Here is a 113,620-nt window from a genome sequence, read left to right as displayed (position 1 = left end):
AACCGCCGGGAAACCCCGGCGGCAGGGGTCCAGCCCGGCATATTACTTGTTACTGCCATGGCTGTTTTTACCCCCTTTTTTGCCAGCCTCTGATGCGCGCTGAGGGTCATTTTTGAAGTTACCCCCGCTGGACTGGCCACCTTTACGACCTGCTTCTGATGCTCTTTCACGGTCTTCAGCGAAATTACCTGAACCACCACGATGGTTTGCCATCTCTAACCTCCAGGATGTGAAACATTAGACATCATATTGCATTCAGTAAAAGAGGATTCTTTCACCTCGCGACACCAGGTGAGTACCTTTATCTGTGTCACGTGAGACTAAGCTTAGTGGAGTGAGGCGATCAGGCAAGTCACAGGTAATATCCTGCAACATGATCTCAGCCTTTCGTATGAGATTGCGTAACGGCCATTAATAAGCCTTTCTTATCGTTTCAAAAATCGACCGCCAAAAAGTTGTTTCATTTTGCTACAAAGCGTTTTCTCATCCATTTTGTTATAAATCAAAGAAATGCCGTTCATTTTTGCAGTATGGCTGTGATGGCATATCTTTAAATGAACGCAGCGATCCGCTGCCAGAAAAAACAAACGAGGAGTGATGCAAAATGGCAAAAGTTCTGGTGCTCTATTATTCCATGTATGGACACATCGAAACCATGGCTCACGCGGTAGCAGAAGGTGCAAACAGGGTGGATGGCGTTGAGGTTGTGGTGAAGCGCGTACCGGAAACCATGCAGGCAGAAGCCTTCGCGAAGGCCGGGGGGAAAACACAAAATGCCCCGGTCGCCACGCCTCAGGAGCTGGCAGATTACGATGCCATTATCTTCGGGACACCTACCCGCTTTGGCAATATGTCCGGCCAGATGCGCACCTTCCTCGATCAAACCGGCGGGTTATGGGCCTCAGGCGCATTGTACGGCAAGCTTGCCAGCGTCTTCAGCTCCACCGGAACCGGTGGCGGCCAGGAACAAACCATCACCTCAACCTGGACGACCCTTGCTCATCACGGAATGGTCATTGTGCCAATTGGCTACGGCGCACAGGAGTTATTTGATGTTTCTCAGGTACGTGGCGGAACACCTTACGGTGCAACCACCATTGCCGGTGGCGATGGCTCCCGACAGCCGAGCAATGAAGAGCTCACTATCGCCCGCTATCAGGGTGAATATGTCGCAGGTCTCGCCAAAAAACTGAACGGCTAACCCAACAGGAGGACAAGTATGCCTACTCAAGAATCAAAAGCCCACCGCGTGGGTGAATGGGCAAGTTTACGCAATACCTCTCCGGAGATTGCCGAAGCCATTTTTGAAGTCGCAAAATATGACGAGAAGCTGGCAGAGCAGATTTGGGAAGAAGGCAGCGATGAAGTGCTAATGCGCGCCTTCGAAAAGACGGACAAAGACGCGCTCTTCTGGGGTGAGCAAACCATCGAACGTAAAAACGTCTGAAACAATCCCCCCGCCAGGGCGGGGGGTATCTTCTATTTCGCCGCGTTGTTGATTACCGCATTGAATTTATCGACCGGACAGAAACCGTTGGCATCAACCGGACATCCCTTCAGTTCCAGCGTCACGCGCTGCGCCGGAGACTGCAGCGACAGCACGCTGGCGTTTCGCAGCTGCTCCGAACTCTGATAGACATACTCAATTTTCATCAGCTCCTGATTGGCATTTTTGTCATGCCAGCGCTGGAAGACAATCTTGCCGCCAATCGGGGTACGTTCGTGCTGGTCGTGCAGTTGATACGGTTTGAAATCCAGCGCGGTGAGCAGCGAAGCAATGTTCGAATCATGCCCCACCAGCACGGTGATTTTTGGCGCTTTGGCCTGATCGGTCACCAGGGCTTTGTCGATATATTTCACCAGCGGTTTCGCCACGTTTTGCGCCACTTCGGTGGAGGTAAACAGCGAATCCTGATAGCCGTTCTTCAGCTTCGACAACACGCGCCACTGCTGGTCGGTTTTGATTTCTCCCCAGGCCACCTTATCGGCCGGGAAACCTTCGTAATACTGCAGCGTAAACGCATCGACCAGCGAGTTACCCACTTTCAACGGTCCGGATACGCCGGGCTCTTTTTCATAGTCTGCGCTGAAGGTATCTTTCGCGTCCGCCAGAGAGCATATTTTCTTCTCTTTGCAGGACGGCGAATCAGCATAATTGGTCATCTGCTCCAGCAGCTTATAGCTTTCTCCGAGCTGCATTTTCTGCCGTTCCGCTTCCATCGCCTTCAGCGCTTTTTCTCGGAACTCAGGCGAGTTATCGGTAATCACCGGATTAAAGGTCGGATCCATGGTGCCCATTTTTTCCTGGTGATGCACAGGGATATCGCATCCAGGGAAGGCCCCCGTGATGAAGAACTGCGCGGTGGCAACGGTACGTTGCAGGCTGTTGGCATAGGCGTAGACGCTATCCGCTGGCGGACATTCTCCCGTCTTCACCATCCCCTGCTCAGCCAGCCATTCCCGCATGTAATGGCCCATGTAGACTTCAAGCACGCCACCTTTGGTGGTGAGCTGACCGCCTGGTACCTCCCATTCCGGCCACTGCTTCGGCGTCGATTGTTCCAGTACGCTGCCGTTATTGGCGAGCGGCGCGCGTAGGTTATGACGACTCATAATTAAAACTTGCTCCAGCTGATACCCTTCCGGCGTCTCTTGCGCCTGCACGCCAAATGTCGCTGAAATGGAACCGGCGATTGCCAGCGCGAGTAGTGCTTTTCTCATCCCTAATTCCTCACTCGTTTTAAATGTCGCGTTTAGTGTGACAGATTCGTGACACTTTTCCGGGAAGCATTTCTCAAACTGATGAATAACAGACTTACCCGGTAGACAGATTAGTTTTATAATAAAACCATACCCCACCGGAGAATTGACTGTGAAACGTACCCGTCTTGAAGAGAGCACCTGCCCTGTAGCCCGTTCGCTGGATATCATCGGCGACTGGTGGTCATTGCTGATTGTTCGCGACGCGTTGCGGGGGATTACGCGCTTCGGTGAGTTCCAGAAAAGCCTCGGTATCGCGAAAAACATGCTGACCACGCGTCTGAAACTGCTGGTCGACGAAGGTATCCTCACGCTCCAGCCGGCATCCGACGGCAGCGCCTGGCAGGAGTATGTCCTGACCGATAAAGGGCGCGCCCTGCAGACGGTACTGGTTGCTCTGTCGCAGTGGGGCAATGAATTTTTGTTTGCTGAAGACGAATTCGGCACCGTGCTGGTCGATACCGAACAGCGTAAACCTCTGCGTAAACTGGCACTTATCGCCGACGATGGCCGCGAATTGACACCTGAAGAGATCGTGCCAAAACTTCCTTCCTGACCCGCTTCGCCAGGCAAAAACAAAAAATCGCCAGCAAAATGGTTGCATTATAAAACCAAATGACAGAGAGTAAATTAAGTTTCATATTGAAACCAAATAACCCACTTTGCTCAGAGGTAACACACGATGACTACGCAACTCACTACCGCCCTGATTACGGGCGCCTCTTCCGGAATTGGCGCTGTTTATGCCGATCGTCTTGCTGCACGTGGTACCAACCTGGTGCTGGTCGCCCGACGTGAAGCACGTCTGCAAACGCTGGCCGCGGATCTTCGTAAGCGCTATGGCGTATCAGTTGATATTCTGGTCGCCGATCTGACCGAGGAAACCGGGATCCGCGCCGTGGAAGAGGAATTGCGCAGCAATACCGCTATCGACACGCTGATTAACAACGCAGGCACGGCGCAGATGGCGCCCTTCCTCTCGGGCGATGTGGCGCAGCATCAGGCGATTAATACCCTTAACACCACGGCATTGATGCGTTTGACGTATGCGATCCTGCCGCGTCTGGCGCAAAACAATCGCGGTACGCTGATCAATATCGCCTCGGTATTGTCCCTGCATGTGCGGGCGGGTAGCGCGCTGTACAGTGCCACCAAGGCGTGGGTGCTTAGCTTTACCCGCGGGCTACAGGAAGAGTTTGCCGACAGCAATGTGCGTATTCAGGCTGTTTTACCTGCCGCCACGGCTACAGAGATCTGGAGTCATTCTGGCGTGACGGTTAACGATCTGCCGGAAGGCTCGGTGATGACGACCGACGATATGGTCGACGCATCGCTGGCGGGTCTGGATCAGGGCGAACTGATCACCATTCCACCGATGCATGACGTCAGCCTGTGGGAACGCTACGAAGTCGCACGTCTTGAGCTGTTTAACAGCGCGCGCACCGGTATTCCTGCACCGCGCTATGTCAAACAGTAGTCTATCGTTTGAGCTGGTCGCCGTATTCACGCATCCAGGCGGCCAGCGGCGAGAGCGCGCCCTGTAGGGTTAACCCCAGTTCAGTTATCTGATACTCCACACGCGGCGGGATCTCCGGGTAAATCGTGCGCGACACCAGCCCGCGCTGCTCGAACAAACGCAATTGTTTCGTTAGCTCTTTTTGCGTAATGGGAGCGGCGGCGCGCAGCAGATCGCCAAAGCGAACCGGTGTATTCAACACAATCAGGCGATAGAGGATCGGGATCGCCCATTTACCCGAAATCAGGTTCACAAACTGGGTCATCGGACACAGATAAACGTCAGATTTTTTTTCGCCGGGAACATCGAGTAATTCCGCCATCGCACACCTCTTGCCTCATTAGTATCCAAACGGTACCTGGTTTCCTTTCGATACTAACGTTTCTATAGTGCTTTCTCCAGAGTCATTTCAGGAGAAGAACATGGGTCGTTTAGCAGGTAAATATACGCTGATTACCGGCGGGACCAGCGGCATAGGCCTTGCCACCGCGCAGGAGTTTATCGCCGAAGGGGCGCACGTGGCCGTCACCGGACGTCATCCGGAAACCCTTGCGGAAGCGCAACGCATTCTGGGCGACAAAGCCTGGGTGATCCCCTCTGATGCGGGAGATATCGCCGCACAAAAAGCGCTAACGGAGACGCTCGCCTCGCGTTGGCCGCGGCTGGATGCCGTCTTTATCAACGCCGGAGACGTGACGCACGGTCTGCTGGAAGAGTGGCAGGAAGATGCCTGGGATCGTCTGATGCGCATCAACCTGAAAGGGCCGTTTTTTTTGATTCAGGCCCTGCTACCGCTGCTCAATAATCCTTCCTCGGTGATCCTTTGTGGGTCCGTGAGCGCGCGTATCGGTCTGCCTACCAGCAGCGTTTATGCGGCAAGCAAGGCGGGCTTACTGTCGCTGGCCCGAACGCTATCAGCAGAGCTGCTGTCGCGCGGCATTCGCGTCAACGGTTTAAGCCCGGGTCCGGTAGAAACCCCGGCGCTCAACAAGCTGGGGTTAAGCGCCGAAGCGCAGAAAGCCTTACAGGGGGATATTGCAAACCTGGTCCCGCTGGGAAGAATGGGGACGCCGAAAGAGCTGGCGAAAGCCGCACTCTATCTGGCCTCCGACGAATCGAGCTACACGCTAGGTACGGAACTGCTGGTCGACGGCGGAACAGGAAACCTGTAGTTCAAAAGGCGCTGATGCCGGTAACAATGCCGACGTACAGCGCCGCCCATACGGCCGCAGAGAACAGACTGACGACGTATACCTTCGCCACGTTAAGCCTGAGCATACCCGCTGCCAGCGGCACGATATAGCGCAGCACCGCCAGAAAACGCGCAGTGAACAGCACCAGCACGCCGTTTTTCTGTAGCTGATGTTGCACCCGTAAAAATTTGCCGGCATGTTTTGCGGTGAAGCGTGCCACCCACCGCGTGTTCCCCATCAACTGACCGATATGGTAATTCAGCACCGAACCCACCGTTGCGCCCATCACCACGGCCAGCCATGCCAGCGCAGGATGCATGCTAGCCTGGCTGACGGTAATGCCCGCCAATAGCATCACCGAGGCAGGCGGCAGCACGGAAGAGATCAGCACCGTCGATTTACTCAGTGCCATGATAAACAACACCGCAAAAAGGTGTGCCGGATAAAGCGCAAAATGATTCAGCAGATTGTCGAGCCATGTCATTTTCCCCTCCTCCATTTTTCTTTTCACTCTCCATTTAAAATGAACAACCTTAAATAAACCTTCAACATTCCATTAATAAGATTCTCCTAAACCATTCTTAAACATTATTTAAAATCCTGAGCGGTAAAATAAAATAAGCGTATTATTTCTTTCGTTTTACAACGATCTCGTTATGGCGAGGCTCCTGTACAAATACACGTTATCGCTCTGGTGGGTTCGAGAGAACCGGCACAGGGTAAAACAGGCACTGTCGAATCAAGGCTTTGTCAGTATAACTTCCCTCGCGGGATACGGTGTACAGTGCTGAAACCAGGACGTGGGGATCTCCTCTTCGACATGCCCTGTCTTGCTCGCCCCTGAGAGATTTTATTATTCAAAGGGAATTCACTATGTCTTACGCTATTCACAACCAAAACCTGGCATTCAATGACAGCGCCATCGCGCAATATATGAATACCGATTTTATTGTCCTCGATATTTCATTATGCGTGGCGCTGGCACGCGAGCAATTCTTTGAGAAATTAAAAGATGATGATATTCCGTCGCATATTTTTATCGAAGATAATGGTCGCCTGGCGGGCATGATTGCGGTGCGCAAATTACTGCAGACCACCGATACGGTACAACCGGTGAGAGCGCTGATGATCTCGCAGTTTCTGCAGGTCAAACCGGAGGATGAACGCGCCGATGTCGCAGGCCTGCTGGCACACGGTGGTGCGGATGTCGTGCCCGTGGTCACCCATGGAAAGCTGGTTGGCTGCCTCACCGAACGCGAAATTGCGCATCTGCTGGAAGATGACGTCACCGAAGATGCTCAGCTTCAGGGGGCGACGCTGCCGCTGGAGAAACCCTATCTGGAAACCAGCGCCTTCAGTCTGTGGAAGAAACGCTCCGTCTGGCTGCTGCTGTTGTTTGTCGCAGAAGCTTATACCAGCTCGGTGATCCAGCATTTTGAAGAGGCGCTGGAATCCGCCATCGCACTGGCGTTCTTTATCCCGCTGCTGATTGGTACCGGTGGTAACAGCGGAACGCAGATCACCTCCACGCTGGTGCGCGCCATGGCGCTGGGGGAAGTGCATCTGCGTGATGTTGGCCGCGTGCTGCGTAAAGAGATGAGCACCTCGCTGATGATAGCCGCCACGCTCGGCCTGGCCGGGTGTATTCGTGCCTGGATGATGGGCATTGGGATGGAAATCACGCTCATCGTCAGTCTGACCCTGGTCTGCATTACGCTGTGGAGTGCGATTGTCTCGTCCGTCATTCCGATGGTGCTTAAGCGCTGTGGCATTGATCCGGCCGTCGTCTCCGCGCCGTTTATCGCCACGCTGATCGACGGTACCGGGCTGATTATCTACTTCAAGATCGCGCAATATACGCTGGGGCTGGAGTAATTTAACGCGCCTTGTCGTCCAGGCTAAGACCGTTAATGTCTGCTTAAGTTATTTCTTCTATAACTCACCTTATAACCCTGTAAGGTGAGTTAAAAATGAAAAACAGCTACGCACGAAGCCAGATAATCATTCACTGGCTGGTCCTACTGGTGATTATCGTCGCCTATGCCACCATGAACCTGAAAGGGTTCGCACCGAAGGGAACACCCGCGCGAACCACTATGGGGCTGATCCACTACACGGCAGGGCTAAGCGTTCTGCTGCTGATGATCCTCAGAGTGGTGCTGAAGCTGCGAAACAGCGATCCGGATATTGTTCCTGCCCCGCCACGCTGGCAGGAGATTGCCTCAAAATCCCTTCACGGATTGATCTACCTGATGTTCATTTCACTTCCTCTGCTGGGCATGGCCTCTCTTTACTTCGGTCAGATTGAGTGGTCGTTTTTCGGGATCGCACTGCCCGTCGCGGCCACACCAGACGTGAACCTGCAACACGGGCTGAAAGAGGTCCATGAGATCGTCGCCAATGCCGGTTATTACCTGATTGGTCTGCACGCTGCCGCTGCGCTGTTTCACCATTACGTCATGCATGACAACACCCTGGAAAGGATGCTGCCCGCATTACGAACCCGGAAAAACACTAAATAGACGCCAGCGATGTGACCGCGAGCCCAAACGCCTCAATCGCCAGCGCGACATCTTCAGCCATCACCGACTCCGCCGGATGGTGGCTGATCCCCCCCTTGCAACGCACGAACAGCATCCCGACCGGCCAGCGCTCCGCCAGGGCGATGGTGTCATGCCCGGCACCGCTGGGCAGGGATAACGAGCGCCCTTGTACCGACTCAACGGCCTCCCCCAGCAGACGCTGCAAACGCGTATCGCACGGCGTGGCGGCGATGCGGTAAAACTCTTCGGCAGCAAAATGCATCCCGCGTCGGGCCGCTATCGACTGCGCCTGCAACAGCAGTTCACCGAGCAGCGCATCAAGCGGCGCATCCTGCGGGCCACGAATATCCAGCGAAAGCGCAACCTCGCCGGGGATCACGTTCACCGCACCGGGAAAACAGCGCAGCTCACCGACCGTCGCGACCAGATTACCGCCGTGTTGCAGAGTGGCGTTTTCAACCTGCATCATCCATTCAGCGGCCGCCGCCAGTGCGTCTTTGCGATGATTCATGGGTACGGTCCCGGCATGGCCGGCTTCACCGATGAAGCGACAATTGAGGCGGCGTGCGCCGTTAATGGCTTCCACCACCCCCAGCGCCAGACCTTCCTGCTCCAGACACGGCCCCTGTTCGATATGCAACTCGAGACATGCGCTGAAATCGTCCTGATGTCGCGCCGCCATTGCCACGCGTGAAGGATCGAGTCCTGCCTGCACCATCGCCTGCGCCACGCTGATGCCACCGGCATCGCACGTCTCCAGCCAGCCCTGCGGCCAGGTTCCCGTCAGACCACGGCTACCTAATAGCGTGATGCCAAAGCGGGTGCCTTCTTCGTCGCCAAAGCCAACAATCTCGATAGCCTGCGCCAGGCGAATCCCCTGCTGATGCAGACTGTCCACCACTTCGATGGCGGTGAGCACCCCAAGCATGCCGTCGTAGCGCCCGGCATTGCGCACGGTGTCCAGGTGCGAACCCAGCAACACCGCCCGGGCGCCCTCTCGCTCGCCTTCGTAACGTCCGCAAATATTACCCACGCTGTCCTGCCAGACGGTCATCCCCGCCTGGCTCATCCACAGCCCAACCAGCTGGTTGGCCTGTAAATGCTGCGCGGAGAGATACACCCGTGTCAGCGCATCCGGGCTTTCGCTGATGGCGGCCAGCGCGTCGGCGCGCGCCATCACCCGTTCTGCCGCCGGGCTCATTCTGGGGTCTCACTGCGATAGTGGTCCCACGCGGCCTGCATCGCCGCGCCCTGCGTAGTGGTAAATTTCAGGTAATTGAGTACCGACTCCAGCGCACTCAGGGTGGTCATCACGCAGTCTTTACGCGCGTTGTAGCCCATAGTGCCAATGCGCCACACTTTGCCGTGCAGCGGGCCAAACGACGTGCCGATTTCAATCCCGAAATCCTCCAGCATCAGCTTGCGCACCCGATCGCCATTCACGCCCTGAGGGATCACCACCCCCAGCACGTTGTTCATCTTGTGCTGCAGGTCGCCGAAGGTTTCCAGCCCCATCGCCTGAATGCCTTTCAGCAGCGCATCGCCGTGCAGCTTGTGGCGAGCGATGCCGTTATCCAGCCCTTCCTGCAGGATCAGACGCGCACATTCGCGGGCGCCAAACAGCGCGGTGGTCGCTTCGGTGTGGTGGTTGAGACGCTCTGGCCCCCAGTAGTCCATCACCATACCGAGATCGAAGTAGTTGGAGTAGATCATCTCCTCGTCGCCGTCGCGGTGGGCGTCGGTACGAATGCCCTCCTCAACGCACTTGCGGCGGCGGATCGCCTCCTCCATTCGCGCGCTAAGGGTGATCGGCGATGTGCCCGACGGACCGCCGAGGCACTTCTGCATCCCTGCCGAGACCGCGTCCAGCCCCCAGGCGTCAGTCTCCAGCGCGTTACCGCCGAGCGATGCGGTGGCATCGGTATAAAACAGCACGTCGTAACGGCGGCAGATGGCACCCAGCTCCGCGAGCGGCTGCAGCATGGTGGTGGATGTATCGCCCTGCACGGTCAGCAGCAGGCGCGGGCGAATGCGTTTGATGGCATCTTCAACCTGGTCTGGGGTGAACACCTCGCCCCAGGGGACTTCGATGGTGTGCACCTCCGCGCGGCAGCGGCGGGCAATTTCGCACAGCAGATGACCGAAGCGGCCAAAGACCGGTACCAGCACTTTGTCCCCTGGACGAATGGCTGACACCAGAATCGCTTCTATCCCCGCGCGGGATGTGCCGTCCACCAGCATCGTCCAGCGGTTTTCGGTGCGGAATACACCGCGATAGAGCGCCATCACCTCGTTCATGTAGTGGGTCATGGCCGGATCGTACTGGCCGATCAGCTGGCTCGACATGGCGCGCAGCACGCGCGGGTCGGCGTTGATCGGGCCTGGACCCATCAGCAGGCGCTGCGGCGGGTTGATTTGCGGAAAGTGTGCGATGTCCATTTTGATGTCCTTCATTAGTTGAGACCGCGTACGGAGGAGATAAATTGCTTCAGTTCTGTGGTCTGCGGGTTGGCGAACAGCGTTTTGCTGTCGCCCTGCTCCCAGACTTTCCCCTGGTGCATAAACACCACGCGGTCGCCCACTTCGCGGGCAAAATTCATTTCATGGGTAACAAGTATCAGCGTCATCCCCTCGGCCGCCAGCTGCTCCAGCACCTTGAGCACTTCGCCCACCAGCTCCGGGTCAAGCGCGGAGGTGATCTCGTCACAGAGTAAAACTTTAGGCGACATCGCCAGGGCGCGGGCAATCGCCACGCGCTGCTGCTGGCCCCCGGAGAGGCTCGACGGGTAGTAATCCAGACGGTCACCCAACCCGACTTTCTCCAGCATGCGCTGCGCCAGCTCCCGACATTCGGCGGCGCTTTTCTTCAGCACCCGACGCGGAGCGAGCATCACGTTTTCCAGCGCCGTCATGTGCGGGAACAGGTTGAAGCTCTGGAACACCATACCGACCGAGCGGCTGATTTCACGCGCCTGGGAATCCCGGTCGGTAATGGTCATGCCGCCGAGTTTAATGCTGCCGTCCTGATACCCTTCCAGACCGTTGATGCAGCGCAGCAACGTGCTTTTCCCCGACCCGCTGCGTCCGATAATCGAAATGACCTGGCCCATGTCGATATCCAGATCGACCCCCTTGAGCACGTGGTTTTCGCCGTAGTACTTCTGCACCTGATTAATGGTGATGAGAGGCATTGAATTTCGTCTCCAGATAGCGGCTGTAGCGGGACAGCGGATAACACAGAATAAAGTAGCCCAGCGCCACCAGCGCAAAGACCTTAAACGGCTGGTACGTGACGTTAGTCAGCATCGTCCCGGCCTTGGTCAGCTCGATAAAGCCGATAATCGACGCCAGCGCAGTACCTTTGATCACCTGCACGGCAAAACCGACCGTTGGGGCGATGCCGATACGTAGCGCCTGCGGGGCGACCACGCGAAACAACGTCTGGCCAAACGTCAGCCCGAGACAGCGCGACGCTTCCCACTGTCCTTTTGGCAGGGCACGAATACTGCCAAACCAGATATCGAGCAAAAACGCGCTGGTGTAAAACGTCAGCGCCAGCGAGGCGGCGGTCCACGGCGAAACGTCGATGCCGAACAGCGCCACGCCAAAGAAGGCCAGGAATAGCTGCATTAGCAGCGGCGTGCCCTGAAACAGCTCGATATAGCCGCGGATGATGCGCCTGACCGTGCGTCCACCCGTGAGGCGCAGCAGCAGGAGCGGCAGCGTCACCACCGCCCCGCCGACAAACGCCACCAGCGACAGCAGCACCGTCCAGCGCCCGGCCAGCAGCAGGTTGCGAATAATGTCCCAGTCGGTAAAGGTGGTCATCATGCCTGCACCCCCAGCCATTTCCGTCCTGCCGCCATCATCAGCTGGCGCAGGGTAATCGACAGCGCTAAGTAAATGCCGGTTGTCACCAGGTAAACCTCAAAGCTCAAAAACGTTCGGGACTGGATGAGGTTGGCGGCGAAGGTCAGCTCTTCATACGAGACCTGCGACACCACCGACGAGCCGAGCATTACGATAATGCACTGGCTCACCAGCGCCGGGTAAATGCGCTGCAGCGAAGGCGGCAACACCACGCGAATAAAGGTCTGCAGGCGGGTGAGCCCCAGCACGCGTCCGGCCTCCCACTGCCCTTTCGGCGTGACCTGAATGCCTGCCCGGATAATCTCGGTGCTGTACGCCCCCAGATTCACCACCATCGCCAGCAGTGCCGCTTCCCCGGCGGTCATTTTCAGCCCCAGATTAGGCAGGCCGAAAACGATAAAAAACAGCTGTACCACAAACGGCGTGTTACGAATAATCTCCACGTAACCGCCCCAGATCCGGCTGAACCACGTCGCCCGCCCGCTGCGAATGGCCGCCCCAAAAATACCGATTGCCAGGCCGCCGAAAGTTGCCATAACGGTCAGTTGAATGGTGACCCACAACCCCGCCAGCAACTCCGGCCAGTGTGGCCAGAGTTCGGAGAAATGAAGTTGCTCTGTCATCGGCCTAGACGCCAAGGTTTGCCGGCAGCGGAGCTTTCAGCCATTGCTCAGACAGGCCGTTCAGCGTGCCGTCTTTGATGCCTTGCTCAATCAACGCATCCACTTTTGCTTTCAGCGCCGGTTCATTCTTTTTCAGCCCAATAAAGCACGGTGAGTCCTTCAGCATAAAGCTCGGTACCGGGGCTTTAGCCGCGTTCTGGCGGGAAATGGCCGCCACCACCAGGTTGCCGGTGGCCACATACTGCACCTGCCCGGAAAGGTAGGCAGACAGCGTGGTGTTGTTGTCTTCATAGCGTTTCACGTCAGCGTCTTTCGGTGCCAGGCTGGTCAGCACCATGTCCTCCACCGCCCCGCGCGTCACGCCGATGGTTTTTCCGCTCAGCGCGGCGGCATCTTTCAGCTCTGCCCCTTTCGGGCCAAACACGCCGAGGAAGAACGGTGCGTAGGCGCGGCTAAAATCGATCACCTTCTCGCGCTCCGGGTTTTTACCGAGGCTTGAAATGACCAGATCCACCTTATCGGTTTGCAGGTACGGCACGCGGTTGGCGCTGGTCACGGGCACCAGCTGTAGCTTGAGCTTCATCTGTTTAGCCAGATAACGCGCCATGTCGATGTCATACCCCTGCGGCTGCAGATCGGTCCCCACCGAGCCAAACGGTGGGAAATCCTGCGGAACGGCGATGCGGATGGTGCCGCGTTTCTCAATATCCTGAAGCTGGTCCGCCTTTGCGGGCAGTTGTGTGAAGAGACATACGGCCCCGGTCAGTGCAATCAACAGTTTTTTCATGGTGCTTCCCCGTAACGTTAGCATGAAACAAAAGATTCTTTGAATGTGATTTTGCAACTAATGTGCCAGATAAAGCGAAGCGGGAAATATTCTTGTAAAGCCTGATAAAACGCAGGCGGGTCGAAAAAACGCGTGTTTTCCCGACCCGCCAGATGCACCATTTAGATGCAAAGCACCAGCCTGATGCCCCATTATCGTTGTTCGAGTTCGTCCAGTTGCTGGTAGAGGGAGGCAATCTCGTGAATGCGCGGACGGCCTTTATCGAGAATCTCATGCAGGAAGGCATTCGCCAGCAGGTTGATCAGGCTGTTGACCGAGGAATAGCTGTCATAGGCCGAAACGCTGTCCAGCGGGGCGCAAAGCTGCCAGCTTGCCAGCGGAAACAGGCTGTGCGCCTGCGGCTCGCACATCAGCAGCACCGGAATTCCGCTTTGCTGAAGCTGCTGCATCAGCGGGCGGACAATACGCGGGCGACGGCGAAAAGCCATCATGATAACCAGGTCGTCAGCGGTTAAATCTACCAGCTCCTCGCTCAGGCTCTGCCCGGGCTGCGGCAGCACCAGCACCTGTCCGCGCGCCTGCAGCAGCTGCTGGCGGAGATGCAAGGCTGCCGGATAGGCGTTACGCATACCAATAATGATAATGCGCCGCGCTTTCACCATGCAGGCCATCGCCTCGGCAAACTGCTGCGCGTCGAGGGCATTGACCCACTGGGTCAGGTTCGCCATCTCCTGTTTATAGTGACGTGCCAGCAGCGTATTACCCTGCACCGCGTCACGGTTATCGGTAAGCGGCATCCCGCTCTGGCGCAGCGTGCGCAGTTCGTCGCGCATGTCCTTATATTTCTCATAGCCCAGACGCTTAAACAGGCGGCTCACGGTGGCTTTCGACACCCCGCTGAGCTGCGCCAGCTCAGCGCTGTTGTAGCTAATCAGGTCGTCAAAGTGATCGAAAATAAAATCCGCCACCCGCTGCTCCTGCGGCGACAGTGACGGGTATTGTGCTTTCAGACGTTCATCCAGTTGTTCCATAGCGCCTCTGTAACTTTTGTTTCATCACTTTTTACCTTTGATTCTACCTTTCATTATACGTGCCAGTTTACTGAAACTTTTCTTTCATAACTGGAACAGCTTTTGCAGCACCTTGTGACTTTCAGAGTTACGAGGACGCTTCATGCAAAGTAATGTCTCCACGCACGGCATGGCCGTTGCGCCCCACCATCTTGCCAGCCAGAGCGCGCTGGCTGTACTGCGCGAAGGCGGCAGCGCGATAGAAGCGATGGTCGCAGCGGCAGCCACCGTTGCCGTGGTTTACCCGCACATGAACGGGCTGGGTGGCGATGGCTTCTGGCTTATCGTGCCGCCGGAAGGCGATCCGATCGCCATTGACGCCAGCGGTGCGGCGGGTTCGCTGGCAACGCTCGCCGCCTACGACGGGCTGGCGCATATTCCCCATCGCGGACCTCAGGCGGCGCTGACCGTCGCCGGAACGGTCAGCGGCTGGGACGAGGCGCTTAAGGTCTCGCGCGAGATGACCGGCAAGGCGCTGCCGCTGGCTCGCCTGCTGGCCGACGCCATTGATTACGCGCAGAATGGCACGCCGGTCACTGCCTCTCAGGCCAGCGCCACGGCCAGTAAATACGAGGAACTGAAAGAGATCCCAGGATTCGCGGAAACCTGGCTGGTGGACGGCAAACCGCCGCAGGTCGGGAGCCGTTTTTACCAGCCCGCCATGGCCTCAACGCTCAAACGCCTGGTAGAGGACGGTCTGGACAGCTTTTACCGCGGCCCGCTGGCAGAGTGCCTGGCGCGGGGAATGGCGAAACTGGGTCTGCCCGTTACGCTGGCCGATTTACACGCGCATGCCGCCCGGCGCACCACGCCGCTGCGCTTGCAGCATCATCAGGGGGAGATCTTTAACCACGCCCCGCCGACGCAGGGGCTGGTCTCGCTGGCGATACTCGGCATCACCGATCGCCTGAATATGGCGAAGGCCGACGACGCCGAAACCATTCACCGCATCGTTGAAGCCACCAAGCTGGCCTTTGGCCTGCGCGATGCCCACATCACCGACCCGCGCGAGCTGAAAACCGATATCCAGAGCCTGCTGGAACCCGCTGCCCTTCAGACGCTTGCCGGACAAATTGACGACAGCCGCGCCGCACCGTGGGGCACCGGAAAAGGCCCCGGCGATACGGTGTGGATGGGCGTGATGGATAACAGCGGGCTTGCCGTGTCGTTTATCCAGAGTATTTATCACGAGTTTGGCAGCGGCGTGGTGCTACCCGATACCGGCATCGTCTGGCAGAACCGGGGCGCCTCTTTCAGCCTCGACCCCGATCATCTTCTGTCGCTTTCCCCTGGCAAACAGCCCTTCCATACCCTCAACCCGGCGGCGGCACGGCTGAACGACGGGCGCGTGATGGTCTACGGTTCGATGGGCGGAGACGGGCAACCACAAACCCAGGCCACGCTCTTTACCCGCTACGTCGTTCAGGGCGTTCCGCTGCAGGAGAGCATCTCCCGCCCGCGCTGGCTGTTGGGACGCACCTGGGGACAAACCTCGGACACGTTAAAACTGGAAGGTCGCTTTACCGCTGAGACGGTTTCTCAGCTCCGGACGCTGGGTCATGAGGTGGAAATATTCCCTGACTTCAGTGAAGCCATGGGCCACGCGGGCGCGATTGTCCGCCACCCGAACGGCCTGTTCGAAGGGGCATTTGACCCGCGCAGCAACGGCGCGGCTGCCGGATTCTGAGGAGAAAACAATGACAACACAACAACCCGACTGGCACGCGTATCTGGCGCAAATGGAAACCGTGCTCGGCGTGACGCTGGACGCCCCCCGTCGCGCCGAGCTGCAATTACAGTTCAGCCGCATTGCCGCCATGGCCGCCCCGCTTATGGCGCTGCCGCTCGACGACCGTCTGGAGATTGCAGGAGTGTATAAAGCATGACGCTACACGAAATGAGTATCAGCGCGATCCAGCAGGCCCTGAGCGCGGGCGAGCTGAGCGCGAGCGAGATTGCCCGCCAGACGCTGGAGGCGATTGCCCGCGTTAACCCGCAGATCAACGCCTGGACCGCCGTAACGGAAGAACGCATGCTGGCCGAGGCCGAAAATATCGACACCCTGCGCCGGGAAAAACGCCCGCTACCGCCGCTGGCAGGCGTGCCCTACGCGGTGAAAAACCTGTTTGACGTTGCCGGACACACCACGCTTGCAGGGGCGGAACTGTTCAGCCAGCGCCCTGCCGCTGCCGCAGACAGCTTTGCGGTGCGTCAGTTGCGCAGTGCCGGCGGGTTGCTGACCGGGATGGTTAATATGGATGCCTACGCCTACGGCTTTACCACTGAAAATAGCCACTACGGCGCGACGCATAACCCGCACGATCTGGCGCGCATTGCGGGGGGATCGTCCGGCGGATCTGCCGCCGCCGTTGCCGCCGGGCTGGTGCACTTTTCGCTCGGAACCGACACCAACGGCTCCATTCGCGTTCCGGCTTCCCTGTGCGGGATATATGGCCTGAAGCCCACTTTTGGCCGCTTATCGCGCTCCGGTAGCCATCCTTTTGTGGCAAGTCTGGACCATATCGGCCCGTTTGCCCGCCGCGTGAGCGATCTGGCGTCGGTATACGACGCGCTGCAAGGGCGGGATACCAGCGACGGTTTTCAGGCAGAAAGCTCGCGCGAACAGACGCGTCCCTTGCTCGATCGCGGGCTTGATGGTCTGCGCTGCGCCGTGCTTGGCGGCTATTTCACCACCTGGTGCGACGCGGACGCCCGCGACGCCGTAGCGCGGGTGGCAAAAGCGCTCGACGTGCAGGATGAACTGCATTTCCCGGATGCCGAACTGGCACGTTCCGCAGCGTTTATCATCAGCGCCTCCGAAGGAGGAAATCAGTACCTGCCCGCGCTTCGCGGCGAGCCTGAACGATTCGAACCACACTCTCGTGAGCGGCTGCTGGCCGGGGCGATGATCCCCTCCGCCTGGTACATCCAGGCCCAGCGTTTTCGCGCGCACGCCCGGCAGGCGTTCAAAACCCTATTCGCCCAGGCTGATATCCTTATCGCCCCGGCAACGCCACGCAGCGCCACGCTGATTGGCGAGCAATTCATGGAAATCAACGGTCAGCAGCTACCCGTTCGCGCCAGCATGGGGATGCTGACGCAGCCGATTTCGTTTCTGGGTTTGCCCGTCACCACCGTTCCGCTACGCACCGCCGTAGGTGCGCCGATTGGCCTGCAGCTGATCGCCGCACCGTTTAACGAGCAGGCCTGCCTGCGCGTGGCGCGGGTTCTGGAAGAGAGAGGAATAACCGATGCCCGTCCGGCGGAGAGTGCAGCATGATGAATCACGATGACATTAACCTCCCGTGGGTGGTTACAGAGGTGACAGCCGCGTTTTACCGCTATGAAGACGCGCTGGTGAGCAACAACATTGCGGTGCTGGATGAGCTGTTCTGGCACGATAAAAACACCGTGCGGCTGGGCGCCGGAGAAAACCTGTACGGCATTGAGGAAATCCGCGCCTTTCGTGCGGCACGTCCGTCCGCCGGGTTGCAGCGGACGTTGCGTCACACGGTGATCACCACCTTTGGTGAGGATTACGCCGTGTGCAGCACCGAGTTTACCCGCGAGGGCACAGAACGCACTGGACGCCAGCAGCAGACGTGGGTGCGGTTTGCCTGTGGGTGGCGGATCGTGGCGGCACAGGTGAGTGTGATGGCGTAAAATAGCTGGCCGGGTAAGGCGTAACCGCCACCCGGCTAAACACGACACATTACTTCTGAAACGGATGCACTTCCCGCCAGTGGTCGGCAATCTGCTGACGGGTACAGACCCACACCCGCTCATGCTGCTGCACATAATCAAGAAAGCGCTGCAACGCGCGAAAACGCCCCGGACGCCCAAGCAGGCGGCAGTGCATTCCGATGGACATCATCTTCGGCGCGCTTTCCCCCTCTTCATACAGCACATCAAAGCTGTCCTTCAGATACGTATAAAACTGCTCGGCGGTGTTAAACCCCTGCGCGGTCGCAAAGCGCATGTCGTTCGCATCCAGCGTGTATGGCACAATCAGGTGTGGTTTACGGGTACCGTCGCCGCACGCCACTTCCGTCCAGAAGGGTAAATCATCGCCATAGTAGTCGCTGTCGTAGTCAAAACCACCGTGCTCCACCACCAGCTGACGCGTGTTAGGGCTGTCGCGTCCGGTGTACCAGCCGGTCGGTGGCTTGCCAAACAGATCGGTCAGCACATGCACCGCTTTCTGCAGATGTTCGCGCTCCTGGCTGATGTCCATATTCTGATAATGGATCCAGCGCCAGCCGTGACTGACCACGTCGTAATCCGCCGCTTTGATCGCCTCAACGATCTCCGGGTGACGCGCCAGCGCCATCGCCACGCCAAAGACCGTCAGCGGCAGAGCGCGCTTTTGAAATTCATTGTGGATCCGCCAGAACCCGGCGCGGCTGCCGTATTCGTAGAGGGAGTCCATGGACATATGTTTATCGGGGTAGCTGGCTGCACCGATGATATCCGACAGGAATTGCTCTGAACCGGCATCCCCGTGCAGAACGTGGTTTTCCGCCCCTTCTTCATAATTGAGCACAAACTGCACGGCGATGCGCGCCTGATTCGGCCACTGCGCGTGCGGCGGAGTACCTGCGTAGCCACGCAGATCCCGCGGGTAATCTTGTTCAAAAAGCGCCATTACGTCTCCCCTCATCTTCAAAATGGATTCAGTGCCTGAAACTGTCCGCTTAACGCTTTTTTCTCCGGGAACGCCAGGTCCCCATGCTTGCTGGTCGATAACCCCAGCGCCACCAGCGACTCCACCATTTTCACCGCCGCGCTGACGCCGTCGATGACCGGCACACGCAGCTCGCGCGTCAGCTCCTGCGCCAGCGTCGCCATACCTCCGCAGCCCAGCACAATGGCCCCGCAGCCATCTTCTTTCAGTGCCTGTATACAACGCGCGCGCACTTTTTCCTGCGCCAGACCGCTGCCGTCTTCCAGCGCCAGCACCGGGAGCTCGATGGCGTGCAGCGCCGCGCAGTGATCCTGAAAGCCATACTGATGCAGCAGGTGACGGGCGATGATCAGCGTGCGCGGCAGCGTGGTGACCACCGAAAAGCGTGTCGCCACCAGCGTGGCCATATGCATGGCGGCTTCAGCAATGCCAACAACTGGCCCCTGCGCCAGCTCGCGCGCCGCCAGCAGGCCCGGATCGCCAAAGCAGGCAATCACGTGACCCGATACGCCCTGCTCTCTGCCTTTTTTGATCTGCTCAAGGACACCAACGGCGGCAATGGCCTCATCAAAATGGCCTTCTATCGACGGCACGCCTGCAGTCGGACAGACCGCGAGGATCTCCGTACCCGGCGAAGCCACCGCCCGGGCCGCCGCGCCGATGGTTTCCGTCATCGCGAGGCTGGTGTTGGGGTTGATCACTTGTATACAGACAGACATTACGACTCCTTGTGACCGGCAAACAGCCGGGCAAAATCAGGCAGGCACTCGCCCGCCCGCTCGAAGCAGAGGCTGGCGACGATATGTTCAAAATGGTGCATCAGGGCATCGCTTAGCGGCTGGAGCGCTTTCTGGCGCAGCAGCTCCACAAGCTGTTCGTGATCGTTACAGCGGCAACCCTGACGCCACGGCGCGCCCCAGGTGGCAATCACCAGCGACGAGCGCTGGCTCAGGCTGGTCACCATCTCCGTCAGCACCTGGTTGCCGGAGATGGCCTGCAGCTGAATGTGAAAATTGGCGGAATGGCGGATTGCCGCCGGGCCGTCGTACGCCTCGTGCGCCTGCTGCTCCTGACGAATAATGGCTTCCAGTGCCGCCAGATGTGGCGGCTGGCAGTGGGCCAGCACGTCCGGCAGGTTGGCGACCTCCAGCAGAGCACGTGTGCGAAAGATATGTTGCGCCTCTTCTACTGTCGGGCTGGAGACATGTGCACCACGTTTGGGCGTTAACGTGACCATTTGCACAGCCGCGAGTCGTTGCAGCACCTTGCGGATGCCCGTGCGGCTCACGCCGAAGACCTCGGCCAGCGCTTCTTCCGGCAACTTACTCCCCGGCAGCAGCTGATGTTCGACAATCGCAGTCATCAACGCCTGAAAGATGGATTCGTCTTTGTCTTGCAGGTCTGGCGCGGCGTGCAGACTGTTTACGTTGTTCATTACCCACTCCACTTTTTACTTTCCGATATCGAATCGTATACATAAAAATAAAATATTGCATACAAGATTTATTATTTTGGCCTGGATCCTGCAACACCCGTTGCACTCCCACTTAACGGGTTTTCATTCACAGGAGCAGGTTTCATGCCAAACAGACAAAATACGCAGCAAGGTACGGCCGCTGATTCCGGTGCGGTTTACAGCCCACGGCTTTGCAATGAGGATCTGGCACCGACGCGTGACCAGAACTGGAGCTGGTACAACATCTTTTCTTTCTGGATGTCGGACGTTCACAGCATGGGGGGCTATGTAGTCGCCGCGAGCTTCTTTACGCTCGGGCTGGCAAGCTGGCAGGTGTTGCTCTGCCTGCTGGTGGGGATTTGCATTGTGCAGCTGTGCGCCAACCTGGTGGCCAAACCGAGCCAGATGGCGGGTGTGCCCTATGCGGTGATCAGCCGTCAGGCATTTGGCGTCTTCGGGGCGAACATTCCGGCGGTGATCCGCGGGCTTATCGCCTTCGCGTGGTACGGCATTCAAACCTATCTGGCCGCCAACGCCCTGATGCTGGTGGCGCTGAAGTTCTGGCCATCGCTCTCTTCGCTCACCGCCGACGCGTTCCTGGGGTTGTCGCACCTGGGCTGGATCTGCTTTGCCATCATGTGGGTATTGCAGGCGATGGTCTTCTGGCACGGCATGAGCGCCATCAAGCGCTTTATTGATATCGCCGGTCCGGCGGTGTACGTGGTGATGCTGGCGCTGGCAGGCTGGATTGTATACAAGACCGGATTGGACGGGATCTCCTTTACCCTTGCCAGCAAATCCCTGAGCGCGGGTGAGCAGACCTGGCAGATGATCACGGCGACCGCGCTGGTGGTCTCTTACTTCTCCGGCCCGCTGCTCAACTTTGGTGATTTCTCGCGTTACGGCAAAAGCATGGGTGAAATTCGCCGTGGAAACCGCTGGGGACTGCCGTTTAACTTCCTGCTGTTCTCCATCGTTACCGTGGTGATTGTCTCCGGCACCCAGTCGCTGTTTGGCCGCATGATCACCGACCCAATTGAAACCGTCAGCCGCGTGGGCAACGATCTGGCCGTGGCAATTGGTCTGCTGACGATGATCACCGCCACCATCGGGATCAACATCGTGGCGAACTTTGTCTCCCCGGCGTTTGATTTCTCTAACTGTTCGCCGCAGAAAATCAGCTTCCGCACCGGAGGGATGATCGCCGCCGTTGGTTCGATCCTGCTCACCCCGTGGAACCTGTTCAACTCTCCGGAGCTTATCCACTACACCCTGGACGTGCTCGGGGCATTTATCGGCCCGCTGTTCGGTATTCTGATTGCGGATTTCTACCTGATTAAGCGCGGGAAAGTCTCTGTGGACGATCTGTTCGACGACACGCCAAAAGGCAAATACTGGTATCGCAACGGCTTTAACCCGAAAGCCATCGCTGCGCTGCTTCCGTCCGTTGGCATAGGGCTGGTGATAAGCTTCATCCCGGCCCTGCACGAAGTGGCGAACTTTAGCTGGTTCATCGGCGTCTTCCTCGGCGGCGTGACCTACCGCTGGCTGGCGCGGGAAGAGCGCGAAGTGGCTGCTGCCCCGCAATTTAACTCCCGCGTGGCGACGCAAAAAGAGTAACCCTTCCTTCTGGCCGCAGGTTTCCTGCGGCCTTCCTCAAGCTGGCACCCTTTTTGCTCATTCTCATGACTCCGCTACGCAAACATAAAGGCAGGAACCATGATGGAATACCAGACAGCGATCCGCGGTGCATTTTTTGATATTGCCCAGGTCTGCGACAGTGCAGACGCTATCGCCCAACACGCACGCTATCTTGAGGACGGACTGCTGTTCATACAGAACGGTAAAATTCTGGCGCAGATGGCGTGGCAGGATGGCGAGCAGTATCTTGATCCTCACAAAGGCTACACCGACCTGCGCGGCAAACTGCTGATGCCCGGTTTTGTCGATACCCACGTCCATTATCCGCAAACGGAGATGATCGGTGCGTTTGGCGAGCAGCTACTGGAGTGGCTGACCACCTATACGTTCCCGGTGGAGAGCCAGTTTTCCGATGAGGTGTATGCGAAAGAGATTGCCGAATTTTTCATTAACCAGCTGGTGAGCCATGGCACCACTACCGCACTGGTGTTTTGTACGCTGCATCCCGAATCGGTCGAGGCGCTGTTTACCGAAGCCCTGCGCCTCAACATGCGCCTTATCGCCGGCAAGGTGATGATGGACAGGAACACCCCGGACTATCTCAGCGAAGACGCGAAACAGAGCTACCGGCAGACGCGTGAGCTGATCCAGCGCTGGCACCACCGGGGACGGTTGGGGTATGCCATTACCCCGCGTTTTGCACCGACGTCTTCACCCGAGCTGCTCGCGGCGGTGAGTTTACTCAGAGAAGAGTTTCCGGATACGTGGATGCAGACCCATCTGAGCGAAAACCCGAATGAAGTAGCCTGGGTGAGCGATCTCTGGCCAGAGCACGAACGTTATCTGGACGTGTATCACCACTACGGCCTGACCGGCGAGCGCAGCGTGTTTGCCCACGGGATCCATCTGCATGAGAGCGAATGGCGCTGCCTGCATGATACCGGCTCCGCTGTCGCATTTTGCCCCACCTCCAATCTGTTTCTCGGTAGCGGGCTGTTTCGCCTGCCCGCCTGCTGGCAGCACAAGGTGCGGATGGGCATCGGCACTGACGTCGGCGCAGGCACCACCTTCAGCATGCTGCGCACCCTGGGGGAAGCCTACAAAGTCGGTCAATTGCAGAGCTACCGACTGCGCGCCAGCGAAGCGTTTTATCACGCCACGCTGGGTGGCGCGCACGCGCTCAGGCTGGACGACAAAATTGGCAACTTCACACCGGGTAAAGAAGCCGATTTCATCGTGATCGACCCTGACGTGACGCCGTTACAACGCCTGCGCAATCGTCGCTGCAAAGATATCTACGAGCAGCTTTTCGTGCTGATGACTCTGGGCGACGAGCGCAATATCAGCGAGACCTGGGTCAACGGCGAGCGGGTCTGGTCAACTGCCCCGGTAGGTTGACCACCCACCAGGCGCAATCACAAACGGCAGATGGAAGTGCTCCTCTGCCGTTCCTCCCGTCACAAAATCAATTTGCGCGCAGGGATAGAGGGTGTCGCGGCCAGTTTCGCGAAACCATTCACCGATCTCCGCCACCAGCCGATAACGGCCTGCGGGCAGAAAGGGAACGAACGTGGTAATGCGCCCCTGCGCGTTGGTCACGTCCGTAGCCAGCGTTTTTCCTTCCTGTTGCAGATAAACCGTCACCCCCTGGGCCGGTTTTCCCGTCGAAATATCCAGAATATGCGTACTTAAGGTGCTCATTCGTTTATGACTCCTTCCAGCCGTAGTAGCGTGATTTCCCGCAGTTGTTCCAGCGCGACACGGACTTCCTGCGCATCGCTGTTCTCCAACCGCGCGTGCAGCGCCTGTAAAATGTCCTCTCCGCTGCGGCCTTTGGCGCGGATCAGAAATACGCGTCCGAAACGGGCTTCATAACGGGCATTACCTTCGCGCAATGCCTGCGCAAGGGCTGCGTCGCGGTCATTCACCGCCCCTTGCTCCTGACGGGACAGCGCTGCCTCGGCCTGCGAACCGGTTAGTTTTTCCCCGATGCGCGGATGCGCGCTCAGGGCTTGCGCTAACGCCGCATCATCCCAGGTTTGCGCCTGTGCCGTGGCCGCGTTGAACAATGCCTCCCGGCTCGGGTAAGGCCGACCGCGAACCAGCGCCTCGGCCCAGGCAGGAATGGCTACGCAGGGGCGTAGCAGCGCAAGTGCATCTTTGTCAGGAAGATGATTGAAGTCGTGCAGTGCGATCATAGTGGCTCCTTTATCACAATCCTTCTGGCTGTTGCACAAATCGCGCCACTTTTACCGCGCCAGCGCACCTTAGCAGTGCAACGTCACCTCTCACAATGCCCTTTTCGCCGCTCTGCAGCCTGGTACGCAAATTGCTCACTCTCATTACACCCTGCAAAAGGAGAGAAGCATGAGAGCAATCGTCATTGGCGCGGGTATTGGCGGCCTGAGCGCCGCCGTCGCGCTGAAGAAAGCGGGCATCGACTGTACCGTGTTTGAAGCCGTAAAAGAGATCAGGCCCGTCGGGGCGGCCATCTCCATCTGGCCTAATGGGGTGAAATGTATGCAGCACCTCGGCATGGGCGACATCATCGAGACCTACGGCGGTCCGATGCGTTTTATGGCCTACAAGGATTACCGACGCGGCGAGACCCTGACCCGCTTTAGCCTTGCCCCGCTGGTTGAGCGTACCGGAGGGCGTCCCTGCCCCGTCTCGCGTACGGAACTTCAACGCGAAATGCTGGACTTCTGGGGGCGCGACAAGGTTCAGTTTGGCAAGCGCGTCGAACATGTCAGTGAAGATGACGCTGGCGTCACGGTGACCTTCACCGATGGCACTACCGCAACCGGGGATTTCCTGATTGCCGCCGACGGCAGCCACTCGGCGGTTCGTCCGTACGTGCTGGGATATACGCCCGAGCGCCGCTATGCGGGCTACGTTAACTGGAACGGGCTGGTGAAGATTGATGAAGAGATAGCTCCCGCTCACCAGTGGACAACCTTCGTGGGCGAAGGCAAACGCGTGTCGCTGATGCCCGTCTCCGGCGGTCGTTTCTACTTCTTTTTTGATGTTCCGCTTCCCCTCGGGCTGGCAGAAGATCGCACGACGGTGCGGGCCGATCTCACCGGTTACTTCCGCGGCTGGGCGCCGCCGGTGCAGAAGCTCATCGCGGCGCTGGATCCTGAAACGACCAACCGCATCGAAATTCACGATATCGAACCGTTCGACAGCCTGGTACGCGGCAAGGTGGCGCTGCTCGGCGATGCCGGGCACAGCACCACGCCGGATATCGGCCAGGGCGGTTGCGCCGCCATGGAGGATGCGGTGGTGCTCGGGGACTGTCTGCGTGAAAACCATAACATCATGCTGGCACTGCGACAGTACGAAGCGCTGCGCTGCGACCGGGTTCGCGACCTGGTGCTAAAAGCCCGCAAACGCTGCGACGTCACCCACGGGAAAGATATGGCGCTGACGCAGGCCTGGTATCAGGAGCTCAAAGAGGAGACCGGAGAGCGCATCATCAAGGGTCTGTGCGACACCATTCAGGGCGGACCATTAGGCTGAACACAAGAGGGATAACGATGAAAAGAGAACCGACTCCACCCGCCCATTGTACCTTTGAGCCAGAGGACTGGCTGCGCCTGGCGAAATGCTGGCATCCGGTCGCCCGAGCCTACGACGTCGGCCCGGCACCGGTCAAAGCGACCCTGCTCGATGAACAGCTGGTGATTTACAGGATTAACGATCGGGTCGTGGTCGCCCGTGACGTTTGTCCTCACCGTGGCGTACCGCTGACGCTCGGCTTTCACGACGAGCACGGGATCATCTGCCCTTACCACGGTTTACGCTTTGGGGAAGACGGGCGCTGTAACCGCATTCCGTCAAGCCCGGACCAACCCGTTCCGGCGAAGCTGAACCTGATTAACTACGCCGTGGAGGAGCGCTTTGGGTTGATCTGGACCTGCCTGGCGTTTGACCCGGACAATCCTGCGCCGCTGCCCACCATGCCGCACTGGGATGACGACGGATTTCAGCAGATCAACTGCCCGGCATTTGAGGTGAACGGTTTCGCCGGTCGCCAGGTGGAGGGCTTTCTGGACGTGGCGCACTTTGCGTGGATCCACACCGATACCTTTGCCGATCCCAATAATCAGCTTGTACCCACCTATCAGCCGCAGGAGACGCCGTTCGGCTTCGTGGCGGATTACTGGAGTTCTGTGAGTAACTATCCCGCCAGCTCGGACGTGCAGGCGCCGGAAGGGTTTCAGTGGCTACGCCATTTTGAAATGCATCTGCCGTTTACCGCCACCCTGACGATTCATTTTCCGGGAGAATCGAGGCTGGTGATCATGAATGCCGCGTCGCCCGTGTCATCACGCGTCACCCGCATGTTCGCCCCTATCGCGCGTAATTTTGACCTGCATATTCCGGTGGAAGATGTGCATGCCTTCAATCTGCGCATTTTTGAAGAGGATCGTTTGATGGTCGAAACCCAGCGCCCGGAAAGCCTGCCGCTGGACCTGACCCTTGAAGCCCATATTCCGGCGGATAAAAGCTCGATTGCCTACCGCCGGGGACTGAAAAAAATGGGTTTTGGCGAGTTTTTCCTGGTCTGATGGAGGCCGATATGTTGAGCGTGATTGTTGACGGGATATGGCGTGAAGGGGATAAAAGTCTCGCCGTCCGGCTGATCGCTGAAAACGGTGAAGCGCTGCCGGAATGGCAGCCGGGGGCGCACATAGACGTGCACCTGTCCTGCGGGGTGGTGCGCCAGTATTCCCTGACCGGGTCATGTCAGGACGAGAGCTATCTTATCTGCGTGGGCCGGGAAACCGCCTCGCGCGGCGGGTCGCGCTATGTGCACGATACGCTGCGTCCCGGACAGAAATTATTGATCTCTGCCCCACGCAACCTGTTTCCGCTTCTTCCGGCAGAACGGGTTTTGCTGCTGGCGGCGGGCATTGGCATTACGCCGCTGTATGCGATGGCCCTGCAGCTGAAGGCGGCCGGAACACCGTTTACGCTGCACTATTACGTCAGAAACCGCGAAAGCGCGGCGTTTGCGCGCGAACTCTCGCCGTTTGCTGAGTGCATCATTCATACCGCCAGCCCGCGCACAGCGCTGGCAGAGCATCTCCCGGCGGCTGAGGAGGGACTTCACGCCTGGATCTGCGGTCCGGCAGGATTCATGGAAAAAGTGCGGGAGGTCGCGACGGCGAAGGGTTGGGAGGACGCCCAACTTCACAGCGAGGCGTTCCAGCCTGTTGCCCCTCTCTCCTGCGGTGAAACGGGTGAGATTTTTACGGTCAAACTGGCCTCCACCGGCGAGCGCTGGCCGGTGCCAGCGGATAAAACTATCGCCCAGGTGTTACAGGCAAACGGCGTGGACGTGCCGCTGTCCTGCGAAATGGGGATCTGCGGCGCCTGCCTGACGCCGGTGATTGACGGCGTGGTGGATCACCGGGATAGCGTGCAGTCGGAAGCGGAAAAAAGCGCGGTAAATCAGCATGTGGCGCTATGCTGTTCGCGGAGTCATTCCGGGGAGCTGGTGATCGGGCTGTAAAACGAAATAAATAGCCTCCGGCATAGCCGGAGGGTTTTCAAACAAGTCGTCCGGATAAGGGGTAATTAATATGACTGGCCTGCTCGCGCGCCAATGTCTCATCGCCCTGTAATCGCGCCGCCAGGGTAAAGGCGAAATCAAATACGTTACCCAGCCCACGGCCACTCAGCAGATTGCCGTCTTCCACCACGTCGGCATCGACGTAAATGCCATCGCTGACGGTTTTCCATAAATCGCCGGAACAGACATAGCGACGCCCCTTGAGCAGTCCGTTGCCGCTCAGCACGCGGGCGGCGGCGGAGCAAATCGGGCAGATATATTTGCCCGCTTCATCATGCCGCCGAATGAAGGCGATCGCCTCCGCACTTTTCCTCATGTTAACGCCGCCTTCCGGGCCGCCCGGTAACACCACGGCGTCAAAGGTCTGATCAACGCTGGCCTTCAGGGTGCTATCCGCCACCATCGAGATGGCGTGATAACTCACCACTTCGCAACTCTCGCCGCAGGCAATCGTCTGAACCGTAATATTCAGGCGGCGCAGGATATCGATAGTGACAATCGCTTCCCCCTCTTCAAAACCGGGGGCTAATAGCACGGCTACGCTTTTCATCTTGCTCTCCATGGCTTAAGGGTTACCAGTACGGATGCCAAATCTGTCGCAGCCGCGCCAGCAGCTCAAGATAGAAATAGTCCCCCCAGCTACAGCACTGATCGACGCCCTTACCGCTGCCCATATGATAAACCGAGTGCTGCAGCAGCCCTTCGGTCGGATCGTCGTCACGAGCAAGGTAGTTATCGGTCAGCGACTGCGCAATGCGCAGCGCCATCTCTTCATAATACGCACGGTTTGCGTCGAGCGTCGGCAGCGCCTTGACCAGCTCCAGCAGGCCGCAGGCGGCAATCGCCGCCGCTGAACTGTCGCGCACGGCGTCGGTACCGAGCAGGGCCAGATCCCAGTGGCAAACATCATCTTCCGGCAGACGGTTGAGGAAGTAATGCGCCAGGCTGCGTGACAGCTCAACCATCTGCTTATCGCCAGTATGCTGATAGCTGAGCAGGAAGCCGTAAATGCCCCACGCCTGGCCGCGCGACCAGCACGAGGTATCGCTGTAGCCCTGATGGGTATTACCAAAGCGCGGCGCACCCGTCTGCACATCCATATACCAGGTGTGATACGTCGAGGCATCTTCACGCACGATATAGTTCGCGGCCTGTCCGGCGTGAGCCGTCGCCGCTTGCGCGTAACGTGGGTCGCCGGTCTGTTCGCTGGCCCAGTACAGCAGCGGCAGGTTCATATTACAGTCGATGATCATTCGCCCCTGCTGCTCCGGATCGTTTAAATCGCCCCATGCCTGAATAATGTTGGCCGTCGGGTTAAAACGCTCCATCAGACGCTCGGCAGCCAGCAGCGCCGACTGGCGAGCGGCTTCGTTGCCGGTGAGCCGCCAGGCGCTGATGCAGGAGAGCGAATAGAGGAACCCGAGATCGTGCGTTGCGGTGTCGATACGCTGCTCAATGCGCCTGGCGAACGACGGTAAATAGCGCTCGGCAGCTTCGCGATAATGCGCTTTGCCGGTCATCTCCCAGGCCAGCCACAGCTGGCCAGACCAAAAGCTGGTGGTCCACTCCACGTTATCGGTACGCGGCCAGACCCCATTCTCACAGGCTTCGCCGGGGAACTTATCGCCGAAGGCGACAATATTGTTGTCGATCTTGCGCGTTACGCGGGTTAAGGCCGCTTCCAGCTTCTGGCTCAGCGCCAGGCGATCGACCTGATGCAGTTCGATTGGCCGCAGCGCTTCGGTGATAACAGATTTGGTCATAACAACTCCTGAATTAATGTTTGGCCGGTTCAACCGGGGCGGTCTCTAAAGCCGGAGCAAAGGGGCGTGAGGAATCGCGCGTCGACTGGCAGCGCGACAGCGTAAAGGCGGAAATCAGCGTAAATATCAGGGCGCAGCAGCCCATCAGCAGATAGGTATGCTCAAAGCCTATCCTGTCGTACAGGTAGCCGGCAGGCGGAGCGACCACAATCGAGCCAACGTAAATCATCGCCTGGTAGCCCAGCAGGTACATCGTGGCGTTAACCCGACGATGGAAATGTTCGGCAATGTATTTGAAGACCGATATCAGCAGCAGCGCGATCTCGACGCCATAAAACGGTTTGATGATGGAGATAACAATCGGGTCGCTGGTCAGTCCGGAGGCGATCAGCCGTGCTCCTACCACGCAGCCGCAGAACAGCAGGCCGCGCTTAGCGCCGTAGTGGTTCACCAGCCACGGGATAAACATCATCATCACGAACTCCATCCCCGACTGGACGGTGCTCAGGTAGCCGTACCAGGCATTTCCCTGCTCTTTGGTAGCGAAGAATGATACGAAGTAGCGCGGGAACTGCTGTTCGGCGATAAACATCATCCACGCCACCCCGGCGACGTAGAGGCTGAACATCCAGAATTTGCGGTTTTTCAGCAGCATCAACACATCGGCAAAAACGATCTTATTGGCGGAGATGACGCTGTTATTGCGCAGTTGCTCATCGCCGATTTTGAGGCTAATCAGCACCAGCAGCATCAGTACCGAGGTACCGCTGCTGAGCAGAAAGTTGGCCAGCGGCGTGAAGTTAAACAACAGCCCGGAGACCGAAGCCGCCATCGCCCAGCCCAGCGAACCCCACATTCTGATGCGGCCAAACTCCAGCCCGTACAGGCGGCTAAAGCGGTCGGCGTAAGATTCAGACGCCGCCACGCCGGCGTACCAGCCCAGGCTCAGATACAGCGCGCCGATGATAATCCCCGCCATCGCATGGCTTTGCAGCAGCGGCTGATACACCAGCGCAAAGAACGGCGCCATCAGCGCAGAAATGGTGCAGACAAAATAGAGCAGCCACTTGCTCATGCCGATTTTGTCCATGATGTAGCCGTACACCGGCTTCAGGACCACCGCGAAGACGCCATTGATGGCGAACACGCTGCCGATGGTGATGCTATCTAGGCCCACTTTCTGGCTCAGCCATAAGGCGTACAGGCCAAAGCTGGATGACCACGTGAAGAAGTAAAGGAAAACAAAGGTACTCATTTTGTACTGTGCGGCGCGTACGGACGATGATGTGCTCATAGCGATGCCTCCTGGGCCAGAACGAGCGTCATTTCTTGTCGTGCCGTCACGAAGCGTACCGCATCATCGCTAATGATGGCCTGTGGACAGCGTTGCGGATCGAAGTCGGCGGCATTTCCCGCCCACACCGCGCTTATCAACACATGCTTACCGGGGTCGAGTTCGCCGCGCAGCAGCGGCACCGCCGCGCGCTCGGCGAACAATAGATTACTGTTTGGCGGCGTCAACACCGTCTCGCCGCGGCGGGCGTGCGGATGCAGACAGAAAATGGCTGATACATCCTGGGGATTGCGTAACCAGCAGGCGCTGTCGCTCTCATGTACCTGCGGCTGCGGGCGGTTCGCCAGGCTAAAGCCACCCTCCGCGCAATCCAGCGCGCGCCGGGTATTGATACGATGGACGCGCAGTTGCCAGTCGCCCAGCGCCAGCAGCCAGCTCTCAATCACCACATCGCGCCACGGCAGCCAGATGCTGTAAATGGTGCCGTCTGCGGTGACCACGTGCTGGCATTCGCGGCGGCCACGCCAGTAGTTATCCTTTTCGGCCAGCAGCAGCATCGAATCGGGCGCGGCGTGGTTCAGGCCGTAGCGCCCGCGTTCGATGGTGAAGCCAAAGCGGGTGGAATAGGCAAATTTGCAGTATTTCGCTTCGGTATTGACGAAGTTGTTTAGCTCCAGCTGGCCGGAAGTCAGCATCCACAAGTGATCGGCCTGACGCACCACCACCTGATCCGCGTGGGCTATCGTGTGCTGTACGGGCAGCGACGGCAGCGGCAGCTCTGCCGCCTGCCAGAAGGCATCGCCCTCATCTAATGCCAGCACCAGCAGGGTCTTCAGGCCCCAGTACGGCGAACCCGGTGCGTTGTAGTCTTCCGCCATCGCCAGGTTCGGGTAGCTGTAACCGACACTCAGTACGCCGTCGCGGTCGAACATCGGCTGCTTCAGCCACCAGCGCAGATGACGCAGAACGATGCCCTTTATGACCCCAGGCGAAAAGACCTCCAGCCCGGCGAAGGCCGCCGCACTCCAGAACGCCGCCTCGGCAAAGCGGTAGGTCAGGCTCCGGCCAAACGGGATCGCCGCGCCGTCTTCGGCGAAGAAATGGATGAAGTCAGAGGAGAAACGCGCGGCCCGGTGACGCAGCGTTGCACAACGCTTTGGATCGACATCGACCATGAGCTTCGCGTAAATCAGGCCATAGAAATGAAAGCCCATTGAGATGTAATAGTCGCGCGGCCGCCCCGGACCATCGGCGTACCAGCCATCGCCGAGATAGTAGTGCTCCATGGCAGCAAAATGATTTTCAAGCACCTGCGAGTTGGCCGGCATGCCGCAATAATGGAAGCCGACCTGCACCAGAATAGGAAAGAAGTGCCAGTTGTTATCGGGGATATCCTGGGTCTCGCACTGCTTTAGCCAGCGCCATAAATTCTCTTTCTCGGTCTCAGAGAAGTGTGCCAGTACGGTATCGCCCGCCAGCGCCAGCAGCAGCCCGTAGGCCGCCATCTCGACGATTCGCTGATCGTAAGGCGCAACGTCGCCCCAGTAATCGGCATGCTGCGGATTGGTACCGTTTTTTATCGCCTGTAAATAAAAGGAGAAGTGTTGCGGCTCACTGCCGCCAGCCAACAACGGCGTTACGCCCCACAGGAGACGGGAAAACGTTTCCATGCTCGCGACCTGCTGGCCGTAGTGAGCGGTAAAGTTCGCTAAATCAATGCGGCTGGCGTCGTTTTTAAAGTAAGGCGCCACTGCGTTTAGCATATCGTTAACCAGCCGTAGCACCTCTTCACGACTTGTCAGTGGATTATCCAGATTAATATTTTCAGGTTGCACAGGGTCCTCCCGCATTACACGAGGGTAGAGATAACTTATTGTTATTAGGCTTTTTAAAGCCACGAGTGCGACGTCCGGATGAAGAGTAACTGCTTTTATTCCCGGCACTGAGTGAGCAGACTCACAAAATTGAACCACCATTTCATTTTTGCTGGATTTTATCGATCGTGAGGAGGATAAATTACAAATGATGGCCTAAAAATTTAAATCTGTTGTCCTGGAGGTAAAATGGGTGAAACGCAGCTGCTGGAACGCATTACGCTCGATCGGCAGGCCATTTCTTTTAACCGCCTGTACGCCAGCAGCGCGATTTACTACCACTGGCATCAATGCGTTGAATTGCTCTACATTTCCAGCGGCTACGGCATCGTGGTGGTGGATAATCAGCACTACACCGCCCGTCCGGGGCGATTATTTATCTTCCCGCCCTTCCGTTTGCACAAAGTGCAGGTCGATCATAGCGATAAAAACCCCTATCACCGCACCACTATGCACATTGAGCAAGCAGTCGTCGAAAGTGCGCTTAGCGACTTCCCGCGCCATCAGGCCAGGTTCGCCGCGCTGGCCGCCAGCAATCTGCCCGCGCAAATCTACGATCTCAGCGAGCACGCGGCGTTTATCGAGAGGATCCTTGAGCAGTTCCAGCGCCTGGAGGGCAACGAGCAGACCGAGGCCTGCGAGGTGGCATTTCTGGTGATGCAGCTCATGGCATTTCTTCCCGAGCAACCTCAGCCCTACCCGCCGCGCCAGCAGACCGTCGCCTCGCGGATTATGAGCTGGATAGAAGCCCACTATACCAGCAAGTTTTCGCTCGACCAGCTAGCGCACGACCTGGGGCTTTCGCGCAGCTATACCTCACGCATTTTCCGCCAGCAGACCGGGGGCAGCATCCACGAATATTTGCTGACCCGGCGGATAAAAAGCAGCTGCGATCTGTTACGGTACAGCGATGAGAGTATTGACACTATTGCCCTGGCCGTCGGGTTTAGCGAGGTGACCTATTTCATCACCTGCTTTAAAAAGATGATGCGTCAGACGCCGCTGCAGTATCGACGTCGTATCCTCAGCACCAGAATGCCCTGTTAAGGGGGGTTGACCGCTGGCCCAAAGCTGGACGCTTTCCGGCTACCTGCCGGGCTGGGGTTTCCTGTACACAAAAAAACCTGCGATACTGCTATCGCAGGTTTTTACTTTTCCGTCATGCCGGAACCGGCAACTCAATGCCGCTTTGCGCCAGTTGCCCCATCTCGCAGTACATTGCGCAGGCCGCACTGACGATAGACATTGCCAGCGCGGCACCGCTCCCTTCGCCAAGACGCATATCAAGATGGATAAACGGCGCCAGCCCAAGGTGCTCCAGCGCACGTCTGGCACCTTTTTCGGCGGAAAAATGAGAGGGAATACAGTAGCTCTTAACTTCTGGTGCAATCTGACAGGCGGCGATGGCCGCGGCATAAGAGAGAAAACCGTCTAACACCACTGGCAATCCGCATGCGCCAGCGCCCAATATCACCCCGGTCATGCCCACCAGGTCATAGCCGCCGACTTTGGCCAGAACATCAACCGCATCGCGCGCATCCGGCTGGTTAATGCGTATCGCCTGACGGACAACGGTTTCCTTATGCTGCACCCGATCCTGCGGCAAATTGGCCCCAATCCCCACCACATCATGCGGATCGCTGTCGGTCAGCACGCTGATGATTGCCGAGGCCGGTGTCGTGTTGGCAATACCCAGCTCGCCAACGCCAAAGATGGAGATCCCCTCCTGAGCGCGTTGTTTAACGAGGCTGGCGCTCGCCAGCAGCAGGTGCTCGGCATCCTGGCGGCTCATCGCCGGCCCCTGGGCGATATTACCGCTGCCACGCGAGAGTTTAAGGCTGAGCATATTGTCGATAGGCTCACCGTCAATACCGATGTCAACGGGCAGCACCGACGTCTGGCTATTGCGGGCCAGCACGCACACCCCGGTCACCCCCTTTTGCATATTGACGGCCTGAAGCCAGGTCACCACTTTCGGCGTCACGGCCACACCTTCATCAAATACGCCATGGTCGGCGCACATGACGATAATCTCTTTTTGCAGATTATCGAGCCTGTCGATTCCCCACATTCCCGAAAGCTGTATAGCCAGGCTCTCCAGCCGACCGAGGCTGTTTGTCGGCTTTATTAAGCCATCAACATGCCGTGAGGCCGCCTGAATCTTCTGTTTATCAAGCGGTCTGATGGCCGCCGCCAGCTCCTTCACTGTCCCCATCCTCACACCCTCATTCCTCAGTTTGCCAAACGTTTCTGCCATTAAATACGCGTAACACCCAATGCCCGGCCCGATTTTCAACGACCGTGTAGGCATCGTGACTGAACGGGAAATGCCACATTGCCGCCACGGGCATCCCTAACCAGGTTGCCAGCAGCAGGCTCAGCACGCCCTGATGCGCCACAATAAGCGTGTCTTCGCGCTGCTGTAGTTGACTCATCTCATCCGCCGCCGCCCTGACGCGCGCGGCGAAATGCGGGAAGGCCTCGCCGCCGTCGGGCGTGGCGTTTTGCCAGTCATCCATCCAGCTCTGCCACGACGCGGGATGTTCTTTTTCGATGTCGCTGAAGTGCCGCATCTCCCATTCACCAAAATCCAGCTCATTAAGACGCGCATCAACATGGATATCATGGGCTGTCGGCACGATAAGCCGCGCCGTTTGCTGCGAACGCTGGAGCGCGCTGACGCGCGTTTGCCCGAACGCGACCCCGGACAGGTACCCGGCAACACGCTGGCTTTGCGCAATGCCCTGCGGCGAGAGCGACAGATCGGTGCTCCCGTAAAACACGCCGCTGATGTTAGCGGTTGTTTGACCGTGTCGGACCAGAAAAATACGCATACATCAGAACCACAGAAGCGCCAGAAGGAAGGCCATTTCGCCGATCTCCTCCATCGCGCCCAGGGTATCCCCCGTCAGCCCGTTCAGTCGGCGGCTTAAAAAGATCTTTACCGCGTTGACGACAATCCAGGTGATGACGCTGGCGACAAGCCCCTGCATCCCCGCCAGCAGCCCCACGAGCGCCACGCCGATGCAGAGGGTGATGACCGTCTCTTTGCCGCTGATATGGCCGAGATAGGCGTTTGCCATCCCTGCACCTTCGCGCGCATAGTGCTGCCGATACATGACCAACACCATTCCCGTTCGCCCGACGATCGGCGCGCACACCAGCAGCGCAAACAGGGTATGAACCGGAAGGTGAGCCAGGGAGATCGCCGCTGCGACCTTGATAAGGATGCAGAATACGATAGCCAGACCGCCGTAGGTCCCCAACCGGCTATCGCGCATAATCTCCAGCATCCGTTCGCGGGTACGGGCAGAAAACACGCCATCACAAGTGTCCGCCAGACCGTCCAGATGAAACCCACCGGTCAGCAGCACCAGCGCCAGTACCCAGGCGACGGCACCGATATAAATCCCCCCGCCGGTCTGGCTCACCGCCAGATAGCCTAAGGCGGCCAAAACCCCAACGATCAGGCCCACCACGGGGAACCAGGGTACGCCACGGCCATACTGTGAAAATTCAACGCCGTCGTTCCACTTTTGCGGCACCGGAATGCGGGTAATAAATCCCAGCGTCGCCCACAACATTTTTAACGGCATTTAATCTTTACCCCAATTCCCGAGACAACCAGCCACACTTCCTGTGCCGCTTGCGCCAGCCTTTGGTTCGCGCGACCGGCAATATCAACAAAATGACGCGCCAGCCGATTCTCGGGCGTGATGCTCATGCCCAGCTCATTGGTCACAATATAAACCGGCGCCGCCGACTGCTGGCAGGCCGCAATCAGGTCGTCCACCTGCTGTTGCAGCACCGCCTCAAGCGCGGAAAAATCGAGGGTCTCCGGCGAAGCGCCGCCGCTGGCGTCATAGAGCAGGTTCGACAACAGAGTGGTGACGCATTCCAGAACCACGCCTTCGCCCGGCTGCACCTGATGGCGAATCACGTCGCCCAGATCGCGATACCCTTCCCAGGTTCGCCAGTGCGCAGGACGCTGTGCGCGGTGCTTGTCAACGCGCAGCGCCATCTCTTCATCGGTAATCACCGACGTCGCGATATACAGCACACGCTCGCACTGCGCCGCCGCCAGCTGTTCGACGTGCGCACTTTTCCCGCTGCGCGCGCCTCCGGTGACTAAAATCATGCCCCCACCTCCTGATGCTCCTGCATTATTTGATAGATCTTTTTAATATCAATGTGTTCTCTCATCGCGCTGGCTAAGAGATCAAACTGTTGCGCTTTGTAGCCCGCGTAATCTACCGCAACGTCTAATGGTGCCAATCCTTTGCGCTGGCGTAAGCCATCCACCATCGCGCGCGTGAAGGCATCGTTATCGAACAACCCGTGGAGATACGTCCCTATCACCTGCCCGTCCGCGCTGATGGCGCCGTCCGCTATGCGCTCGCCCTCTTTTTCCAGAAACAGTGCCGGATAATCGTCGGCTGTCAGACGGGTCTCTCCCATATGAATCTCATAACCCTGCACCTTAATGCCCGCCGCCGACTTAAGCCACGCCGGGAGCGCCGACGCCATCTGCGCCGAAACCTGCGTCGTGGTTTTTCGCTGCGCGAAGCGGGTCACGGTATGGAGCAGACCCAGCCCTGGCTGGGTTCCCATACCAGATTCCACCTCATCGATGATGGTGTCGCCAAGCATCTGGTAGCCGCCGCAAATGCCCATGACGGGTACGTTCTGCTGGTGTGACTGGAGCACAGCGTGCGCCATACCGCTTTCCCGCAGCCAGGCCAGATCCCCCAGCGTATTTTTACTGCCGGGTAGAATCACGAGGTCAGCCCCCGCCAGCTCCTGGGGATAACGGACATAGCGCACGCGAACATCGGGCTGCGCCGCCAGCGCGTTAAAATCGGTGAAATTGGAGATATGCGGTACCTGCACCACGGCGATGTCGATATCGCGCCGCGCGGTTCGCAGGTATTTTCCCTTTTGCAGCGCCACGCCGTCTTCGTCTTCCAGATCGACATCCAGCCACGGCATAACGCCCAGTACCGGCACGCCGGTCAGGTTTTCAATCTGCTCAATACCCGAGTAAAGCAGCGCAACATCGCCACGAAATTTATTGATGATGACCCCTTTCACGCGCGCCCGCTCGTGGTCGTGCAGAAGCGCCAGCGTACCGTAGATGGCGGCAAATACGCCGCCTCTGTCAATATCCGCCACGAGGATCACCGAGCACTGCGCCATTTCGGCCATGCCCATGTTGACGATATCGCGATCGCGCAGGTTGATCTCCGCCGGGCTGCCCGCACCTTCCAGCACCAGCACGTCATACTCCCCGGCCAGGCTGTTATAGACATCGCGGATCTGCTCCCGCAGGCGCGGTTTGTACTCGTGGTAGCTGACCGCGTCCATATCGGTTGCCACCTGCCCCATCAGCACCACCTGCGCTTTACGGTCGCTGGTTGGTTTTAACAATACCGGATTCATCCGTACGTCCGGCGTAATCCCCGCCGCCTGCGCCTGAAGAATCTGCGCGCGCCCCATCTCTTTTCCCTCCGGCGTGATACCGGAATTGAGCGCCATATTCTGCGACTTAAACGGCGCGGTACGCAGGCCATCCTGATAAAAAATCCGGCACAGCCCCGCCACCAGGACGCTTTTGCCGACGTCAGAAGCGGTGCCCTGCAACATAATTGCCTGCGTCATGAGGCCTCCTTCATTGCGTTTTGTTTTCGCATGCGGCTGAAAAATTCATCTTCGGTTTTACACAACGGCAGGCCAAGCTGCGCGTGCAGTTTAACGAGCCAGGGCTGCGTTAATCCGACCCGTTCCATCAGCTCGCCGCGAGCGAAGACCTCACCCGGCGCGCCGTGCGCCAGCACTTCTCCCCGGCGCAGCACGTAAACGGCATCGCTGACTTCGTAAATCAGGTCAATATCATGGCTGGAGATCACCACGTGGTTCCCCTGCGCCACAATGCGCCTGATGATCTCGATCATCTGCGAGCGTCCTGAAGGATCAAGCCCGGCCGTGGGCTCGTCCAGCAGAAGATAGCGTGCCCCCAGCACCAGCGCCCCGGCAATGGCGACCCGCTTCTTTTGCCCATGGCTCAGGCACTGGATCGGCTGCTGGCGAAAACGCTGCGCGTCGACCAGCGTCAGCGCATCGTCGACGCGCCGCGCAATCTCCGGTTCCGCTACGCCCAGGTTACGCAGGCTGAAGGCGATGTCGCTATCGATATCGGTATAGAAGATCTGCTGATCGGGGTCCTGAAACACCGTTGTGACCTGTTGACGGAGCGCCAGCAGTCCGCGCTTGCTGTAGTCCAGCGGCTTCCCCTGCCACAGCACCTCCCCCTGCTGCGGCTTCAGCAGACCGCTCAGGTTCATAAATAACGTCGACTTTCCGCAGCCATTAGCTCCCACTAGCCCGGTGACGGCATGCGTCGAAAAATCCAGCGTCAGCCCTTTGAGTACATGCGTCTCCTGATAGCGAAACCAGAGATCGGCGGTGGTCAGCATGGTGCGATTCCTTACAGGGGAAAATCACCCTGGTAGAGTTTAATATCCAGCGTGGTCGCCATCTGCTGATAGCGAATCAGCACCCGGGTAAACAGCAAACCGACCAGCATCGCCAGCGAGCGATAACTTTTTGGCAGGCTACGATAGCCAAAACGCAGCGTCTGCGCGCGGTGAATCGCCAGCGCTTCGTCTAACAGAATAAAAATAAAGCGCCAGGTCAGCAGAATCTGCTCGGTAAGCAGGCGCGGCACGCGCGCCCGCTTAAGCAGCACAATCAGCTGCGGAAAGGGCAGGTTCAGCACCAGCCAGAAGGTTGCCGCCAGCGCGGTAAGGCTGCGCCAGAAGGTTTCGTTAGCGGCGGTCAGCCCGGAAGCAGTTATCCCCAGCCAGTAGTGCCCCACCGGAACGCTCACCGCCAGCGTATGCGGATCACGGGTGACGCTAAAGAGGATCGTCAGTACCCCGACCAGCAGAAAGCCAAACGGCAGCGACATCCAGCGACACCAGCGCCAGAAGGTCATCCGCAGCAGCCAGCAGGTCAGTCCCGCCGTCAGCGCCAGGACGATCCCCTGCCCCAGCGGCGGCAGCGCAAACGCCAGAGTCATCAGCGCCAGCCAGAGCAGAAACTTGCGTTCCGGCGCAACCTGAGCCCAGCGGCTCTGGTAGCTCAGCCTGTCAAGCCCGGTCATCACGGCGCTGTCTGCCTTTGGTGTAGCCCAAAATATAGAAAATCACCGCTGCGCCAATGGACCCCTGGAGCGTAAACAGCAGACTTTCAATTTCGCCGCTGGCGGGTTCATAGAGTGGCGTGAACCATGGCGTGTAATGCGGTGCCACAACCTGGATTTGATTTTCGGCTTCACCATCCGAGCCACCAAATTCGCCACCGTGATCGATAAAAAATGGCATTACGATCAGGGCGAGCACCATCGCCAACAGCATCAGTGTCTTTTTCATCTCAGTATCCTTGTGCGGTAATCAGCCGACGTTTGGTCAACTGGTCATAAATCATGACGGTTAACAAGCCCTCCGCGATGGCGATGGGGATTTGCGTCAGGCAGAAAATGCCCATGAATTTCACCATCGAGCCCGCAGCACCCGTCGTCGGGTCCGGGAACGCCGCGCCAAGCTGGACCGAGGTGACAAAATAGGTCACCAGATCCGCCAGCATGGCGCACAAAAATACCCCAACGTCACGGCGAAGCCCGGCACGGCAGGCCATCTTCCACACCATGTACCCGACAACCGGCCCAATCACCGCCATCGACATGCCGTTCGCGCCAAGCGTGGTTAACCCGCCGTGCGCCAGCAACAGCGCCTGAAACAGCAGCACGATGGCACCGAGGATGGCGACGACGCCCGGCCCGAACAGAATCACGGCGAGCCCCACGCCGGTCGGATGCGAGCAACTGCCGGTTACCGATGGGATCTTCAGCGCCGACAGCACGAAAATAAACGCCCCGCACAGAGCCAGCAGGATTTTCTGGTGGTTATCCTCCTGCACGATACGACGCAGGCGCACCAGCCCGTACCACAGGCACGGTAAGAAGAGCAGCCACCACGCCAGCGCCCACATCGGCGGTAAAAACCCTTCCATGATATGCATCGCGAACGCCTGCTCCGGCACCACCATCAGCAATAGCGCCGCCGCCAGGCCACTTAATGACAGCTGTTTAAGCTGTTGTTCCAGTTTCATTGCGCATACTCCCACTGTTTGTTGACCAGAATGGTCGAGAAATAGGGTAACGGCTGGTCATCAGCAACCTCATCCAGATGCCGCCAGCACAGCTCGCCGGGGAGCGTGGCCTCTGACATCATCAGTGCACAGTCCAGCAGTCCGGCCTGCGTCAGCAGCGCTTTGATGCGCGCAAACCGGCCATAGACCTTCATCAGCACCAGGCTGTCGTGTTGCTGCAGCGCGTGCGCAATCTCCGCTTCCGGCGCGGTACAGGAAATCACCGCCAGCGACTGCTGTTCCATCGCCAGCGGCATTTTTGAACGCGCGGCAATCGCGGCAAACGACGTCACGCCGGGCACAATCTCCAGCCAGTCCGGGCTGCCGATGCGCTGAAGTAAAAACACCCACGTGCTGAACAGCATGGCATCGCCCAGGGTGATAAAACCAACCTGTTTCCCGTCGTTCACCTCACGCACTAACGCGTCGGCCACCTCATCCCACACCGCCTCCTTTTCAGCACTGTCGGCGCTCATGGGAAAGTGACAGCAGCGGATTTCGGTCTGTTCGCCGATAAACGCCCGGACGATAGAAAGCGCCAGGCTATCGCCGCCTTTGCGGCCCGCCGGGGCGTAGAGAATATCCAGCGAACCAAGGATCCGTGAGGCACGCACGGTGATAAGATCCGGCGCGCCCGGTCCGGTACTCAGGGCGTACAGTTTGCCGCTCATGCCGCCTCCTCCAGCGCCATACTCAGCGCCTGCTGTAAATGGGCGACGAACATTGCGCGTACCGCCGGGTTTTCACCCAGCCCGCTCAGCCACGGCGTCGCCGGGATCCCGGCGGCGTTAAACAACGTCTTCCAGGAGTCTTCGTCATCAGAGGCCATATCGTTGATGGCGTGATCGCCGGCCACCAGCATCAGCGGCATCAAATGCACGCCGGTGACGCCTTCTTTACCGAGGCTCTCAATCAGGATGTCGACTTCCGGATAGCTCTCCACCGCGCCGACGCGGGCCGGGAAGCTCTGGGCCATCATCATGTGGTCGAGGCAGGCATAGGCCGCAAAGGCGTGATGGCTGGCACCGTGGCCCATAAACACCACTTTTTCCGTGGCCCCAAGCGTCGGCATTTGCTGTTGCAATGCGCGCATCAGCTGCGCGTAATCGTCGTGGCTGCTCAGTAGCGGTGCCCCCAGCGTCAGGCGGGTAAACAGCGGGCGCAGGCTCTGCACTTCACGGACAATTTTCTCGTACTCATCGCCGTTGATGATGTGCAGAGACTGGATCGCCACGTCCTGATATCCCTGAGCCGCAAGCTTTTTCAGCGCCTGCAGCGGCGTGTCGATCTCAATGCCGTCACGCTGTTTGAGCTTGCGAATGATCATCCCGGAGGTGAATGCCCGAAACAGCTCGCGGTCAGGGCAGCTTTCCGCCAGCGCATGCTCGCACGCCACAATATTCTTCTCGCAGGTATCGTGGTAGCTGGTACCAAAGCTGACCACCAGAAGCGCCTTTTTCATCTCTAACTCCTTAAGCAGCGGCCAGCCAGCGCGCTAAACGCCCGGCGAATGCGGCCTGACTTTCCAGTAATTCCTCTCCCGTCACCAGCGGTGCCGGGCGTGTAATCACGATGCAGGGGATGCCCGCATCCAGACAGGGTTGAACCTTCTCCTGATAGCCACCTTCTGCGCCGGAGGCTTTGGTTATCATCACGTCAGCCCGGCACTGGCGATAAAACGCCGCGTTAAATTCAGCGCTGAAGGGCCCGCACATAGCAAAGATCTCGGTAACGCCAAAGCCAAGTCCGGCGCATTGCTCGATGACCTCGGGCACTGGCAAAACCCGGGCCATCAGCGTTTTCTCCGGCAGACCTGCGCGCCAGCGCGCCAGATCTTTACTGCCGGTGGTCAACAGCACCCGTTCGCCCAGCCGCCGCGCGATGTAGCAGGCCTCTTCAATTCCCGGCACGCTGTAGAGCAGCGGATGCGTCAGCTCGCTGAGCTGTTCGGGGCGCTGATAGCGGCTAAGCAACACCCCCACCGTTTCACAGGCCGTCAGGATGTTGCGGCTGACCACCTCAGCGTAGGGATGCGAAGCGTCAATCACCCAGCGGGTCCTGTTTTCCGCCAGCCAGTCAACCATCTGTTGTGGCTCCAGGCGGCCACAGCGCACCTGACCGTTAATATCGCCCGCCAGCCGCTGCCCGGTGGGTGTTGCCACCGACAGGGTGTAGGCCACGCCCGCCGCATCCAGTTGCTGGCAGATCGCGCGGGCATCGCTGGTGCCGCCCATGACCAGCACGTCGCCATAGTTCACAGCACATAGCCCCGGGGGGTGATCATCAGCCCCTCCTGAACGAAGGTGGCTTTATTTCCGACGATCACCAGGCTTGTCATATCGACCGGTTCAAAGTCCATGTCGCCCAGCGTGGTTAACCACTTCTCCTGCTTTTTACGCCCGGCAGACTTCACTACCCCTACCGGCGTTTGCGGGCTTTTGCTGGCGGACAGCAGCTCAAACGCCCGTGCCAGATGGCCCTCGCGCCCCCGGCTGCGCGGGTTATAGAAACAGATGACGAAGTCCGCTTCTCCCGCGGCGACAATACGTTTTTCGATGACCGGCCACGGCGTCAGCAGATCGCTTAAGCTGATGTGGCAAAAATCGTGCATCAGCGGTGCGCCAAGCAGAGATGCGGCGGCGATACTGGCCGTCATTCCGGGGATCAGGCGAACCTCAACGTCCAGTTTCTGTTTGCTGACCAACTCCAGCACCAGCCCCGCCATCCCATAAATACCGGCGTCGCCGCTGCTGATAAGCGCGACGTTATGCCCGGCCTGCGCCAGCTCGATCGCCGCCTGACAGCGTTCAATCTCTTTGCACATACCGGTTTTGATCACCTGTTTGTCGCCGGTGAAGGCCTTCACCAGATGGGTATAGGTTTTGTAGCCAACGATGATTTCTGCCGCCTGCAGCGCGTCTACAGCTTCCATGGTCATCATGGCCTGCGAGCCAGGGCCGATTCCAATTACGGTTAACATCAGTGTGAAACTCCCAAAGTGATAGTGACGCCCTGTTCGCGCAGGGTTTCTCCTCGTAGTTGCCCATGGCTCAGCAGCCACGCTGCCGGACCCGAGACGCTTCCCACGCCTACCGTCTGGCGTACAAACGATGAGGCCGGAAAGCGATGTTCGTGCTCACGCAGCGCGTCAGCGGTAAAGGTTTCAAACGGCACACCCCAGCAAGCGGCAAGCTGGAGCAAGCCCGCTTCGTCTTTTTTAAGGGAGACGCTGCCAATCGCTTTTAGGGCCAGCGGGTCGAGCCGTTGCGCCTCGAACTGACGCGCCAGCAGGGTTGCCAGCAGCGGAAACGGTGTGTCGCGTCGACAGCCGATACCCGCCACGACCCGCTGAGGGACCAGCTTCCAGTGCGGCAATGGCAGTTCCGGCAGCGTGTTTCGCAGCGTAATACACACCAGCGCATCCAGTTCCGGCAGGTAATGCAGGTCGCTCACGGTGATAAACCCGCGCCGATCGCACCGGCTGACGTCGTCGTCGAGTTCCGCATCCCACCACAGCCCTACCCGCTGGTGGCTCACCAGCATCTGGTTGACGATTTTTACCGTCGTTCGGAAATCGCTCATTCGGGCATTCAGCTGGAAGGCAAGGGTATCCAGCGCGGCCATCTCGTTGACGTCCGTGGCGGTGGTAATCACCGGGTCAGCCCCCAGTATTCCCGCCAGGTAGTGGGTCAGTGCATTCGCCCCGCCAGCATGGCCGGAAAGCAGGCTAATCACGTGCTGCCCGCGTTCATCGATCACCACCACCGCCGGGTCGATCAGTTTGTCGTGGATTAACGGTGCCAGGACGCGCACCGCAATGCCGGTTGCGCCGATAAAAATCAGCGACGGGTAGTGCATGAACGCCTCGCGAACCGCCGGGGCAAAGCCGCCGTCGAAGGGAACAAAGCCCTCTTCCTGCAAACGCTCGCTGGTAAAGCAGGTTACCGGCAGCATCGCCGCCAGCCGCTTCGCCAGCCGCACGCCGCCCGGGGTCAGGCAAAAAAGCGCGATGGACTCAGGCTTTACGGTATTCATGGCTAAAATCCGCGGCATAGAGTTTTGAGTAGTGATACTCCTCGCCCAGGAATTTCCCGACCAGAATGAGCGCCGTTTTGCGGATCCCCGCCTCGCGTACCTTGTCGGCGATGTCCGCCAGCGTGCCGCGTACGGTCTGGCTTTCCGGCCAGGTCGCTTTATAAATGACGGCAACGGGCGTGGTGTCTGGATAACCGCCTTCAATCAGGCGTTCCGCCACCCGATGAATACGCTGGACCGAAAGATAAATCGCCATTGAGGTCTGATGGCTGGCAAATGACTCCAGCTGTTCACGCGCCGGCACCGGCGTACGACCTTCGAGGCGGGTAATAATCAGGCTCTGCGAGACTTCAGGCACGGTGTACTCCACCCCAAGCTCCGCCGCAGCGCCGAGGAAGGCGCTGACGCCGGGCACCACCTGCCAGGCGATTCCGCGTTTGGTCAACTCTTCACCCTGTTCCCGGACGGAGCCGTAGAGGGAGACATCACCGGTCTGTAAACGCACCACCGTCTTTCCGGCCTTCACGCCCGCCGCCATCAGGTCAATGATCTGTTCTAAATGGAGTTCCGCGCTGTCGTGGCATTCCGCCCCCTGCGGGCAGTATGCCAACAGTTCGGTATTGATCAGCGAACCGGCATAGATGACCACCTGCGCCTGCTGCAGCAGCTTGTATCCCTTGAGCGTAATGAGCTCTCGATCGCCGGGACCAGCACCGACAAACCACACGCAACGGGAATCAAACGTCTCAGACATGGTGTTCTTCCTTCTGACAGGCGATAACAAAAACGGGATTGTTCGGTTTGAAATAGTGGCCGCTGCCAAGCGGGGCCAGTGCGGAGACCTGCATTTGCAGGCAATCAATGTCCTGCGCGCCGATCTCCTGCAGATGGGCCAGCGCGGTATTGAGGTTTTCCATCAGGATAAACGTCATCACCAGACGTCCGCCTGGATGTAGCTGGCGCAGGGACCAGTCAATAAGCGAGGTCAGATGGCCACCGCTGCCGCCCATAAATACCGCATCGGCCTTATCCGCCACCGGCAACGGCGCTACGCCCGGCAAAATAGCGATATTGTGACAGGCAAAATGCTGGCGATTTTCTGCAAGCAGCTGCAGAGCTGCAGGGTTACGTTCAATGGCCGTCACGCGCAGCGAGGGAAACTGCAGCGCCGCCTCTATCGACACACTTCCGGTCCCCGCGCCGACATCAATCAGGTGGCTGGCGCGGTGCAGCGCAAGCTTTGCGATGGCAAGGGCGCGTACCGCCTCTTTGGTCATCGGCACCGTTTCGCCGCGCAAAAACAGTTCATCTTTCATCGAGGATCACCACTGCATTCATTTCATAGTCGGCACTAACCACACTGACGGGCAGCCAGTGGATCCGTTCGTTTTCCATCGCCAGGTTTTCACCAATCACCATCCAGCGATGGCCCTTACCGCGTGCCACCAGCTGCGCGGCAATCTCTTTCGGCCCGCACTGGCTATCGGTGACCATCGCCACTTTGCGATGCCGTGCAAGCTCATCAACATTTACGCTGCGACCATGGCTGCTGGTGAGCCACATCTCATTCATATCAATGCCCGCCTGCGCGCACAGGTACTGCACCGCGCTGATACCGGGAATAATGCGCACGCGCGCCATACCGAAATGCGCCACCATCCGCGATCCGATGCCGTAAAACAGCGGATCGCCGGAGGCGACAATCACCACCTTTTTCTCCTGACGCGCCTCAACCCAGGCCAGCAGCGCCGGAATGTTGGCGCCCAGGACAAACGTCTCGCCGCAAAACGCCGGGAACTGCAGCAGATGACGTTTTCCGCCGACCAGCGCATCGGCACACTCAATGGCTTCACGCGCAGCGGGCGTCATCAGATGCAATCCCGCAGGCCCCATTCCCACGACCGTTAACATTGCAGCTCCCGGGCAATCGCCTCGACCGGACGGTTGCTACCCAGCACCTGGTTATCAAAGGAAAACAGAATGGCGTCACAGGTCGGCGGAGTTTTGGTAAAGCGCAACATCTGCATCACGCGCAGGCAGATACGTTTGGCGAGGTGGCCGTAAATAGGCTGAAAACCCCAGGTTTCGATATGCTCCATCGCCGCCTCGGTGGTATCGCAATCGCTGACAAGGGTCAGTAACTCCAGCGGCGCGCCGAGCAGCGCCAGATGCGCCACCAGCGTTTCCATGCGCGCATCGGCGATATGGCTGTGGGTGTGGAATATCCCGGCGGCAATTTTGATGAGCTTGCCGGGATGGCCGACCAGCACTATCTGGCGAAACCCCACCCGCACCGCCTCTTCGATCATGTAGCCGACAAAGTTGCTCATGGTGACCACGACATCTTGATCAATGCCCATCTGCTCGCGCACAAAACGCTCGCCATGATTGCCCGGCACCAGCACGACCCGCTCCAGCCCCGCCGCGCGTTTAATCTCCAGCTCCAGAGAGAGCGAGCGTTTCCAGCTCTCCTCTGACATCGGTGTGACAATACCGGTGGTGCCGATGATCGAAATCCCGCCCAGGATCCCGAGGCGTGAGTTGTAGGTTTTCTGCGCCCGCGCTTCGCCTTCAGGGGCGAAGATTTCCACGTTGGCCCCGCGCGTCGGGCCAATCGCCTCGCGCACTGCGGACTCAATGGTGTGACGCGGCGTGCGGTTGATCGCCGCGCTGCCGATGGGCAGGCCGATGCCTTTGCGCGTCACGGTCCCCACGCCCTCGCCGCCCGAAAGCGTAATCTCGCCGCTGTCGTTGAGCATCACGCGGGCGAAAATCAGCATGCCGTGTGTGGCGTCGACGTCATCCCCCCCGTCTTTGCGGATGGCCGCAATCGCCTGCTGCCCTTCAATGTGCGGCGATTCCACGTTCAGACACAGCGTGACGCCGGAGGGGGTCACAATGGAGATCTGATGAATAAGATGCTGGCGCAGCACCATCAGTGCGGCGACTTTCGCTGCCGCGGTCGCGCAGGAACCGGTGGTGAAGCCTTTACGTAACGCCTTCCCGTTATGCCATACCGGGGCATCGAAGGTTGAATCGCTCATCGCGCCCCCTGCAGGTAATAGAGCATGGCGTTCACAATCGCCGCAGCCACATTGCTGCCGCCTTTGCGCCCAAGGGCCGCAATCGCGGGCAAATTGCTGTGCGTCAGCGCCTCTTTCGATTCCGCCGCCCCCACAAAACCCACCGGAACACCCACCACGCCGCTGACGGCAACATCATGCTCAAGCAGGCGAAACAGCGCCGTGGGCGCATTGCCAAAGACGAAGATCTTCTCGCTCTCTTCCGTCACGGCGATATCCACGGCCGCCATCGAGCGGGTGATTCCCTGGGCCTTTGCCTGCGCCACCACCCGCGGGTCGCTGATATAGCAGCGACATTCGCCCCCGAACGTGGCCAGCAGCGTTTTGTTGATCCCGGAGAGCGCCATCGTGGTATCGGTATAGATAACGGACGGGCGACGGAGCGCCGCGCAAAGTTGCTCCAGCGCGTCATCTGAAAACCAGAGAATATCCAGCCAGTCGAAATCTGCGGTGGTATGGATCACCCGCTTGACGATCGCCTCATGCAGCGGGCTGGCAAACCGGTATTCCGGCCGCGTTTCGCGAATGATTTCGCCAATGATGTCGAAACTTTTGGCTTCAATCGCCTGGGGTTGCTGGATGTATTGCATTGTCTCTTGTCCTCAGGCCGCGCCAGCCATCAGCCAGCGTGCTGCGATACACAGCGCCAGCGCCAGGGTGGAGGAAACCCACATCAGTCGAATCGTTCGGGAAATGTCGTCTACCGCAATCGGGCGCAGCGCGTCGCCAATCCACGGCTTTTCTACGCGCTGACCAAAATAGTCGTTGGGTCCGCCAAGCCGGATGCCCAGCGCGCCGGCGACCGTCGCTTCTGCCCACGCGCAGTTGGGGCTGCTGTGGTTGTAGCGGTCGCGCCAGCCGACGCGCAGCGCGCGGGAGAAATCGTCACGGCATAGCCACGCCGCGATGCTCAGCAGAAGCCAGCTCAGACGAGCGGGGATATAGTTCGCCAGGTCATCCATACGGGCGCTGACCATGCCGATCGCACGGTATTTTTCGTGCTTGTAGCCCACCATTGAATCGAGGGTATTCACCGCCTTATAGGCCATCGCCAGTGGCGCACCGCCCAGCATGAGGAAAAACAGTGGGGCGATAACGCCATCGACTGTGTTCTCCGCGACGGTCTCCACCACCGCCCGGTTGATCTGTTCCGGCTGAAGTTGAGACGTATCGCGTCCCACTATCCAGGAGAGTTTTTCGCGGCTTTCATCAAGGTCGCCCGCTCGCAGAGGGCGTTCAACGTCCCGTGCAGCATTTGCCAGGCAGCGCCCGGCCAGCACGGTAAACATCATCCACACTTCAATCGCCCAGCCCAGCCAGGGATGAACCATCCGTCCGAGCGCCAGTACGCCCCAGGATATGCCCCAGGTCAGCCCCACTACCGCCAGCCACATGACGCCGCCGCCAACGCGTAGCGCCGTATCGCTATGACAGCAGCGGCGAATACTCCGCTGCATCGCATTGATCAGGTTGCCTATCCAGCGCACCGGATGCGGCCAGTTTTGCGGGTCGCCGATGATGACGTCGAGCAGCCACGCGACGCACCAGGCCAGCAGGGTCATAGCGCCCCCCTCGCCGCCGTCAGCCAGCGGTTGAGCATCATGGGGCGTTGGGCAAAGTGGAGGTGCAGATAGCTTGCGAACGTGTTGCCAACCTGCCAGCCGCCCGCCCACTCCTGCATCGTTACGCCATCGCGTACTTTGCGACACGCCAGTACCGCGGGGGTTTGGGGAGAGAAGTCGGAATAGTGAAATTCATGCCCACGCAGCACCTCTCCGCTATCGGCCAGCAGCGTGGGCTGGCGCGCCTGCGCCTCACAATAGCCAAAACGGGTCAGCCGTTTACCCATCCTGCTGTGGCCGGGGATAACATTGGCCATCCGGTGGGTGCCCCCCTCGCTATCTTCGAGCGTGCTGCCGAGATACATCAGCCCACCACATTCGGCGTAAATCGCCACGCCTCGCCGGTGCGCCTCCCGCAGGCTGGCCAGCATCGTGGTGTTTTCCGCAAGCCGTGCCGCGTACAGCTCCGGGTAACCGCCCCCAAGCCAGACCATCTGGCAGTCAGGTAAATGGGTATCGCGCAGCGGGCTAAAGCGGATAATGTCGACCCCGGTACGTTCGAGCAGCGTGATGTTATCCGCGTAATAGAAGTTGAAGGCCTCGTCATCGGCCATCGCGAGCGTCAACCCGCGCCCGGCGTCCCCGTCAGGGAGCGCGGGCCAGGAGCCCTGCGGCAGCGACGCCATCTGGCTGAGCGAGAGAAGTTGCCCGATGTCCAGCGTACGTTCGAGAATGGCGGAAAAATTCTGCCAGGTCTGCAGGTCCGCGACCGACTCCCGGGCGGTGACCAGTCCCAGATGGCGCTCGGGCAAACCGACGCCTTCAACGCGGGGGACATAACCCAGGACGGGTGCCGTGCAGTAGTGTTCAATTGCCGTTTTGAGCAACTGATAATGTGATTCGCTGTTGACGCGATTGACAATCACCCCGGCAATATTGAGGGTGGGATCAAATCGCTGAAAGCCCATTACCGTGGCGGCAATTGAAGTCGAGACCGCCTTGCCATCCACCAGCAGAATCACCGGGCAGCCCAGCTGTTTTGCCATCGCGGCGGTGCTGCAATAGTTCGGGTCGGTGCCGTAGCCGTCATACAGCCCCATCACACCTTCAATCACCGCGATATCCGCCTGCTGCATATGCTCGCAGAACAGCGCGTTGAGTATCGGCTCAGGAAGCATGAAGCTGTCGAGGTTGCGGGAGGATGTACCGCTGACTTTGGTATGCCAGCCGGTATCAAGATAGTCAGGGCCCACTTTATATGGCTGGACGCTTAACCCACGCTGTTTTAACAGACTCAACAGGCCTAGCGTCACCGTGGTTTTACCACACCCGCTTCCGGTACCTGCAAGAACAAACGTGTACTGCTTTGCCGCCATGGCCCTGATCCTGTCCAGGGTGGTCGGGAGGTATAGATACACGTAACCCCAGTCTTTCGACTGTATGATGCATCAGTACAACCCACTTCCCACCGAAGTTGTTGAACGTTCCCGACAGGCAGGTCTTCTGGCTTAGCGTCCTCCTCGCCCGTCCTTCCCAATCTCACGATCAGTGGTCATTACGGGGTCGTCAGCATCACAGCAGCGGGGGCTGCGGGGGATTATCACCCCCTTCCCTACCACAAATGTGGCAAACCGGTCGGCTTACATAATGAGAAAATAGCGCGTTATAAAACAGCAATGCTATTTACGGCGTTTCACTTCATCTTAGGCAAATACTTAACCGTAATGAAATACACGCTGAGTCAAACGTGGCGCCAGAATAATTGACGCCTTCCTCAATAACTCAACGTTTTATCACAAAAAATTAAAAGCAAAGATAATTACGCTTAAAATCTCAATATTTATTGCGCTATGACAAGTTATTGCACCACTTGATATTTTTTCATTTTATCGTGATCAAAATTCATTAAGGCATTAAAACCTTGCTATCACATAATATTGCTATTCAACGTAAGTTCGTGTGGCTTTATTGATGCGTTTCGTATTCAGCAGAATCGCAGAATAATATGTAGATTATCCAGACGGGAATTTGCGGTATATCAAGGTACGAGGGAGATCCTCATGACACTATGCTTCAGAATTTGCAGACCAGAAAGGTGGAAACGTGGCTGTTGCGCAATGCCCCGCGTCGTGCGGTGAGCTTATCCAGGGCTGGATTTTGGGTAGTGAGAAACTGGTCTCCTGCCCTGTCGAATGGTACAGCACGGTTGAGGTGAGCTACGGCTCAGCCCTGGCGGATGAACGCCCGCTGTCGCGCGCGATGGTCGAGCGGTTATTGCAGCACTGGCACTACCCGGCGCAGTTGAGCCAGGATATCCGCATTGATGTGCATTCGACCATCCCGATTGCCAAAGGGATGGCCAGCAGCACCGCAGATATTGCCGCCACCGCCGTCGCCACCGCCCACCATCTGGGGCATCAGCTTGACGAAAGCACGCTGGCAACGCTTTGCGTTTCGCTCGAACCCACCGACAGTACCGTGTTTCGCCAGTTGACCCTTTTTGATCATAACGACGCTTCCACGCAGATTTCATGTGACGCCCAGCCCAATCTCGATCTGCTTGTTCTCGAAAGTCCGCAAACGCTGCGCACGGCAGATTACCACCGCATCCCGCGTCAGGCGGGGTTACATGCCGGTGCGCCAGCGCTGAAACGCGCATGGGAAAAAGTACAGGAATCCTGTATGACGCAAAACCCTTACCGGATGGGAGAAGCGGCAACCCTCAGCGCCATCGCCAGCCAGACGCTGTTGCCTAAACCGGATTTTGACGCACTGCTCTCACTGGTGGAGGAGTGCGGTATCTACGGGGTGAACGTGGCGCACAGCGGCAGCGTCGTGGGGCTGATGCTGGACAGAAATAAAGACGATGTCGATTATGTGAAATGGCTGTTAGCGAAAAAACAGCTCACCCGCCACTGGCCTGAACAACACCTGCTGCGGATGGTAAAAGGCGGCGTGACGCTACTCTGACAGCAACTTGTGCTGAATGAACCACTCGACCTGCTGCTTAACCTCTTGCTCGTGTTCCTGCGCTAAAGCCTGTTGCAGCGGAACATGCCGGAAAAACGCGTCCCAAAATGCACGCTTGCGCTCCCGGTCACTGCACGCGCTATTTACCCTTTCACGCAGCACCCCCGCCAGCCGCACGCTTTCCCGCATGCCAGGGGGAAGATGGGCTGCGACATGCGCTTTGAGGATCTTGCTGTACACCGGCGCATTGCCCCCGCAGCTCAGCGCAATAATGATCGGCGAATGGTCAATAATAGCCGGCGAGATAAAGGTGGCAGCAGAAGGGTCGTCTGCGACATTGCAAAACAGACGCTCCGCGCTGGCGGCCCTGGCAACCTGACGGTTCACCTGCGGATCGCTGGTTGCGGCAATGACCAGCCAGCATGACTGCAGATACTGCGGCGCAAACGTCGCCGGGACCCACTCGATGTCACCGCACGCGTGCAGGCTGGCGAGTTCCGGCGTCAGGGAGGGCGCAACCAGACGCAGCTCAGCCCCGGCAGCCAGCAGCCCCTTTGCCTTATGCGTCGCCACCTGCCCGCCACCGACGATCAGGCAGAGCTTACCCTTCAGATTGCAAAAAATCGGGAAATAGTCCATCGCCTAGCCTTGTAAAACGTCAGTCAGCGCGGCAATAAACCGACGGTTCTCCGCTTCAGTACGCACGGCAATCCGATAGTAGTCGCGATCGAGCCCTGGATAGTTTTCGCAGTGGCGAATAAGGATATGGTGACCAAGCAGTGCCGCTTTCAGGTCGAAACCCTGACGCAGGCAGCGGAAGAAAATAAAGTTGGCCTGCGGCTCCCAGACCACCAGCGATGAAAAACGCGTCATCGCCTGCCACAGGAAATCCCGCTCCCGGGCGATAAAGGCGTGGCTGCGAGCAATATAGTCTTCATCCAACAGCAAATGTTGCCCCACAAGCGCCGAGAAGGCATTCACGGACCAGGGCTCGCGGGTGCGTTTCAGCTGGCGAATAGTCTGCGTATTTCCGCTCAGCAGATACCCAAGGCGCAGTCCGGGAATAGCAAAAAATTTGGTCAGAGAACGCAGCAGGTAAAGATAACGTGACTCAGCCAGCCGTGGCGCCAGCGTGGAGCCTTGCGGCAGAAAATCGATGAACGCTTCATCCACAATCAGCGAAATCTCCAGCGTTTCGCACAGCGAGGCCAGCCGATCGAGAAGACCGGTATCAGGCATGAGTCCGGTAGGGTTATTCGGCGTTGCGATGAACAGGCAATCGGGCCTGTGCGCGCGAACGGCGTCCAGTATGGAGAAATCCACCTGGAACCCGTTCTGCTCACTCAGCGCATAGTCGATTATCTCGCAACCCTGCTGCTGTAATGCCCGGCGATATTCGGCAAACCCCGGCACCAGCAGCATCGCCCGGCGAGGGGCAAGCGTTCGCACCAGGCCATAGATCAGCTCCGTTTCGCCATTCCCGGCAATCGTCTGGTCGTAGTCACACCGACTGGCGCTGGCCAGCGCCTGATGAAGATGGCGGTATTCAACGTCCGGGTACTGCGTGATGATATCCAGATGGGACACAATGAGCGACCTGACGCGCTCGGGCAGGCCTAACGGATTGATGTTCGCGCTAAAATCCAACAGCAACTCGGGAGCGATCCCCAACTGCAGCCCCGTTTCCAGGACATTACCACCATGCTCACTCATTCGTTTCACTCGGCCATTTCGAAAATGTCAGGATAACATCAGACAACAACCTGATTCAGCGCGATATGCGATGCAGAAAACGCCAGTATCTCCTGCAGGTTGACCACCTCACCGACGACAATCAGCGCAGGAGCATGCAGTTTTTGACGCTCAACCTCGAGGTGGATATCGGTCAGCGTACCTTTGGCAATCTGCTGACGAGACTGGCTGGCATACATCACTACCGCCACCGGCGTCTCAGCGGACATGCCTCCCTCAATGAGCTGCTGGCAGATTTCCGTCAGCCGGGTCATTCCCATCAGAACGATCAGCGTTCCGTTGATTTGCGCCAGCGCATGCCAGTTTTGCGGGTCGTTCCCCTGGCACATATGACCGGTCACAATATGAAAACTGGAGGCGTAATGACGGTGCGTGACCGGGATCCCGGCATAGGCCAATCCGCCAATCGCGGAGCTGATCCCCGGCACGACTTCGAACGCCAGGCCGTCTTTTGCCAGCTGCTCGGCCTCTTCCCCCCCGCGGCCAAAAACGTAGGGGTCACCGCCTTTCAGACGCACCACCTGCCGCCCTTCCCCGGCGTGCTTGACCAGCAAGGCATTGATTTGTTCCTGAGGTACCGGATGATGACTTGGGGTTTTACCGACATCAATAATCAGACAGCTTGCCGGAGCCTGAGCCAGAAGCTCAGGGTTAACCAGGCGATCGTGAACAATCACCTCCGCATGGCGGATACAGTGCAGACCTTTTACCGTAATTAAAGACGCATCGCCAGGCCCTGCCCCTACAAGCCAAACCTTCCCTTTACTCATCGTTATATCCTCAGATTAAATATTCAAAGACGTAAGAAAGCGGGTAATTAAAATTAGCGCTGAATTATACCCACCTCCAGATGCCAAAAATTTGATGTATTTATCACTCTCCCTTAATTGTATGAATGGCGGGTAATGGTGCCAACTTACTGATTTAGTGTATGATGGTGTTTTTGAGGTGCTCCAGTGGCTTCTGTTTCTATCAGCTGTCCCTCCTGTTCAGCTACTGAAGGCGTGGTGCGTAACGGTAAAAGTACTGCCGGACATCAGCGCTATCTCTGCTCTCACTGCCGTAAAACATGGCAGCTACAGTTCACTTACACCGCTTCTCAACCCGGTACGCATCAGAAAATCATTGATATGGCCATGAATGGCGTCGGATGTCGCGCCAGTGCACGCATTATGGGCGTTGGCCTCAACACGATTTTACGACACTTAAAAAACTCAGGCCGCAGTCGGTAAACTCACGCATACAACCGGGCAGTGACGTCATTGTTTGCGCGGAAATGGACGAACAGTGGGGTTACGTCGGCGCTAAATCACGCCAGCGCTGGTTGTTTTACGCGTATGACAGGATACGGAGGACGGTTGTGGCGCACGTATTCGGTGAACGCACGTTGGCCACGCTGGAGCGTCTTCTGGGCCTGCTGTCGGCCTTTGAGGTCGTGGTATGGATGACGGATGGCTGGCCGCTGTATGAATCACGCCTGAAGGGAGAACTGCACGTTATCAGCAAGCGATATACGCAGCGCATTGAGCGGCATAACCTGAATCTGAGGCAGCATCTGGCAAGGCTGGGCAGGAAGTCACTGTCGTTCTCAAAATCGGTGGAGCTGCATGACAAAGTCATCGGGCATTATCTGAACATAAAACACTATCAGTAAGTTGGAGTCATTACCTGAATGGCGTTTATGACCAATATCAATAAAACAGTAAATACCTTCTCACCAATGTCTGCATGGCAATAGACCTCCACTTATAAAAGTCAAAAAAAATATATTTACCACCCACAACAATAAAACAGGCGCTCGATCACAAATATTACAATGTTTTTGTTATCAACGTTTACAGATAAATATCAAACCCAAAACCAACAACATCCAATAGATTGAATTTCAATGACTTTCCATGACACATCATAACCATCATCATTTTTGGAAGGATTTTTTGAAAATAGATCAATTGCTTCCTTTTCGTCTTCAAAAGACACTCCAACACCATTAACAGACCGAATATCCATTAACTATTTTTAATACCCATAATATTTTTACAATCAGCCCTACAGAGGATTACCCATGAAGAAATCAACACTTGTCATTGGCGTCATTGGTGCTGACTGCCATGCGGTAGGCAATAAAGTTCTGGACCGTGTTTTTACTTCCCATAATTTTCACGTAATCAATCTTGGTGTGATGGTGAGCCAGGATGAATATATTGATGCGGCCATCGAAACCGGGGCTGATGCTATTGTCGTTTCATCCATCTACGGCCATGGCGATATCGACTGTCTGGGGCTGCGTGAGCGCTGCATCGAACGCGGTATCGGCGACATCCTGCTTTTTGTGGGCGGTAATCTGGTCGTGGGTAAGCACGATTTTGCCGACGTCGAAGCCAAATTCAAAGAGATGGGTTTCAACCGCGTTTTCGCCCCAAGCCACGACCTGGAAGACGTCTGTCAGCTGATGGCGAACGATATACAGCAGCGTCAGCGCGTTGAAGAGCTTTGTCTCGAAGAGGGCTTCTGATGCAAATCGTCTCAGTCGACATTGGTTCGACGTGGACCAAAGCAGCACTCTTCACGCCGGAGGGTGATGCGCTAACGTTGGTCAACCATGTTCTGACCCCGACGACGACCCACCACCTGGCGGAAGGGTTCTTTACCAGCCTGAACCAGGTGCTAAACGTTGCCGATGCGCGACCTTTGCTGAACAGCGGGGACGTTACGCTGAAATACTCCTCGTCGGCAAAAGGTGGGCTCGCCGTTGCCGCAATGGGTCTGGTGCCGTCGATCACCCTGGAATCGGCCAAAGTCACCGCCCATTCAGCAGGTGCCAAAATCGCCCAGTACTACTCCTACAAACTGAACCGCCACGATATTCGGGCGCTGGAGGATTCTCCACCGGACATTCTGCTGTTCACAGGCGGTACGGATGGCGGAGAAGAGAGCTACGGTCTTGCCAATGCCCGCGCGCTGGCCGCATCAACGCTGGATTGCGCCATTATCTACGCTGGAAACCGCGATATTCAGGACGACGTGCAGGCTATTCTTGGCCACAAAGATCTGATTACGGTCGACAACGTTTTGCCTGACCTCGATCACCCGAATCCGTATGCCGCCCGCAAGGCCATCTGCGATGTCTTTCTGTCCCGCATTGTGAAGGGAAAAGGGCTGGACGTTATCGTCGGGGAAACCGGCGAAGAGCCGATGCCAACACCGTGGACCGTCTACGAGCTGGTGAAAGCGATCAGCGACGTCGACAGCGCGTGGAAAGAATTCATGCTGATCGACATGGGCGGTGCCACCACCGACGTCTATTCCGCCAGCGCCAACATGCTCTCCCCGGATACCGTTCTGCACGGCGTGCCTGAGCCGTTTGTGAAACGCACCGTCGAGGGAGACCTCGGTATGCGCGTCTCGGCGGTGGTGGTCGGCGAAAGTACACACGAACTGGTGAACGCGGTGTTTGCCCATCAGCCTCAGCGCAAGGAAGCGTTTTATCGCTATCTGCGCCATCTGGTCGCACATCCGGATTATCTGCCTGTCACCGAAGAAGAAAAACATTTCGACACGCTGCTGGCCGGGCTATGCGTTGGGTACGCCAGCGAGCGCCACGCTGGCACCAAAAAACAGGTCTGTACCTGCGTAGGTAACGTCGATTTGCAGGTGGGGCGCGATCTGACCACCGTGCGCAAAGTGGTCGGCTCCGGGGGATGGCTCTCCCGCGCCAGTCAGTTTGATGTTCACCGCTGGCTGAAGTACCGCGAGCTGGACGACAGCAGCAGACGCGTGCTTTTACCCGGGCAGTTTGATTATTACCGCGATGCAAAAGGTCTGCTTCCTCTGCTGGCGAATGTCGCCAGGCTGGACCCGCAGGCGGCGGCTCGCACCAGTATTCATTGTTTAACCCTATAAAACCTAAGGCAGCAACGAATGGAACTTCGAAATAAAAAGCTAACCCATGACGAATTCATGACTGAGCGGCGACAGGTCTTACAAACCTGGCATACCGGCAAGGACGTTGAGAACTTCGAAGATGGCGTGAAGTACCAGCAAACCATTCCTGAGCAAAAACGCTTTTCTCACGCACTACTGAAGGCCGACCAGGAAGGTAAAACCCTGAGCCAGCCGCGCGCAGGCGTAGCGCTCATGGATGAACATATCGCCCTGCTCAAAACGCTGCAGGAAGATTGCGATTTGCTGCCCAGCACCATTGATGCCTACACCCGTCTGAATCGCTATGAAGAGGCAGCGGTAGGTATCCAAAAATCCATCGAAGCGGGCACCTCCAAACTTAACGGCTTACCGGTCGTTAACCACGGCGTCGCCGCCTGCCGTCGCATGACTGAAGCGCTGGAGAAACCGATTCAGGTACGTCACGGCACGCCAGATGCGCGCCTGCTGGCGGAGATCGCAATGGCCAGCGGCTTTACCAGCTACGAAGGCGGCGGTATCTCGTACAACATCCCGTACGCTAAGCGCGTCACTCTGGAAAAATCCATCCGCGACTGGCAGTACTGCGACCGCCTGATGGGCCTGTACGAAGAGAACGGCATCCGTATCAACCGCGAACCGTTTGGCCCGCTGACCGGCACCCTGATCCCGCCGTTTGTGTCCCACTCGGTGGCGATTATCGAAGGTCTGCTGGCGCTGGAACAGGGCGTGAAGTCAATCACCGTCGGCTACGGCCAGGTCGGTAGCCTGACGCAGGATATCGCCGCCATTCAGGCTCTACGCGAACTCTCCCACGAATATTTCCATAACCACGGCTTTGACGATTACGAGCTGAGTACCGTCTTCCACCAGTGGATGGGCGGCTTCCCGGAAGATGAGTCAAAAGCGTTTGCCATTATCTCCTGGGGTGCAGCGGTTGCCGGTATGTCCGGAGCGACCAAAGTGATCACCAAGAGCCCGCACGAAGCGTTCGGTATTCCGACCGCTGCCGCAAACGCCCAGGGGCTGAAGGCCTCGCGTCAGATGCTCAACATGGTCAGCGATCAGAAATTCCCACCGTGCGCCGCCGTTGAGCAGGAAGTCGAGCTCATTAAGAGCGAAGTCCGCGCCGTGCTGAAAAAAGTCTTCGAGCTGGGCAACGGCGATGTCGCGCGCGGAACGGTGCTGGCGTTTGAAGCTGGCGTGCTGGACGTACCGTTTGCTCCCGCCTCCTGCAACGCGGGCAAAATCCTGCCGGTGCGTGATAACGCCGGTGCGATTCGCGTGCTGGAAGCCGGCGCGGTTCCGCTGCCGAAAGATATTCTCGCCCTGCATCACGATTACGTCGCCGAGCGCGCGCGTTTTGAAGGACGTAAGCCCTCATTCCAGATGGTTGTTGATGACATCAACGCGGTATCCCACAGTAAATTAATAGGAAGACCATAATGAAAATTAAACAGGCCCTTTTCACCGCAGGCTACTCCTCATTCTATTTCGACGATCAGCAGGCCATCAAAAACGGTGCCGGGCATGACGGGTTTATCTATACCGGCGCTCCGGTAACGCCTGGATTTACGTCTGTTCGTCAGGCGGGTGAATGCGTATCCGTACAGCTGATTCTGGAAAACGGCGCGGTGGCGGTGGGCGATTGTGCAGCGGTGCAATATTCAGGTGCAGGCGGTCGCGATCCGCTGTTCCTGGCTGAACACTTCATTCCATTCCTTAACGATCACATCAAACCGCTGCTGGAAGGCCGTGACGTTGACAGGTTCCTGACGAACGCCCGCTTCTTTGACGAACTGCGTATAGATGGCCATCTGCTGCATACCGCCGTGCGTTATGGCCTGTCGCAGGCGCTGCTCGACGCGGCAGCCCTGGCGACCGGTCGTCTGAAAACGGAAGTCGTTTGTGACGAGTGGCAACTGCCGTGCGTCCCGGAAGCCATCCCATTATTTGGTCAGAGCGGTGACGACCGCTATATCGCCGTCGACAAAATGATCCTCAAAGGCGTTGATGTACTGCCGCATGCGCTTATCAACAACGTGGAAGAGAAGCTGGGCCTGAAAGGGGAAAAACTGCGTGAGTATGTACGCTGGTTATCCGACCGCATCTTAAGCCTGCGCACCAGCCCGCGCTATCGCCCGACGCTGCACATTGACGTGTACGGCACTATCGGTCTGATTTTCGATATGGACCCGGTCCGTTGCGCCGCGTATATCGCCAGCCTCGAAAAAGAGGCCCAGGGCCTGCCGTTGTACATTGAGGGGCCGGTGGATGCGGGTAACAAGCCGGACCAAATCCGCCTGCTGACCGCCATCACCCACGAGCTGATGCACCTGGGTTCCGGCGTGAAAATCGTTGCCGATGAGTGGTGTAACACCTATCAGGACATTGTGGATTTCACCGATGCGGGCAGCTGCCACATGGTGCAGATCAAAACCCCGGACCTTGGCGGTATTCACAACATCGTTGATGCGGTGCTGTATTGCAACAAACACGGCATGGAAGCCTATCAGGGCGGTACCTGTAACGAAACGGAAATCAGCGCCCGCACCTGCGTGCACGTGGCCCTCGCCGCTCGCCCGATGCGCATGCTGATCAAACCGGGCATGGGCTTCGATGAAGGTCTTAACATCGTGTTTAACGAAATGAACCGCACCATCGCACTGTTGCAAACTAAGGATTAAAAGATGGCACGTACATTTAAGATCTTATCGCCAACGGCAATCCTGGGCTATGGCTTCCCGGAAGAGAGTTTTCGTAAAGCTATGGAAGAATCGCCGGATCTTATTGCGGTTGACGCGGGCTCTTCCGACCCTGGCCCCCACTACCTGGGGGCAGGTAAACCTTTCACCGACCGGGCGGGGGTAAAACGCGATCTGCGCTATATGATCGTGGCTGGCGTTAAGCACAATATTCCGGTGGTGATCGGTACCGCAGGTGGCTCCGGTGCCGCGCCGCATCTGGAGTGGTGCCGGCAGATAATCCTCGAAATTGCTCAGGAAGAGAAACTCTCATTCTCTATGGCGCTGATCCCCTCGGATGTCGATAAAGCCACTGTGCATCAGGCGCTGGACAACGGGAAAATCACTGCCCTGGATTTCGTCCCGGAGCTGACCCACGAGGCCATCGAGGAGAGCACCTATATTGTCGCGCAGATGGGTATCGAGCCTTTCCAGCGGGCTCTTGCGGCCGGGGCGCAGGTGGTGCTGGGCGGACGGGCATACGATCCGGCCTGCTTTGCCGCACTGCCTATCATGCAGGGCTTCGATGAAGGTCTGGCGCTGCATTGCGGTAAGATCCTTGAGTGCGCGGCGATTGCTGCTACGCCGGGATCTGGCTCCGACTGCGCGATGGGCATCATTGACGATAACGGCTTTACGCTGAAAACGTTTAATCCGAAGCGTAAATTCACCGAAACGTCGGCCGCGGCGCACACCCTGTATGAGAAATCCGACCCGTATTTCCTGCCGGGACCGGGCGGCGTTCTGAACCTGAAAGGGTGCAGCTTCAAAGCGGTCAACGAGGGCGAAGTGTACGTCAGCGGTTCCCGCCACGAAGAAACGCCGTATGCGCTGAAGCTGGAAGGCGCCCGCCGGGTTGGCTTCCGCTGCCTGACCATTGCCGGTACGCGCGACCCGATCATGATTGCCGGGATCGATAACATCCTCGAAGAGGTGCAGGTCAGCGTGAAGCGCAACCTCTCGCTGAATGACGACAGCATCCGCATGACGTTCCACCTGTACGGAAAGAACGGCGTGATGGGCAACCATGAGCCGATGCAGTCCGCCGGGCACGAGCTGGGTATTTTGCTGGACGTGGTGGCCCCCACCCAGGATATCGCCAACAGCGTCTGTTCGCTGGTGCGCTCTACCCTGCTGCACTACGGCTATGAAAACCGGATCGCCACAGCGGGCAACCTCGCGTTCCCGTTCTCCCCTTCCGATATTCAGAGCGGCCCGGTGTATGAGTTCTCAATCTACCACCTGATCGAAGCGAGCGACGCGCTGCGTTTTGATTTCCACCTCGAACAGGTCACGCCAGAAGGAGTTCAGTTATGAAACACAGTATTTGCTCACTGGCGCAGGTCATTCGTTCTAAAAATGCGGGGCCGTATGAGCTGGTTCTGGATATTTTATTTAAAACGCGTGAAGACTATCAGCGGGTAAAAGCCTCGGAGCAATTAACGCCACAGCTTATTGCCCGTTTATATAACGTTAAGCCTGACTTTATACATCGCATTATCTGGTTCGACCCGGCCAATGCGGTCAAAATTGTCATGCCTCGCGATATTATCTCCGGCAACGTCGGTGACAATGATGTTTATGGTGCCCAGCAGCATGCGCCGTTATTAAGTATTGAGTTTGAGCTGTAACACTACAAATACAACAACGTCCATTGGGATATAGATATTTGCTGTATCACTGTATTCCAGATAATTCATGCGGTTGGTCACAACAAACGTGCGTCTGAGCGGTTCGTCATGGCTCAGACGCACGCGACCCTACACATTAACCAACCTTTATCCGATGGAGTAAACATGAAAAAAATAAGCTTAACGAAAATGATCATATTAGGTTTGATACTCGGCATGATAGCCGGGGTGGTCATTAATAATATGGCATCAGCAGATACAGCAAAATCGTATTCACAAGATATTTCTATTTTCACCACTATATTCTTACGTATGGTGAAAATGATTATCGCCCCACTGGTCATTTCAACCCTGGTGGTCGGCATAGCCAAAATGGGTGATGCTAAAACACTCGGCCGTATATTCTCCAAAACCTTTTTCCTTTTTATTTGTGCCTCGCTGCTGTCGATCGCGCTGGGGCTGGTTATCGTCAATATCTTCCAGCCTGGCGCAGGCATTAACTTTGTCGCCCATGACGCCGGGGCCGTTGCGGCCGTTCAGTCCGAGCCGTTCACGCTGAAAGTGTTTATCTCTCACGCGGTACCGACCAGCATCGTTGATGCTATGGCCCGCAACGAGATCCTGCAAATCGTGGTGTTCTCGATTTTCCTCGGCTGCAGCCTGGCGGCCATTGGCGAGAAAGCCGAGCCCATCATTAAGGTGCTCGACTCTCTGGTGCATGTGATGCTGAAGCTGACGGGCTACGTCATGCTGTTTGCACCGCTGACCGTGTTTGCCGCGATCTCCGGACTGATTGCCGAACGCGGTCTGGGTGTGATGGTCAGCGCAGGTATTTTCATGGGCGAGTTCTACATGACGCTCGGCCTGCTGTGGGCGATTCTGATTGGCCTGTCCACGATGATTGTCGGTCCGTGCATCAGTCGTCTGACAAAAGCGATCCTCGAACCTGCGCTGCTGGCCTTTACGACCTCAAGTTCAGAAGCGGCTTTCCCGGGCACGCTGAACAAACTGGAAAAATTCGGCGTCTCCTCCAGGATTGCCAGCTTTGTCCTGCCCATCGGCTACTCCTTTAACCTGGTCGGCTCAATGGCCTACTGTTCGTTTGCTACCGTGTTTATCGCCCAGGCGTGCAACATCGAACTGAGCATTGGCGAGCAGATTACCATGCTGCTGATCCTGATGCTGACCTCGAAAGGGATGGCGGGCGTGCCGCGTGCATCGATGGTGGTTATTGCCGCCACGCTCAACCAGTTCAACATTCCGGAAGCGGGCCTGATTTTGCTGATGGGCGTCGATCCGTTCCTCGACATGGGCCGTTCCGCCACCAACGTAATGAGTAACGCGATGGGTGCCGCCATCGTCGGGCGCTGGGAAGGCGAACACTTCGGCGTCGGCTGCCGCGGCAAGGTTCCGGCCAAAGAAAGTACCACTTCAGATACAGAAATCGCCATGTATTGATTACAAAGGCCAACCGTCGTTGGCCTTTTATCTTCCGATTTACAGGATAGCCCCATGAAGATAAATATTTTCGGCGTCAGCCTCTTATCCTTCAGCCTGTTATTTAGCGCCGCCGCGCTGGCGCAACCCGCCCCGGACTACGCGCAGCTGCTTGAGCAGGCTCACCAAAAATTTAAAGGTAATCATGAGGGGAAAGTCGCCGATTACATCCCTGCCCTGGCGACCTATAGCCCCAACAATTTCGCCATCACACTTGCCACGGTCGACGGCAACATTTACCAGGTTGGCGATGTAAAAAAAGCGTTCCCAATGGAGTCGCTGAGTAAAGTGTTCACCCTGGCGCTGGCGATGGAGCAGCGTGGTCCGCAGGAGGTGCTGGATAAACTCGGTGCCAGTGCGACCGGTCTGCCCTTCAACTCCGGCTTAGCGGTTGAGCTGACCAAAGGTGCGCCGGAAAACCCGCTGGTAAATGCGGGGGCGATGAGCACGGTAAGCCTGATCGAGGCGAAAGATAAGACCGACCGCTGGAACAAAATTCTCAATAACCTGAATTCGTGGGCCGATGCCTCGCTGACCGTCAACGAACCGGTGTTCAAATCAGAAATGGAGACCAATCAGCATAACCAGGCGCTGGCGATGCTGATGGCGTCCTACAACAGCTTTTATGGCGATACCCGGGAAGCTGTCGAAATCTATACCCGCCAGTGTTCCGTAGATATCACCGTTGAGCAGCTCGCCAAAATGGGCGCAGTGCTGGCGAACAAAGGCAAATCACCTTTCAACGGTAAGCAATTGCTGAATGAACGCTACGTACCGCAGGTTCTGGCGGAAATGGCGATTGCCGGGCTGTACGACGGTAGTGGCAAATGGCTGTACACCGTTGGGATCCCGGCGAAGAGCGGTGTCGGCGGCGGCATGGTTGCCATCGTGCCCGGGCAATACGCCATCGCGGTCTATTCGCCACCGCTGGATGCCGCCGGGAATAGCGTCCGCGCCCAGCAGACGATTGCGTACGTCGCTGAGGCGACGCAGGCCAATCTCTTTTTAGCCCATTGACCCAACCGGCTGTGATTTTGTAAGCCGGGCGTGGCAGCTGCGCCAGCGCCCGGCAAAAACGACCACAAAGAGAGAAGTATTATGTCTAAACCATTTGTCTGGCAGGAATTGTTTGTTCAAAGTAACGATACGACGGAATATGAACTCCTCAGCACGCAACACGTTACGGTGACGGAGTTAGAGGGCGAGGAGGTCATTAAGATGGCGCCTGAGGCATTGACCCTGCTGGCCCAGCAGGCCTTTTATGAAGCCTCATTTTTCCTGCGCGCCGGACATTTAACGCAGATAGCCAGCATCCTGCACGACCCGCAGGCCAGCAGTAACGATAAGTATGTCGCCCTGCAGCTGCTGCGTAACGCCGAGGTATCGGCAAAAGGCGTTCTGCCAAACTGTCAGGATACCGGCACGGCCACCGTCGTGGCGAGCAAAGGCCAGCACGTCTGGACCGGCGGTGATGATGCCGAAGCGCTGAGCAAGGGAATTTACGCCACCTTTAGCGAGTGTAACCTGCGCTACTCGCAAAACGCACCGCTGGACATGTATACCGAGGTCAACACCCAAACCAACCTGCCGGCGCAGATAGACATCAGCGCCACGCCGGGGAGCGAATATCGCTTCCTGTTTGTCAATAAAGGCGGCGGTTCGGCTAACAAAGCCGCGCTGTTCCAGGAAACGAAATCCATTCTGCAGCCGGAGAAGCTCACCGCGTTCCTGATCGAGAAGATGAAGTCGCTCGGTACCGCGGCCTGTCCACCGTATCACATTGCCTTTGTGGTCGGCGGTCTCTCTGCAGACCAGGCGCTGAAGGTGGCGAAGCTGGCTTCAACAAAATATTATGACAACCTGCCCACCAGCGGGAACGAGCTGGGCCAGGCGTTCCGCGATACGGCGCTGGAAGCTACGCTGCTCAACGCCAGCCGCGAATTCGGCATCGGCGCCCAGTTTGGCGGCAAGTACTTCGCGCACGATATCCGCGTCATCCGTCTGCCGCGCCACGGCGGTTCCTGTCCTGTCGCCATGGCACTCTCCTGCTCAGCCGACCGCAATATCAAAGCGAAAATCAACAAACACGGTATCTGGCTGGAGAAGCTGGAACATAACCCAGGGAAATATATCCCGGAGGCCAGCCGTGATGAAAACGACGCCCGAGCCGTACAGATTAACCTGAACCGCCCGCTGCGTGAGATCCTGCGCGATATGTCCGCCCTGCCGATCGGCACCCGGCTGTCGTTAAGCGGCCCGATTGTGGTCGCCCGCGACATCGCCCACGCAAAAATCAAAGCGCGGCTGGATAACGGCGAGCCGATGCCTGAGTACATGAAAAACCATATCGTCTATTACGCCGGGCCGGCGAAAACACCGGAGAATCAGGCCTGCGGCTCCCTCGGCCCAACCACCGGCGGGCGCATGGACGGCTATGTCGATGCGTTCCAGGCCGCGGGCGGAAGCCTGATCATGCTTTCCAAAGGTAACCGCAGCCAGCAGGTCACCGATGCCTGCCATAAACACGGTGGCTTCAACCTCGGCAGTATCGGGGGTGCGGCGGCTCTGCTGGCACAGCAGTTCGTGAAAAGCCTGCGCTGCCTGGAGTATCCCGAACTGGGCATGGAGGCGGTATGGATGATGGAGGTCGAAAATCTGCCCGCCTTTGTGCTGGTGGACGACAAAGGGAATAATTTCTTCAGCCAGTTTGAGCAGCAGCATCGCTGCGCATCCTGCCCTGCCGGACATTAAGGAGCCATTATGGAAGCGCGAGCTAACGCAGACAGACACCGCCAACGGCAGCAAAAGCGTAAAGAGCAGGTTGATACCCGCGTAGCGGCGGCGACAGAGAAGAGAGGAATTCTGATCGTCTTCACAGGTAACGGAAAAGGCAAGTCCACTGCTGCCTTCGGCACGGCAACGCGTGCCGTCGGACACGGTAAAACCGTTGGCGTCGCGCAGTTTATTAAAGGTCAGTGGGATAATGGCGAATACAACACCCTGCATCCGCTCGGCGTCGAGTTTCACATTATGGGCACCGGCTTTACCTGGGAGACACAAAACCGGGAGACGGATATTGAAGCCGCAACGGCAGTGTGGCAGGAGAGCAAACGCATGCTGGCTGACCCGAGTTACGACCTGGTGGTTCTGGATGAACTCACCTATATGCTGGCTTATCACTATCTGGATACTCAGGAGGTGATCGCGGCGGTTGAGAATCGTCCGGTGCAGCAGACCGTGATCGTCACCGGACGCGGCTGCCACTCGCAATTACTGGCGCTTGCCGACACAGTTAGCGAAATGCGCCCGGTAAAACACGCATTTGACAGCGGTATTCAGGCACAGGAAGGCATTGACTGGTAAGCATGTCGGTACCGGATGGCGCGCTATGCTGTCGCCATCCGGTATTTTTACTCCACCGGAGACACTACTGATTTTTGAAGTAGCCACTCGCGGAAGGTCTGTAACGGCAGGGATTGAGCCTTTTCCTCCCGCCACGTCATGATGAAGCGGTTACCGGTGCGGATGGGAACATCACAGGGGATAACCATCTCGCCACAGTCCAGGTCATGCTGGATGGCGAAGCGGGGAAGCAGCGCGACACCAAGATTCGATCGCACTGCGGCAATCAGCATCGAGAGGAGGTCAAAACGCGGGCCAAGATTCACATCCGGACTGGTAATACCGGAAAGCGCAAACCACTCCTGCCAGCCATTGATGCGAGTGCTTTGGTGTAACAGTGGAAATTCCCTTAGCAGCTCCTCAACCCCCAGTTTCTGCTCCGCACTGGGGAGCAAGCTTCGGCTGCAGACCGGCAGGATCTCCTCTTCAAATAAATAATCGACCTCCGACCACGGAGGACAAAAATCTGCGCGCATAATAGCCGCATCGTATTCACGATTTAAAAAATCGCCGATATTAGCCAGCGAGTGAATGTTGACAATAATATCAGGATTTAATTTATTAAACTCCCATAAATTGGGGATCAGCCAGTGCGTACTGAAGGTAGGATTTACCGCTAACTCCACCACCTGAACGGCAGGCTGCCAGCTCATTATCATATTTGTATCGCGCTCCAGCCTATTAAGCGTCTCTTTCACGATATTCAGATAATGCTTTCCAGCTGCATTTAGAAAAATCCGTTTTTTGGCATGGTTAAATAATGAGGTGTGTAAAAACTCCTCCAGGGCCGTCACCTGTCTGAACACTGCACTCTGCGTTAACGCCAGCTCTTCTGCCGCGCGGGTATAGCTTTCGTGACGCGCCACAACTTCGAACGTCACCAGCAACTCGCTCTTGGGGATTTTTCCTCTCATCATGTCTTCCATTCATGGTGGATAATAGTAATTTTTTGAAGCGAATAAACCCTGCTTCAGAACGATACCGCCATTATATTTTAGTTATGTTCTGTCGGCAGTGATCCACACCATGATTTAATCAGTTTTGCGCGTCAGGCCAAACTATTTGCAGAAAATTAAATGAAACATGAAAAATTATTAAGAACCTGTTCACTTTTATGTCTCACGTAATGGAGACAGCGTCTTATTATACGAAAAACCGTATGGGCATTAAAAATAGTAATAGCCAGGTCTGGACGTTAAAAAAATATAAAACAAAACATTATGCTAAAAATTGAGCAGGTTTTTTGTCCTGTTGACAACACGCTGCGCGCCCTGCAGCTGATACACACTGTGTATGGAAGAACACCGTTCCAGCGCCACATCAGCATGACTGAATCGCATGCTGAAACCGGCTAAAACAAAAAACCCAGGTCGCATAACGACCTGGGTTTCGAATTTGGCGGAAGCGTAGAGATTCGAACTCTAGAACCCTTTCGGGTCGCCGGTTTTCAAGACCGGTGCCTTCAACCGCTCGGCCACGCTTCCAAAGTGAGGCGCACTATAAACATCTATTAGCGCCTTGTAAAGCAGGAATTTTTCTATTTTTACCCGCAGGCGTTTAACTGCGCAAAAAGTCACCCAGGTGCTTACCTCACATCAGTCTCTGCGCCCTTGTACATACCGTAACACAGCAACGCTCATCCGTTTAAATCGCTCTGGTATAGAATGCCACATAAACAGACGGCCTTTTGTTGTGTAATTGTTATAAATCGAAATGACAACAGACTTCAAAAAATTACTGTCATGTAATCTTACTGGTTGATGATGAAAATCAAAAATACGCTTTGCTTACACATCCTGATGGCGACACTGGCCATTTTGTTCCTGTGTGTTCACCCGTTGGTGACAAGCTTCGATCCGCCCCTCGCCTTTCAGCCACTGATTAAATCAATGGCGGGCACACCTAAAGAACAAGCGGAAAAAATAGCCACCATTTCCCATGCCTTAGAAGGGAATGCTATTTTCTTCATCGGTGCATCAGAGGTCGCCACCTCTGAAGATGAACATTACGCTGTATATAATTACTTTAATAAGCAATTGCACAAGCCCGTCGTGGCGTATGGCGATGCGTTTGTCGATGACGAAACGCAATTCTTACTGTTCTCACGTTTTAAAAATAGCCTTAACGCAAACAGTAAAGTTGTTATGCTTCTGGCGCCTGACAGTTTTTACTCAAAAGGTCTGCCTCCTGCTATCTATGCCGATAATTTCCCCGGTTCTATTTTTAATCCGCTGATGAAAGATCCGCAGGCGCGACCGCTGCTGGTTAATTATTTAAAGCATATTGATAGTAAAGACATAAGCCATTTAACCTTTGGCCAAATGCGTGTCTTTGGCTGGCACCCCGATCTGATGTGGGACGAGCTGAGCTTCCAGTTTGCGAACGTCTGCACCCTGATAAAAAACGACTGGCTGGCGCTGCTCAACATCACGCCCCAGACGGTACAGCCCTGGCCGCAGCAGCCAACCACCCACATCGCCCCAGACTGGGATAAAGAACTGGCGAACGCGCGCGAGTTAAATAAAAAACGCCAGCAGAGCGCGGCCACGCTGTGGATGGACAAAACGATTTACGAAGAGGACGGTAAACCGCAACAGTGGGATGACACGCCGGTCGTGCCTGCGCAAATCGCCGCGTTCAGTAAAACCGTTCAGCTGCTGAAAGAACGTCACGTGCAGGTGATTGCTATCGTCGACCCGGTTAATCCCTGGGCACTTTACAATACCGATACCTTCCGCCCGGTTGATAAGCAAATTAAAACCATTCTGGAAAAGAACCAGATCCCTTATTTAGATATGTACGCCATGCCTTATCAGAATGGCTGGAACTGGGATCGTTTGCACCCTTCCGAACTGGCCTGGGTTCCTATGATTCGCTTTATTGCACAGAGTTTTAAATGATGAAAATCGCGATCCGTCTTTTTTTCCTTTATCTCCTGTTGGCAATCACCGTTGTCGCATGGACCTCTGTTGATGACAGCATGAGCATGCAGCTGCATTTTGAATATCAAAAGTTCTGAGGCCGAATGATGTATAGCTCAGGAATGTTTTTTGTCTATTTGTTTTCATCCGCCCTGGTGTTTGCGGCGGTTAACCGCGTATTACGCCATCGTCTGACCTGGTTATCAGCATTCTCCATACTGACAGCATTAGGTTGGGGCTATATTTTTCAGGGTGATTACCTTGTTCCCGTAGCCGTTTTTTTCAGTTTTTACGTTTTCGCCACGTTAAAAGCCAAAGGATGGTTAAAAACGTGGCAGGCGGTCGTTTTAACATTATTGCCGTTGTTCCTGGTGAAATTACACTTAAATAATCACTGGGGCATGATTGGCCTCTCTTTTATGACGTTCCGCGCAATTGATGTATTGCTCTATCGCAGTAAAAAAGAAGGCCAGAATTTCCTGCATTATTTCTGCTATCTCTTTATGCCTTTTATTATCCTGGCTGGCCCTATGTACCGCTGGCGGACATGGATGAATGATGTCAGCAAGCCCGTGTTTGCACTTAACCGTGAACAGTTTTTAGTCGCGTTAGAGCAAATCATTACCGGCATTATCCAGAAGTTCCTGTTTGCCATGCTGATCGATTCGCTTGTCGTGCAGCCCTGGAGCCATAAGCCATTTACGCTGACCGTGGGCGTGGTGATGTCGATTGCCTATAGCGCCTACCTCTACTTTGATTTTGCAGGTTACAGCAATATGGCCATCGGCGCAGGCCGCCTGTTCGGGCTGAATATTCCGGCAAACTTCAATATGCCGCTTCTTGCGAAAAACCCGCAGGATTTCTGGCGTCGCTTCCACATCAGCCTGTCTGAATGGCTGCGTGATGTGGTCTTTATGCCCGTCTATATGAACCTGATGAAGGTCAATTTTTTCCGCCAGAACAAAACGCTGGCGCAAAATATCGGTATTTTTTGCACCCTGTTCTGTATGGGGGCATGGAATGGCCTGGAACGCCATTACGTCATTAGCGGCGCGCTGTTTGGCGCAATTTCTGTTGCTCATAACATGCTGCTGTGGTCAGCCAAACGCAGCCCGGCATTGAACCGCGGCTTGCAGTATCCGGCTGTTGCGTTTTTGGGGCGAATTCTGACGCTGGGAAGCGCCGCGGGCTCCCTTTACATCTTTAGTGGAATGTCACCTCTATGAAAAATCACTCTGATCTTCAGGAACTGCAGGATTTCTTACGTGCAGCATTGTTCGATCCTGCCTCTCCGCAGCAGCTGGCCATCACCGGCAGCGACGAAGCCTTAAGCTGGTTGCAACTTTCCTCCGCCGTGGCGGACTGGGCGCAGCGTTATCGACGCTGCCAGCCTGGCGACGGCACACCGGTGGTACTGTACGGTCATCAGCAGGCTGAGTTCGCGGTGGCTATTTATAGCTGCCTGCTGCACAACATTCCGTACATCCCGGTGGACTGTATTTATCCGCAGGAACGACTGCGTGAGATCTGCCATCTGGCCAGTGCCCCTTACTACTATGACGTGGCAACAAAGCAGTTCATTGCCACCGGCGAGGCGGGCAAGGTTCTGGAGGAGCAGGATCTGGCCTATATCATGTTTACCTCAGGCAGCACCGGCAAGCCTAAAGGGGTGCAGATTGGGCGTGAAAGCGTGTGGCACTTCATGAAGTGGGTCAGCCAGGACTTTTCACTGCCGGAAAAACCGGTCCTGATGAACCACGCGGTGTTCAGCTTTGATCTCTCCCTGATCCCTTTGCTGGCAAATCTGGCAATGGGCGGACATATCGTGCTGAATGCCAAAGACGATATTCAGAAAGAGAACTGGCTGGAGCGACTGAAAATCAACGCCGTTTCAGCCTGGGTTTCCACCCCCTCTTTTGCATACCAGCAGCTGCTTTCACCGCAGTTCAACAGCGAATATTTGCCTGCACTGAACGTCTTTATCTTTATTGGTGAAGTGTTAAATAAAGCGCTGGTTAAACAGTTACGCCGCCGTTTCCCGCAGGCCAAAATCATTAACTCCTATGGCCCAACGGAAGCGACCATCGCGACAACCGTGGTCGAGATAACGGATGAGATCCTCAACAGCGACAGAGCCGTGCTGCCGGTTGGGGTCATAATGCCCGACAGCAGAATGGAAATTTCCGCCGAGGGCGAGCTGATTATCTGGGGTAAAAACGTCATGCGCGGCTACCTCGGTCTCCCTCAGGAGAACGCAGCAAAATTATTGCGTCGGGAGAGTGAAATGTTCCGCGGTTACCGGACAGGCGATCTGGGCTATGAAGATGGGCTCATCTATTGCCAGGGCCGCAACGATAGCCAGGTCAAGCTGAATGGCTACCGTATTGAAATCAACGAGATTGAAAACCGCCTGCTGGCTATGTCCGGCATCAACGAAGCCGTGGTACTGCCGCTGATGAAATCCTGCGGCAGCGTGCTGCGCATTGCCGCATTCTGCGTGACGGATATGGCGCCGGAGGCGATCAAAACCTCGCTGTCGAAGGTAGTTCCACCCTATATGGTGCCTTCACAAATTATCGTAAAAGACGCTTTGCCGCTGAATCCTAACGGCAAAATTGACCGCAAGTTGCTGGACGCTTACGCCCGCACAAATTAATAACTCCAGGAAAAATTATGGAACAAGAAATTCTCGCCCTGTTCGAAAAAGTGTTATCCCGCAAGGTGGGCTTTCACGATGAACTGATTGAATCCGACATTCTCGACTCCATTCTGGCGGTCGACATGGTACTGGAAGTGCAGGACGTTTACGGCTGTATGATCCCTCCAACAGACGTCGCAACGGTGCTGAAAACCCCGGCGGATCTGGCCCGCTATATTGAAGAAAACCGCTAAACGCCCCTGACGTTAACGTTGTTCTGAAGGCTCTGGAGGGTTGCTCCAGGGCCATCATTCGCTCCCTCCTCTGGCCTCCAGGCAAAATGAATGCCTTTCACAGAAATGAAACCTACTGCTTTTATTTTCTCCTACACTTTAGGAGTACTGTCGGTACGGAAAACATAAAAAGCCAACTTAATTAAGACATTATGATTCGCTTTGCACTCGGCATGCGATCGTGTTGTCTATAACAGAGGAGTCTGCTGTATGGCATTCGTAACCACGAAAGACGGCGTCAACATTTACTACAAAGACTGGGGCCCAAAAGAGGCTCAACCCATTGTTTTCCACCACGGCTGGCCGTTGAGTGCCGATGACTGGGATAACCAGATGCTCTTCTTCCTTGCAGAAGGCTATCGCGTTATCGCTATCGATCGTCGTGGTCATGGGCGTTCGGACCAGGTGAGTGAAGGTCACGATATGGATCATTATGCGGCAGATGCGTCAGCCGTGGTTGAAAGCCTGGATCTGCACAATGCCGTGCACGTCGGTCACTCCACCGGCGGCGGCCAGGTCGCCCGCTATGTCGCCCGGTACGGTCAACCGCAGGGCCGCGTCGCCAAAGCGGTACTCGTCAGCGCCGTGCCACCTCTGATGGTAAAAACGGAGACGAACCCCGGCGGAACGCCCATCGAGGTTTTCGACGGCTTCCGCAAAGCGCTGGCGGCTAACCGCGCTCAGTTTTACCTCGACGTCGCCAGCGGTCCTTTCTACGGTTTTAATCGGGACGGGGCAGACGTTTCGCAGGGTACGATCCAGAACTGGTGGCGTCAGGGAATGATCGGAAGCGCCAGGGCCCACTATGAGGGAATTAAGGCGTTTTCTGAGACCGACCAGACGGAAGATTTAAAAACCATCACGGTCCCCGTTCTGGTGATGCAGGGCGACGACGATCAGGTCGTGCCCTATAAAAATGCAGCCCTTCTGCAGGACAAGCTGCTGGCGAACAGCGTGCTGAAAATTTATCCGGGCTTCCCGCACGGGATGCATACCACCCATGCGGACACCATCAACGCTGATATTCTGGCCTTTATTCGCTCTTAAACGTCACGTTCAACGCCCCCCAAAGGTGGCGTTGTTTATTTCGCTTAGCGATTATCCAACTCGGCCCGGACGTTGTTCAGCCCGGTGGTATTGATGCGGTAAGGCTGCCCGTTCACGGAACGGATCAGCTTTTTAGTGCGAAGTTTTTTAAAGACGTTAAGCGTGCAGTCGCTCAGCACCAGTCCTTCACGGGTATAGCACTCAACGGAAGTAACGCGGCCTGAACTGTCGCGGACGTGCACAATACGTCCACCTTTGGCGAGAACGTGTAAGGTACGTTGTTCCTGACGGGATAAATTCATACTGGAAAACCTGTGTAATCATCATGCGTAAAAACGAGCCCACACCCACAGGTGCGTGCGTAAGGTTTAAGCGCAGCGATAATCAGTCCGTCCTGAGAAGGGCGGGAAACTGATTATCTGATGAACACATTCTCCAGCATCAAAGCCTCGGTAAGAGATGAAAAAATATTTACGAGATGAATGATAACGTCTGGTTTTTACCGGGAAATAACGAGGTTTTAAAAGTGTGAGCAGGATCGTTCAATCAAAAAGAAAAACCCCAGGTCAACGAGTAACCTGGGGTTTATATCTGGCGGAAGCGCAGAGATTCGAACTCTGGAACCCTTTCGGGTCGCCGGTTTTCAAGACCGGTGCCTTCAACCGCTCGGCCACACTTCCTAAGTGAGGCGAACTATAAACACCTCACCGTGTGCTGTAAAGAGTACAGCCATTCGTTCGCTGTAAAAATAGTCAAAATGTGTTTAATCGGTTGAACTGACGACACATCGACGATTTTATCAGCACTGGCTTAATGTTTTTTGATGTACATGTCTTTAGTGAAATAGTACCCCAGCTTATCCGGCGTAAATCCCCCTACCCAGGGTTTCACCAGGTGCGTACGGACGTAGTGATAAACCGGAATAGCCGGCACATCGCGTCCCAGTAAATCTTCCGCCTGCTGGTAGAATTTGCCGCGCTCAGCCGTGGTTTTGGCTTTTGCAGCGTTAACCAGGGCCTGATCGTATTCCGGGTTGCTGTACTGACTGGTGTTTTCGCTGTCACCGGTACGGAAGTTGTTCAGGAACGTCGCCGCATCGTCGTAATCGGCAATCCACGCGTAGCGCACCGCATCAAAGTTGTGGGTGTGCATGGTATCCAGCATGGTTTTCCACTCCTGATTTTGCAGCTTCGCGTCCACGCCGAGATTTTTCTTCCACATGGAGCTGGCCGCAATGGCGATGCGCTGGTGCGATTCAGAGGTGTTGTAGAGCAGGTTGAAGCTCAGCGGATGGCTGGCGTTATACCCGGCCTCGTTCAGCAGCTTTTTCGCCTCAGCGATGCGCTTGTCCAGCGGCCAACTGGCGTAATCCGGATTCTGTAGCTTAACACCGCCAATATCGGGCTGGCTGATGAGCCACGCCGGGCGCTGCCCCTGCCCTAATACTTTCCCGGCAATAATGTCTTTATCCAGCGCCATGTTCAGCGCCTTACGCACGCGTGCGTCGTTGAACGGCGGCCGGGTGGTATTGAATTCATAGTAATAGGTCGCCAACTGCGGAGAGACATCCAGTTGAGTGCCCAGGGTTTTCTTGAGCTGAGCGAACTGGTTGATCGGCACCGTATATACAATATCAATTTCGCCCGCTTTATAGCGGTTTACATCCGAGGCCTCAGACGTGATGGGCAGATAGGTTACTTTGTTGATGACAGTGTGTGCGTTATCCCAGTAGCGCGGGTTGCGCTCCGCCACGATGCGTTCATTGACCACCCACTGCGACAGCTTATACGCCCCGCTGCTGACGAAATGCTCCGGTTTGGTCCACTTGTCGCCGAACTGACCAATCAGCACTTTATCCACTGGCACCAGCGACGGGTGCGCCAGCATCGCGAGGAAAGCCGCGTTTGGCTGCGTGAGCGTCACCTCCAGCGTCGTGTCATTGATTGCTTTTACGCCCAGCGTATCCGGCGCTTTTTTTCCCTGGGCGATATCGGCCGCGTTAGCGATATGCATGTTCCCCGGGTAACTGGCATACGGTGAAGCGGTTTTCGGGTCGATCAGGCGCTGCCAGCTCCAGACCACATCATCTGCGGTAATGGCCGTGCCGTCGCTCCAGGTGATGCCCGGGCGCAAATGGAACGTCCAGACGGTATTGTCCTTGTTCTCCCATTTTTCCGCCAGTCGGGGCTGGACTTCGCCTGTCGGGGAGACGCTTACCAGTCCTTCGAATAAATCACTGATAATATTGAATTCGACATCGCTTTCGACTTTATGCGGGTCGAGCGAAGCCGGTTCACTGCCATTATTCCTGACCAGTTCCTGTTTCTCTGCCAGTTGGGTTCCTGCTGGCACGTTAGCCGCCCAGGATGCCGTGCTGGCGCACAGAATCCCGGCGGTTAGCAAAGAGAGCGTAAAGTGAGTGCGTGTTTGTGGTTTCATGTCCTTCGCCTTATTGTCTGTTTATGACGATCCGGAGATAACTCTTAGCGTTCTAATGGTAATAACGCAATATTTTTCAGTAACCTATAAGAGGTTGATCTGATAAATACTTGCAAACCGCTGTTCATACTGGTGAAACGGACTTCTGCAGATGAAATAACCACCTCAAGCGCTAACGTACTGAGTAAAGATGGGTAAAACCACTTTGAGAGTGGCGCGCCGTTTCCTATTCTTTCCGTTAATTACATCTGTCATAAGAGAGTGACTCATGGATCGTATAATTACTTCCTCACGCGACCGCACATCGCTACTCAGTACCCACAAGGTGCTGCGCAATACCTATTTCATGCTTAGCCTGACGCTGGCGTTTTCAGCGATCACTGCAACCGCCAGCACCGTGCTGATGCTGCCGTCTCCGGGGCTGATCCTGACGCTGGTGGGCATGTATGGTCTGATGTTCCTGACCTACAAAACCGCTGACAAACCCGTCGGTATTCTGTCCGCGTTTGCCTTCACCGGCTTCCTGGGCTACATCCTGGGGCCGATGCTGAACGCGTATCTGTCTGCCGGAATGGGTGACCTTATCGGCATGGCGCTGGGCGGTACCGCGCTGGTGTTCTTCTGCTGCTCAGCCTACGTGCTGACCACCCGTAAGGACATGTCCTTCCTCGGCGGCATGCTGATGGCGGGTGTCGTGGTGGTGCTGGTGGGTATGGTGGCAAACATCTTCCTGCAGCTGCCGGCCCTGCATCTGGCGATTAGCGCCGTGTTTATTCTGATTTCTTCAGGCGCGATCCTGTTTGAAACCAGCAACATCATTCGCGGCGGTGAGACAAACTACATCCGCGCTACCGTGAGCCTGTATGTGTCGCTGTACAACATCTTCGTCAGCCTGCTGAGCATCCTGGGCTTCGCCAGCCGCGATTAAGCCACAGCGCTGTGAACCTGGCCCCGCTTATGCGGGGCTTTGTTTTTTGGTACACTGTTGCGGTTTTTGACTGACGTGTGAATGATTATGCTGAGTTTTGAAGGCAAAGAGATTGAGACCGATAACGACGGTTATCTGAAAGAGAGCAGCCAGTGGAGCGAAGCGCTGGCGGAAGTGATTGCAGAGAAAGAAGCCATCACCCTCTCCCCCGAACACTGGGAAGTGGTGCGTTTTGTCCGCGAGTTCTATCTTGAATTCAACACCTCTCCGGCTATCCGCATGCTGGTCAAAGCCATGGCCAATAAGTTCGGCGAAGAGAAAGGCAACAGCCGCTATCTCTATCGCCTGTTCCCTAAAGGCCCGGCAAAGCAGGCCACCAAAATTGCCGGCCTGCCAAAACCGGTGAAGTGTATTTAGTAGCGAATACCGAAATTAACGTATTCCCGACCGGGTTGATGCGGTTCTGTTAACACCTTATCAACCCGCGCGCTGCGCGGACCGCCCGCTTTCAGCCACGCCACCAGCTTATCGACCTGCTCCGCTTCGCCGCAGGCCACCACCTCAACGCTGCCGTCATCCATGTTTCGCGCGTATCCCGTTAGCCCAAGCTCAATCGCTTCGCGCTGGGTGCTGTAGCGGAAGCCGACGCCCTGAACGACACCGTGAACCCAGGCGATGGTGCAGACTTTTGCCATTTTGCTTCTCCTTAACGTAGCGTTTTCGGTAAACAGCCATAGTGTTGCCGGAAACGGGCGGTGAAACGAGAACTGGAAAGATACCCACATTGTAATGCGATTTCGCCAATCGGTAATCGGGTTGACTGTAACTGTGACAGCGCAACGGCCATCCTCACCTCCTCCACAATCTGGCGAAAGCTCTGCGACTCTTCACGTAACCGTCTGCGAAGCGTCGGCACGCTCAAGGCCAGACGGCTGGCGATGTCCTGCGCGGTCCAGGCTCTGGCGGGCGACAGCATAATGAACTGCCGCACCTGTTCGGTCAGGTTAATATTTCGCTCAATAAGCAGCGGACCTGCCACGCCATCATGCAGCAAGGCAAGTAAAAGACCAAAGGCCTGATGCTTTTGTAGCGCCTCTGGTAAATCCTGACGCACGGCATGCAGCAGGTTATCCCACATAAACGCCAGCCCCTCGCTCAGTGGGGCACAGAGCGAATGTAGCGTCGTGCGCGGCCAGGATTTCAGATAATGCGCTTTAAACTCGGCAACGATCTCCGGAGACAACATCAGCAAGTCCGATCGAAACATGCCGTTCGCGGGCTGATTGATAATCTCCATCACCGTATTAGCAGGGATAATGATGAGCTCATCCCGTGTCGCCACCAGCCGGTTGTCATCCTGAACAATTACCTTACTGCCGTGCGTAATATGACAAATAGCCGGAAAAAAGAGTTTGACCTGATGCAGGCGATGCATTTTGCTGGCACTCACTTCACCCGCCGTGAGATGTTTATGTCGAAAATGGAACTCCTGCACTCCGCCATCCTTATCTACTGTAGGTCGCTGTTAACTCAGCCTTTGCCAGCACGTGACTATTGATCATAAAGCCGACCAGCGCGCCGCTGGCATTTTTGTCGACGGGCAGTTTATCCACGTCCAGGGCCCAGACGGTAATCTGATAGCGATGAGGCTTATCCCCTGCGGGTGGACATGCACCGCCGAAACCAGAATAGCCGAAATCATTACGTCCCTGCACAACGCCGGCAGGTAATTTCTCGCCGTTCGGGTTACCGGCATCAGCGGGCAGCGTCATTGTCTTCGCCGGGATATTGGCTACGGTCCAGTGCCACCAGCCGCTACCGGTGGGCGCATCCGGATCATATACCGTGACGGCAAAGCTTTTCGTCGCGGCGGGCGGATTTTTCCATGCCAGCTGTGGAGAGCTATTTCCACCGTGGCAGCCAAATCCCTCAAACACCTGCTGTTGCGCCAACCGGCGTTCGCCAGAGATATCCTGGCTGGTAATGCGGAAAGGCGTTGCTGCTAAAACCTGAAAACTCATTGCCGCCAGAGCGGTTATTGCGATTGCACTGCGCTTTTTCATGGGGGTTTCCTTTGCTGAACCGGAAGCCCTAAGGTAAAGCATGCGACAATGCCGTAATGTGCTTAAGCGATTTGATTTTGTGCCGAAACGCTCAACGGTATCCGCAGATGATTGCGCCTTGCTGAATGTGCTACTCTACGCGCCATTTCCTGAAATCGACAGAACAGCAAATTATGAGCGTACGTTTAGTGTTAGCCAAAGGGCGCGAGAAGTCATTACTGCGCCGTCATCCCTGGGTCTTTTCCGGCGCGGTTGCCCGTATGGAAGGTAAAGCCAGCCTCGGTGAAACCATTGATATCGTTGACCATCAGGGGAAATGGTTAGCGCGAGGTGCTTACTCGCCTGCGTCCCAGATCCGTGCCCGCGTCTGGACCTTCGATAAAGATGAAACCATCGACATCGACTTCTTCGTTCGCCGTCTGCAGCAGGCGCAGCAGTGGCGCGACTGGCTGGCAAAACGCGACGGACTGGACAGCTACCGCCTGATTGCCGGTGAGTCCGACGGCCTGCCGGGCGTCACCATTGACCGCTTTGGTCACTTCCTGGTGCTACAACTTCTGAGTGCTGGTGCTGAATATCAACGTGCGGCGTTGATTAGCGCGCTGCAAACGCTGTTCCCGGAATGCGCCATTTACGACCGCAGCGATGTGGCGGTGCGCAAAAAAGAGGGCATGGAGCTGACCCAGGGTCCAGTGACAGGCGAGCTGCCGCCTGCCCTGCTGCCGATTGAAGAGCACGGCATGAAGCTGCTGGTGGATATTCAGGGCGGCCACAAAACGGGTTACTACCTCGACCAGCGCGACAGCCGTCTGGCGACGCGTCAGTACGTTGCCAATAAACGCGTGCTGAACTGCTTCTCCTATACCGGTGGTTTTGCCGTTTCAGCGCTGATGGGTGGCTGTGCTCAGGTGGTGAGCGTGGACACTTCGCAGGAAGCGCTGGACGTGGCAAAGCAGAACGTTGAGCTGAACAAGCTGGATGTGAGCAAAGCTGAATTTATTCGCGATGATGTCTTCAAACTGCTGCGTAAGTATCGCGATCAGGGCGAGAAATTCGACGTTATCGTCATGGACCCCCCTAAGTTTGTGGAAAACAAAAGCCAGCTGATGGGCGCATGCCGCGGGTATAAAGATATCAACATGCTGGCCATTCAGCTGCTGAACCCGGGCGGCGTGCTGCTTACGTTCTCCTGCTCTGGCTTGATGACCACAGATTTATTTCAGAAAATCATCGCCGATGCCGCAATAGATGCTGGCCGTGATGTACAATTTATAGAGCAGTTCCGTCAGGCAGCCGATCACCCGGTGATTGCTACCTACCCGGAAGGGCTCTATCTGAAAGGGTTTGCCTGTCGCGTCATGTAACTTGAAAAGAGAAATATTGCCCGCACATAACGTGTAAGTCGTATTTCCCGGGAGGTGACTATGATTGCCAGCAAATTCGGTATCGGCCAGCAGGTCCGCCACACTTTGCTAGGGTATTTGGGTGTGGTCGTGGATATCGACCCGGAGTATTCTCTTGATGAACCGTCTGCAGACGAGCTGGCGGTAAACGCCGAGCTTCGCGCTGCGCCCTGGTATCATGTGGTGATGGAAGGTGACGATGGACAACCCGTTCACACCTATCTTGCTGAAGCGCAGCTGAGTAGCGAACTACAGGAAGAACATCCGGAGCAACCCACGATGGATGAACTTGCTCAGACTATCCGCAAACAGTTACAGGCTCCACGCCTGCGGAACTAAGCGTGTAAGAAAGCCCGATTATCGGGCTTTTTTTTATTACTTCGCCAGCCCCAGACGGGGGATTTCAATCGCCGGGCAGCAGTCCATCACCACGTTCAAACCAGCCTCGCGAGCCAGCACAGCAGCCTGCTCGTTAATAACCCCTAACTGCATCCACAGCGTTTTCGCGCCGATAGCGATGGCCTCTTGCGCCACTTCCCACGCCGCCTCAGAATTGCGGAAAACATCAACCATATCCACTTTCTCAGGTACGTCGTTTAGGGTGGCGTATCCTTGCTGGCCCAGTAAGCTTTTACCGGCCACCTTCGGTGACACCGGGATAACGTGATAACCCTGATCGAGAAGGTATTTCATGACCCGATAGCTTGGACGATCCGGTTTATCGCTCGCGCCCACCAGCGCAATGGTGCGCGTGGAGGTCAAAATCTCGGCAATATCGTTCTCTCTCATGGTTTGTCTCCTGGTTTTTTTCAAAGTGTACGCCAAAGCGCACATCTCAACCATCCATCCCATACAGATGTATGAGGGCAAAACCGTGAAATATGTCTATATGTTAGTAAAGATGATTTTCGAAAGATTTAGATACATTAATGCAACATCAGTATTTCTGACAGGAGCCTTCTATGAAAACCGGAATTGCCACTGCTGTGATTGCATTAGTGATGCCGGTTTGCGTCTTTGCGACCACGCTCCGGCTCTCTACCGACATTGATCTGCTGGTTCTGGACGGAAAAAAAGTCTCCAGCTCATTATTACGCGGCGCAGACAGCATCGAGCTAGATAACGGGCCTCATCAGCTGGTCTTCCGGGTAGAAAAGTCGATCGGCCTTGCTAATCATGAACAACGGATGTACATCTCCCCGCCGCTGATCGTCAGTTTTAATACCCGTCAAATCAGTCAGGTGAACATCACCCTGCCCCGCCTTGAAACGGAGAAAGAGTCTGCGGCCTTTGACACCTCGCCACGCGTTGAGCTGCTGGATGGCGATGCGATGCCCATTCCGGTGAAGCTTGATATTCTGGCGTTGACAACATCCCCTAAAGGGCCGGATTATGAGGCCGCAACCCAGACCTATAACAAAGCAGGTAAACGCGCATCGCTTCCCCAGTTTGCCACTATGATGGCAGACGACAGTACGCTGTTATCCGGTGTATCTGAACTGGATGTCATTCCTCCTCAGTCCCAAACCCTGACGGAACAACGCCTTAAATTCTGGTTCCAGCAGGCCGATCCGGATACGCGAGCCCGCTTTTTACAATGGGCGAAGCAACAACCTTCATCATAAGCCACATTTTTTTCGCCTTTCTCTTGCAGCGTCAGACAGTTCCCGTCATCGTGTAGCCAGTTAACCTGATGGATACGATTATGGAACTGACAACACGCACGCTACCTGAACGCAAACACATTGCGCTGGTTGCGCACGACCACTGTAAACAAATGCTGCTTAACTGGGTTCGCCGCCATCAGTCTTTGCTGGAAAAGCACACCCTCTCGGCGACCGGTACAACCGGTAACCTGATCCAGCGCGAAACGGGTCTTGAGGTCAATGCCATGCTGAGCGGCCCGATGGGTGGCGATCAGCAGGTAGGTGCCCAGATTTCTGAGGGGAAAATTGATGTGCTGATTTTCTTCTGGGATCCGCTGAATGCGGTTCCGCATGACCCGGACGTGAAGGCACTGCTGCGCCTTGCCACCGTCTGGAATATTCCAGTGGCGACTAACCTTTCAACGGCGGATTTTATCATCGAATCGCCGCAGTTTAACTCGCCGGTTGATATCCTTATTCCGGACTATCAGCGTTATCTGTCTGAAAGATTAAAGTAAATTTTAAGCCGGGTGGCGGCTACGCCTTACCCGGCTCACAAAAACAAGCCTGGCGACGTTACGGCTTGCGCACCACCGGCACATCAATATTCTTCAGAATATCAACAAACACCGACGGCTCTTCTTTATTGAACAGCAGCCACACGCGGTGACGCGCGCGGGTGATGGCCACATACAGCAAACGCCGCTCTTCGGCATCCGGAAAATCTTCCGGCATCGGCAGTAAAGCCTGCTCCATGACTGACTCACGAGCCGGAGCCGGAAAACCGTCGCTACCGTCTTTCAGCCCTATAACAATCACATAGTCGGCCTGCTGGCCTTTACTGGCGTGGATCGTCATAAATTCAAGCTGCAGTTTCGGCCAGCGCGTGGCCGCTTTCTCCAGCGCTGCGGGTTTCAGATGATGGTAGCGGGCCAGCACCAGAATACGTTCATCGGGCTTCGCATAGCCGCTGAGCTTGTCCAGTAGCGGTTCAAGTTGGTCATCCGCCAGCAGGGTGACCGCTTTTTTATCTCCTGGCCGCAGGCTATTAAGCGGCTTGGCCAGCTGATGCGGGTTCTGCTGGATAAAGCGATTGGCGATTTCACCAATACGGGAATTGAAGCGGTAGGTGGTATCCAGATCGCTACGATCGCCTTCGCCAAAATAGTGATGAAACGCGGTGGTTAGCGAAAGCTGCGCGCCGCTAAAGCGGTAGATGGCTTGCCAGTCATCCCCTACGGCAAACAGAGAGGTATGTTTATTTTGCGCCCGTAACGCCGAAAGCAATGCTGCGCGTTGCGGTGAGATATCCTGGAATTCATCCACCAGAATATGTTTCCACGGGCTGACAAAGCGCCCCTTCTGAAGAAGGATAATGGCCTGATGGATAAGGCCAGAGAAATCGACAGCATTTTCCGCCTTCAGAGCAGTTTTCCAGGCTTTTAGCATCGGAGCCATCAGTTTAACCCGCTTTGAAAACAGATCGCGGATCTCCTCCGGCGCACTTTCAATCATTTCAGCCTGCGATCCGCCGTGCATTCGCATCAGGCTTACCCAGCGGTCAAGTCTCGAGCCCAGTCGACGCGCCAGTTTTTCATCCTGCCAGAAACTGCCCTCAGGCACCTCCCAGTTGAGTTCTTCCTCCAGCCACTGACGCCATCCTTTCGCCTGCGCCTTTTTCTCACTGCACTGCTGGCGCCATGTTTTGATAAACAAAGCCTGACGCGCCTGCGTGTCGTTTTCGAGTTTACTCACTGCAGGCACTTTTTTGCTGCCCTGCTGAATGATGTACAACGCCAGAGCATGGAAGGTTCTGGCCGTAATATCCCGGGTGTGCAGGCGCTCCTGGATACGCTCGTCCATCTCCTCGGCAGCTTTGCGGCCAAAAGCCAGAAGCAGAATTTGTTCAGCGACGGCTTCCCCGGTTGTCAGCAGCCAGCCCGCGCGCGCCACCAGCACCGATGTTTTACCGCTCCCGGCCCCTGCGAGCACCAGCAAGGACTGCTCACCATTAACCACCGCGCGCGCCTGGGCCGGGTTGAGCGGAGAAGACTCCACCGTACTGAAAAAGTCGGCGTATTGGGTGAGCATGGCGTCCGTCCAGGCCTGATTATGGGCGAGCCGGCTTTTATCCTTATCATTCAGCCAGGCCTGGCACTGACGCCAGGCATCGCGGCAATTGTCGAACTCATCGAGACGCGTCACGGATACCGGCAGCGCGGAGAGCGCCTGCCTGATTTTTTGCTGTAACCCGGCGGTCTGCTGGCGGGTAAGCCATGTTTGCTGCGCGTTGCTTTGCGCAATATCATCCAGCACCTGCTGCAGTACCTGGGCGGCAATCACGCTCATGTCCTGGCTCCACTGCTGCCAGAGCGCGTTCAGATGATGATGGAAACGCTGGGTCTCCACCCACTCGGTGCCGTGAAGACGCACGACTTTATCGTCAGGCAGAACGAACTCCAGTTCCCCCCACACCAGCCCACGTTTGCAGTGGATAGCCAGAAGTTGATTAAACGGAATAAGGTATTCATGGCGTTCTCCGGAGACTTTCACCCCGGCATTGAGGAGAACAACCCTGTCATAGGGGTGTTGCGCCAGGCGTTTGCCTAATGAAGTTGCTTTCAGTTCCATGTCCCGCCAAATCCACAAAGAGATAATTTACCTGACAGTTTAACTGCCAGTTTTAAGGTGCTCCAGCCTAAAAAAACGTTACAATCATTAGGCGTTAATTTTATCGAAAGGAAGTGAGGATTTATGCGTACCGTTCTGAATGTGTTGAATTTTGTACTGGGGGGTTTTGCCACCACCCTTTCCTGGCTTTTTGCCACGCTGGTGAGCATCGTCCTGATTTTCACACTCCCTCTGACCCGCTCATGCTGGGAAATCACCAAACTATCCTTCATCCCGTATGGAAATGAAGCCATCCACGTTGACGAGCTGAATCCCGAGAGCAAAAACGCGTTGATGAATACGGGCGGCACCCTGCTCAACATTCTGTGGCTGATATTCTTCGGCTGGTGGCTGTGCATCATGCATATTTTTGCGGGTATTGCCCAGTGCATCACGATTATTGGTATTCCGGTCGGGATCGCGAACTTTAAAATCGCCGCGATCGCCCTTTGGCCCGTCGGGCGCAGGGTTGTTCCGGTTGAAGTGGCTCAGGCAGCACGTGAAGCAAACGCTCGTCGTCGTTTTCAGTAAATAAGGACTGGCCGCGCTTATGCTAAGCCCACTGCTTCGCCGTTATACCTGGAACAGCACCTGGCTTTATAACGTCAGGATTTTTATCGCGCTTTGCGGCACGGTAGCTCTGCCGTGGTGGTTGAATGATGTCAAGCTCACCATTCCGCTCACGCTGGGGGTGGTTGCGGGGGCGCTGGCGGATCTGGACGATCGTCTGGCCGGACGTTTGCGTAACCTGGTGATTACGCTGGTCTGTTTTTTTATTGCGTCCGCTTCCGTTGAGTTGCTCTTTCCGTGGCCCTGGCTGTTTGCCCTGGGTCTTACGCTCTCAACCAGTGGCTTTATTTTGCTGGGCGGCCTTGGGCAGCGCTATGCCACCATCGCGTTTGGTGCATTGCTGATCGCCATTTACACCATGCTGGGCGTTTCCCTGTACGACCAGTGGTACCAGCAGCCGGTTCTGCTGTTGCTGGGTGCCATCTGGTATAACCTGCTAACGCTAACCGGTCATCTGATCTTCCCGGTACGCCCTCTGCAGGATAACCTTGCCCGCAGCTATGAACAGTTAGCTCACTATCTGGAGCTAAAATCCCGGCTTTTCGACCCGGATATCGAGGAAGAAAGCCAGGCCCCGCTCTACGATCTGGCTCTGGCAAACGGCCAACTGGTTGCCACCCTTAACCAGACCAAAGCGTCACTGCTTACCCGTCTGCGCGGCGATCGCGGCCAGCGTGGGACGCGAAGAACCTTACACTACTACTTTGCCGCCCAGGATATACATGAGCGTGCCAGCTCCTCGCATGTTCAGTATGCCGCCCTGCGAGAAAAGTTTCGGTACAGCGACGTGATGTTCCGCTTCCAGCGTCTGCTGTCCATGCAGTCCCAGGCATGCCAGCAGCTCGCACGCTCTATTCTGCTGCGCACGCCTTATCAACATGACCCCCGTTTTGAACGTGTGTTTAGCCATCTTGATGCGGCAATTGACCGCGTTCAGGCCAGCGGGACGTCACCGGAACATATTAAAGCGCTGGGATATCTGCTGAATAACCTGCGGGCGATAGATGCTCAACTGGCGACCATTGAGTCAGAACAGGCGATGGCGCTACCCGGGAGTGATGCGGAAAATCAGCTTGCGGATGACAGCGTCCACAGCTTTAGCGATATGTGGCTGCGGCTGAGCCGAAACTTTACCCCAGAGTCGGCTCTCTTCCGTCACGCGGTGAGAATGTCGCTGGTATTGTGCGTCGGTTATGCCTTTATCCAGATAACCGGGTTGCAACATGGCTACTGGATCCTGCTGACCAGCCTGTTCGTTTGCCAGCCGAACTACAATGCCACCCGGCACCGCCTTGCGCTGCGTATTCTCGGCACGCTGGTCGGCGTCGCCATTGGGCTGCCGGTCCTCTATTTCGTGCCGTCCATTGAAGGCCAACTGATCCTGATCGTGATCACCGGTGTGTTGTTCTTCGCCTTTCGCAATGTGCAGTACGCCCATGCCACCATGTTCATCACGCTGCTGGTTCTGCTCTGCTTTAACCTGCTGGGTGAAGGGTTTGAAGTCGCGCTGCCCCGCGTGATTGACACCCTGATTGGCTGTGCGATCGCCTGGGCGGCTGTCAGCTTTATCTGGCCAGACTGGCGTTTCCGTAATTTGCCACGCGTGTTAGACAGGGCTATGAATGCCAACTGCCGGTATCTTGATGCCATCCTTGAACAATACCATCAGGGCCGCGATAACCGTCTGGCTTACCGGATCGCACGCCGGGATGCGCACAACAGCGATGCTGAACTAGCCTCGGTTGTCTCTAATATGTCAACAGAGCCTCGTGCCACCGCAGAGATTCGTGAGACAGCGTTCCGCCTGCTCTGTCTGAATCATACCTTTACCAGCTATATTTCTACGCTGGGTGCCCACCGTGAGAAACTCACCAACCCGGGTATCCTCGCCTTGCTGGATGACGCAGTCTGTTATGTCGACGACGCACTTCATCACCGGCCAGCGGATGAACCCCGTGTTCAACAGGCTCTGGATGAACTGGCTCAACGTATTGCCCATCTGGATCCCGGAAACGACAGCAAAGCGCCACTGGTTCTTCAGCAAATTGGTCTGCTTATCGCTCTGCTGCCAGAAATTTGCCGACTGCAACAGCAAATCGCTACCTGGAGGAGTGATTCTCCTGTGGCTCAGGCAGCGCATTAAACCACTCCGTCAGCTCCCGGCGTATTCCCGCCGGGAGTGCCGCTTCATGAAGTCCCTCAATGGCACCTTCCAGCGCGAAAAGCACTTTAATACTGAGTGCTTTATTTTTTGCCCGCATCTTCAGCCAGCTCGCTTTCGCACCCAGCGTCCGAAGCGTTTCTTCATCGGTAATACCCGCTTCAAAAAGCAAGACTTCAAGCTGAAACGTCAGGTTCGGGAGATCCTTAAGCCGATTTCGTTGATGACGCTGAGAGCGTTCTTTTCTTGCCGCTCTCAGTGCGAACGAGGAGAGCTGAAGCAGCCGCTCTCTGTCCTGCCACAATCCGTCATCCACGCGATAATAGTTCAGAAGCACCGGACGCCCCCGTTTCATGAGTGTCAAAAACGAGGCGGCATTCTTTACACAGTATTTCGCACTTTCCTCACAGGCGCGGAGGTAGAGTTCTCCCTCTGACACCATGGCAAAGACCGCATCATCCACTGCCAGGGTATAGCCTCCAAACAGTGCCCGATGTTGAATGTCCCCCAGCGGAGACAGATATTCCTGGGATTTATAGATCCGTTCATAAGATATCTTTTTCATGATATTTCCTTATAAATCAAAAATTAACAACGATGTTTCTTACTAGCGGATCCGTTAGCAGGAAAATAGGCAACTTATCGCTGTTGGGCAAGATGATTTTTCAAGGGGCATCAATATTGAATGAATTTTGCGAGTCGCTTTCCGAAAATGAGGTTGATCTTTATGCATACAGGGGTTACTGTATATCCATACAGTAACTACAGGGCTGGAATGAATATGCACACTTCAGGCTATGCAAATCGCTCAACCTTTCTCTCTTCTACCGCTGGCAACGTTGCGCAGAGCACCGTCGGCAGTGCTTCGACAGGGCTTATTAGCGAAGTGGTTTATCGTGAGGACCAGCCTCTGTTAACTCAACTGCTGCTGCTGCCGTTATTACAACAGCTTGGACAGCAGTCCCGCTGGCAGCTTTGGCTGACGCCACAGCAAAAACTGAGCCGGGAATGGGTTCAGTCCGCTGGCCTTCCGCTGGCAAAGGTCATGCAAATTAATCAACTCTCGCCGTGTGATACCGTTGAGTCGATGATCCGCGCATTACGCACGGGAAATTACAGTGTGGTGATTGGATGGTTACCGGAAGAATTGACGGAAGAGGAACATTTTCGTCTGACTGAAGCGGCTGAAGAAGGTAATGCGATCGGGTTTATCATGCGCCCGGTTCATCCAGATTCTTATCGCAGAGGACAACTTTCTGGGCTAAAAATTCACTCAAATTTGTATCATTGAGTGAAATTAAGATTTTTCCTGGAATTTTTTTTGACCACAAGATGTGCTTTTAGTTCCCGGCCTCAAAATTGCGGCAAGGCTTGTCTGGTGCGGTTCTCCTTAATTTTATTGCACAAAATTCGCGCAAAAAATGTTAAATAATAGGTATACGGAACTTTTTTTTTCATATGCCTGACGGACTTCACACTTGTAAGTTTTCAGCTACGTTGTAGACTTTACATCGCCAGGGGTGCTCGGCCTAAGCCGAAGATATCGGTAGATTTATATTTGACCACGCCCCCCGGTGAAGGATTTAACCGTGATTCTCTCCAGAGACTTTCATGGCGAATTTTGGATGATAACGAGGCGCAAAAAATGAAAAAGACAGCTATCGCGATTGCAGTGGCACTGGCTGGCTTCGCTACCGTAGCGCAGGCCGCTCCGAAAGATAATACCTGGTATGCAGGTGGTAAACTGGGTTGGTCTCAGTTCCACGACACCGGCTGGTACAACAGCAAACTGAACAACGATGGCCCGACTCACGAGAGCCAGCTTGGTGCAGGTGCGTTCGGTGGCTATCAGGTTAACCCGTATGTTGGTTTTGAAATGGGTTACGACTGGTTAGGTCGTATGCCATACAAAGGCGACACCGTAAACGGCGCTTTCAAAGCACAGGGCGTTCAGCTGACCGCTAAACTGGGTTACCCAGTAACTGACGATCTGGACGTGTACACCCGTCTGGGCGGCATGGTATGGCGCGCTGACTCCAGCAACAACCAGATTGGCAGCGACCATGACACCGGTGTTTCCCCAGTATTCGCTGGTGGCGTTGAGTGGGCTATGACCCGTGACATCGCTACCCGTCTGGAATATCAGTGGGTTAACAACATCGGCGACGCTGGCACCGTTGGTGTTCGTCCAGACAACGGCATGCTGAGCGTAGGTGTTTCCTACCGTTTCGGCCAGCAGGAAGAAGCAGCACCAGTTGTTGCTCCAGCGCCGGCTCCAGCTCCAGAAGTACAGACCAAACACTTCACTCTGAAGTCTGACGTTCTGTTCAACTTCAACAAAGCAACTCTGAAACCAGAAGGCCAGCAGGCACTGGATCAGCTGTACTCTCAGCTGAGCAACCTGGATCCTAAAGATGGTTCTGTAGTGGTTCTGGGCTTCACCGACCGTATCGGTTCTGACGCTTACAACCAGAAACTGTCTGAGAAACGTGCTCAGTCTGTTGTTGATTACCTGATCTCTAAAGGTATCCCAGCTAACAAGATCTCCCCACGTGGTATGGGCAAATCTAACCCAGTTACTGGCAACACCTGTGACAACGTGAAAGCTCGCCCTGCACTGATCGACTGCCTGGCTCCAGATCGTCGCGTTGAGATCGAAGTTAAAGGCATCAAAGACGTTGTAACTCAGCCAGCGGCATAAGTTATCGTCTTATAAAAAAACCCCGCAATGCGGGGTTTTTTATTATCTGAAGAAAACAAAAGTCTATTTTTTGCCCAACAATGCCTGAAGGTCGTTCTTCAACGTCGACATCTGGTTGGCGTACTTCTCTTTATGCTCCGCATCCTCAATCAATTGCACAATCGTTTCCGACAGCGTTTTACCACGCCGTTGTGCCAGCCCCGCCAGGCGCTGCCAGACCACGAACTCAAGGTCGATTGATTTTTTGCGAGTGTGTTGATGCTCCGCATTAAAATGTCGTTTGCGTCGCGCGCGGATAGTTTGCTTCATTCGGTTCAACAACGCAGGATTGATGTGCTTCTCAATCCAGCCGTTAACCTGTACCGGTTCATTTTCGAGGGTCAGCAAAATATCCACGGCTTCTTGCGCAGCGCTGGCTTCGATGTAGCAGGTGATCAACTCCCCTTCACGGTGCTTTTTGACCAGGTACTTCCATTTCCAGCCGCTTTCGAGATTTTCCAGTTGTTGATATTTCATTGCGATCTCAGTGTTACCACGTAACTCTGTTCAGAATATCAGTTTTTTAGCAATCTGCTGAAAAGAAATCATATATGTGAGTGAATGCAGGCAATCCCCCTGTCGAAATCCCCAATCCTGCTTGGGTAGTCCCCCTCGCTTACGGTATACTCCACGCTTTTACATCTGACTAAAAAACATCAACTTTGACCATTACGAAACTTGCATGGCGTGACCTTGTTCCGGATACCGAGAGCTATCAGGAACTGTTTGCACAGCCAGATCTCGCAAAAGAACACGAATTCATCCTTAGCGATACGCAACCACGTTTGCATTATGCGCTGGAGCAGGTGTTAAGCCCATGGGCAACGGCGCCTTTCATGTTGCTTAAAGCCCCGGAAGAAGCGGAGTACCTGACGCTTGTCGGGGACGCCATGCGCCAGTTGCAGTCGGAAACGAATGCCCTCTTTGGCGGCGAATATCGTATCGCGGGACATGATGTCACTTTCGAACCGGCAGTTCAGGCGGATGGCCGTTTTGCCGCTAAAGGCGAAGTGATTACCGCTAACTGGGTCGAGGCGGAACAACTCTTTGGTTGTCTGCGCCAGTTTAATGGTGAACTTTCGCTGCAACCGGGGTTGGTACATCGCGCAAATGGCGGTGTACTTATCATCTCACTGCGTACCCTACTCTCGCAGCCGCTGTTGTGGATGCGTCTGAAAACGATTGTGAACCAGCAACGTTTTGACTGGGTCGGCTACGATGAGTCCCGTCCTCTGCCTGTCTCTGTTCCCTCTATGCCTCTGTCGTTGACCGTCGTGCTGACGGGTGACCGCGAATCTCTGGCAGACTTCCAGGAGATGGAACCGGAACTGGCTGAGCAGGCGGTCTACAGCGAGTACGAAGACAACATCCAGATTGCCGATGCCGACGATATGGCGCAGTGGTGCCAGTGGGTAATGGCTGTAGCTGAACGCTTTTCGCTGCCAACACCTGCGGCTGACGCGTGGCCAGGCTTGATTCGCGAAGCGGTGCGATATACCGGTGACCAGGAAACGCTGCCCCTCTGTCCGCTCTGGATCGGCAAACAGCTGCGTGAAGTGGGGGTGATCAGCGGTAACGGTGCGTTCACCGGAGAACAGCTCACACAGATGCTGGCTCAGCGTGAGTGGCGAGAAGGCTATCTTGCTGACCGTATGCAGGATGAAATTCTGCTGGAACAAATTCTGGTCGAGACAGAAGGCGAACGCGTCGGACAGATTAACGCCCTGTCGGTGATTGAATTTCCGGGCCATCCTCGCGCAATCGGCGAACCGTCCCGTATCAGCTGCGTTGTCCATATTGGCGATGGTGAGTTCACCGATATCGAACGGAAAGCCGAGCTGGGCGGAAACATTCACGCGAAAGGCATGATGATCATGCAGGCGTTTTTGATGTCAGAGCTGCAGCTCGAGCAACAGATCCCCTTCTCCGCCTCGCTGACGTTTGAGCAGTCCTACAGCGAAGTCGATGGTGATAGCGCCTCTATGGCAGAACTGTGCGCCCTAATCAGCGCCCTGGCCGAAGTGCCCATCAATCAGAACATCGCGATCACCGGCTCGGTGGACCAATTCGGTCGTGCCCAGCCAGTGGGAGGCCTCAATGAAAAAATTGAAGGCTTCTTCTCTATCTGTCAGCAGCGCGGTTTAAATGGCAAACAGGGTGTGATTATTCCTGCTCCCAATGCACGCCATTTGAGCCTCAGTCAGGATATTCTGGATGCGGTGGAGCAAGAGCAATTCGCCATCTGGGCCATCGAAGGGATTGAGGATGCACTACCCTTACTGACAAACCTGATATGGGATGGCGAAGGGCAAACCAACCTGATGCAGACTATTCAGGAGCGTATTGCTCAGGCGACACAGCAGGATGCTCGTCATCGTTATCCATGGCCGTTACGCTGGTTAGGCTGGTTTGGTTCGAACTGATCGGACTTGTTCAGCGTACACGTGTTAGCTATCCTGCGTCCTTCACTAAAATAAGGCTTACTGAGAACATGGTAGATAAACGCGAATCCTATACAAAAGAAGATCTTCTTGCCTCTGGTCGCGGTGAACTGTTTGGTGCGAAAGGCCCACAGTTACCGGCCCCGAACATGCTGATGATGGACCGTGTCGTGAAAATGACCGAAACCGGCGGCAACTTCGATAAGGGTTACGTAGAAGCAGAACTCGATATCAACCCGGATCTGTGGTTCTTCGGTTGCCACTTTATTGGCGATCCGGTAATGCCTGGCTGTCTGGGCCTGGATGCAATGTGGCAGCTGGTTGGCTTCTATCTGGGCTGGCTGGGTGGCGAAGGTAAAGGCCGCGCACTGGGTGTTGGCGAAGTGAAATTCACCGGTCAGGTTCTGCCTACTGCGAAGAAAGTGACCTATCGTATTCACTTCAAACGCATTGTTAACCGTCGCCTGATTATGGGCCTGGCGGATGGCGAAGTGCTGGTCGATGGTCGCCTGATCTATAGCGCGAGCGACCTGAAAGTGGGTCTGTTCCAGGACACTTCCGCGTTCTGATATTGCTTTTCGCAATCTCAAAAAGGCGAAACCTCCGCATTGCGGAGGTTTCTTTTTTTAAAGAGACGTTATCAGGCTATGAGTGCCCTGTCGCCGATGGCTTCTCGCCAGCCTCCAAGCCATTGTGACCTTTGGTTTATCGTCTGATAAGGACACATTTCTTTAGAACGTCCAGCGATGCCGGCCTGATAACCACGTTGATGAGCCCGTTCCAGGCGATCTCGTTTCTGTCTCTTCATGCCTCGTTTCCCTCATTCTTTTGTCTGGTGGAAAGAAAACAGTGTCTGCACAAATGCACAGGCACAGATAACGAATACCCCGAATTAGTCGCAGCGTCAATGTTCAAAATTCATACGGGTGTCATATTTGTGAGCTAGCTGGAAGATCATTTGTACAAAAATTGTGACCCGGCACAAGTAACAACCTGAAGTGAAAACGAAAAAAAAACCGCAATCAGTGGCAGACCGATTGCGGTTTTTGACGATGAATTTTACTTATGGCAGCCGGGAAATTTCCCTGGCGATACTGGCCGACTCCTGTGCCCAACCCTGAGCCAGGACTTTCACCATTTCGTCATAGCCATCTTTCTGCTGCTTCAGCTCCAGATGGAAAGGACGCTTAATCAGCTGCCCCTGATGATTCAGCAGCCACTCACCGCTGATCACCACCGCACCGTCATAACGGCCGTGGAAGCCTGTTACGGTGACGTTCAGCGTATCTTGATCGTTACCCAGCGGCTGCGAAGCGACAACCCAGCCCGGAAGCTGGCTGCCCAGATTGGCCACCAGCGTGTTGCGCAGTTGCTGATCCAGCGGGCTGGCCCACAGGTTGTTTGTCGCAATCACGTATTTCACATCGCTGGTTTGGTAGACCACACCGTTACCTGCCAGATAATCTGGCACGGCAACCTGCTCAACCCAGAGCTGACGATTTCCCTGACTGGCCGTACTTTGCCCGCTATTCTGCGTACTAACAGGCAACTGGTAGTAGCTTTTATTCTCTACACCTGAACTGCACGCCGTTAATAGCAGAGCGCCAACCATCAATAGCCACTTATTCATTCTTTTGCCCTCTTAGGCTCAGGATCCTTTTTATCTTTCGCTTCGAACACCAGCGCGTTGCTCTTCTCATTGAGCGTCTTCAGAACAGGCTGCAGTTCACGTAAGACCTGATCAAGGCGCTGCATATCAGCCACCATCTTGTTGTAAGCCGCAGAACCAGGCTGGAAGCCCTGCATACTGCGGTTCAGCTCACGCAACGTTTTCTGCATATCCTGCGGCAGTTGCTGCATGCTCTGGCTCGCTGTGATCTTGTTGATGTTATCCAGCGTGGTTTGCAGACGGCGCATCGTTGCCTGGCTCTCGCTCAGAGAGTTTGTCGCGGCTTCAATCATCGGATTCAGTGGCAGATTGTTAATCTTATCCAGCGTTTCCATCAGGCGCTGCTGGATCTGCGCCAGGCCGCTGCTCACCGTTGGGATAATCTTGTAGCCACCGAATTCACGGATACCGGTAATCGGCGGAGCTTTCGGGTAGAAGTCCATATCCACATACAGAGCACCTGTCACCAGGTTACCGGTTTTCAGCGACCCGCGCAGACCGCGTTCCATCAGTTGAGAGATGTGCGTGCCAATATCCTGATTTTCGCCAATCTGATTGACCAGACGCTCTGGCTCAATGCGGATCAGCACCGGGATGCGGTAATCATCATCCAGCACCTGCTGAAGTCCCGGAACGAAGAACGGAACTTGCCCAACCGTACCAAGACGAATGCCGCGGAACTCAACCGGTGCACCCGGCTGCAGGCCGCGGACGGAATCTTTGAAGAACATCAGGAAATCAACGTGGCTGGTATACAGCGCATCCTGGATGCTTTTTTGATCGTCAAAGAGTCTGAAAGCCGTGTTTTCTGTAACCGGCTGCCCCAAATCCAGGCCTTCCGGTACGTCAAAACTCACGCCACCGCCAAACAGCGTGGTCAGAGACCCCATTTCAACGCGCATACCCGCAGAGGTCAGATCCACCGCGATCCCGCTGTCTTTCCAGAAACGGACGTTACTGGTGACCAGCCGATCGTTCGGTGCATTGATAAACAGTTGATAGCTGATCGCGCGTTTCTGCGGATCAAAGGTACTTTTCTCAACCGACCCGACGCGATAACCGCGGAACAGCACGGGATCGCCCGCCGTAAGCTGACCCGCTTTTTTACTGTCGAGGATCACGCGGATACCCTTGGCATCAGGCGGCGCAAGCGGTGGTGAATCCAGAAGCTGGTATTTTCCCGGCTGGCTACCCTTCGTACCGGGCTGCAGTTCAATATAGGCCCCGGAGAGCAGCGTCCCTAAACCGCTAATCCCTTCACGTCCTACCTGAGGCTTAACCACCCAGAAAACGGAATCGCCATGCAGCAGTTTTTCCATGCCAGCATTAAGGCGCGCCTTAATTTCCACATGGGTTAAATCATCGGTCAGGGTTGCGCTTTCAACCACACCCACATCCACGCTGCGGCTCTTGATGGTCGTTTTACCGCCCTCAATCCCCTCGGCATTGGTGGTAATCAGCGTCACTTCCGGCCCCTGATGGCTGTAGTGATAAAACAGGATCCATGCCCCGATCAGCGCCGTCACGATGGGGAAAATCCACACCGGTGACCAGTTCTTGACCTTCTGCACTTTCGCCTCTCCACTCTTATTTTCCATGCTCTTACTCTTCCTCATGGCTTGATTCAGGCTCACGATCCCACGATAAACGAGGGTCGAAGGTCATGGCCGCAAACATAGTCATAATCACGACCAGTGCAAACATTAAAGCCCCCATCGCGGGATAAATACTCATCAATCCGCCCATCCGCACCAGTGCAGAGAGAACGGCAATAACAAACACGTCAATCATTGACCAGCGTCCGACAAACTCGACCACTTCATAAATCAGGTGCATGCGTTCGCTGTCGCGTTTACCGTGACCTTTCGCATCCCAACAGAGCCAGGCGATCGCGATCATTTTCAGGGTTGGCACCATAATACTGGCGATAAAGATTACACCGGCAACCGGATACGAACCTTCACCCCACAGCAATATCACCCCGGCCAGGATCGTCGAGGGCATTTTGTCGCCCAGCAGATCGGTGATCATAATCGGCAAGATATTAGCTGGCAGATACAGCATGACAGAGGTCACCAGTAGTGCCATCGTCCACTGCAGGCTGTTTTTACGCCGCACGTGCCCTTTGGTTTCGCAGCGCGGACAAACGTCGAGATCGGCGGGCAGCACGGCGGTACAGCACGGACACGAACGTAGCCCCTGACGAATACCGGGCACCCCGACCTTTACCGTCTGCGCAAGCGTCGGCGCTGGTGCGATATCGTCCCACGCCCAGCGCCTGTCCACACACTGGAAGGCGCGCAGCTGCAGGACGCAGTACAGACACCAGGGGATAAAGCTGCTGCCAATCCCCACGTCGCCATACGCCATCAGCTTCACGAAACTGACCAGAATCCCCGCCAGAAAGATCTCGGCCATCCCCCAGCTTTTAAGCTGAAAAAGGATACGCGCGAGTTTGATTTTCAGTGACGACGGCATCCTGACACGGTTCACCAGCAGCAGGATAACGACCAGGCAAAAAGCCGGGACTATCTGGACGAAGAGCAGAAAAAAGGTGCCGAGGCTGGCGTAATCTTCTGAGAACATCACGCCCGGGATTTCGAGCAAATCGACCTGGCTGGTAATTCCGCCCACCTTCATATAGATGAACGGGAAGAGATTGGAGAGCAGCAGCATGAATAATGCTGCCAGAGCGTAAGCAGTGGGACGCTGCCGCGGTGCGTCCCACTCGGTTGTCAACGTTGCGCCGCAACGTGGACACAGCGCTTTATGTCCGTGACCAAGCTCTGGCAACGCCACGAGCATGTCGCATTGCGAGCATAATATATGCCTGTCGGCATGGTGCTGGTCACACATATGTTATCCCTGTTTATGCGCCGTTTTTCAGAGACTCAAGGTACTCCCAGCGCTCAAATGCTTCTTCCAGGGCCTTTTCAGCCGCGGACAGTTCAGCCAGTATTTTCTGAGTATAGTCGTGCGATTGGGTAAAGAATGTCGCATCAGCAACCTGAGCTTGCAGATTTTCAAGCGCGGCCTCCAGCTCTTCCAGACGCTGAGGTAGCCCCTCCAGTTCGCGCTGCAGGTTATAGCTTAGTTTAGCCGAGCTTTTCTTGACAGTTTCTGCTTTTGTTACAGCAGGTTCAGAACTTATTTTGGACTTTGACTGTTTCTGCGCCAGAGACTGCGACTGCTGCCCTTTTGCATCGTGATAACCGCCGACATACTGACCAATTCGCCCTTCACCTTCGAAGATCCAGCACTCGGTCACGGTGTTATCCACGAATTGACGATCGTGGCTAACCAGCATCACCGTCCCCTGATAACCGTCGATCAGTTCCTCCAGCAATTCCAGGGTTTCGACATCCAGGTCGTTCGTAGGTTCATCGAGAATCAACAGGTTACTTGGCTTCAGGAACAGACGTGCCAGCAGAAGACGATTGCGCTCACCGCCTGACAGCGCGCGTACCGGCGTCATCGCACGTTTCGGATGGAACAGGAAGTCCTGCAGGTAGCCCAGCACATGGCGCGGCTTGCCGTTTACCATCACCTCTTGCTTACCTTCAGCGAGGTTATCCATCACCGTTCTGTCCGGATCCAGCTCTGCGCGGTGCTGATCGAAGTAGGCCACTTCAAGCTTGGTGCCGCAGTGGATACGACCGCTGTCAGCCTGCAATTGACCCAGCATCAGTTTCAACAGCGTGGTTTTGCCGCAACCGTTCGGACCAATCAGTGCAATTTTGTCCCCACGCTGAACCTGTGCCGAGAAGTCTTTCACCAGCACTTTACCGTCGACCTGATAGTTAACGTTTTCCATTTCGAAGACAATCTTGCCGGAACGGGACGCCTCTTCCACCTGCATTTTGGCGCTGCCCATCACTTCTCGGCGCTCGCTACGCTCACGGCGCATCGCCTTCAGCGCACGAACGCGACCTTCGTTACGTGTACGACGGGCTTTGATGCCCTGACGGATCCAGACTTCTTCCTGTGCCAGCTTGCGGTCGAACTCCGCATTCTGCAGCTCTTCCACGCGCAGGTTTTCTTCTTTTTCCAGCAGATAGGTATCGTAATCGCCAGGATAGGTCACCAGCTTACCGCGATCGAGATCGACAATGCGCGTCGCCATATTGCGAATAAACGAACGGTCGTGAGAGATAAAGATGATGGTGCCACTGAAGGTTTTCAGGAACCCTTCCAGCCAGTCAATCGCTTCGATATCCAGGTGGTTCGTCGGTTCGTCCAGCAGCAGCACCTTCGGTCCGCTGACCAGCGCACGACCCAGTGCCGCTTTACGCAGCCAGCCGCCGGAGAGCGCTGACAGCTCCATATCGGCTTCCAGACCGAGCTGTGCCAGCACTTCATTAATACGGTTTTCCAGCTGCCACAGACCGTGGTGATCGAGCATCTCCTGCACTTTCGCCAGTTCGTTGAGGTTCTTATCGCTCGGGTCAGTCATCACCAGATGTGAAATCTCGTGATAACGCTTCAGGTATTCAGCCTGCTCAGAAATACCTTCAGCCACGAAATCGTAAACGCTGCCGGTCACATGACGCGGCGGGTCCTGCTGCAGGCGAGAAACGATAAGATCCTGCTCGTAAACAATACGCCCGTCATCCAGACCCTGTTCACGGTTGAGGATTTTCATCAACGTGGATTTGCCCGCGCCATTACGGCCCACCAGACAGACACGCTCGTTATCTTCGATGTGCAGTTCTGCATTATCGAGAAGCGGTGAGTCGCTGAAAGAGAGCCACGCGCCGTGCATACTAATTAAAGACATTTATTTTTCCTTTCAGGCCGCGGTAATCAACCAGCAGTTATGGATTTGACGGTTACGGGCGAAATCCTGAGACAGCGTTTTTTGGCTGATTTCTTGTGCTTTCAGTCCCAGGGCTGCTAAGCCGTCATGATCCATACGGAAGCCGCGTTTGTTGTTCGAGAACATAATCGTGCCGCCTCTACGCAGCAGGCGCTTCAGGTCGGTCATCAGGCGCAGGTGATCGCGCTGCACATCAAAGCTATCTTCCATACGCTTGGAGTTAGAGAAGGTCGGCGGATCGATAAAGATCAGATCGAACTGCTCGTCGGTATCACGCAGCCAACCCAGCACGTCGGCCTGCATCAGGCGATGCTGACGCCCAGTTAAACCGTTAAGGCGCAGGTTGCGCTCCGCCCACTCCAGATAGGTGCGGGACATATCCACCGTGGTCGTGCTCCGCGCGCCGCCCAGACCCGCATGCACGCTGGCGCTGCCGGTATAGGAGAACAGGTTGAGGAAATCTTTGCCCTTGCTCATCTGTCCGAGCATGCGGCGGGCGATACGGTGGTCAAGGAACAGACCGGTATCAAGGTAGTCAGTCAGGTTAACCCACAGACGAGCGTTGTACTCGCCCACTTCAATGAAGTCGCCCTTTTCACCCATTTTCTGATACTGGTTTTTGCCTTTCTGACGTTCGCGGGTTTTCAGCACCAGCTTGTTTGGCGCAATACCCAGCACGGCGATGGTTGCCGCAATGACGTCCAGCATACGCTGACGCGCTTTTTGCGCATCAATGGTTTTCGGTGGCGCGTATTCCTGAATCACCACCCAGTCCGCATAGCGGTCTACCGCCACGTTGTATTCCGGCAGATCGGCATCGTACAGGCGGTAGCATTCAATACCTTCCTGCTTCGCCCATTTCTCGAATTTCTTCAGATTCTTGCGCAGACGGTTGGCGTAATCTTCCGCCACGCCCGACGGTTTGCTGTCCGCCGCTTTCTCAGCCAGATGGTAGTTCTTCTGCACGCAGTCCAGCGGGCCGTTTTTCGCCTTAAACTGGCGATCGGCACGCAGCTGCAGGCAACTCAGCAATTCAGGTGAAGCACTGAACAGGGAGAGATTCCAGCCGCCAAAGTAATCTTTCATATTGCGGCCCAACAGGCTGTGCAGGGCAATCAGCGCCGGTTCGCTGTCCAGACGCTCACCGTATGGCGGGTTACTGATAACGGTACCGTACGGACCTTTTGGCAACGGGTTGGTCAGGTTCGCCACGTCTTTCACCTCGAAGGTGACCAGCTCGCCGATACCGGCGCGACGGGCGTTGCTGCGGGCACGTTCAATGACGCGCGGGTCGCTGTCCGAACCATAGAAATGGGAGGTATATTCCGCCAGGCCCTTACGCGCACGGGTCTGCGCATCATCTTTGACCTCTTTCCACAGTGCTTCATCGTGCTGTGCCCAGCCCTTGAAGCCCCAGTGACCACGGTGCAGGCCTGGGGCACGGTCGGTGGCCAGCATGGCAGCTTCAATCAGCAATGTACCAGAACCACACATCGGGTCCAGCAGCGGGGTACCCGGCAGCCAGCCAGAGCGCATCACAATGGCTGCGGCAAGGGTTTCTTTGATTGGTGCCATACCGGTACGATCGCGGTAGCCGCGCAGGTGGAGGCCTGCGCCGCTCAGATCCAGAGAGATGCTCGCGGTGTCGCCGTTCAGCCAGACGTTAATACGCAGATCCGGATTTTCGCGATCGACGTTTGGACGTTCCTTATTTTTACGGGTGAAGCAATCAACAATGGCGTCTTTAACGCGCAGGGCACCGTACTGGCTGTTGCGGATCTCATCATTCACGCCGTTGAAATGCACCGCAAAGGTGGCATTCGGAGTGAAGATCTCTGTCCAGTCGATCATCTGTACGCCGGTATAGAGGTCAAGGTCGCTATAGACCTTGCACTCTTTCATCGGCAGCATGATGCGCGACGCCAGACGGCTCCACATCAGGCTCTGGTAAATAAGCCGCGTGTCGCCCTCAAAATGGACACCACCCTGAACTACCTGGCACTCTTGCGCGCCCAGGGCTTCCAGTTCAGTTTTTAACAGCTCTTCCAGCCCACGGGCCGTACTGGCAAACAGAGAATTCATATCGTCACTTTTACTCTTAGAAAATTGTCGCGCATTATAGCTAATATGGCGTGTATGTCATAAAGTTGAAGGCTTATTTTCATTCGAGGGAGTGTGCAGTGGCGACGTTATCCAGGCTTTTTATTCATCCGGTGAAATCCATGCGCGGCATCGGCATTTCTCACGCACTTGCCGACATGAGCGGATTTGCCTTCGATCGTATCTTTATGATCACCGAGCCTGACGGTACGTTCATTACTGCACGCCAGTTCCCGCAGATGGTTCGCTTTATCCCTTCCCCCCTTCATGACGGTTTGCATCTTACCGCGCCGGATGGTTCCAGCGTGGTGATCCGCTTTGCTGATTTTGCGCCTGTGGATGCGCCAACAGAAGTGTGGGGCAATCATTTTACCGCGCGTATTGCCGCTGACGAGATTAACCGCTGGCTTAGCGGCTTCTTCTCGCGCGATGTGCAGTTACGTTGGGTAGGCCCGTCGCTGACGCGCCGCGTGAAGCGTCATGACGCAGTTCCGCTCTCATTTGCGGATGGGTTTCCTTTCCTGCTGACCAGTGAAGCCTCCCTGCGCGACCTGCAGCACCGTTGTAAAGCCAGCGTTCAGATGGAGCAGTTTCGCCCCAATCTGGTGGTAACCGGTACAAAAGCCTGGGAAGAAGACACCTGGAAAGTGATTCGCATCGGCAGTGTGATTTTCGATGTCGCTAAGCCATGCAGTCGTTGTATCTTCACCACCGTAAGCCCTGAGAAAGGCCAGAAGCACCCTTCCGGTGAGCCGCTGAAAACCCTGCAATCCTTCCGCACTGCACAGGACAATGGCGACGTGGATTTTGGCCTGAACCTGATCCCCCGTTCCAGCGGCGTGATCCGTGTCGGTGACGAGGTAGAAATTCTTGCCCGTGGACCCGCAAGAGTTTATGGCTCCGGTCAGGAAGACGAGTTTGTCGAGGTCGAGACGCAGGTCAGTTCATCAGTGGATATTCACTGGCAGGGCAACATCATCCGGGGAAATAATCAGCAGGTTTTACTTGAACAGCTGGAACAAGCAGGGATCCGCATACCGTATTCCTGCCGCGCGGGGATCTGTGGCTGCTGTCGAATCAAGCTGGTTGAGGGTGAAGTCAGTGCGCTGAAAAAATCCGCAATAGCCGACGACGGGACAATTCTGTGCTGTAGCTGCATCCCGACAACTTCAGTACAACTGGAAGCTTAAACAGCCTGTTCCAGGCTGAAAGAATCCACTCGAAGTTGGGGTTTCAGCCTGTCGTTCATGACCTTGATGGCATCCCCAAGTTGCATCGTCCGCCCGGCAATTGTCACGCCGGGCTGAGCCAGCAGACAGAGCGCGGCATTTTCGCCCGGCTCAACCACCAGCAGACTCACCTCTTCGGCGCTATCACTCAGGTTGACGCTGGCCGCGTCGCCCGTCGCCGGTGTCCAGCTCATACCATGCGGCAGGAAATGCCAGCTTTTTGGCATTTGTGGTTTCAGGAAACGGATAGCCACCAGCGCATTTAATACCAGTTCGGCACGCTGCTCTTTAGAGAGCACCAGATCGCGACATTTTTCTTCAAAGGAGAAATAAAGCGCAGCATCGTCAACACAGAATCCTGACGGAGAAAAAGCGTCCGGGGTTAACATTCGGCGGGCAAAACGAGAACGAAACAACATACCATTGGCTAAATCGAGCATCATACGGTCATGCTCGTCGCAAAAATACCAGCGCCAGTTATCGTCAGGTTTAATTCGCATGTTTCTCTCCCGTCCCAAACGTCCTGTACTAAAAATGTCCTGCTCGTCGCTTCGTTTTTAACACCATTTAATAAAAGACTATAATGTCTAAATAAGCAACAATGACGGAATATAAAACAACCAGGGCCGGAAATAAAGCCCTGGTTGTCTGATTAAGAGAAAAGATTAGATATGAGTGACGATTTCTTTAATCAGCGGTGGTCCTTTAAAAATAAAGCCGGAATAGATTTGCACCAGTGACGCACCTGCTGCCATCTTCTCGCGTGCAGCAATCACAGAGTCGATACCACCGACGCCGATAATCGGTAAACGACCTTTTAATTCCGCTGACAATGCACGAATAATTTCGGTGCTTTTTAATTGTACCGGACGTCCACTTAACCCACCCGCTTCGTCACAGTTTTTCATTCCCTGAACCAGGGAGCGATCGAGTGTGGTATTGGTCGCAATCACACCATCAATATTATGGCGAACTAAACTGTCGGCAACCTGGATCAATTCTTCGACAGAAAGATCCGGAGCGATCTTAACCGCGACGGGAACATATTTATGGTGGATCGACTGCAGCTCATTTTGTTTATTTTTAATGGCACTCAGAAGATCGTCCAGCGCTTCACCATATTGCAAAGAACGCAGTCCCGGGGTATTGGGTGAGGAAATATTCACCGCAATATAACCAGCATAGGCGTAGACTTTTTCCATACAAATCAGATAGTCATCTTTACCTTGCTCTACCGGCGTGTCTTTATTTTTGCCAATATTGATACCTAATACGCCATCAAAATGGGCTTTTTTTACATTCTCAACGAGGTGATCGACACCGAGGTTATTAAAGCCCATGCGGTTGATCAAGCCTTCAGCTTCGACCAGGCGGAACAGACGCGGCTTGTCATTTCCCGGTTGTGGGCGCGGCGTGACGGTACCGATTTCGATAGAGCCAAAGCCCATCGCGCCCAGGGCATCAATGCACTCGCCATTTTTGTCCAGACCTGCCGCAAGACCCAGCGGGTTTTTAAAGGTCAATCCCATGCATTGCACAGGTTTTTCCGGCACATTTTGACGCACCAGAGCGACCAGCGGCGTTCCTGTAATACGACGTAATTGCTGGAATGTAAATTCATGAGCGCGCTCAGGGTCGAGCTGGAAAAGGGCTTTACGAACGAAGGGGTAGTACATGAACTCTCCTGGATTCCCGGTGTGCAAACCGGGAGGGGATTATGGGCGATCCGACGCCGAAAGGGAATTGACCTGCGGCAAAAAATCAGCGTAAAACGCAATCGTTTACCTCCCGGCTCATTTCTTATTCACTTTTTCGCATTTAAATTGCAGATAAATCATTTAGTGGAATAACCGCTTAGTGTCACACTCCTGAAAATTGTTATGAATGTTAGATAAAAGCAAACAATTGGTTATAAGGAGAACGTATGCGCGTCATTACTCTGGCCGGAAGTCCACGATTCCCTTCACGCTCCAGCGCCCTGCTGGAATATGCCCGTGAAAAACTTAATGCCCTGGATGTGGAAGTGTGCCACTGGAACCTGCATAACTTCGAACCTGAAGATTTGCTCTATGCCCGTTTTGACAGCCCGGCGCTTCACACCCTGACGGAGCAGCTTAAAGGCGCTGATGGGTTAATCGTGGCGACCCCCATTTATAAAGCCTCTTTTTCCGGGGCACTGAAAACCCTGCTTGACCTGCTCCCTGAACGTGCGCTGGATGGCAAAGTGGTGCTGCCTCTGGCAACGGGCGGTACGGTGGCGCATTTACTGGCGGTGGATTATGCCCTGAAGCCGGTGCTGAACGCCCTGAAAGCACAGGAGATCCTCCACGGTGTGTTCGCGGACGACTCCCAGGTCATCGACTATCAACATAAACCGCACTTTACACCGAATCTGCAAACCCGCCTCGATAACGCCCTGGAAACCTTCTGGCATGCCCTGCATCGCAGGGATATCCAGGCACCTGCTTTTGGTCATCCGCAAGGAGTTGCACATGTTTAAAACCTTAACCCATATTGGACTAGCCGGACTGATGGCGCTGACGTCGCTGGCCCATGCCGGACAAACGGCACCTGAAAGCTTACGCATTGGCTACCAGAAAGGCAGCGTCAGCATGGTGCTGGCAAAAAGCCACCAGCTTCTGGAAAAACGCTTCCCGGACACAAAATTCTCCTGGGTTGAGTTCCCGGCTGGTCCTCAGATGCTGGAAGCGCTGAACGTGGGCAGTATTGATCTGGGCAGTACAGGCGATATCCCGCCGATATTCGCCCAGGCCGCGGGAGCAGACCTGCTCTATGTAGGTGTTGAACCGCCCAAACCGAAGGCCGAAGTGATTCTGGTACCTGAAAATAGCGACATTAAAAACGTCGCCGACCTTAAAGGGCATAAAGTTGCTTTCCAGAAAGGCTCCAGCTCACACAACCTGCTGCTGCGTGCTCTGCAAGAGGCCGGACTCAAGTTTACCGACATTCAGCCCGTTTACCTGACGCCTGCCGACGCGCGCGCCGCGTTCCAGCAGAAGAACGTTGATGCCTGGGCCATCTGGGATCCGTACTATTCCGCCGCATTACTGCAGGGCGGTGTACGGGTGCTAAAAGATGGCACCACGCTTAAACAGACCGGCTCGTTCTATCTGGCTGCTCGCCCTTATGCGGAAAAGAACGGCGCCTTTGTGCAAGAGGTTCTTGATACCTTTACTCAGGCGGATGCACTGACTCAAAGCCAGCGTCAGGAGAGCATTGCCCTGCTGGCGAAAACCATGGGCTTACCTGAGCCGGTGATCGCGAGCTATCTCAACCACCGTCCACCGACCACCATCACGCCCGTAGACGCGCACGTCGCCGCACTTCAGCAACAAACGGCTGACCTCTTCTATCAAAACCACCTGGTGCCAAAACAGGTCACTATTCGCGAACGTATCTGGCAGCCCGCCGGTAAAGAAGGAACAAAATCATGAGTCTGAATCTTTTCTGGTTTTTACCCACCCATGGTGATGGCCACTATCTTGGTACGGAAGAGGGGTCACGCCCGGTTGACCATGGCTACCTGCAGCAGATTGCACAGGCAGCGGACAGAATTGGTTTCACTGGCGTACTGATCCCGACCGGACGCTCGTGTGAAGATGCCTGGCTGGTCGCCGCGTCGATGATCCCGGTCACCCAGCGTCTGAAGTTTCTGGTGGCCTTGCGTCCGAGCGTGGTCTCCCCCACCGTGGCGGCGCGTCAGGCGGCAACCCTGGACAGACTGTCCAATGGCCGCGCCCTGTTTAACCTTGTTACGGGCAGCGATCCGCAGGAGCTGGCGGGCGACGGCGTGTTCCTCGATCACACTGAGCGCTATGAAGCCTCCGCCGAATTCACCCGCGTCTGGCGACGTCTGCTGGAAGGTGAAACCGTGACGTTCGAAGGTAAACATATTCATGTTCGCGACGCGAAACTCTACTTCCCGTCCGTCCAACAGCCACGCCCTCCTCTCTATTTTGGCGGGTCATCGGACGTGGCGCAGGACCTGGCGGCAGAGCAGGTTGATCTCTATCTGACCTGGGGCGAACCACCAGAGCTGGTGAAAGAAAAAATAGCCCAGGTACGCGCTAAAGCGGCCGCCTATGGCCGCAAGGTACGCTTCGGTATTCGCCTGCATGTCATTGTGCGCGAGACCAACCAGGAAGCCTGGCAGGCAGCCGACCGTCTGATTTCCCATCTGGACGATGAGACCATCGAGAAAGCACAGGCTGCGTTTGCCAAAACCGACTCCGTCGGGCAGCACCGAATGGCGTCCCTGCACAACGGCAAGCGCGAGAATCTTGAGATCAGCCCAAACCTGTGGGCAGGCGTTGGCCTGGTACGCGGCGGTGCGGGCACGGCGCTGGTCGGCGACGGTGCGACCGTGGCAGCCCGTATTAATGAATACGCTGACCTGGGCATCGACAGCTTTATTCTCTCCGGTTATCCGCATCTCGAAGAGGCGTACAAAGTGGGCGAGCTGTTGTTCCCGCATCTGGATGTCGCCATCCCGGAAATTCCTCAGCCGCAACCGCTCCAGCTTCAGGGCGAAGCCGTGGCGAATGAATTTATTCCACGAAAAGCCGCACAAAGCTAAGGAGTGACCATGTCTGCCATCTCACAAAAATGGCTCCTGCGCGCCGCGCCGTGGTTTTTGCCCGTCGGTATCGTGGCCGTCTGGCAGCTCGCGTCGTCCACCGGCTGGCTGTCGAGCCGCATTCTGCCCGCACCTATGGGCGTTATCGAAGCGTTCTGGTCGCTGAGCGTCAGCGGAGAGCTGTGGCAACATCTGGCGATCAGCTCCTGGCGCGCCGTGATTGGGTTTTCCATCGGCGGCAGCATCGGCCTGATTCTGGGTTTGATCAGCGGTCTTTCACGCTGGGGCGAGCGGCTGCTGGATACCTCCATTCAGATGCTGCGCAACGTGCCGCATCTGGCGCTGATCCCGCTGGTGATTTTGTGGTTTGGTATTGATGAGAGCGCCAAAATATTTCTCGTCGCGCTGGGCACCCTGTTCCCGATTTACATCAATACCTGGCACGGGATCCGTAACATCGATCGCGGTCTGGTCGAGATGGCGCGCAGCTATGGTTTATCGGGTTTCGCCCTCTTTACCCACGTGATTCTGCCTGGCGCTTTGCCCTCCATTATGGTGGGGGTGCGTTTTGCGCTCGGCTTGATGTGGCTAACGCTGATTGTGGCAGAGACCATTTCGGCCAACTCCGGCATTGGCTATCTGGCGATGAACGCTCGCGAATTCCTGCAAACGGACGTGGTGGTAGTCGCGATCATCCTTTATGCCCTGCTCGGCAAACTCGCCGACGTCAGCGCCCAGTGTCTGGAACGCAGCTGGCTGCGCTGGAACCCGGCCTATACCCTTCAGGAGTCGAAAGCATGAATACAGCACGACTGAACCAGGGGACGCCGTTACTGCTGAACGGCGTGACCAAACGCTACGGCGAAAACACCATTCTGAATGCGCTGGATCTGCACATTCCTGCCGGACAATTCGTAGCCGTTGTCGGGCGCAGCGGCGGCGGTAAGAGCACGCTGTTGCGCCTGTTAGCCGGACTGGAGGCCCCCAACGATGGAGAAATTCTTGCTGGTACAACGCCGCTGGCGAATATTCAGAACGATACCCGCATGATGTTTCAGGATGCACGCCTGCTCCCCTGGAAAACGGTAATTGATAACGTCGGGCTGGGGCTTAAAGGCAACTGGCGAGATGAGGCCCGCCAGGCACTTGCCGCCGTAGGGCTGGAAAATCGTGCGGATGAATGGCCTGCGGCGCTGTCAGGTGGGCAGAAGCAGCGCGTAGCGCTGGCGCGGGCGTTAATCCATCGTCCGGGCCTGTTGTTGCTTGATGAGCCACTCGGCGCACTCGACGCCCTGACGCGGATCGAAATGCAGGATTTGATTGGAGCCCTGTGGCAGAAGCACTGCTTTACGGTGCTGCTGGTGACGCATGACGTGTCTGAAGCGGTAGCGATGGCCGATCGCGTGCTGTTAATAGAAGAAGGGAAAATGGGTCTGGATCTGACGGTGGATATTGCGCGCCCTCGTCGCGTAGGTTCGGCAAGACTGGCGGAGCTGGAGGCAGAAGTGCTGGATCGGGTGATGAAGCGCGGGGGCACGGAGTTACAGCGAGCTAAGGCTAATGCCTGATGCCCTCACCCTGACCCTCTCCCGCAGGGAGAGGGAGGGTTATCTTTTATTACGCTAACGCTTTAGCAATCTTCTCGTACAGATCGCCAGACAGGTTTTCCAGTCCTTTCAGCTGCTCAAGCGCGGCACGCATTTTCGCCTGGCGCTTAGCATCGTAGCGCTTCAGACGGATAAGCGGCTCGATCAGACGTGATGCCACCTGCGGGTTACGGCTGTTCAGCTCGGTCAGCATTTCAACCATGAACTCATAACCGCTGCCGTCTTCGGCGTGGAACGCGGCCGGGTTGCTGCTGGCAAACGCGCCAATCAGGGAACGTACGCGGTTCGGGTTGCTCATGGTAAACGAACGGTGCTTCAGCAGGCTGCGTACTTTGCTGAGCGCGTCTTGCGCCGGGCTGGTCGCCTGCAGGATGAACCATTTGTCCATCACCAGGCCATCCTGATGCCACTTGTCGTCATACTCCTGCATCAGCGCATCACGGCACGGCAGTTCGGCGGCGACGCTTGCAGCCAGGGCAGCCAGCGCGTCAGTCATGTTATCCGCTTCATGATACTGCTTGCTTACCAGCGTGTTCGCCAACTCAGCCTCACCAAACGCCAGATAGCGCAGGCAGGTATTACGCAGAGAACGCTTACCGATGTCCGCGTGCTCTACGCGATAAGTATCAAGTTTATTGGCGTTATAAATCGCCAGGAACTCATCGGCCAGTTCTGCAGCCAGCGTACGGGTCAACGCTTCACGCACCGCGACGATGGCAATTGGGTCGATGATGTCAAACAACTCGGCGATTTCAGTCACTGACGGCAGGGTCAGAATTTCAGCCGCCAGCGCCGGGTCAATCTTCTCATCCAGCAGGACCGCGCGGAACGCGTCAGCCACATGGGCAGGCAGCGACAGCGGCTGGCCCTGCTGATGACGGTTTACGTTGAGCTTAATGTAGGTCGCCAGCAGACTTTGCGCGGCATCCCAACGGGAGAAGTCGTTGCGCGCGTGACGCATCAGGAACGTCAACTGCTGATCGCTCCATTTATACTCCAGTTTCACTGGTGCAGAGAACTCACACAGCAGCGCAGGGACCGGCTGGAAGTAAACGTTGTCGAAGATGAAGGTCTGCTCTGCCTGGGTCACATTCAGCACGTGGTGTACCGGGTGGCCGCCCTTCTGGAGAGGAATGACTTTGCCTTCGTTATCATACAGTTCAATGCTGAACGGAATGTGAAGCGGATGTTTCTCTTCCTGCTCCGCTGTCGGCGGCGTGCGCTGGCTGATGGTCAGGGTGTACTGCTCGGTTTCCGGGTTGTAATCGTCTTTGACGGTGACAATCGGCGTACCGGCCTGGCTGTACCAGAGGCGGAAGTGAGAGAGATCCACATTGGAAGCATCTTCCATCGCCTGCACAAAATCGTCGCAAGTGGCCGCGCTGCCGTCATGACGCTCGAAGTAGAGCTGCATGCCTTTCTGGAAGTTCTCTTCACCCAGCAGAGTGTGGATCATGCGGATAATTTCAGAACCTTTTTCATACACCGTCAGGGTGTAGAAGTTGTTCATCTCAATGACTTTATCCGGGCGGATCGGGTGCGCCATTGGGCTGGCATCTTCCGCAAACTGCAGGCCGCGCATCGTACGCACGTTGTTGATGCGGTTAACCGCACGAGAACCCAGATCGGAGCTTAACTCCTGGTCACGGAAGACGGTCAGTCCCTCTTTCAGACTCAACTGGAACCAGTCGCGGCAGGTGACGCGGTTACCCGTCCAGTTGTGGAAATATTCGTGACCGATAACGCGTTCAATATCGAGATAATCTTTATCGGTAGCGGTATCGGTGCGCGCCAGCACGTATTTGGAGTTAAAGATGTTAAGACCCTTATTCTCCATCGCGCCCATGTTGAAGAAATCGACAGCCACGATCATATAGATGTCGAGATCATATTCGAGACCAAAGCGCTCTTCGTCCCACTTCATGGAGTTGATAAGCGACGTCATCGCCCACGGTGCACGGTCCAGGTTGCCACGGTCAACAAACAGCTCTAGTGCCACTTCGCGGCCGGAGCGTGTTTTAAAGGTATCACGCAACACGTCGAAATCACCCGCCACCAGCGCAAACAGATAGCATGGTTTCGGGAACGGATCCTGCCATTGCACCCAGTGACGGCCGTTCTCCAGTTCGCCTTCGCCCACACGGTTACCGTTGGAGAGCAGGAATGGGTAGAGCGTTTTATCGGCGATAATTTTCGTTGTGAAGCGTGCCAGCACATCCGGGCGATCGAGATACCAGGTGATGTGACGGAAACCTTCCGCTTCACACTGAGTGCACAGCGCCACACCAGACTGGTAAAGTCCTTCCAGCGCCGTGTTGGCGGCAGGGCTGATTTCATTCACGATGCGCAGCGTAAAGTGTTCCGGCAGGTTGTCGATCACCAGCTGGTTGTTTTCTTCTTTATAGTCAGACCAGGCTTCATCATTAATATGCAGGGAGACCAGCGTCAGGTCTTCACCATCAAGACGCAGTGGCACGGCAGTCGCACTGTGGCGCGTCACCTGGCTTACCGCCGTCACAACGGTTTTAGTGGCATCCAGGTCAAAAGTCAGATCGATATCGCTAATCAGGTATTCCGGCGCACGGTAGTCGTGGCGGTATTTGGCTTGTGGCTGTTGTGTCATAGAAAACCTTATGCATCGTTTGTCGAGTAACGTTTCAATATATTCCTGTTGTGTAAAACGCGCTACGCAGAATGTTCATCTTTTCAGGTACAAAACCCTTTTTTGCTACATTTATATAACACGGGGCACAAAATGCCCTCGACCATAAAACGCGCTTATGTTGTGATCGGGGTTCAATAAATCACTAAACAAGGTATACTCCGGAGTTGTTTATTGTACTAAACGCTCCTGTGAGAGGATGCTACTGCGCACCTATGACTCAATTCGTTTCTCCTGTTCTGCATACGTTGCTGGATACTGACGCGTATAAACTGCATATGCAGCAAGCCGTTTTCCACCATTACTATGACGTTCATGTCGCGGCCGAATTCCGCTGCCGTGGCGACGACTTGCTCGGTATCTACGCAGACGCTATTCGTGAACAGGTCGATGCTATGCAGCATCTGACGTTGCAGGACGATGAATATCAGTGGCTTTCAGGCCTGCCTTTCTTCAAAGCTGACTACCTGAACTGGCTGCGCGACTTCCGCTATAAGCCAGAGCAGGTCACTGTACTTAACGATAATGGTAAGCTGGATATTCGTCTCGAAGGCCCGTGGCGTGAAGTGATCATGTGGGAAGTGCCGCTTCTGGCGGTGATCAGTGAACTGGCCCACCGCAATCGCTCGCCGGAAACCGGTGTTGAACAGGCGGTCGCAGCGCTGGAAACCAAGCTCGCGGGCTTCACCACGCTGACGGAAGGGCTGGATATGTCCCGCTTCCGCCTGATGGACTTTGGCACCCGTCGCCGTTTCTCTCGCGACGTTCAGGAGGCCATCGTTAAGCGTCTGCAGCAGGAACCGTGGTTTGTGGGCACCAGCAACTACGATCTGGCCCGTCGCCTTAATCTCACGCCTATGGGCACCCAGGCACATGAATGGTTCCAGGCGCATCAGCAGATAAGCCCAGACCTGGCGAACAGCCAGCGCGCGGCGCTGGCCGCATGGCTAGAGGAGTACCCAAATCAACTGGGGATCGCCCTCACCGACTGTATTACGATGGATGCCTTCCTGCGCGATTTTGGTCCCGAGTTCGCTGAGCGTTACCAGGGGTTACGCCATGATTCCGGTGATCCGGTTGAATGGGGTGAGAAAGCCATTGCCCACTATGAAAAGCTGGGTATTGATCCAATGAGCAAGGTTCTGGTCTTCTCCGATAATCTTGACCTGCCGAAAGCGGTTGAGCTCTATCGCCAGTTCAACACCCGGGTTAACCTGAGCTTCGGGATTGGTACCCGTTTGACCTGTGACATCCCTCAGGTGAAACCACTGAACATCGTCATAAAATTGGTGGAATGTAACGGCAAGCCGGTGGCGAAGCTCTCCGATAGCCCGGGTAAAACCATCTGCCATGACAAAGCGTTTGTCCGCGCATTGCGCAAAGCGTTCGATCTCCCGCAGATTAAAAAAGCCAGCTAAACGCTTACGGGAGCCTTCATGGCTCCCGACTTCTTATTTATTTCTCAATTCTTCCCTTTTGACTGCGAAATTTACTTGTCTGATGGCAGATGGCAGGTAACA

At 55.9% G+C, this 113,620-nt stretch carries 114 protein-coding genes, 2 tRNA genes, 2 pseudogenes and 1 riboswitch; of the genes and pseudogenes, 53 read left to right on the top strand and 65 right to left on the bottom strand.

What is annotated here, in order from left to right; all coding sequences use genetic code 11:
- Positions 1-42: 42 nt before the first annotated feature.
- Positions 43-213: a general stress protein gene (locus LCD46_07880; GenBank protein ID UOY72219.1), complete on the bottom strand. Its 171-nt coding sequence runs from the start codon at positions 211-213 to the stop codon at positions 43-45.
- A gap of 391 nt (positions 214-604) precedes the next feature.
- Here LCD46_07880 and wrbA point away from each other — a divergent pair, with 391 nt between their 5' ends.
- Both wrbA and LCD46_07870 read left to right on the top strand, forming a co-directional pair.
- Positions 605-1,201 (top strand): NAD(P)H:quinone oxidoreductase, encoded by a 597-nt coding sequence (wrbA, locus tag LCD46_07875; GenBank protein UOY72218.1) that lies wholly within the window; start codon positions 605-607, stop codon positions 1,199-1,201.
- An 18-nt stretch (positions 1,202-1,219) separates the two neighbouring features.
- Positions 1,220-1,447, top strand: coding sequence for a YccJ family protein (locus LCD46_07870; GenBank protein ID UOY72217.1), 228 nt, complete (start codon positions 1,220-1,222; stop codon positions 1,445-1,447).
- A gap of 32 nt (positions 1,448-1,479) precedes the next feature.
- Here LCD46_07870 and agp read toward each other — a convergent pair whose 3' ends face one another.
- Positions 1,480-2,721, bottom strand: a complete 1,242-nt coding sequence (gene agp, locus LCD46_07865) for a bifunctional glucose-1-phosphatase/inositol phosphatase (GenBank protein UOY72216.1) — start codon at positions 2,719-2,721, stop codon at positions 1,480-1,482.
- A 151-nt stretch (positions 2,722-2,872) separates the two neighbouring features.
- Here agp and LCD46_07860 point away from each other — a divergent pair, with 151 nt between their 5' ends.
- Both LCD46_07860 and LCD46_07855 read left to right on the top strand, forming a co-directional pair.
- A complete protein-coding gene (locus tag LCD46_07860) occupies positions 2,873-3,316 on the top strand; it encodes a helix-turn-helix transcriptional regulator (GenBank protein UOY72215.1) in 444 nt (147 codons plus the stop codon).
- 126 nt (positions 3,317-3,442) lie between these two features.
- A complete protein-coding gene (locus LCD46_07855) occupies positions 3,443-4,237 on the top strand; it encodes an SDR family oxidoreductase (GenBank protein UOY72214.1) in 795 nt (264 codons plus the stop codon).
- Between the two features lies 1 nt (position 4,238).
- Here LCD46_07855 and LCD46_07850 read toward each other — a convergent pair whose 3' ends face one another.
- Positions 4,239-4,598 carry a helix-turn-helix transcriptional regulator gene (locus tag LCD46_07850; protein UOY72213.1) on the bottom strand — a complete coding sequence of 120 codons (360 nt, stop codon included), beginning with the start codon at positions 4,596-4,598 and terminating at the stop codon, positions 4,239-4,241.
- Between the two features lie 100 nt (positions 4,599-4,698).
- Between LCD46_07850 and LCD46_07845 the strand changes: the two genes are divergently transcribed.
- Positions 4,699-5,448 carry an SDR family oxidoreductase gene (locus tag LCD46_07845; protein UOY72212.1) on the top strand — a complete coding sequence of 250 codons (750 nt, stop codon included), beginning with the start codon at positions 4,699-4,701 and terminating at the stop codon, positions 5,446-5,448.
- A 1-nt stretch (position 5,449) separates the two neighbouring features.
- On the opposite strand, the gene LCD46_07840 is transcribed toward LCD46_07845, so the two are convergent.
- On the bottom strand, positions 5,450-5,953 hold the full coding sequence (locus LCD46_07840) for a DedA family protein (GenBank protein UOY72211.1): 504 nt from the start codon (positions 5,951-5,953) through the stop codon (positions 5,450-5,452).
- Positions 5,954-6,342: 389 nt separating this feature from the next.
- On the opposite strand from LCD46_07840, the gene LCD46_07835 reads away from it, so the two are divergent.
- Both LCD46_07835 and cybB read left to right on the top strand, forming a co-directional pair.
- Entirely contained in the window at positions 6,343-7,344 is a 1,002-nt protein-coding gene (locus LCD46_07835) for a magnesium transporter (GenBank protein UOY72210.1), read from the top strand.
- A gap of 95 nt (positions 7,345-7,439) precedes the next feature.
- Entirely contained in the window at positions 7,440-7,991 is a 552-nt protein-coding gene (gene cybB, locus LCD46_07830; GenBank protein ID UOY72209.1) for a cytochrome b561, read from the top strand.
- On the opposite strand, the gene hpxK is transcribed toward cybB, so the two are convergent.
- The 7 genes from hpxK to hpxU form a co-directional block, all read right to left on the bottom strand.
- Complete coding sequence (gene hpxK / locus LCD46_07825; protein UOY72208.1) at positions 7,984-9,213, bottom strand: allantoate amidohydrolase; 1,230 nt, start codon at positions 9,211-9,213, stop codon at positions 7,984-7,986. The two genes, cybB and hpxK, sit on opposite strands and share 8 nt — an antisense overlap.
- Entirely contained in the window at positions 9,210-10,451 is a 1,242-nt protein-coding gene (locus tag LCD46_07820) for an alanine--glyoxylate aminotransferase family protein (GenBank protein ID UOY72207.1), read from the bottom strand. The genes hpxK and LCD46_07820 overlap by 4 nt, the downstream gene beginning before the upstream one ends.
- A gap of 14 nt (positions 10,452-10,465) precedes the next feature.
- Positions 10,466-11,203, bottom strand: coding sequence for an amino acid ABC transporter ATP-binding protein (locus tag LCD46_07815; GenBank protein ID UOY72206.1), 738 nt, complete (start codon positions 11,201-11,203; stop codon positions 10,466-10,468).
- Positions 11,184-11,840, bottom strand: a complete 657-nt coding sequence (locus tag LCD46_07810; GenBank protein UOY72914.1) for an amino acid ABC transporter permease — start codon at positions 11,838-11,840, stop codon at positions 11,184-11,186. Before LCD46_07810 ends, LCD46_07815 begins: the two co-directional genes overlap by 20 nt.
- Positions 11,840-12,505 carry an amino acid ABC transporter permease gene (locus LCD46_07805; GenBank protein ID UOY72205.1) on the bottom strand — a complete coding sequence of 222 codons (666 nt, stop codon included), beginning with the start codon at positions 12,503-12,505 and terminating at the stop codon, positions 11,840-11,842. The genes LCD46_07810 and LCD46_07805 overlap by 1 nt, the downstream gene beginning before the upstream one ends.
- 4 nt (positions 12,506-12,509) lie before the next feature.
- Complete coding sequence (locus LCD46_07800; protein ID UOY72204.1) at positions 12,510-13,292, bottom strand: transporter substrate-binding domain-containing protein; 783 nt, start codon at positions 13,290-13,292, stop codon at positions 12,510-12,512.
- Positions 13,293-13,483: 191 nt separating this feature from the next.
- The gene (gene hpxU, locus LCD46_07795) at positions 13,484-14,323 is read right to left on the bottom strand and encodes a MurR/RpiR family transcriptional regulator HpxU (protein UOY72203.1); all 840 of its coding nucleotides are present in this window, start codon (positions 14,321-14,323) and stop codon (positions 13,484-13,486) included.
- Between the two features lie 142 nt (positions 14,324-14,465).
- On the opposite strand from hpxU, the gene hpxW reads away from it, so the two are divergent.
- The 4 genes from hpxW to hpxZ are packed head-to-tail and all read left to right on the top strand — an operon-like array spanning position 14,466 to position 18,025.
- Positions 14,466-16,049: an oxamate amidohydrolase gene (gene hpxW / locus LCD46_07790; protein UOY72202.1), complete on the top strand. Its 1,584-nt coding sequence runs from the start codon at positions 14,466-14,468 to the stop codon at positions 16,047-16,049.
- 10 nt (positions 16,050-16,059) lie between these two features.
- The gene (gene hpxX, locus LCD46_07785) at positions 16,060-16,248 is read left to right on the top strand and encodes an oxalurate catabolism protein HpxX (GenBank protein ID UOY72201.1); all 189 of its coding nucleotides are present in this window, start codon (positions 16,060-16,062) and stop codon (positions 16,246-16,248) included.
- A complete protein-coding gene (locus LCD46_07780; GenBank protein ID UOY72200.1) occupies positions 16,245-17,642 on the top strand; it encodes an AtzE family amidohydrolase in 1,398 nt (465 codons plus the stop codon). Before hpxX ends, LCD46_07780 begins: the two co-directional genes overlap by 4 nt.
- Complete coding sequence (hpxZ, locus tag LCD46_07775; GenBank protein ID UOY72199.1) at positions 17,639-18,025, top strand: oxalurate catabolism protein HpxZ; 387 nt, start codon at positions 17,639-17,641, stop codon at positions 18,023-18,025. Before LCD46_07780 ends, hpxZ begins: the two co-directional genes overlap by 4 nt.
- A gap of 49 nt (positions 18,026-18,074) precedes the next feature.
- Here hpxZ and puuE read toward each other — a convergent pair whose 3' ends face one another.
- From puuE to LCD46_07760, 3 genes and pseudogenes are all read right to left on the bottom strand, one after another.
- Complete coding sequence (puuE, locus tag LCD46_07770) at positions 18,075-18,974, bottom strand: allantoinase PuuE (protein UOY72913.1); 900 nt, start codon at positions 18,972-18,974, stop codon at positions 18,075-18,077.
- A pseudogene (gene hpxA, locus LCD46_07765) lies at positions 18,892-19,765 on the bottom strand (allantoin racemase). Before hpxA ends, puuE begins: the two are co-directional and overlap by 83 nt.
- Positions 19,765-20,481, bottom strand: coding sequence for a GntR family transcriptional regulator (locus LCD46_07760; protein UOY72198.1), 717 nt, complete (start codon positions 20,479-20,481; stop codon positions 19,765-19,767). Before LCD46_07760 ends, hpxA begins: the two are co-directional and overlap by 1 nt.
- 144 nt (positions 20,482-20,625) lie before the next feature.
- Here LCD46_07760 and LCD46_07755 point away from each other — a divergent pair, with 144 nt between their 5' ends.
- Together LCD46_07755 and guaD are read left to right on the top strand one after the other, a co-directional pair.
- Positions 20,626-22,122 carry an NCS1 family nucleobase:cation symporter-1 gene (locus tag LCD46_07755; GenBank protein UOY72197.1) on the top strand — a complete coding sequence of 499 codons (1,497 nt, stop codon included), beginning with the start codon at positions 20,626-20,628 and terminating at the stop codon, positions 22,120-22,122.
- Positions 22,123-22,224: 102 nt separating this feature from the next.
- Positions 22,225-23,541 (top strand): guanine deaminase, encoded by a 1,317-nt coding sequence (guaD, locus tag LCD46_07750; protein UOY72196.1) that lies wholly within the window; start codon positions 22,225-22,227, stop codon positions 23,539-23,541.
- Here the strand turns inward: guaD and uraH are convergent.
- Positions 23,521-23,844, bottom strand: a complete 324-nt coding sequence (gene uraH / locus LCD46_07745) for a hydroxyisourate hydrolase (GenBank protein ID UOY72195.1) — start codon at positions 23,842-23,844, stop codon at positions 23,521-23,523. The genes guaD and uraH overlap by 21 nt on opposite strands.
- On the bottom strand, positions 23,841-24,341 hold the full coding sequence (gene uraD / locus LCD46_07740; protein UOY72194.1) for a 2-oxo-4-hydroxy-4-carboxy-5-ureidoimidazoline decarboxylase: 501 nt from the start codon (positions 24,339-24,341) through the stop codon (positions 23,841-23,843). Before uraD ends, uraH begins: the two co-directional genes overlap by 4 nt.
- 169 nt (positions 24,342-24,510) lie before the next feature.
- Here uraD and hpxO point away from each other — a divergent pair, with 169 nt between their 5' ends.
- The 3 genes from hpxO to LCD46_07725 are packed head-to-tail and all read left to right on the top strand — an operon-like array spanning position 24,511 to position 27,664.
- The gene (gene hpxO / locus LCD46_07735) at positions 24,511-25,665 is read left to right on the top strand and encodes an FAD-dependent urate hydroxylase HpxO (GenBank protein UOY72193.1); all 1,155 of its coding nucleotides are present in this window, start codon (positions 24,511-24,513) and stop codon (positions 25,663-25,665) included.
- Between the two features lie 17 nt (positions 25,666-25,682).
- Complete coding sequence (gene hpxD / locus LCD46_07730; GenBank protein ID UOY72192.1) at positions 25,683-26,717, top strand: molybdenum cofactor-independent xanthine hydroxylase subunit HpxD; 1,035 nt, start codon at positions 25,683-25,685, stop codon at positions 26,715-26,717.
- Between the two features lie 11 nt (positions 26,718-26,728).
- Complete coding sequence (locus tag LCD46_07725) at positions 26,729-27,664, top strand: PDR/VanB family oxidoreductase (GenBank protein ID UOY72191.1); 936 nt, start codon at positions 26,729-26,731, stop codon at positions 27,662-27,664.
- Between the two features lie 37 nt (positions 27,665-27,701).
- On the opposite strand, the gene LCD46_07720 is transcribed toward LCD46_07725, so the two are convergent.
- The 4 genes from LCD46_07720 to LCD46_07705 are packed head-to-tail and all read right to left on the bottom strand — an operon-like array spanning position 27,702 to position 32,616.
- The gene (locus LCD46_07720) at positions 27,702-28,274 is read right to left on the bottom strand and encodes a DJ-1/PfpI family protein (GenBank protein UOY72190.1); all 573 of its coding nucleotides are present in this window, start codon (positions 28,272-28,274) and stop codon (positions 27,702-27,704) included.
- 22 nt (positions 28,275-28,296) lie between these two features.
- Positions 28,297-29,487 (bottom strand): glycoside hydrolase family 88 protein, encoded by a 1,191-nt coding sequence (locus LCD46_07715; protein ID UOY72189.1) that lies wholly within the window; start codon positions 29,485-29,487, stop codon positions 28,297-28,299.
- Positions 29,488-29,500: 13 nt separating this feature from the next.
- Complete coding sequence (locus tag LCD46_07710) at positions 29,501-30,781, bottom strand: oligosaccharide MFS transporter (GenBank protein ID UOY72188.1); 1,281 nt, start codon at positions 30,779-30,781, stop codon at positions 29,501-29,503.
- Positions 30,778-32,616 carry a DUF2264 domain-containing protein gene (locus LCD46_07705; protein UOY72187.1) on the bottom strand — a complete coding sequence of 613 codons (1,839 nt, stop codon included), beginning with the start codon at positions 32,614-32,616 and terminating at the stop codon, positions 30,778-30,780. Before LCD46_07705 ends, LCD46_07710 begins: the two co-directional genes overlap by 4 nt.
- 228 nt (positions 32,617-32,844) lie before the next feature.
- Between LCD46_07705 and LCD46_07700 the strand changes: the two genes are divergently transcribed.
- Positions 32,845-33,702 carry an AraC family transcriptional regulator gene (locus tag LCD46_07700; protein UOY72186.1) on the top strand — a complete coding sequence of 286 codons (858 nt, stop codon included), beginning with the start codon at positions 32,845-32,847 and terminating at the stop codon, positions 33,700-33,702.
- A gap of 112 nt (positions 33,703-33,814) precedes the next feature.
- Here LCD46_07700 and cobT read toward each other — a convergent pair whose 3' ends face one another.
- The 21 genes from cobT to LCD46_07595 are packed head-to-tail and all read right to left on the bottom strand — an operon-like array spanning position 33,815 to position 50,919.
- On the bottom strand, positions 33,815-34,870 hold the full coding sequence (gene cobT, locus LCD46_07695) for a nicotinate-nucleotide--dimethylbenzimidazole phosphoribosyltransferase (protein ID UOY72185.1): 1,056 nt from the start codon (positions 34,868-34,870) through the stop codon (positions 33,815-33,817).
- A 10-nt stretch (positions 34,871-34,880) separates the two neighbouring features.
- Positions 34,881-35,489, bottom strand: a complete 609-nt coding sequence (cobC, locus tag LCD46_07690; protein ID UOY72184.1) for an alpha-ribazole phosphatase — start codon at positions 35,487-35,489, stop codon at positions 34,881-34,883.
- A 3-nt stretch (positions 35,490-35,492) separates the two neighbouring features.
- Complete coding sequence (gene cobS / locus LCD46_07685) at positions 35,493-36,251, bottom strand: adenosylcobinamide-GDP ribazoletransferase (GenBank protein ID UOY72183.1); 759 nt, start codon at positions 36,249-36,251, stop codon at positions 35,493-35,495.
- The gene (gene cobU / locus LCD46_07680; GenBank protein UOY72182.1) at positions 36,242-36,793 is read right to left on the bottom strand and encodes a bifunctional adenosylcobinamide kinase/adenosylcobinamide-phosphate guanylyltransferase; all 552 of its coding nucleotides are present in this window, start codon (positions 36,791-36,793) and stop codon (positions 36,242-36,244) included. The genes cobS and cobU overlap by 10 nt, the downstream gene beginning before the upstream one ends.
- Positions 36,790-38,313, bottom strand: coding sequence for a cobyric acid synthase (locus LCD46_07675; protein ID UOY72181.1), 1,524 nt, complete (start codon positions 38,311-38,313; stop codon positions 36,790-36,792). Before LCD46_07675 ends, cobU begins: the two co-directional genes overlap by 4 nt.
- Complete coding sequence (locus LCD46_07670) at positions 38,310-39,128, bottom strand: energy-coupling factor ABC transporter ATP-binding protein (GenBank protein UOY72180.1); 819 nt, start codon at positions 39,126-39,128, stop codon at positions 38,310-38,312. Before LCD46_07670 ends, LCD46_07675 begins: the two co-directional genes overlap by 4 nt.
- Before the next feature lie 11 nt (positions 39,129-39,139).
- Positions 39,140-39,817, bottom strand: coding sequence for an energy-coupling factor ABC transporter transmembrane protein (locus tag LCD46_07665; GenBank protein UOY72912.1), 678 nt, complete (start codon positions 39,815-39,817; stop codon positions 39,140-39,142).
- Positions 39,804-40,085, bottom strand: coding sequence for an energy-coupling factor ABC transporter substrate-binding protein (locus LCD46_07660; protein UOY72179.1), 282 nt, complete (start codon positions 40,083-40,085; stop codon positions 39,804-39,806). The genes LCD46_07665 and LCD46_07660 overlap by 14 nt, the downstream gene beginning before the upstream one ends.
- Before the next feature lies 1 nt (position 40,086).
- Positions 40,087-40,824, bottom strand: a complete 738-nt coding sequence (cbiM, locus tag LCD46_07655; GenBank protein UOY72178.1) for a cobalt ECF transporter S component CbiM — start codon at positions 40,822-40,824, stop codon at positions 40,087-40,089.
- Positions 40,821-41,534, bottom strand: a complete 714-nt coding sequence (locus LCD46_07650) for a cobalt-factor II C(20)-methyltransferase (protein UOY72177.1) — start codon at positions 41,532-41,534, stop codon at positions 40,821-40,823. Before LCD46_07650 ends, cbiM begins: the two co-directional genes overlap by 4 nt.
- Positions 41,531-42,325, bottom strand: a complete 795-nt coding sequence (locus tag LCD46_07645; protein UOY72176.1) for a sirohydrochlorin cobaltochelatase — start codon at positions 42,323-42,325, stop codon at positions 41,531-41,533. Before LCD46_07645 ends, LCD46_07650 begins: the two co-directional genes overlap by 4 nt.
- A gap of 10 nt (positions 42,326-42,335) precedes the next feature.
- Positions 42,336-43,121: a cobalt-precorrin-6A reductase gene (locus tag LCD46_07640; GenBank protein UOY72175.1), complete on the bottom strand. Its 786-nt coding sequence runs from the start codon at positions 43,119-43,121 to the stop codon at positions 42,336-42,338.
- Positions 43,118-43,843: a precorrin-3B C(17)-methyltransferase gene (locus LCD46_07635; GenBank protein ID UOY72174.1), complete on the bottom strand. Its 726-nt coding sequence runs from the start codon at positions 43,841-43,843 to the stop codon at positions 43,118-43,120. The genes LCD46_07640 and LCD46_07635 overlap by 4 nt, the downstream gene beginning before the upstream one ends.
- Positions 43,843-44,898 (bottom strand): cobalt-precorrin 5A hydrolase, encoded by a 1,056-nt coding sequence (gene cbiG, locus LCD46_07630; GenBank protein ID UOY72173.1) that lies wholly within the window; start codon positions 44,896-44,898, stop codon positions 43,843-43,845. Before cbiG ends, LCD46_07635 begins: the two co-directional genes overlap by 1 nt.
- A complete protein-coding gene (locus tag LCD46_07625) occupies positions 44,879-45,652 on the bottom strand; it encodes a cobalt-precorrin-4 methyltransferase (protein ID UOY72172.1) in 774 nt (257 codons plus the stop codon). The genes cbiG and LCD46_07625 overlap by 20 nt, the downstream gene beginning before the upstream one ends.
- Positions 45,645-46,214, bottom strand: coding sequence for a decarboxylating cobalt-precorrin-6B (C(15))-methyltransferase (locus LCD46_07620; protein ID UOY72171.1), 570 nt, complete (start codon positions 46,212-46,214; stop codon positions 45,645-45,647). Before LCD46_07620 ends, LCD46_07625 begins: the two co-directional genes overlap by 8 nt.
- Positions 46,204-46,809, bottom strand: a complete 606-nt coding sequence (locus tag LCD46_07615; protein UOY72170.1) for a cobalt-precorrin-7 (C(5))-methyltransferase — start codon at positions 46,807-46,809, stop codon at positions 46,204-46,206. Before LCD46_07615 ends, LCD46_07620 begins: the two co-directional genes overlap by 11 nt.
- The gene (gene cbiD / locus LCD46_07610) at positions 46,803-47,942 is read right to left on the bottom strand and encodes a cobalt-precorrin-5B (C(1))-methyltransferase CbiD (protein UOY72169.1); all 1,140 of its coding nucleotides are present in this window, start codon (positions 47,940-47,942) and stop codon (positions 46,803-46,805) included. The genes LCD46_07615 and cbiD overlap by 7 nt, the downstream gene beginning before the upstream one ends.
- Positions 47,939-48,571 carry a cobalt-precorrin-8 methylmutase gene (locus LCD46_07605; protein ID UOY72168.1) on the bottom strand — a complete coding sequence of 211 codons (633 nt, stop codon included), beginning with the start codon at positions 48,569-48,571 and terminating at the stop codon, positions 47,939-47,941. Before LCD46_07605 ends, cbiD begins: the two co-directional genes overlap by 4 nt.
- A 12-nt stretch (positions 48,572-48,583) precedes the next feature.
- Entirely contained in the window at positions 48,584-49,543 is a 960-nt protein-coding gene (gene cbiB, locus LCD46_07600) for an adenosylcobinamide-phosphate synthase CbiB (GenBank protein ID UOY72167.1), read from the bottom strand.
- Positions 49,540-50,919 (bottom strand): cobyrinate a,c-diamide synthase, encoded by a 1,380-nt coding sequence (locus LCD46_07595; GenBank protein ID UOY72166.1) that lies wholly within the window; start codon positions 50,917-50,919, stop codon positions 49,540-49,542. The genes cbiB and LCD46_07595 overlap by 4 nt, the downstream gene beginning before the upstream one ends.
- 99 nt (positions 50,920-51,018) lie before the next feature.
- Positions 51,019-51,194, bottom strand: a riboswitch (cobalamin riboswitch).
- Between the two features lie 452 nt (positions 51,195-51,646).
- Between LCD46_07595 and LCD46_07590 the strand changes: the two genes are divergently transcribed.
- Entirely contained in the window at positions 51,647-52,513 is an 867-nt protein-coding gene (locus LCD46_07590; protein UOY72165.1) for an L-threonine kinase, read from the top strand.
- On the opposite strand, the gene LCD46_07585 is transcribed toward LCD46_07590, so the two are convergent.
- From LCD46_07585 to cobA, 3 genes are read right to left on the bottom strand one after another with little or no spacing between them, the layout of a single operon-like run.
- Complete coding sequence (locus tag LCD46_07585; GenBank protein ID UOY72164.1) at positions 52,505-53,152, bottom strand: bifunctional precorrin-2 dehydrogenase/sirohydrochlorin ferrochelatase; 648 nt, start codon at positions 53,150-53,152, stop codon at positions 52,505-52,507. The genes LCD46_07590 and LCD46_07585 overlap by 9 nt on opposite strands.
- Before the next feature lie 3 nt (positions 53,153-53,155).
- Positions 53,156-54,226 (bottom strand): threonine-phosphate decarboxylase CobD, encoded by a 1,071-nt coding sequence (gene cobD / locus LCD46_07580; GenBank protein ID UOY72163.1) that lies wholly within the window; start codon positions 54,224-54,226, stop codon positions 53,156-53,158.
- A 38-nt stretch (positions 54,227-54,264) separates the two neighbouring features.
- Positions 54,265-55,035, bottom strand: a complete 771-nt coding sequence (gene cobA / locus LCD46_07575; GenBank protein ID UOY72162.1) for a uroporphyrinogen-III C-methyltransferase — start codon at positions 55,033-55,035, stop codon at positions 54,265-54,267.
- A gap of 186 nt (positions 55,036-55,221) precedes the next feature.
- Here cobA and LCD46_07570 point away from each other — a divergent pair.
- From LCD46_07570 to cobO, 11 genes are all read left to right on the top strand, one after another.
- Positions 55,222-55,919, top strand: a protein-coding gene (locus tag LCD46_07570) for an IS1 family transposase (GenBank protein UOY72161.1) whose coding sequence is annotated in 2 segments (ribosomal slippage) — positions 55,222-55,471 and positions 55,471-55,919 — 699 coding nt in all. Because the reading frame shifts where the segments join, the coding sequence is not laid out codon by codon here.
- A gap of 411 nt (positions 55,920-56,330) precedes the next feature.
- On the top strand, positions 56,331-56,780 hold the full coding sequence (locus tag LCD46_07565) for a methylaspartate mutase subunit S (protein ID UOY72160.1): 450 nt from the start codon (positions 56,331-56,333) through the stop codon (positions 56,778-56,780).
- Complete coding sequence (locus LCD46_07560) at positions 56,780-58,168, top strand: glutamate mutase L (GenBank protein ID UOY72159.1); 1,389 nt, start codon at positions 56,780-56,782, stop codon at positions 58,166-58,168. The genes LCD46_07565 and LCD46_07560 overlap by 1 nt, the downstream gene beginning before the upstream one ends.
- Before the next feature lie 18 nt (positions 58,169-58,186).
- Positions 58,187-59,632 carry a methylaspartate mutase subunit E gene (locus LCD46_07555; GenBank protein ID UOY72158.1) on the top strand — a complete coding sequence of 482 codons (1,446 nt, stop codon included), beginning with the start codon at positions 58,187-58,189 and terminating at the stop codon, positions 59,630-59,632.
- Positions 59,632-60,873: a methylaspartate ammonia-lyase gene (locus LCD46_07550; GenBank protein ID UOY72157.1), complete on the top strand. Its 1,242-nt coding sequence runs from the start codon at positions 59,632-59,634 to the stop codon at positions 60,871-60,873. The genes LCD46_07555 and LCD46_07550 overlap by 1 nt, the downstream gene beginning before the upstream one ends.
- Positions 60,874-60,876: 3 nt before the next feature.
- Positions 60,877-62,247, top strand: a complete 1,371-nt coding sequence (locus tag LCD46_07545; protein ID UOY72156.1) for a DUF1446 domain-containing protein — start codon at positions 60,877-60,879, stop codon at positions 62,245-62,247.
- Positions 62,244-62,561, top strand: a complete 318-nt coding sequence (locus LCD46_07540) for a DUF4387 domain-containing protein (protein ID UOY72155.1) — start codon at positions 62,244-62,246, stop codon at positions 62,559-62,561. The genes LCD46_07545 and LCD46_07540 overlap by 4 nt, the downstream gene beginning before the upstream one ends.
- Positions 62,562-62,726: 165 nt before the next feature.
- Complete coding sequence (locus LCD46_07535) at positions 62,727-64,019, top strand: dicarboxylate/amino acid:cation symporter (GenBank protein ID UOY72154.1); 1,293 nt, start codon at positions 62,727-62,729, stop codon at positions 64,017-64,019.
- Between the two features lie 54 nt (positions 64,020-64,073).
- Positions 64,074-65,075, top strand: a complete 1,002-nt coding sequence (glsA, locus tag LCD46_07530) for a glutaminase A (protein ID UOY72153.1) — start codon at positions 64,074-64,076, stop codon at positions 65,073-65,075.
- Between the two features lie 78 nt (positions 65,076-65,153).
- Positions 65,154-66,809: a class I fumarate hydratase gene (locus tag LCD46_07525; protein UOY72911.1), complete on the top strand. Its 1,656-nt coding sequence runs from the start codon at positions 65,154-65,156 to the stop codon at positions 66,807-66,809.
- A 9-nt stretch (positions 66,810-66,818) separates the two neighbouring features.
- Complete coding sequence (cobO, locus tag LCD46_07520) at positions 66,819-67,421, top strand: cob(I)yrinic acid a,c-diamide adenosyltransferase (GenBank protein ID UOY72152.1); 603 nt, start codon at positions 66,819-66,821, stop codon at positions 67,419-67,421.
- Between the two features lie 47 nt (positions 67,422-67,468).
- Here the strand turns inward: cobO and LCD46_07515 are convergent, their stop codons facing one another.
- Together LCD46_07515 and LCD46_07510 are read right to left on the bottom strand one after the other, a co-directional pair.
- On the bottom strand, positions 67,469-68,374 hold the full coding sequence (locus LCD46_07515; protein UOY72910.1) for a LysR family transcriptional regulator: 906 nt from the start codon (positions 68,372-68,374) through the stop codon (positions 67,469-67,471).
- Between the two features lie 482 nt (positions 68,375-68,856).
- A tRNA-Ser gene (locus LCD46_07510) sits at positions 68,857-68,944 on the bottom strand.
- 279 nt (positions 68,945-69,223) lie between these two features.
- Between LCD46_07510 and LCD46_07505 the strand changes: the two genes are divergently transcribed.
- The 5 genes from LCD46_07505 to LCD46_07485 all read left to right on the top strand — a co-directional run bounded on the left by LCD46_07505 (position 69,224) and on the right by LCD46_07485 (position 74,359).
- The gene (locus LCD46_07505; protein ID UOY72151.1) at positions 69,224-70,360 is read left to right on the top strand and encodes a D-alanyl-lipoteichoic acid biosynthesis protein DltD; all 1,137 of its coding nucleotides are present in this window, start codon (positions 69,224-69,226) and stop codon (positions 70,358-70,360) included.
- A 128-nt stretch (positions 70,361-70,488) separates the two neighbouring features.
- Positions 70,489-71,607, top strand: coding sequence for a membrane-bound O-acyltransferase (locus LCD46_07500; GenBank protein UOY72909.1), 1,119 nt, complete (start codon positions 70,489-70,491; stop codon positions 71,605-71,607).
- Entirely contained in the window at positions 71,604-73,037 is a 1,434-nt protein-coding gene (locus tag LCD46_07495; GenBank protein ID UOY72150.1) for an AMP-binding protein, read from the top strand. The genes LCD46_07500 and LCD46_07495 overlap by 4 nt, the downstream gene beginning before the upstream one ends.
- A 17-nt stretch (positions 73,038-73,054) precedes the next feature.
- Positions 73,055-73,273, top strand: a complete 219-nt coding sequence (locus tag LCD46_07490; protein UOY72149.1) for an acyl carrier protein — start codon at positions 73,055-73,057, stop codon at positions 73,271-73,273.
- A 249-nt stretch (positions 73,274-73,522) separates the two neighbouring features.
- The gene (locus LCD46_07485; protein UOY72148.1) at positions 73,523-74,359 is read left to right on the top strand and encodes an alpha/beta hydrolase; all 837 of its coding nucleotides are present in this window, start codon (positions 73,523-73,525) and stop codon (positions 74,357-74,359) included.
- 44 nt (positions 74,360-74,403) lie between these two features.
- Here the strand turns inward: LCD46_07485 and LCD46_07480 are convergent, their stop codons facing one another.
- The 3 genes from LCD46_07480 to LCD46_07470 form a co-directional block, all read right to left on the bottom strand.
- The gene (locus LCD46_07480; protein UOY72147.1) at positions 74,404-74,661 is read right to left on the bottom strand and encodes a YjhX family toxin; all 258 of its coding nucleotides are present in this window, start codon (positions 74,659-74,661) and stop codon (positions 74,404-74,406) included.
- A gap of 290 nt (positions 74,662-74,951) precedes the next feature.
- A tRNA-Ser gene (locus tag LCD46_07475) sits at positions 74,952-75,039 on the bottom strand.
- A gap of 130 nt (positions 75,040-75,169) precedes the next feature.
- Complete coding sequence (locus LCD46_07470) at positions 75,170-76,798, bottom strand: ABC transporter substrate-binding protein (protein ID UOY72146.1); 1,629 nt, start codon at positions 76,796-76,798, stop codon at positions 75,170-75,172.
- A gap of 268 nt (positions 76,799-77,066) precedes the next feature.
- On the opposite strand from LCD46_07470, the gene yccA reads away from it, so the two are divergent.
- Both yccA and tusE read left to right on the top strand, forming a co-directional pair.
- Positions 77,067-77,726, top strand: coding sequence for an FtsH protease modulator YccA (yccA, locus tag LCD46_07465; protein ID UOY72145.1), 660 nt, complete (start codon positions 77,067-77,069; stop codon positions 77,724-77,726).
- Positions 77,727-77,813: 87 nt separating this feature from the next.
- Positions 77,814-78,143: a sulfurtransferase TusE gene (gene tusE / locus LCD46_07460; GenBank protein UOY72144.1), complete on the top strand. Its 330-nt coding sequence runs from the start codon at positions 77,814-77,816 to the stop codon at positions 78,141-78,143.
- Here tusE and yccX read toward each other — a convergent pair.
- The 3 genes from yccX to LCD46_07445 are packed head-to-tail and all read right to left on the bottom strand — an operon-like array spanning position 78,140 to position 79,789.
- A complete protein-coding gene (yccX, locus tag LCD46_07455; protein UOY72143.1) occupies positions 78,140-78,421 on the bottom strand; it encodes an acylphosphatase in 282 nt (93 codons plus the stop codon). The two genes, tusE and yccX, sit on opposite strands and share 4 nt — an antisense overlap.
- A gap of 11 nt (positions 78,422-78,432) precedes the next feature.
- On the bottom strand, positions 78,433-79,221 hold the full coding sequence (locus LCD46_07450) for an AraC family transcriptional regulator (protein ID UOY72142.1): 789 nt from the start codon (positions 79,219-79,221) through the stop codon (positions 78,433-78,435).
- A 10-nt stretch (positions 79,222-79,231) separates the two neighbouring features.
- Positions 79,232-79,789, bottom strand: coding sequence for a kinase inhibitor (locus LCD46_07445; protein ID UOY72141.1), 558 nt, complete (start codon positions 79,787-79,789; stop codon positions 79,232-79,234).
- A gap of 173 nt (positions 79,790-79,962) precedes the next feature.
- Here LCD46_07445 and rlmI point away from each other — a divergent pair, with 173 nt between their 5' ends.
- Together rlmI and hspQ are read left to right on the top strand one after the other, a co-directional pair.
- Positions 79,963-81,153, top strand: coding sequence for a 23S rRNA (cytosine(1962)-C(5))-methyltransferase RlmI (gene rlmI, locus LCD46_07440; GenBank protein ID UOY72140.1), 1,191 nt, complete (start codon positions 79,963-79,965; stop codon positions 81,151-81,153).
- Positions 81,154-81,213: 60 nt separating this feature from the next.
- A complete protein-coding gene (hspQ, locus tag LCD46_07435) occupies positions 81,214-81,531 on the top strand; it encodes a heat shock protein HspQ (protein ID UOY72139.1) in 318 nt (105 codons plus the stop codon).
- A gap of 36 nt (positions 81,532-81,567) precedes the next feature.
- On the opposite strand, the gene LCD46_07430 is transcribed toward hspQ, so the two are convergent.
- On the bottom strand, positions 81,568-81,981 hold the full coding sequence (locus LCD46_07430; GenBank protein ID UOY72138.1) for a CoA-binding protein: 414 nt from the start codon (positions 81,979-81,981) through the stop codon (positions 81,568-81,570).
- Positions 81,982-82,154: 173 nt separating this feature from the next.
- Between LCD46_07430 and LCD46_07425 the strand changes: the two genes are divergently transcribed.
- Both LCD46_07425 and mgsA read left to right on the top strand, forming a co-directional pair.
- A complete protein-coding gene (locus LCD46_07425) occupies positions 82,155-82,817 on the top strand; it encodes a DUF2057 family protein (GenBank protein ID UOY72137.1) in 663 nt (220 codons plus the stop codon).
- Positions 82,818-82,897: 80 nt separating this feature from the next.
- The gene (gene mgsA, locus LCD46_07420) at positions 82,898-83,356 is read left to right on the top strand and encodes a methylglyoxal synthase (GenBank protein ID UOY72136.1); all 459 of its coding nucleotides are present in this window, start codon (positions 82,898-82,900) and stop codon (positions 83,354-83,356) included.
- Positions 83,357-83,414: 58 nt separating this feature from the next.
- Here the strand turns inward: mgsA and helD are convergent, their stop codons facing one another.
- Positions 83,415-85,469, bottom strand: a complete 2,055-nt coding sequence (helD, locus tag LCD46_07415; protein UOY72135.1) for a DNA helicase IV — start codon at positions 85,467-85,469, stop codon at positions 83,415-83,417.
- 123 nt (positions 85,470-85,592) lie between these two features.
- Between helD and LCD46_07410 the strand changes: the two genes are divergently transcribed.
- Entirely contained in the window at positions 85,593-86,039 is a 447-nt protein-coding gene (locus tag LCD46_07410; GenBank protein UOY72134.1) for a YccF domain-containing protein, read from the top strand.
- 19 nt (positions 86,040-86,058) lie between these two features.
- Positions 86,059-88,221 carry a TIGR01666 family membrane protein gene (yccS, locus tag LCD46_07405; GenBank protein UOY72133.1) on the top strand — a complete coding sequence of 721 codons (2,163 nt, stop codon included), beginning with the start codon at positions 86,059-86,061 and terminating at the stop codon, positions 88,219-88,221.
- Here the strand turns inward: yccS and LCD46_07400 are convergent.
- A complete protein-coding gene (locus LCD46_07400; GenBank protein ID UOY72132.1) occupies positions 88,178-88,804 on the bottom strand; it encodes a TfoX/Sxy family DNA transformation protein in 627 nt (208 codons plus the stop codon). The genes yccS and LCD46_07400 overlap by 44 nt on opposite strands.
- A gap of 216 nt (positions 88,805-89,020) precedes the next feature.
- Here LCD46_07400 and sulA point away from each other — a divergent pair, with 216 nt between their 5' ends.
- Together sulA and ompA are read left to right on the top strand one after the other, a co-directional pair.
- A complete protein-coding gene (gene sulA, locus LCD46_07395; protein UOY72908.1) occupies positions 89,021-89,530 on the top strand; it encodes a cell division inhibitor SulA in 510 nt (169 codons plus the stop codon).
- A gap of 354 nt (positions 89,531-89,884) precedes the next feature.
- The gene (gene ompA, locus LCD46_07390) at positions 89,885-90,940 is read left to right on the top strand and encodes a porin OmpA (protein UOY72131.1); all 1,056 of its coding nucleotides are present in this window, start codon (positions 89,885-89,887) and stop codon (positions 90,938-90,940) included.
- A 63-nt stretch (positions 90,941-91,003) separates the two neighbouring features.
- Here the strand turns inward: ompA and matP are convergent, their stop codons facing one another.
- The gene (gene matP / locus LCD46_07385) at positions 91,004-91,456 is read right to left on the bottom strand and encodes a macrodomain Ter protein MatP (protein UOY72130.1); all 453 of its coding nucleotides are present in this window, start codon (positions 91,454-91,456) and stop codon (positions 91,004-91,006) included.
- A gap of 185 nt (positions 91,457-91,641) precedes the next feature.
- Between matP and LCD46_07380 the strand changes: the two genes are divergently transcribed.
- Together LCD46_07380 and fabA are read left to right on the top strand one after the other, a co-directional pair.
- Positions 91,642-93,402, top strand: coding sequence for a Lon protease family protein (locus LCD46_07380; GenBank protein ID UOY72129.1), 1,761 nt, complete (start codon positions 91,642-91,644; stop codon positions 93,400-93,402).
- Positions 93,403-93,470: 68 nt separating this feature from the next.
- Positions 93,471-93,989, top strand: a complete 519-nt coding sequence (gene fabA / locus LCD46_07375; GenBank protein UOY72128.1) for a 3-hydroxyacyl-[acyl-carrier-protein] dehydratase FabA — start codon at positions 93,471-93,473, stop codon at positions 93,987-93,989.
- A 71-nt stretch (positions 93,990-94,060) separates the two neighbouring features.
- On the opposite strand, the gene rmf is transcribed toward fabA, so the two are convergent.
- The 6 genes from rmf to rlmKL form a co-directional block, all read right to left on the bottom strand.
- On the bottom strand, positions 94,061-94,228 hold the full coding sequence (gene rmf / locus LCD46_07370; protein ID UOY72127.1) for a ribosome modulation factor: 168 nt from the start codon (positions 94,226-94,228) through the stop codon (positions 94,061-94,063).
- A gap of 255 nt (positions 94,229-94,483) precedes the next feature.
- Positions 94,484-95,050 (bottom strand): membrane integrity-associated transporter subunit PqiC, encoded by a 567-nt coding sequence (pqiC, locus tag LCD46_07365; GenBank protein UOY72126.1) that lies wholly within the window; start codon positions 95,048-95,050, stop codon positions 94,484-94,486.
- Positions 95,047-96,687, bottom strand: coding sequence for an intermembrane transport protein PqiB (gene pqiB / locus LCD46_07360; GenBank protein UOY72125.1), 1,641 nt, complete (start codon positions 96,685-96,687; stop codon positions 95,047-95,049). Before pqiB ends, pqiC begins: the two co-directional genes overlap by 4 nt.
- 4 nt (positions 96,688-96,691) lie before the next feature.
- Positions 96,692-97,945 (bottom strand): membrane integrity-associated transporter subunit PqiA, encoded by a 1,254-nt coding sequence (gene pqiA, locus LCD46_07355; GenBank protein UOY72124.1) that lies wholly within the window; start codon positions 97,943-97,945, stop codon positions 96,692-96,694.
- A gap of 13 nt (positions 97,946-97,958) precedes the next feature.
- On the bottom strand, positions 97,959-99,866 hold the full coding sequence (locus LCD46_07350) for an ABC transporter ATP-binding protein (protein ID UOY72123.1): 1,908 nt from the start codon (positions 99,864-99,866) through the stop codon (positions 97,959-97,961).
- 12 nt (positions 99,867-99,878) lie between these two features.
- Positions 99,879-101,987 (bottom strand): bifunctional 23S rRNA (guanine(2069)-N(7))-methyltransferase RlmK/23S rRNA (guanine(2445)-N(2))-methyltransferase RlmL, encoded by a 2,109-nt coding sequence (gene rlmKL, locus LCD46_07345; protein UOY72122.1) that lies wholly within the window; start codon positions 101,985-101,987, stop codon positions 99,879-99,881.
- 98 nt (positions 101,988-102,085) lie between these two features.
- Between rlmKL and LCD46_07340 the strand changes: the two genes are divergently transcribed.
- Positions 102,086-103,195 carry a YcbX family protein gene (locus tag LCD46_07340; GenBank protein UOY72121.1) on the top strand — a complete coding sequence of 370 codons (1,110 nt, stop codon included), beginning with the start codon at positions 102,086-102,088 and terminating at the stop codon, positions 103,193-103,195.
- Here the strand turns inward: LCD46_07340 and zapC are convergent.
- Together zapC and pyrD are read right to left on the bottom strand one after the other, a co-directional pair.
- Positions 103,192-103,734, bottom strand: a complete 543-nt coding sequence (zapC, locus tag LCD46_07335) for a cell division protein ZapC (GenBank protein UOY72120.1) — start codon at positions 103,732-103,734, stop codon at positions 103,192-103,194. The genes LCD46_07340 and zapC overlap by 4 nt on opposite strands.
- Before the next feature lie 165 nt (positions 103,735-103,899).
- Positions 103,900-104,910, bottom strand: a complete 1,011-nt coding sequence (gene pyrD, locus LCD46_07330) for a quinone-dependent dihydroorotate dehydrogenase (protein ID UOY72119.1) — start codon at positions 104,908-104,910, stop codon at positions 103,900-103,902.
- A 248-nt stretch (positions 104,911-105,158) separates the two neighbouring features.
- Between pyrD and ssuE the strand changes: the two genes are divergently transcribed.
- The 5 genes and pseudogenes from ssuE (at position 105,159) to ssuB (ending at position 109,399) form a co-directional block, all read left to right on the top strand.
- Positions 105,159-105,734, top strand: coding sequence for an NADPH-dependent FMN reductase (ssuE, locus tag LCD46_07325; GenBank protein UOY72118.1), 576 nt, complete (start codon positions 105,159-105,161; stop codon positions 105,732-105,734).
- Positions 105,727-106,726 (top strand): annotated as a pseudogene (locus LCD46_07320) (sulfonate ABC transporter substrate-binding protein). Before ssuE ends, LCD46_07320 begins: the two are co-directional and overlap by 8 nt.
- A complete protein-coding gene (gene ssuD / locus LCD46_07315) occupies positions 106,686-107,831 on the top strand; it encodes an FMNH2-dependent alkanesulfonate monooxygenase (GenBank protein UOY72117.1) in 1,146 nt (381 codons plus the stop codon). Before LCD46_07320 ends, ssuD begins: the two are co-directional and overlap by 41 nt.
- A 9-nt stretch (positions 107,832-107,840) precedes the next feature.
- Complete coding sequence (ssuC, locus tag LCD46_07310; GenBank protein ID UOY72116.1) at positions 107,841-108,632, top strand: aliphatic sulfonate ABC transporter permease SsuC; 792 nt, start codon at positions 107,841-107,843, stop codon at positions 108,630-108,632.
- Positions 108,629-109,399, top strand: a complete 771-nt coding sequence (gene ssuB, locus LCD46_07305) for an aliphatic sulfonates ABC transporter ATP-binding protein (protein UOY72115.1) — start codon at positions 108,629-108,631, stop codon at positions 109,397-109,399. Before ssuC ends, ssuB begins: the two co-directional genes overlap by 4 nt.
- 49 nt (positions 109,400-109,448) lie before the next feature.
- Here the strand turns inward: ssuB and pepN are convergent, their stop codons facing one another.
- Positions 109,449-112,061 (bottom strand): aminopeptidase N, encoded by a 2,613-nt coding sequence (gene pepN, locus LCD46_07300; GenBank protein ID UOY72114.1) that lies wholly within the window; start codon positions 112,059-112,061, stop codon positions 109,449-109,451.
- 254 nt (positions 112,062-112,315) lie between these two features.
- Between pepN and pncB the strand changes: the two genes are divergently transcribed.
- Positions 112,316-113,518, top strand: coding sequence for a nicotinate phosphoribosyltransferase (gene pncB / locus LCD46_07295; GenBank protein UOY72113.1), 1,203 nt, complete (start codon positions 112,316-112,318; stop codon positions 113,516-113,518).
- Positions 113,519-113,620 lie beyond the last annotated feature (102 nt).

The organism is Enterobacter ludwigii, assembly GCA_023023105.1.
Taxonomy (GTDB): domain Bacteria; phylum Pseudomonadota; class Gammaproteobacteria; order Enterobacterales; family Enterobacteriaceae; genus Enterobacter; species Enterobacter adelaidei.
This window is presented reverse-complemented; position numbering and strand designations above follow the sequence as displayed.

Bases quoted from the DNA above. Each gene is read 5' to 3' on its own strand.
- LCD46_07880 (UOY72219.1), bottom strand. From the start codon at position 213: ATGGCAAACCATCGTGGTGGTTCAGGTAATTTCGCTGAAGACCGTGAA.
- wrbA (UOY72218.1), top strand. From the start codon at position 605: ATGGCAAAAGTTCTGGTGCTCTATTATTCCATGTATGGACACATCGAA.
- LCD46_07870 (UOY72217.1), top strand. From the start codon at position 1,220: ATGCCTACTCAAGAATCAAAAGCCCACCGCGTGGGTGAATGGGCAAGT.
- agp (UOY72216.1), bottom strand. From the start codon at position 2,721: ATGAGAAAAGCACTACTCGCGCTGGCAATCGCCGGTTCCATTTCAGCG.
- LCD46_07855 (UOY72214.1), top strand. From the start codon at position 3,443: ATGACTACGCAACTCACTACCGCCCTGATTACGGGCGCCTCTTCCGGA.
- LCD46_07850 (UOY72213.1), bottom strand. From the start codon at position 4,598: ATGGCGGAATTACTCGATGTTCCCGGCGAAAAAAAATCTGACGTTTAT.
- LCD46_07845 (UOY72212.1), top strand. From the start codon at position 4,699: ATGGGTCGTTTAGCAGGTAAATATACGCTGATTACCGGCGGGACCAGC.
- LCD46_07840 (UOY72211.1), bottom strand. From the start codon at position 5,953: ATGACATGGCTCGACAATCTGCTGAATCATTTTGCGCTTTATCCGGCA.
- LCD46_07835 (UOY72210.1), top strand. From the start codon at position 6,343: ATGTCTTACGCTATTCACAACCAAAACCTGGCATTCAATGACAGCGCC.
- cybB (UOY72209.1), top strand. From the start codon at position 7,440: ATGAAAAACAGCTACGCACGAAGCCAGATAATCATTCACTGGCTGGTC.
- hpxK (UOY72208.1), bottom strand. From the start codon at position 9,213: ATGAGCCCGGCGGCAGAACGGGTGATGGCGCGCGCCGACGCGCTGGCC.
- LCD46_07820 (UOY72207.1), bottom strand. From the start codon at position 10,451: ATGGACATCGCACACTTTCCGCAAATCAACCCGCCGCAGCGCCTGCTG.
- LCD46_07815 (UOY72206.1), bottom strand. From the start codon at position 11,203: ATGCCTCTCATCACCATTAATCAGGTGCAGAAGTACTACGGCGAAAAC.
- LCD46_07810 (UOY72914.1), bottom strand. From the start codon at position 11,840: ATGACCACCTTTACCGACTGGGACATTATTCGCAACCTGCTGCTGGCC.
- LCD46_07805 (UOY72205.1), bottom strand. From the start codon at position 12,505: ATGACAGAGCAACTTCATTTCTCCGAACTCTGGCCACACTGGCCGGAG.
- LCD46_07800 (UOY72204.1), bottom strand. From the start codon at position 13,292: ATGAAAAAACTGTTGATTGCACTGACCGGGGCCGTATGTCTCTTCACA.
- hpxU (UOY72203.1), bottom strand. From the start codon at position 14,323: ATGGAACAACTGGATGAACGTCTGAAAGCACAATACCCGTCACTGTCG.
- hpxW (UOY72202.1), top strand. From the start codon at position 14,466: ATGCAAAGTAATGTCTCCACGCACGGCATGGCCGTTGCGCCCCACCAT.
- hpxX (UOY72201.1), top strand. From the start codon at position 16,060: ATGACAACACAACAACCCGACTGGCACGCGTATCTGGCGCAAATGGAA.
- LCD46_07780 (UOY72200.1), top strand. From the start codon at position 16,245: ATGACGCTACACGAAATGAGTATCAGCGCGATCCAGCAGGCCCTGAGC.
- hpxZ (UOY72199.1), top strand. From the start codon at position 17,639: ATGATGAATCACGATGACATTAACCTCCCGTGGGTGGTTACAGAGGTG.
- LCD46_07760 (UOY72198.1), bottom strand. From the start codon at position 20,481: ATGAACAACGTAAACAGTCTGCACGCCGCGCCAGACCTGCAAGACAAA.
- LCD46_07755 (UOY72197.1), top strand. From the start codon at position 20,626: ATGCCAAACAGACAAAATACGCAGCAAGGTACGGCCGCTGATTCCGGT.
- guaD (UOY72196.1), top strand. From the start codon at position 22,225: ATGGAATACCAGACAGCGATCCGCGGTGCATTTTTTGATATTGCCCAG.
- uraH (UOY72195.1), bottom strand. From the start codon at position 23,844: ATGAGCACCTTAAGTACGCATATTCTGGATATTTCGACGGGAAAACCG.
- uraD (UOY72194.1), bottom strand. From the start codon at position 24,341: ATGATCGCACTGCACGACTTCAATCATCTTCCTGACAAAGATGCACTT.
- hpxO (UOY72193.1), top strand. From the start codon at position 24,511: ATGAGAGCAATCGTCATTGGCGCGGGTATTGGCGGCCTGAGCGCCGCC.
- hpxD (UOY72192.1), top strand. From the start codon at position 25,683: ATGAAAAGAGAACCGACTCCACCCGCCCATTGTACCTTTGAGCCAGAG.
- LCD46_07725 (UOY72191.1), top strand. From the start codon at position 26,729: ATGTTGAGCGTGATTGTTGACGGGATATGGCGTGAAGGGGATAAAAGT.
- LCD46_07720 (UOY72190.1), bottom strand. From the start codon at position 28,274: ATGAAAAGCGTAGCCGTGCTATTAGCCCCCGGTTTTGAAGAGGGGGAA.
- LCD46_07715 (UOY72189.1), bottom strand. From the start codon at position 29,487: ATGACCAAATCTGTTATCACCGAAGCGCTGCGGCCAATCGAACTGCAT.
- LCD46_07710 (UOY72188.1), bottom strand. From the start codon at position 30,781: ATGAGCACATCATCGTCCGTACGCGCCGCACAGTACAAAATGAGTACC.
- LCD46_07700 (UOY72186.1), top strand. From the start codon at position 32,845: ATGGGTGAAACGCAGCTGCTGGAACGCATTACGCTCGATCGGCAGGCC.
- cobT (UOY72185.1), bottom strand. From the start codon at position 34,870: ATGGGGACAGTGAAGGAGCTGGCGGCGGCCATCAGACCGCTTGATAAA.
- cobC (UOY72184.1), bottom strand. From the start codon at position 35,489: ATGCGTATTTTTCTGGTCCGACACGGTCAAACAACCGCTAACATCAGC.
- cobS (UOY72183.1), bottom strand. From the start codon at position 36,251: ATGCCGTTAAAAATGTTGTGGGCGACGCTGGGATTTATTACCCGCATT.
- cobU (UOY72182.1), bottom strand. From the start codon at position 36,793: ATGATTTTAGTCACCGGAGGCGCGCGCAGCGGGAAAAGTGCGCACGTC.
- LCD46_07675 (UOY72181.1), bottom strand. From the start codon at position 38,313: ATGACGCAGGCAATTATGTTGCAGGGCACCGCTTCTGACGTCGGCAAA.
- LCD46_07670 (UOY72180.1), bottom strand. From the start codon at position 39,128: ATGCTGACCACCGCCGATCTCTGGTTTCGCTATCAGGAGACGCATGTA.
- LCD46_07665 (UOY72912.1), bottom strand. From the start codon at position 39,817: ATGACCGGGCTTGACAGGCTGAGCTACCAGAGCCGCTGGGCTCAGGTT.
- LCD46_07660 (UOY72179.1), bottom strand. From the start codon at position 40,085: ATGAAAAAGACACTGATGCTGTTGGCGATGGTGCTCGCCCTGATCGTA.
- cbiM (UOY72178.1), bottom strand. From the start codon at position 40,824: ATGAAACTGGAACAACAGCTTAAACAGCTGTCATTAAGTGGCCTGGCG.
- LCD46_07650 (UOY72177.1), bottom strand. From the start codon at position 41,534: ATGAGCGGCAAACTGTACGCCCTGAGTACCGGACCGGGCGCGCCGGAT.
- LCD46_07645 (UOY72176.1), bottom strand. From the start codon at position 42,325: ATGAAAAAGGCGCTTCTGGTGGTCAGCTTTGGTACCAGCTACCACGAT.
- LCD46_07635 (UOY72174.1), bottom strand. From the start codon at position 43,843: ATGTTAACCGTAATTGGAATCGGCCCTGGCTCGCAGGCCATGATGACC.
- cbiG (UOY72173.1), bottom strand. From the start codon at position 44,898: ATGAATACCGTAAAGCCTGAGTCCATCGCGCTTTTTTGCCTGACCCCG.
- LCD46_07625 (UOY72172.1), bottom strand. From the start codon at position 45,652: ATGTCTGAGACGTTTGATTCCCGTTGCGTGTGGTTTGTCGGTGCTGGT.
- LCD46_07620 (UOY72171.1), bottom strand. From the start codon at position 46,214: ATGAAAGATGAACTGTTTTTGCGCGGCGAAACGGTGCCGATGACCAAA.
- LCD46_07615 (UOY72170.1), bottom strand. From the start codon at position 46,809: ATGTTAACGGTCGTGGGAATGGGGCCTGCGGGATTGCATCTGATGACG.
- cbiD (UOY72169.1), bottom strand. From the start codon at position 47,942: ATGAGCGATTCAACCTTCGATGCCCCGGTATGGCATAACGGGAAGGCG.
- LCD46_07605 (UOY72168.1), bottom strand. From the start codon at position 48,571: ATGCAATACATCCAGCAACCCCAGGCGATTGAAGCCAAAAGTTTCGAC.
- cbiB (UOY72167.1), bottom strand. From the start codon at position 49,543: ATGACCCTGCTGGCCTGGTGCGTCGCGTGGCTGCTCGACGTCATCATC.
- LCD46_07595 (UOY72166.1), bottom strand. From the start codon at position 50,919: ATGGCGGCAAAGCAGTACACGTTTGTTCTTGCAGGTACCGGAAGCGGG.
- LCD46_07585 (UOY72164.1), bottom strand. From the start codon at position 53,152: ATGGACTATTTCCCGATTTTTTGCAATCTGAAGGGTAAGCTCTGCCTG.
- cobD (UOY72163.1), bottom strand. From the start codon at position 54,226: ATGAGTGAGCATGGTGGTAATGTCCTGGAAACGGGGCTGCAGTTGGGG.
- cobA (UOY72162.1), bottom strand. From the start codon at position 55,035: ATGAGTAAAGGGAAGGTTTGGCTTGTAGGGGCAGGGCCTGGCGATGCG.
- LCD46_07565 (UOY72160.1), top strand. From the start codon at position 56,331: ATGAAGAAATCAACACTTGTCATTGGCGTCATTGGTGCTGACTGCCAT.
- LCD46_07560 (UOY72159.1), top strand. From the start codon at position 56,780: ATGCAAATCGTCTCAGTCGACATTGGTTCGACGTGGACCAAAGCAGCA.
- LCD46_07555 (UOY72158.1), top strand. From the start codon at position 58,187: ATGGAACTTCGAAATAAAAAGCTAACCCATGACGAATTCATGACTGAG.
- LCD46_07550 (UOY72157.1), top strand. From the start codon at position 59,632: ATGAAAATTAAACAGGCCCTTTTCACCGCAGGCTACTCCTCATTCTAT.
- LCD46_07545 (UOY72156.1), top strand. From the start codon at position 60,877: ATGGCACGTACATTTAAGATCTTATCGCCAACGGCAATCCTGGGCTAT.
- LCD46_07540 (UOY72155.1), top strand. From the start codon at position 62,244: ATGAAACACAGTATTTGCTCACTGGCGCAGGTCATTCGTTCTAAAAAT.
- LCD46_07535 (UOY72154.1), top strand. From the start codon at position 62,727: ATGAAAAAAATAAGCTTAACGAAAATGATCATATTAGGTTTGATACTC.
- glsA (UOY72153.1), top strand. From the start codon at position 64,074: ATGAAGATAAATATTTTCGGCGTCAGCCTCTTATCCTTCAGCCTGTTA.
- cobO (UOY72152.1), top strand. From the start codon at position 66,819: ATGGAAGCGCGAGCTAACGCAGACAGACACCGCCAACGGCAGCAAAAG.
- LCD46_07515 (UOY72910.1), bottom strand. From the start codon at position 68,374: ATGAGAGGAAAAATCCCCAAGAGCGAGTTGCTGGTGACGTTCGAAGTT.
- LCD46_07505 (UOY72151.1), top strand. From the start codon at position 69,224: ATGAAAATCAAAAATACGCTTTGCTTACACATCCTGATGGCGACACTG.
- LCD46_07500 (UOY72909.1), top strand. From the start codon at position 70,489: ATGTATAGCTCAGGAATGTTTTTTGTCTATTTGTTTTCATCCGCCCTG.
- LCD46_07495 (UOY72150.1), top strand. From the start codon at position 71,604: ATGAAAAATCACTCTGATCTTCAGGAACTGCAGGATTTCTTACGTGCA.
- LCD46_07490 (UOY72149.1), top strand. From the start codon at position 73,055: ATGGAACAAGAAATTCTCGCCCTGTTCGAAAAAGTGTTATCCCGCAAG.
- LCD46_07485 (UOY72148.1), top strand. From the start codon at position 73,523: ATGGCATTCGTAACCACGAAAGACGGCGTCAACATTTACTACAAAGAC.
- LCD46_07480 (UOY72147.1), bottom strand. From the start codon at position 74,661: ATGAATTTATCCCGTCAGGAACAACGTACCTTACACGTTCTCGCCAAA.
- LCD46_07470 (UOY72146.1), bottom strand. From the start codon at position 76,798: ATGAAACCACAAACACGCACTCACTTTACGCTCTCTTTGCTAACCGCC.
- yccA (UOY72145.1), top strand. From the start codon at position 77,067: ATGGATCGTATAATTACTTCCTCACGCGACCGCACATCGCTACTCAGT.
- tusE (UOY72144.1), top strand. From the start codon at position 77,814: ATGCTGAGTTTTGAAGGCAAAGAGATTGAGACCGATAACGACGGTTAT.
- yccX (UOY72143.1), bottom strand. From the start codon at position 78,421: ATGGCAAAAGTCTGCACCATCGCCTGGGTTCACGGTGTCGTTCAGGGC.
- LCD46_07445 (UOY72141.1), bottom strand. From the start codon at position 79,789: ATGAAAAAGCGCAGTGCAATCGCAATAACCGCTCTGGCGGCAATGAGT.
- rlmI (UOY72140.1), top strand. From the start codon at position 79,963: ATGAGCGTACGTTTAGTGTTAGCCAAAGGGCGCGAGAAGTCATTACTG.
- hspQ (UOY72139.1), top strand. From the start codon at position 81,214: ATGATTGCCAGCAAATTCGGTATCGGCCAGCAGGTCCGCCACACTTTG.
- LCD46_07430 (UOY72138.1), bottom strand. From the start codon at position 81,981: ATGAGAGAGAACGATATTGCCGAGATTTTGACCTCCACGCGCACCATT.
- LCD46_07425 (UOY72137.1), top strand. From the start codon at position 82,155: ATGAAAACCGGAATTGCCACTGCTGTGATTGCATTAGTGATGCCGGTT.
- mgsA (UOY72136.1), top strand. From the start codon at position 82,898: ATGGAACTGACAACACGCACGCTACCTGAACGCAAACACATTGCGCTG.
- helD (UOY72135.1), bottom strand. From the start codon at position 85,469: ATGGAACTGAAAGCAACTTCATTAGGCAAACGCCTGGCGCAACACCCC.
- LCD46_07410 (UOY72134.1), top strand. From the start codon at position 85,593: ATGCGTACCGTTCTGAATGTGTTGAATTTTGTACTGGGGGGTTTTGCC.
- yccS (UOY72133.1), top strand. From the start codon at position 86,059: ATGCTAAGCCCACTGCTTCGCCGTTATACCTGGAACAGCACCTGGCTT.
- LCD46_07400 (UOY72132.1), bottom strand. From the start codon at position 88,804: ATGAAAAAGATATCTTATGAACGGATCTATAAATCCCAGGAATATCTG.
- sulA (UOY72908.1), top strand. From the start codon at position 89,021: ATGCACACTTCAGGCTATGCAAATCGCTCAACCTTTCTCTCTTCTACC.
- ompA (UOY72131.1), top strand. From the start codon at position 89,885: ATGAAAAAGACAGCTATCGCGATTGCAGTGGCACTGGCTGGCTTCGCT.
- matP (UOY72130.1), bottom strand. From the start codon at position 91,456: ATGAAATATCAACAACTGGAAAATCTCGAAAGCGGCTGGAAATGGAAG.
- fabA (UOY72128.1), top strand. From the start codon at position 93,471: ATGGTAGATAAACGCGAATCCTATACAAAAGAAGATCTTCTTGCCTCT.
- rmf (UOY72127.1), bottom strand. From the start codon at position 94,228: ATGAAGAGACAGAAACGAGATCGCCTGGAACGGGCTCATCAACGTGGT.
- pqiC (UOY72126.1), bottom strand. From the start codon at position 95,050: ATGAATAAGTGGCTATTGATGGTTGGCGCTCTGCTATTAACGGCGTGC.
- pqiB (UOY72125.1), bottom strand. From the start codon at position 96,687: ATGGAAAATAAGAGTGGAGAGGCGAAAGTGCAGAAGGTCAAGAACTGG.
- pqiA (UOY72124.1), bottom strand. From the start codon at position 97,945: ATGTGTGACCAGCACCATGCCGACAGGCATATATTATGCTCGCAATGC.
- LCD46_07350 (UOY72123.1), bottom strand. From the start codon at position 99,866: ATGTCTTTAATTAGTATGCACGGCGCGTGGCTCTCTTTCAGCGACTCA.
- rlmKL (UOY72122.1), bottom strand. From the start codon at position 101,987: ATGAATTCTCTGTTTGCCAGTACGGCCCGTGGGCTGGAAGAGCTGTTA.
- zapC (UOY72120.1), bottom strand. From the start codon at position 103,734: ATGCGAATTAAACCTGACGATAACTGGCGCTGGTATTTTTGCGACGAG.
- pyrD (UOY72119.1), bottom strand. From the start codon at position 104,910: ATGTACTACCCCTTCGTTCGTAAAGCCCTTTTCCAGCTCGACCCTGAG.
- ssuE (UOY72118.1), top strand. From the start codon at position 105,159: ATGCGCGTCATTACTCTGGCCGGAAGTCCACGATTCCCTTCACGCTCC.
- ssuD (UOY72117.1), top strand. From the start codon at position 106,686: ATGAGTCTGAATCTTTTCTGGTTTTTACCCACCCATGGTGATGGCCAC.
- ssuC (UOY72116.1), top strand. From the start codon at position 107,841: ATGTCTGCCATCTCACAAAAATGGCTCCTGCGCGCCGCGCCGTGGTTT.
- ssuB (UOY72115.1), top strand. From the start codon at position 108,629: ATGAATACAGCACGACTGAACCAGGGGACGCCGTTACTGCTGAACGGC.
- pepN (UOY72114.1), bottom strand. From the start codon at position 112,061: ATGACACAACAGCCACAAGCCAAATACCGCCACGACTACCGTGCGCCG.
- pncB (UOY72113.1), top strand. From the start codon at position 112,316: ATGACTCAATTCGTTTCTCCTGTTCTGCATACGTTGCTGGATACTGAC.